Raw genomic sequence first — 115,343 nt, forward strand, 5'->3', positions numbered from 1 at the left:
CTGGTCTCCTCTTCTATGGTCATCAAGGTCGATTTTGATCTGACTATGTCAATACTGGCCAACAATCTGTACCGATTACTTGCTTTGCAACTGGAGCGATACGAACATCTTTCTGTTCAGAGCCTCTATGATAAGTTTGTTCTCAATGGTGCTGATGTCATTATCCAGGAAGATGCAATCACAGTACAGCTGAAGAAGAAAAGAAATCTCCCCCTGATACTGGAGGTAATGCAAACGTTTTCCCGCCAGAAATACCCCTGGCTTGATGGTAAGAATGTTATTTTTGAAGGAGCAACATACTCGTAAATAAAAATACGGGCGATTGTTTACCGTGAAAATCTATGATAATTCATAAATTTAGCATTAAAGTATTTTCTGATCAGGCCGCTTATGTGAGTGATGAAGTTATTTATAAAAAATATGGTTTGTATTCGTTGCCAAATGGTAGTGAAAACCGAGCTTGAAAAACTTGGTATACCTTATATTGATGTTAAAATTGGAGAGGTAAATACGAAAGAGGTAATTCTCAGGGATAAACTGGATCAATTGGACCTGGCAATGAGAGAAACGGGATTAGTGTTAATAGAGGATAAAAAAAGTATCCTGGTAGAGAAGATTAAAGTTACAGTCATCGAACTTGTGCATTATACAGAGGACCAGATCAAGACAAATCTTTCAGATTACCTGAGCGAGAAGCTCAATTACGATTATACCTATCTGGCCAACTTGTTTTCGGAAGTTAAGGGAATCACCATCGAAAAATTCTATCTGACTCATAAAATTGAAAAAGTCAAGGAACTCATCGTCTATGAAGAACTTAATCTCTCCGAAATAGCGTACAAACTTCACTACAGCAGTGTTTCACACCTTTCGAACCAATTCAAGAAATTTACAGGACTTACTCCTTCACACTTTAAAAATCTAAAAAACAAGAACCGGAACACCCTGGAAGATGTGTGAATAATGTAAGGAATATCTTTAATAATATAACAATCAGCTGCCTGGGTTGGGATACCTTTACCTGCATATAAACCAAGCAAATGAAATTTCTTGGAATAGAAAAATCACAGGCTCACATTCTGGTTGAATTAATTGAATATGTCCCTCATTCGGTTGTATCCAGAATCATTTCTCAAAAAATAACCGGAAGTATTACTGCTATAGCTATTGATTCGGGTGAAGCAATGGAGGAGAAGATCTCCCCATTCGACACGTATATTCAAATCATTGAAGGCGAATCAGAAATTGTTATTGACAATTGTTTAACGATCCTGGTAAGCGGTCAGGCCATCCTGGTACCCGCACATGCTACTAATTTGATCAGGGCCAATAATCCTTCAAAAATGGTAATAACTGTAATTAAAAGCGGCTATGAAGGGATAACTATCTAGCAATCCATGATTCGAAAATGTAAAAATTCTGAATATGTCTAAAGAAAAAGAAAGCAGGAAAAACAGCAAAAAACCAGCTGTAAAAAACCTGAAAGAGAAGAGAGCGGCAAAAGCTGCCAAACGCACAGAAAAAAACAGCGAAAGTAAATTTAAAATTTAAAGAAAAAACCAGCTGCATAATGAAATATGCTTTTATTGGCACATACCCACCCAGGGAATGTGGTATTGGTACATTTACCAATAACCTGCTTGATTCAGTTTTACATTTTAAAAAAGCAGTAAAGGGAAACTACGAAGGGTTTGTGGTGGCAGTGAACGATCATGGCCTGACCTATGATTATCCTCAGGAAGTAAAGTTAATCATCAGGCAGGAGCATCAGGAAGATTACTTAAAAGCTGCAAAGTATATTAATGTAAGTGGTGCAGATATATGTATTCTTCAACATGAATTTGGAATTTATGGAGGGCAAAACGGTGTATACATCCTTCCCTTGCTGCACCGCCTGGAGATCCCTCTGGCAGTAACCCTGCATACCATACTCAAAACCCCTACATACAATGAAAAGGCCGTGATGCAGGAAATTGCAAAAATGGCCCAGAAGATCATTGTGATGAGTCTGAAAGCCATTGAATTTCTCGTTGATATCTATGATGTGCCCCGGGGAAAAATTGCTTTGATAGAGCATGGAGTACCGGATATTAAGTTTAACCCGGCGAAATCAAAGGAAGAATTCAAACTGGGCAGTAAAAAAGTATTGCTCACCTTTGGATTTATTGGCCGGAATAAAGGAATTGAAACAGTCATCAATGCCCTGCCCGATGTGGTTCAGAGGCACCCGGATGTGAAATACATCATTTTGGGGAAAACCCACCCCAATGTATTAAGGCATTCAGGCGAAGAATACCGTATATTTTTGATGCGGCTGGTGAAAAAACTTCAATTGGAAAATCATGTGCTGTTTTTAAATCAATTTATTGATGTACAGGATTTATTCAAGTATCTGTCGGCAACAGATATTTATATCACACCCTATTTAAATGAATCTCAAATCACCAGCGGCACACTTTCCTACGCTGTCGGAGCCGGCGCAGCCGTACTGTCGACCCCATACTGGCATGCCGCAGAACTGCTGGCCGACGGAAGAGGAAGACTGTTCGACTTTGCGGATTCCGGGCAGCTATCTTCCACCATTAATGAACTTCTGGATCATCCGGAAGAGCTGGATAGTCTGAAAAAGACGGCGCTTGAATATGGAAGAAATTTTACCTGGCCGAAAACGGGAGAGGAATATGTTAAGCTTTTTACTGCCATTCTGGAAAAAGAATATTTGCCGGTAGAAAAGAAAGACACAGTACTGGATTTTCTTATCCTTCCTCCCTTTTCACTGGTCCATATCAATCGTTTAACAGACGACACAGGTATCATCCAACATGCAAAATATGGCATCCCGAACCTGAAAGAAGGGTACTGTCTGGATGATAATGCAAGGGCCCTGCTTATGGTCCTGATGGCTTTTCGCCAGATGAAAAACGACAGGGCTCTTGAACTCTCCCCCATCTATCTGAGTTACATCCACTATATGCAGAATCCGGATGGTACCTTCAGGAACTTCATGAGTTTTAACAGAAACTTTCTCGACAAGGTGGGTTCCGAAGATTCCTTTGGAAGGACCATCTGGGCATTGGGGTATCTGCTTGGCAACGCGCCCAATGATGCCTATTTTCAGGCAGGAGGAGGGATCTTCTTTAATGCTGCACCCAATTTCGAGAAGCTAAAATCCATCAGAGGCATAGCCAATGCCATGATTGGCATTTGTTACTACCTCAAAACCAATCCCTCTGATGATTCCATGACCGAAAGGCTAAGAAATATGGCTTTCACATTATTAAAACACTACCGGGAGAATGAATCGCCCGATTGGAATTGGTTTGAAGCCTTGCTGGCATACGATAACGGAATTTTACCGCTTGCGCTTTTGCATGCAGCAGGCATACTGAATGATGAGCGGGTTACCGAGGTGGCTATTGCTTCCATGAATTTCCTGACCACCCATACCTTAAAAGATGATTACCTGTCGATTATCGGAAACGAAAAATGGTATAAGAAAGAAGGCGAACGGTCCGTGTTTGCTCAGCAACCCATCGACGCCATGGCCATGGTGTTGATGTATCATCAGGCTTATCATCTCACCAAAGACAAAGAATACCTAAAAAAGCTCTACACTTCGTTTTTGTGGTTCCTTGGTGAAAACGACCTGAGAATGAGCTTATACGATTTTGAAACAAAGGGGTGTTGCGATGGATTTGAAAGCTATGGAGTGAACAGGAACCAGGGAGCTGAAAGCTCAGTAGCCTATTTAATCTCTCATTTAACGGTTTTGCAGGCCTATGAAGAATTTCACAAGCATGAGTGAACACGCTTATGGTCATCAGCAGATATCCATACAATCCTATCCTCACTAAACATGAAGTTCCTTATCCGGTAGCTACGGTACACAATGCCGCTGTTATCAAGCACCAGGATACTTACATCATGATATTTCGTTCCCACAAATTAAACGGAAGAAGCATATTGGGAAAGGCCGTGAGTGATGATGGTTACCATTTTGAAGTGGACAAAAACCCATTTATGATTCCTGCCCAGCAGGGTATCTTTAAAGAATACGAAGCCTATGGGGTGGAAGATCCACGCATTGTATTCCTGGATGGTCAATACCTGATTACATATAGCGCTTACTCCAGGCATGGCGTTCGCATCGGACTTGCCAAAACAAAAGATTTTAAAACCATTGAAAGGTTTTCATTGATCACCGAATCAGATTACCGGAATGTGGTCATATTCCCGGAAAAATTTGGGGGCCTATATGCCAGACTCGACCGTCCTCATTCGGAGATCTCTCCCTGGTCGATTTGGATATCGTATTCACCTGATTTAAAATACTGGGGGGAGTCAAAAATAATTATGAGACCCGTGCAATACCACTGGGATGAGATGAAGATTGGTCCGGGCGCACCTCCCATCAGAACCCCACGCGGTTGGCTGCATATTTATCATGGTGTTTTCCCAACCATGGATGGATGTGTTTACAGGCTTGGTGCAGCAATTCATGACCTGAATGATCCTTCAGAAATCATCGCTGTGGGTGATGACTGGATCCTGCAACCCAAAGAGGAATATGAAATTACCGGGTATGTACATAATGTGGTGTTTTGTTGTGGTGCAGTTCCTGAGGATGATGGAAGTGTAAAAATATACTGGGGAGGAGCCGACAAAGTAATGTGTGTGGGCACTGCCAACCTGGAAGCCCTGGTAGACCATTGTCTGGACAATCCGCGTCCTCCCATTTAACCGGATCCCCACAAAAAGAAAACTGTCAGGAGGAGTTCCCTTCAGAAGATGGTATAAGAGGGTCCCGATCTCCCTACTCGAACCTGTCTTGTGACACCCCATCCATATTTATTTGTATATGTGAATGATACTAATGTGTGAATGATGTAACTAATACTTAGAAATATGTAATGGCTCCTTTGATGAATAGCGTGACCTTTGTAAGGTGGAATTTTATTCACCACTGTATCGCCAGTTGCGACAAAAAAATCTAAAGTCATGAAAAGAACAGAAAACAAAGTGGTAATCGTAACAGGTGGCGCATTAGGAATCGGACGCGAAACATGTCTTCTATTAGCAAAAGAAGGTGCGAAGGTCGCTGTGACCGACATTCTTGACGATGAAGGCCGGAAACTGACTGAAGAAATTACCCAATCAGGAGGAGTGGCAAAATTCTGGCATCTCGATGTCTCAGACGAAAAGGAAGTTGAAAAAGTGTATAATGAAGTCGTTAAAGAATTTGGGAAAATGGATGCGACTGTAAATAATGCAGGAATTGCAGGTGCCGACAAGCCAACTCATGAATTAAGCGAGAAGGAGTGGGATACTGTCATGAATGTGAACGTTAAAGGAGTTTTTTTCTGTACCAAATATGCCATTCCACATATGAAAAAAGGAGGCAGCGGGAGCATCGTAAACCTTTCTTCAATATATGGCTTAATTGGCGCTGGAGATATTCCACCTTATCATGCATCTAAAGGTGCAGTAAGATTGATGTCAAAAAATGATGCCCTAATATATGCAAAGGATAATATAAGAGTGAACTCTGTACATCCGGGTTTTATTTGGACTCCCCTGGTAGAAGAATTGGGTAAAAATGACAGCAGTTTCCGAAAAAAACTTGATAGTCTGCATCCCATAGGACATGTTGGCGAAGCAAAAGATATTGCCTACGGAATTCTTTATCTGGTATCCGACGAATCAAAGTTTGTTACCGGAAGTGAACTGGTTATTGATGGCGGGTACACCTGCAAATAATCTTCGTCTAAAAAAACAAATGATCAACTAAAAAAATATGATTATGAAAAATTCAATTTTATTCGTGGCAAGCATCCTGTTTCTTTCTGCAACCATGTTTTCCGCTTGCCAATCATCGGCCACAAAAGTAGATAATGCAAAAGAAAGGGTACAAGAAGCTGAAAAAGAGTTGACAGATTCAAAAACTGATTTGTATCAAACCAGACTGGATTCTATCAGTGACTATCAGCAATTCAAAAAGTACGCTGAGCAGAAAATCATCGACCAGGAGAAATCTATTGCTGAATTTAAAGCAAGAATAGAAAAAGAGAAAAAGGAAAACAAAGCTGATTATGAAAAAAAGCTGATTGAACTGGAGAATAAAAACAGCGATTTAAAAAAGAAACTGGCGGAATTTACAGATGACAGCCAGGATCAATGGATGTCTTTCAAAACTGAATTTAACCATGATATGGATGATTTGGGCAAAGCATTAAAAGATCTGACCGTAGAAAACACCAAATAATTTCTGATGAACCAGCAAATCCAAACCTGAACAATCAAAATACTTGATGCACCGTGAAAATAGCCATTCTTTCATCGATAGCCTGGAGGACACCTCCCCGGAAATATGGACCCTGGGAACAGGTATCCTCAAACATCGCCGAAGGATTGGTTGAACTGGGCATCGATGTAACACTATTTGCATCAAGCGATTCCATGACAAATGGCAAGCTGGAATCCGTAATTGAGCTGCCCTATGCGGAGCACCCCGAGCATGACCCCAAGGTAGCCGAGTGCCTTCACATCAGTCATTTAATGGAACGGGCAGATCAGTTTGATATAATACATAACAATTTCGATTTTCTTCCCCTGAGTTATTCCCGGCTGATCAAAACCCCGATAGTAACAACGATTCATGGTTTTTCTTCTCCAAAAATTATTCCGGTATACAAGAAATACAATAACACCAGTTACTATGTATCCATCAGTAATTCGGATCGCAGCCCGGAACTCAGTTATACGGCCACTGTTTACAATGGCATTGACGCCAGGGAGTTTAGTTTCAATTGCGAATCAGGCAACTACTTGCTATTTTTTGGCAGGATCCATCCCGAAAAAGGAGTTGCTGAAGCCATTGAAATTGCAAAGAAATCAAATAGAAAACTGCTCATTTCCGGTCTGATTCAGGATCAGGAATACTATACTCATAAGGTGGACCCCCACATTGATAATCAGGAAATAATTTATCTGGGCAATTCAGGGCCCGAAGAACGAAACAGGCTCCTGGGTGGCGCCTTTGCCCTATTACATCCCATAAGTTTTGAAGAACCGTTTGGCCTTAGCGTGGTTGAAGCGATGTTCTGCGGAACACCTGTAATTGCCTTTAAAAGGGGGGCCATGCCTGAATTGATCCTTGAAGGTAAAACCGGTTTTCTGGTGAATAATGTTGATGAGGCAGTGGAGGCAGTAAACAGTATTGAGTTTATCAATCGCAGAGATTGCATGGAGTGGGCAAAGGCAACCTTCAGCCGTGAAAAAATGGTGAAAGGCTATCTGGAAGTATATCAAAAAATACTTCGTTAGAATCATAATATCCTGAAGCACTTTGCTCAGTCATTAGTCTGTTGAACCTAAGCTAAATTATAACAAAATGAAAGCAACAAAATTAAATGCGATTACAAAAAATATCCTTTGGGGTATTGTGACTATGCTGATGATATTTTCATTCACATCATGTGCTGTAAATGTTCCATTCTCAACAACATCTGTCGCTCCGGCAGCTGAAGGTCAGGTAAAAGTAAAAAGAGACAATAACCTGAATTATTTAATTAAAATAAAAGTGTCCAATTTAGTGGAGGTCGAAAGACTGAAACCAGCCAAACAAACCTATGTGGTTTGGATGGTTACAGACCAGGAATACATAAAAAATATTGGGCAATTAAATAGTTCTAAAGCCTTCATGTCAAAAAAACTGATCGCATCTTTTGAGACAGTATCGTCCACCAAGCCCATCGAAATATTCATTACAGCTGAGAATGATGGAAGTACCGGATATCCCAGTGATGAGGTTGTATTAAAAACAAACCGGTTTTAAAATAAATCAAAAGAGATGAAGATTCTCGTCATTGGATTTCTGACATTTATTGCATGGTCATCCATTGCAACTTATACCTATGTATGCAAGATACAAGGATTGTGTGATGAACCGGAGATTATCGAATTCATGGCGGTGACCCAGGAGGGTATCATCGCCGATGAAGCAATACCTGAGCCTTCCGAGCAGGAAAATGCAACAATTCCGAAAAACCTGGTCATATACTTTGCATTTGATAAATCTGATTTCATTCCTGATTCACAGACAGGCAATTATATTCTAAAGTCGAAAGCATATCTGGATCAAAACTTACAAGCCAGACTCCGGATAACAGGCCACACTGATGCAGTTGGATCTGATGCCTATAACCAGGCGCTGGGGCATCGGCGTGCACAAAGTGTTTTGCACTATTTTGAAAGTGAGGGCATGACTGCAAGGAATAGCCAAATTGAATCAAAGGGCGAGAAAGAGCCTGCAGACGATAACGATACAGCTGCCGGAAGAGCAAATAACAGAAGAACCGTTGTAACCATAATAAAATAAAATCATGAACACTTTAATCTTTCTTTTAGCGCAAACAAAAGGTATGGCCATCATTGAAATTCTCGCTTTATTGCTGGTTGCTGCCATTATCGCTTATATCACTTCATGGCTTTACCATAAGTCAATCTTTGCTAAGGCCATCAAGGCCAATGAATCCGAAAGGGATGAATTGAAAAAGCAAATCGCTAATCTTACTGCAGAAAAAAATATTTTGTTTAAGGAGCTTCATGAGCTTAAAGCCATTCCATCACAGACTGTTACTGAAGATGAGGCCCTGGTTCATATTGCTCAGAGTAAACAACAGCTTGATTATAAAAGTTTTGGAACAGCCGATGAGACAGATAAAGATGACCTGAGAATGATCAGCGGCATTGGTCCATTTATTGAGGAAAGACTTCACGCCCTTGATATATATACTTTTAGACAGATCAGTAAATTCTCAGCCCGGGATATCGCTATGATCAGTGACACGATTCTGTACTTCTCAGGCAGGATTGAAAGAGACGAATGGGTTGCACAGGCCGGAGAACTGGTGCGTAGTGAAAAACAGAGAATGGAGTTCCTGAAGCGGATAAAGGCCAGAAAGAATCGTATCTACTATGATAGAATAGGAATCGCCAAAAAAGAAGAAACGGATGACTTAACCATCATCAGCGGCATTGGTGGATGGATCAGGGAAAAACTCCATGCACTGGATATCTATACCTTCCGTCAGATTGCTAATTTTAATGAAGAGGATGTTCATATCCTTACTGAGGCCATTGAATACTTCCCCGGCAGGATTGACAGAGATGAATGGATACTTCAGGCCAAGGAGCTTGTTCGAATCGCAGGCAATAAGTCTGAACTTCTCCAGCGAATCAGGGAAAGAAAGGACAGGATATATTTCGACAGGGTCGGGATTGCCAAAAAATTCGAGGCGAACAATTTAACCCTGATTTATGGAATTGGCCTATGGATTGAAGAAAGGCTCAACATGCTGGAGATATATACTTTTGATCAGATCAGTAAGCTCTCGCCCGAAGATGTGACTACCATCTCTGAGATCCTGGAGATTGACCCGGGTCGAATCGAGAGGGACAAGTGGGTCAGCCAGGCACAAAAACTTGCAAAAATTAAACAGCAAAAGATACTTGCCTAGGTAGTAATCTTTTTGCTAATCAGGTGGATTTACCACCATCCCCGGCGACTGTTTAATAAATCCAGAATGATCAGGATTACACCGATGATAATGAGCGCATGAAGGACCGGTGCCGATAAATGAAGCGCAAAAACCCCTAACAGCCAAAGAACTATTAGAATGAGTCCAATGATCAATAATAATCTAGCCATAACTTCAAATTTTAAATATGAATACTCTTTTTGTTTGTCACTGATTCTGCCCTCGGGCTTGTTTTAGCTTCAAAACTGTCAGGTTTAAAACCGTAAGTTTCGCTGATGATGCTGTATTTTCTCCGCCATATCCGTTTTGAAAGTACTTGATAGATTCCGGCAGTTTCAATAGGTCTTGGCAAATACTTCTTATTGCCGTCCTCGTAAGCAAAAGCCCAGAGCTCGCCTGCTGATATTTTTCCCGAATACCACAGCTTAATAACTGCTTTACCTGTTTCTTCATGCCTGATGTGTCTGGTGTATACTCCATGGGGGTGATGGGAAATGATCAGGTCCTTCATCCAGGTCCCCCATGATCCCCTCCAATCTGAGCACCCCTAAGGCCCGGAAAAATCTCGATGAATGGTCCTCATCACTTCCCCCGCAAAGACAGGCGATAAGACACTGCCAGGAAGGATGGCTCAGCACAGTTCCGCCGGCCCATAAAGTATCATCGTCAGGGTGCGCGACGACGAGGAGTACTTTTTTTGAGTTTGGATTTTTCGGTAACAATGGTACAGAGTTTTTTCACTTCCGTTCTTCAACACCCGGATATATATTCGGATTTTTAAAAGACTTTTCGTCCTTGATTAACCGAACATTAAAGCAAGTAATGCTATTACCAGAAGAATGTGACATCATAAAGGTAATCCTCCCGGTCTGTGAATGTATTACACAATTCAGGATAAGAATTACATCATTCACAGGTTTTCCAGGAAAACTCTCTGATCAAGCTCATTGAGTGACAAATGCATGAATGACTGTCAGGAGTCTTTGAGCTCTTTCAATAGCTCTTTTAAATGGATGGTCGCATAGGTAGAAGCAAAATCGGACATGGCATAGGGGATAATCAGATGCTCGTTATGAATCATTGATCCGCAGGAATATACCACATTTGGAACATACCCCTCTCTTTCTTTTGCATTGGGCATCAAAAGAGGGTTCTTCAATCTCCCGATCTCTTTTTCGGGATGGTGAATATCGAATAAGGAGGCCCCCAGTACATATTCCCGCATTGGGCCAACTCCATGGGTGATGACCAGCCAGCCATCCTCTGTTTCAATGGGTGAGCCTCCATTCCCTATTTGAACGAATTCCCAGGGGAATTTGGGTTGCTGCAATAATCTTGCCTCACGCCAGATGTTCAAATTATCCGAAAAAGCAATATAATTGTTATAACCATCCAGACGACAAAGCATGACATATTTACCCTTAATCTTCCGGGGGAATAATGCCATTCCTTTGTTAATTGAAATCTCCCCGTGCAAAGGGGAAACCTTAAAATGGTAAAAATCGCTTGTTTCAAGCAACTTTGGCAAGATGGTGCTACCGTCATAGGCTGTGTACGTGGCATAATATTTACATTCGCCGTTGTCGTCAATGAACTTCACAAAACGGGCATCTTCAATACCATTCCTTTCATTTACAGATACCGGGAATATGACTCTTTCGGATATATTGGTATCCAAGGAAAACTCAAGCTCATAATGTGATGAGGCCAACCAGATAATCTGACTAAATAATATCTCCTTATCGGAGGCGAGGTGAAGCGTTTTCCTGGTTTTTTGTATACAGTCGTACAGCTCTCTGTAAGTAAACTCTTCATTTAACTTATCCAGGATCAGGGCAGGTGGAATTATTCCACCTGTGCCCAGCATTTCATCCAGTTTATGAGCAAAGGACTCTTTCTGATAAACGTGGCGTCGTGTATGTTCTGCCTCTTCCAGCATTTTACCGGTGGGTTCCAGGCTCAGGTTGCAATCCTTATCCAACACTCCGGTCCTGAATACAATGGAGGATATATGCCCCTCTCCTGTGGCCCTGAAACTCAATATGATCCTCATCTGACCCGGACCGGTCTCTTTCTGGTCCGGATGTTCCATGATGGAGGGATTAAAGAAAGCTGCAGATTCTATAGAATATTCCATGGTAAAATAGGAACCAATAAGTATCCTTTTGGAATAGTCAATTGAATTTGGATCCATGTTCATCCCCAAAATCAGATGGGCAATCTTATTAAAATGCTTTTCAAATATTTTGGAAATGTTCCTGTGACGCATGGAATAATCCCTCAGAGTTTGCTTTAATGTAAGCAAAGCATCCTCTTCAGACATTCCCATAACAGAACGAATAATCTCTGAAGCCCTGTGGTTTTCTGTAAACAGAAAACGAGCAATGATTCTGCTTGGATCGGGGTAAAATATGGTCTCTTTTCTGTTTACGATAACCTGCATTTCTGAAAGCTTTATTTGTCAAAGGTAATTCCAAAAGTCAAATATGATGATTTACAAGGCATTATTTACTACGAGATATTCAGATACTTAAACAAGTAGCCTCCTACACTGAAAAAATGCTTTATTGCATAAGGAATAGCAGTTTTCTGAATGAGTGGTTTTAAATTGCAATGTAACTTAACTCAACCCATGATTTTTGTCTATCGAGATTCCTGCATTGATCACTTTGAGAGAATGTTCAGGCAAAGGATGCGGTATTAAAAGACGCTTTAAAAAACATATGTTTGATAGAACTGTGAATATATTTGTCACGTTTTTACCGGTTAATACGTGACATTTTATATATTTATATTGAAAATGATAAACAATGAAAGTTTCTGATTTAGTTGCAAATAAGATCAATAGGTTTAAAAACGGGTATGTTTTCACCTATGATAAATTTAACGTGCCTGTAAATAAGGTAGATGCATTAAAAAAAGCACTGAGCAGGCTGGTGGCAGCAGGTAAAATTGTGAGATTATCCAAGGGACAATTCTATAAACCTGAGAAAACAGAATTTGGAATACTACAGCCACCGGAATACCAAATCGTGAAAGACCTGCTTGAGGAAAAGAACAAAATCGTCGGATACATAACCGGTGTTAGTATTTTCAATAAGCTTGGCTTAACAACACAAGTATCTAACACAATACAGGTAGGGACCAACATTGAACGAAAGCCGAGAAAAAGGGGTAAATACAATATTCGTTTCCTCCGTCAAAAGAACACCATCACAAAAGAAAATACTTATATGCTTCAGGTATTGGATGCTGTAAGGTTTATCAAACGAATACCGGATACAGATGTAAATGAATCCTGCAGAAGAATCATTTCCATTTTCAAGGATTTTTCGCAGGAAGAAAGAATTGCTATTGCGAAATACGCACTAAAATATAATCCTGGATCCAAGGCTCTGACAGGTGCAATTCTCGACCATATATCAAAGGACAGCATCACTGATCAGTTATATAAATCAATAAATCCAGTAACAGATTTCGATCTTAAAATAAGTATTGATGCTTTACCAACAAAGCAGAAATGGAGGATCTTATGAACCTGCATGATAACAGTGGCGTATTCGAAGATGCCATAAGGGCAGCCAGCGATCACCTTGATATGAGAAGCATCTTTGTGGAAAAGGATTATTGGGTCACCTTCCTTCTTTCCAGATTATCAAAATCTGCACATTCACACGAAGTTGTTTTTTAAGGCGGGACATCATTGTCCAAAATACATAAGCCGATTGCCAGGTTCTCTGAAGATGTTGATCTTGCAATACTGAGATCAGAAGACCGGACTGCCACTCAAGTCAGGAATTTAATCCGTAAAGTGGAGAAGGAGCTGGTTAAGGGATTCGATGAGGTTAACCTTGAGGGAATTACAAGCGAACAAACCCGATACAGAAAAACGGCTTATGATTACAAAAGGACAATTGCTTCAGAATCCGTTTCAGGTATACAGGAACTAATGATTCTGGAAATCAATTCTTTCGCGAATCCGGTTCCATTCAAACGGATGCCTGTGAGTTCACTGATTGAACAGTTTCTTCACGAAAAAAATCAACATGAAACAATAGAAAAATATGGCCTTCAACCATTTGAATTTAATGTCCTGGTGCCGGAATCAACTCTTATTGAGAAGATATTATCCCTGATAAGATTGTCGTTCTTTGAAGATGGGATCGATAAGTTAAGGAATAAGGTGAGACATTTCTATGATCTATACTTCCTATCAACCTCTCATGCTTATTGGGATTATTTACATGCCAAAGATTTCCATGAACATTTCACCCGGATGTTTGAGGAGGATAAAACTAAGTTTGAGGATCCTGAGATATGGCTGACATCATCCTACACCAATTCTCCAATACTCACCTCTTTTGATGAAATCTGGGATGAAGTAAAAGGTACATATAATACAGATTTCAGATTACTTGTGCATGGTGATTTTCCTGAGGATGAACTGATTGCTGATCAGTTCCGAAAGATCATTCAAATCTTATTATCATAGAAGGAGAAAAACCATAACACTCCGTGTTTTTTACTTTCCCAATGGCTTACAAAAGCAAGCTTTTGACACCACCGAAAAAGCAAAAACCACCCCGCCTGCGGCGAGATGGTTTTTCTCTTTTGTCGGGGTAGCGGGATTTGAACCCACGACCTCGTCGTCCCGAACGACGCGCGCTACCGGGCTGCGCTATACCCCGAATTGGATGGCAAAATTAATAAACTTTAAGAACTTTTAAAGTGTTCCTTGCACTCACTCATTAACTTCTCGGCATTCACAGGCACCACTCCGGCCTTTTCACAGACCTGTCCGCCGGCCAGATTGGAAACGGCTGCCACTTCAGCGGGAGGCAAGCCTGCGATCAGGCAAAGGGCAGCCAAGGCAATGACTGTATCACCGGCGCCGGAAACATCTGTAATCTTTCTTTTAATGGCTGGTATATGCACATATTCCCCAACTCCGGAGCTCAGTACGCCCTGGTCACTCAGAGTCACCAGCATGTTCTCGATCTGCTGCTGTTTCTGAAACTTCTGCATGGAACCGGCCAGATTCTCTATCTCATTCTTACTGATATCCAGCTTAAGCCCTTTCGCCAGCTCTTTGAAGTTGGGCTTAAACAGCTTCACCTTTTTATAGAGATCAAAACTCCTGAATTTGGGATCCACCAGGACGGGTACTGCCACTCTTTCAGAGGCACTGATCACCTCCGAAATCACCCTGGGAGTCAAAACTCCCTTATCATAGTCCTGCATAATAATGGCATCGATCCCTCCGCTTTCCAGAAGACTGGAAATCAGTTCCAGGAACTCCTCCTGTACCCTCTTATTCAGGAAGATATCCATCTCCTCATCCACCCTCAGCAGGTGCTGGTTACCACTGATGATCCTGGTTTTCTGGGTGGTTACGCGGTGCCCGTCCACCACCAGGCCAATATCAGAAAGCAGCTGCTCCTCCATCAACTCGAGGATCAGCTTGCCCCGGTCGTCATCGCCAATCACGGAACAGAGGATGGGAACTGCTCCCATGGCTTTCACATTCAGTGCCACATTGGCCGCTCCCCCAAGTCGATTCTCTTCAATAACACCAGAAACAATAGGCACCGGGGCCTCGGGTGATACACGAGCCACACTCCCCCATAAATAGGTATCGATCATGACATCGCCGATGATCAATATTTTCTGATTGGAGAACTTGTCAAATACGGACTTGAAATCGGTGGACTCGAACATGGTTTCTATAAATCTGCGCAAAGATAAACTTTTATACTCAATAGGGATCCACATCCACAGAGATCCGGACCGATCGATATACTTCGTTCCCGGAAAGTCCGCTCAAAACCTCCTTCAGTAGCTCCCTGGCCCTTTCATAGGAAGCCTCTCTCTCGATCTTCAGCAGGATCTGCTTGTGAAAAGTATTATGGGTCTTCCTCACCGGGGGATATTGAGGGCCCAGTACCCGGTTGGAGAAAATTTGTTTTAACTCCCTTGCCATCAAGTCTGTTGCTCCATCAAGGATGGAGGGAACCTTGTGCCTGAAGCTGATCCGGATGATCCTTTTGAAGGGTGGATAGCCAAAAAGCTTCCTTTCTTCCATTTGGTCGGCATAGAGGCCCTCAAAATCACATTTACTAATGTACTGTATAACCGGATGTGCAGGATCCAGGGTCTGTACGATCACTTTTCCCCTCTTCTTTCTTCGGCCTGCCCGGCCGCTGACCTGATGAATCAGCTGATAGCTCCTTTCAAAAGCCCTGAAATCGGGGAAGTGGAGCATCTGATCCGCATCAAGTACCCCCACCAGTGTGACATTATGGAAATCAAAACCCTTGGAGAGCATCTGAGTACCTATCAGTACGTCCAGTTTTCCCTCGGCAAACTGGTTGATCATGGCCCTGGTCCTGTTCACGGACCGGGCCGTATCGGTGTCCAGTCGCCCCACCCTGATCCCCTCAAAGATCAGCGGCAGTTCATCCTCAATTTTCTCGGTACCGAAGCCCTTCATGCTCATGCGAGTTGCCCCGCAGGACGGGCAGGCCAGGGGCATATTTTCCTTATGACCGCAATAATGGCACTCCAGTTTCCTGCTGGTCTGGTGGTAGGTCAGGCTCACATCGCAGCGGCTACATTTGGGGATATGACTGCAATCCTCACAGATAATGTAGTGGGAGAACCCCCTCCTGTTCTGAAAAAGGATGACCTGCTCATCTGCTGCCAGAGCCTCCTTGATCGCCTCCACCAGCTGGGGGGTAAAGTGGGAAACCATCTGCTTCCGTTTAGTCGCCACTTTTATATCGGCCAGTATGATTTCAGGTGGCTCCACCTCTCCAAATCGGGAGGAGAGTCTGATATATCCGTATTTTTGGGTACGGGCGTTGTGCAGAGACTCATAGGAAGGGGTGGCAGTTCCCATTAAAACCCTGGCGTTGTGATGAAGGGCCAGTACCTGAACCGAATCGCGGGCATGATACCTGGGGGCCGGATCATGCTGTTTGTAACTGTTTTCATGCTCCTCATCAATGATAACCAGTCCCAGTTCCCTGAAAGGAAGAAAGATGGACGATCGAACCCCGATGACCACTCCGTAAGGCTCTTCGTCGGTGAGTCCTATCAGGTTCCGGTAGACATGCACCCGGTCCGAATCGCTGTACCGGGAGTGATACACTCCCACCCTGCTGCCAAATACCTGGCGAATACGCTCAATGATTTGAGTGGTCAGAGCAATCTCGGGCAACATATAAAGTACTTGTTTGCCCTGTTCCAGCATCCCACCAATCAGCTGCACATAGAGTTCCGTCTTTCCGCTGGAAGTGACTCCATGAAGCAATACGGCCTGATGCGAGGCGAATTGTTCCCGGATCGAATCCAGGGCCGCCTGCTGCTCCTGATTCAGTTGATTCGCCTTTCCCCCGTTTCCATCAATACCCGGATCACGCCCTTGCTCCTCCTTTTCAAATTGCTCCAGTATCCCCTTTTTTATGAGAGCAGCTGCGGCACCGGCTGCACCGGCTTCTTTTACAAGTTCACTTTTAAGCAGTCCTGTCTGAAAACCAGTTCCTTCGCTTCCCGAAAAGGAAAGCATATGCTCCATAAACTCTTTTTGCCGGGGAGCTCTGTACAGTTGATCCAGAAGTGCATGGAGCGCCTCTTCTCTTCTGAAGTTTTCTGAAACTCTGAGGTAGGCCACGGACTTTTTTGGAACCCTGTGGTCCACAAACTCGTTAATTTCCACGGCCCCTTTCTCTACCAGATATTTCAGGATTCTGACCGGGTTTTGGGAAACACCGGCCAATTGAAGATCGCCCAGAGTCACCTCACCCTGGTCCTTCACCACCTCCAGCAACAGCCTTTCCTGCTGGTCCAGCACCGTATCGTCTTCATAGCGCTTGTTATAACGCACCTTCGATTCGCTCTCCGGCCTGAGTCCTGAGGGAAGAGCGGCCCGCATCACCTCCCCCGGAGTGCACATGTAATAGGCGGATATCCAGTCCCAGAGATCGAGCTGGTGCGCACTTACCAGGGTAAATTCATCCAAAAGATCCAGAATTTTTTTGATCTGCGTACCTTCAGGAGCTTCCTGGTGGACCGTGCGGACAATGGCGCTGTAAAGGCGTTTTTTTCCAAAGGAGACTAGTACCCTGCTCCCGGGCACCACCTTCCCCCGGAGGGTTTCAGGTACCTGATAGGTATATAAGCCCTCAACGGCCAGTGGTAATATTACCTGGGCATAGAGATCCGGTCCGGACATAGACGGTAATGTACAAAAAAAAGAGCTGGCCTTATACCGAGAGGATTTCCACCATCTGCAGCTGCTCGGGGTCCACGGTTTTCTGGTGTTTGATCACTTTCCGGAAAGGCACCTGATCAATCTCATTGTTATGGTATCCAACCATAACACTCTTCTGGTCGTCCATCAGGGCTTCCACAGCTGCAAAACCCAGCTTGCTGGCAGTGACCCGGTCATGGGCCGACGGAGTACCTCCCCTTTGAATATGCCCCAGTACAGAAACCCGTACATCATAATCACTGAATTCTTCTTTCACACTCTCGGCTATGGCAAAAGCTCCTCCCGATTCATCTCCTTCTGCTACGATGATTATATTGCTTGACTTCTTTCTTTTAAAACTTTTCTGCAGGTACTCTTTCAGATTACGGGACTCCCCCTGTACTTCCGGTATCAGAATAGCCTCAGCTCCCGTGGCGATCCCGCTGCTCAGAGCAATAAATCCGGCATCCCGGCCCATTACCTCAATAAAAAAGAGTCTGTTGTGACTTCCTGCTGTATCCCTGATCTTATCCACAGCCTCCACCACCGTATTCAATGCCGTATCATAGCCGATGGTATAATCGGTGCCAAAAATATCATTATCTATGGTCCCGGGAATTCCAATAAAAGGAATATCGTAAAACTCATCGCAGAACACACGTGCTCCGGTCAGCGAACCATCACCACCGATGACCACCACGGCATCAATCTCTGCTTCTTTAAGATTATCATAAGCCATACGGCGCCCTTCGGGTTCCATAAACTCCTTGCTCCGGGCTGTCTTCAGAATGGTTCCTCCCCTCGACAGTATATCACTTACGCTGTGAGCCTTCAGCTCAACAAAATCCTTATGGATCATTCCGTAATAACCATAGCGGATGCCGATTACCTCCAGTCCGTAGTAAATGGCAGTGCGGGTGACACCCCTGATGGCGGCATTCATTCCCGGAGCATCCCCTCCGGAAGTAAGTACCCCTATTCTTTTAATTTTTCCCATGTTAACAGGTCCTTAGAAACAACCCAAAATTAATAAAATTGTCTTAAGAAGAAGTTAAGTTATTAAGCTCTTCCTTCACCGATTCCAGCTGTGCCCTGGAGGTGGAGGTAGCCCCACTGATTCCAACACTTTTGCAGGCTTCGAACCACTGCTTTTTAAGTTCTCCCTTTCCGCTGATCCAATAGCTTCGTGGATTGAGGGATTTGCAATATTCAAACAGCATTTTTCCGTTGGATGAGTTTTTTCCACTCACGAACAACATCACATCGTACTTGCTGGCAAATGCAGTGAGACCGGGTTTACGCTTTTTCATTTGTCCACATATCGTGCAGTCCGATCTGAAATGAACAGGCGCAGTGTGTCCGGAGCCTTTCCGGAGATGTTCTTCAAGGGCCCTTTCCACCTTCCTGAAGTTTTCAGGATCCATGGTGGTCTGTGAGAAGAGGTAGGTCTTCTTATGCGGATCAATGGCTGAAACCTCTTCCACCGAGCTCAGTACCAGGGCATCCCCGTTCACCTGGCCAAGTAAACCAATGGTCTCCGGATGATCGGCTTTGCCAAATATCACAATTTGTTCCTTACTCTGATCCAAAGCATCATAAGCCTTTTTCAGTTTGAGCTGCAACCTGGCTACAATGGGACAGGTGCCGTCGATCACCTCGATTCCATTCTCTTTTGCTGTTTTGTAAGTCTGTGGAGGTTCGCCATGGGCCCGGAACAAGACCTTACCGGGAGCCAGATTTTTCAAATGCTGGTGGTTTATGGTCTTCAGTCCCAGGGCCTGCAGCCGGCGTACTTCTTCCGCATTGTGGACCATATCTCCCAGTCCGTAAAGGGTTTCCCCCTTACGAAGATGGGATTCGGCCGTCTTAATCACCTCCTCTACCCCAAAGCAGAATCCTGCTCCGGGATCTATTTCAATTTTTATCATGTGTCTCGGAAATTACACCCTGATACAACTCCCGGAACCAGATCATCTGCTGATCCAGGGTCATCTCGCTGTTATCAAGCAAAATAGCATCATCGGCCTTCATCAATGGACTGTCCTCCCGGTTGGAATCAATATGGTCGCGTTTCTCCAGGTTCTTTTGCACCTTTTCAAAATCAGCAGGCATGCCCTTGTCAATCAACTCCTTATAACGCCGCTCTGCACGCACCTCCAGGGATGCAGTCAAAAAGATCTTCAGGGCTGCATCGGGGAACACCACTGTTCCAATATCACGTCCGTCCATAACCACTCCTTTCTCTCTGCCCAGTAAACGCTGATATTCGACCATTTTGCGCCGAACAGCCGAAATGGCTGCAATATAGCTCACGTGAGCGGAAACCTCCATGCTGCGTATCCGGTCTTCCACCATCCTGCCATTTAGAAATATCTCAGTCCGCTGCTTTTCCGGGTTATGTTCCAAATTCAGGCGGATATTCCGGAGCAAGGTTTCGATTTTATCAAGGGGCGGAGCACTGGTTTGATCAAATAATCCTGCCTCCATGGCCGCCAGGGTGACCGCCCTGTACATAGCTCCCGAATCGATATAAGAATACCCCAGTTCAGCAGCAATCAGTTTGGCGAAAGTGCTCTTTCCACAGGAAGAATGCCCGTCCAGTGCTATAATGATTTTTCTTTGTTCCACCATATATAATATCAGTTTGCCTTTCTGTAAAATTCAGAAAGGTTGGCAGTTAAGGAGAAATGATTGGTTCCCCCCGCCAGATGGTAGGAAGAACGTCCAAATGCCATATGAAACTTGGAAACTCTAAAGCCAAAGCCCATGGAGAACCCAACCATGCCGGGATGTACATTCACCTTCATCTCCTTTCTCCGCTTATAATTATATCCCACATCAATATGAAAATTCCTCCCCAGAAGGAATTCGGTGCCCAGGACCACATGACGCATCAGGTTATCAGCAAAATGATCAAATCCACTACGCTCGTTATCACTTCCCGTAAATGAAAGATCTTCATCCTGCAGGGTATAGCTCAGGTTCCACCGTTCCAGATGCTGCAGGGTAACCGTAAAACGGAAAGGGGCATGCGCCAGTCTCTGGGTAACTCCGGCCTGAATCTCAAAGGGGAGAGCTTCCCTTCTTCCTGTGTAAGAACTAAGCTGGACCCCCACATTTTTAAATACCAGGCCAAAGGTGGTGAGGGAACTGGAAAGAAAATAGCTCACTCCCAGATCCACGGCCAGGCCAAAGGAGGTATATTGTTCCAGGGAGGAGAATATGGGTTTAAGATTCACACCGGCTGTCAGCGCCGAGTCCAGAAAACTCCTGGAATATACCAGGTTCAGGGCATACTCGGAGGCCCGGAAAGTCCCCTGTGACACTCCCAGTTCATCGGTCCGTTCAAAAATGCCATAATTCACATAATGCATGCCTGCTGCAAAATTGCCAATGTCGCCTGCTGCATAGCCGTAGGAGGCATAGCCGTAATTCACTCCGGCAAAATAGTCCACATAGTTCAGACTCATGTGGCTGTGCATTCCCGGCGAAAGAAGAGCCGGATTATGAAATACCATATTGATGTCGTCATCCTTCAGGGATACCACCTCTCCTCCAAGTGCCGCGACCCGGGCCGAATTGGTAAGACCAAGAAAACTGTAGGTCGATTCTCCCCCCTTCTGAGCCATTCCCGCCTGGAAGATCAGCAACAACAACACGGTGACTGTAAAACCTCGAATCATATCCTTTTAACGCCAATGGAAAGGCTATATTATTCCTCCATACATTTTAAAATCTCCTCTCCCGCCAGATTAACCCACTCTCTGAACTCCCTGCAGTCAAATGAATGCATCCGTTCCAGGCTTACCCTGTCTATCTTTGAAACTGCCACTCCTATCCCCTTCGCGGTGATGTCAGCCGCATTGCAGCGCTGCTCAAAATGATTACGCGTGGGGATCACAGCCAGCGGAATCCCGTGAAAAGCAGCTTCTGCAGCGGTGTCAAATCCTGCCGTGGTAATCAGTCCCTTGCAGGAAGCCATTAAATTACTGAATTTTTGTGCTTCGAAGGCATGGAGCCTGATTCCAGCAGGAATTTCCATGGCCGGACTTAAAGAGGTGAACAGATCAGCCTGAAATCCAGGGTCGATCCGGGCCAGCCTGACCAGATCGTAGAAGAACCCTTCCTGGAGCAGGTATACTAGGTAACGATCGCCAGGGCGATGGCTTAGCGCTCTGAAATCCTTTCTTACCAGGGGAGGGACCACCCGGATGGAGCCTCTCCCCTGTTCACGCAGAAAAGAGAATGCCAGTACCTGGTCGCAGGACCTGGCAATCAGACTCGAATGAACATTCAGCAAGATCCTGTGCCAAAGGGGCCCTATCTTAAAATGGGCACGATTCAGGTGGATATAGAAATGGTGCCCGAGGCCAATTTTTTTTATCCCGGAATCCGTTTTTCTCATAGCCAGAGCCCCAAGCAACTCATAAAAATTGAAAATCACATCGGGCCGAATGGCCGCAATCTCTTTTCTGATCCCGGCAATGGACCTGAAATAAACAAAAGAATACAGCAGGTTAAACAGAATGGTGCGCCCCACGTAGATCCCCTTCTTATTGGGAGTCCGCAAAAAATAGGGGCAGCGGTAGATCCGAAGCCTCCCGGGAAAGCTTTCCCTGAAATAGTCCGGGACCGATCCGGGAGAGCCGCTTCCAAGCAGCACGGCCTCCACCGTATGCCCGGCTTCCAGGAGATACTCCTGAAATGCAAGCGCCTGGGACATATGTCCCTTCCCCTCGCCCTGGACAATAAAGAGACAGCTGGCCATCTTCAGGCGTTTGGAATGTGACGAACCGATTCCCTTCCCGTGTTCCGCTTCACCCTCAGGCTGCTGATCTGCGAGAGGAACAGTCCCAGGATCACGATCAAAATACCCAGAACCTTCAGCAGTGGCATGGATTCTTTCAAAAGAAAGAAAGAGACTATGGCAGTGACAACCGGGATCAGGTTTCCGAAAATATTGGCTCTGGCTGCTCCCAGTTCCCTGATTCCTATGGTGATGAGGATAAAGCAGATCCCCGATCCGAATACTCCGAGAAATCCAACTGCCAGGAGGCTGGAGTTTGTTGCACGAGCAAGCTCCAGATGCGGAAGCTCCAGAATAAGAAAGAGCGGCAGAAACATAAGCAGACCGTAAAGACTCTGGTAGGCTGTGATCGTGATGGGGGTATAATCATCAGCCAGTGATTTAACTACCATGGTATAGGCCACTGCGGAAATAACGGCCACAAACATAAGCAGGATCCCCTTCCAGTCGGCTGCCAATCCTTCGCTCCGGGTAAGTACCACCATCAGAACTCCCACAAAGGAGAGCAACAGTCCCAGGTAGTTCATCAAAGTCAGTTTCTCCCTGTACAGGTAGTAGGCAGCAAAGGGAACAACCAGCGGGATGGTGGAGATAATCACGGCTCCAATGGTTGCCGATACCAGGGTCAGCCCGTAGGCTTCTCCCAGGAAGTAGAAGAAAGGTTCTGCAAGTGCCAGCAATAGAAACCATAGCTGATCCTTTCGCCTGATCCTGTTTAGTCTTTTGAAGAGCAGGGCAAATCCGAACAGAAAAACGATGGAGACGAGCAGCCTGAAAAAGACAATGCTTATCGGTCTGAAGGACTGATAGGCAAATTTGAAAACAACAAAAGTAAATCCCCAGAAGATCATCGCCAGGATGACCAGAAAATATACCCCCGATTTAGATTTACTCATCAGGCAGCCTTCAGGCGCTTCAGATTCGCCTTCTCAAGTTTCTCCCTGGCATATTTGATCCCGATATTTATATCCCCCGGATTCTCCTTGGAAGGTAACTCGAACATGGCATCCATTATAATAGCCTCACAAATGGAGCGCAATCCCCTGGCACCCAGCTTAAATTCAATAGCTTTTTGCACTATGTAATCCAGCACTTTCTCGTCCCAGGACAGTTTAATCCCATCCATTTCAAACAATTTTTCATATTGCTTGATGAGGGCATTTTTAGGTTCCGTAAGGATTCTGCGAAGGGCTTTCTCACTGAGTGGATCCAGGTAAGTAAGGACCGGCAGACGACCAATGATCTCAGGGATCATTCCAAAGGCCTTCAGGTCCTGAGGGGCCACATACTGAAGCAGGTTATCCTTATCCACACGGTCCACCTTCTTGGCCGCATTATAGCCTACCACCTGGGTATTCATCCGGTTAGCTATCTTGTTTTCGATCCCGTCAAACGCCCCGCCGCAAATAAAGAGTATGTTTTTCGTATTGACCGGTATCATTTTCTGGTCGGGATGCTTCCTTCCGCCCTGGGGAGGAACATTGATTATGGATCCCTCCAGCAATTTCAGCAGACCTTGCTGAACGCCTTCACCCGAAACATCCCTGGTAATGGAAGGGTTGTCGCTCTTGCGTGCAATCTTGTCGATTTCATCAATAAAAACAATCCCCTTTTCAGCAGCTTCCACATTGTAATCGGCCACCTGCAGCAAGCGGGTCAGCACACTCTCTATATCCTCGCCCACATAACCGGCTTCGGTAAGCACCGTAGCATCCACAATGGTGAAAGGCACATGGAGCATCCGGGCAATGGTTCTGGCCAGCAGTGTTTTACCCGTACCGGTCTCTCCGACCAGAACGATGTTTGATTTCTCAATTTCCACATCATCCTTGCTATCGAGTTGCATCAACCTTTTATAGTGGTTATATACCGCTACAGATAAGTACTTTTTAGCTTCTTCCTGCCCGATCACATAGAGATCCAGAAAGCTCTTTATCTCCGTGGGCTTCAATAATTTAATCTGCCCTATATCAAACTCGCCATTGGCCCCCAGTTCCTCCTGTACGATGCTGTAAGCCTGTTCGATACAGCGGTCACAGATGTGGCCGGAAATACCGGCGATAAGAAGGTTGGTGTCCTTCTTCTCTCTTCCGCAAAAAGAGCAACGGTCCATGATTATTTGTCTTTTGTTCTAAGCAAAACCTCATCGATCATGCCATAGTCCTTGGCTTCGGCAGCTGTCATCCAGAAATCACGATCCCCGTCTTTCTCTACCTCTTCAATGGATTTCCCCGAATGATCGGCAATGATCGCGTAAAGTTCTTTTTTCATTTTCAGGATTTCGCGGGTAGTGATCTCAATATCCGAAGCCTGACCCTGCGCCCCACCCATGGGCTGGTGAATCATCACCCTGCTGTGTTTCAGCGCGGAACGCTTCCCGGGGGTTCCCGCAGCCAGTAAAACGGCTCCCATGGAGGCCGCCATTCCTGTACAGATAGTGGCCACATCGCACGAAGTATACTGCATCGTATCATAGATCCCCAGTCCTGCATGGACGGCTCCTCCGGGAGTATTGAAATAAACCTGGATATCTTTATTGGGATCGGCCGAATCGAGATAGAGGAGCTGTGCCTGAATGATATTGGCCACGTAATCATCAATGGGGGCTCCCAGAAAGATAATGCGATCCATCATCAACCTGGAAAAAACATCCATGGAGGCCACATTTAACTGTCTTTCCTCTATAATGGTCGGTGAAATGTAACTATTATACAAAGAGCTAAACTGATGGAGCGTCATACTGCTGATGCCCATATGTTTGGTAGCAAACTTCTTAAAATCGTCGTTCTGGTTCATGGAATTGCTTTTTATTTCTCGTACAATTTACGGAACTTCTCTGAACTGACCTCTTTCTGATCCAACTTGACCGTGGATTTAATAAAAGAAATCAGTTTCTCTTCGCCCTTCTGCTCATAGAATTTGCGGCTCTCTTCCGGCTTGGACATCATCTCCCTGGCATAGTTTTCCAGGTAATCATCCGGAACATTGCTGATGCCATATTGCATATACTGATTGAGGGCCATCGCCTTGGCCGATTCCAGGGCCTCCTCCTCGCTTACCTTAATATTCTGTTGTTTCAGAAGGTGCTCCTTGATCAGTTGCCAGCGAAAATCATCCTCATACTTCTCAAAATCCTCCTCCACCTGTTCCTCGGTGATCTGCTCATTTGTTTCCACCATCCAGCGTTTCAGAAACTCCACGGGCAGATCCATCTTCGCCTTTTTGATCAGTGTCTCACGTGCATCCACCATAAAACGGTACTCACTTTCACGCTCATAATTCAGTGCAATTTCTTCAGTCACCCGCCTGGTGAACTCCTCCTCGCTCTTTACTTCACCTTCCCCATATACTTTGTCATAAAACTCCGGACCCGGCACGGCTTTTTCAAACTTATTTACCTCATCTATCAGGCACTTGAAAGTGCCTTCGAGCATGGCTACCATGGTTTTGTCTATTCTTAGCAGAGAAGCTACTTCGGTATCATTGGGATAGGCCTTTTTCACATCGAATACCACTTCATCACCTCCGGCAGCCCCACTGAAAAGCACCTTCTGGTCGTCATCTTTCATCATATCCAGGGACATACTAACATGCTCCACGCGGATCCCGTTCTCCACTTCATTACCCTCCTTATCGACCTTCACCAGAGCACCTTTGATGAGTTCATCATTCCCGGCCTTATCCACAGCTTTAAACTCCCCGAAACGCTGGAGCAACTGCTCCTTGTACTCGTCCTGTTGCTTCTTATCCACCTTGATCTTATAAAACGGGACCTTATCCTTGGCACTTACTTCCAGGTTCAGTTCCGGGGCCAGTCCCAGGTCGAATTTAAATTCGAATTCCGTATCCTTTTCAAAATCAATAGTCTGCTCCTCGTTCTTGTGTGGCAGAGGCTCCCCCAGAATGCTGACACTCTCATCTCTCAGGTAGTTGAACAGGGATTCTGAGACCAGTTTATTCACCTCATCGACCAGTACCGGTGTATAGTACATTTTCTTGATAATACCCATGGGCACCTTTCCGGGCCTGAAACCATCGACCCTGGCCTGTCTGCGATAATCTTTAAGGACTTTATCAACGCGTTCCGAATAATCTTCCTGTCCAACCTTAACATGAAGGACTGCATTTAACTTACCGGTATTCTCCTGTGAAATATTCATATTCAAAAATAGATTTATGCAAAATTAGCAAAAACCGCAACACAGTCGTCATAACATCCGAAAGCATAGCGGTTTATGCATAAAATAAGTGCGGATGAAGGGACTCGAACCCCCACTCCCGAAGGAACTAGATCCTAAGTCTAGCGCGTCTACCAATTCCGCCACATCCGCAAAATTTCCGCAAATTTAATCCAAATTTCCGGATTACAAAGGTGCCTTTGATTTATCGAAGCTCGAAGTTCTGTCCCAGATATACCTTCCTGACCTGCTCGTCTTCTGCCAGATCTTTCGCAGTTCCCGCTTTTAAGATAGATCCCTCGAACATCAGATAGGCCCGATCCGTAATCGCCAGCGTCTCATGCACATTATGGTCGGTGATCAGAATTCCGATATTTTTTTCTTTCAGCTTGGACACAATTTCCTGAATATCCTCAACAGCAATGGGATCCACTCCGGCAAATGGTTCATCGAGCAGAATAAATTGCGGGCTCAGAGCCAGGGCCCTGGCAATCTCGGTACGCCGGCGTTCTCCTCCAGAAAGTTGAATGCCCAGACTCTTCCGGATCTTTATGAGACCAAATTCTTCCAGCATGGACTCTACTCTTTCGTGCTGTTCCACTCTGGACAATTCAGACATTTCCAGAACCGCCCTGATGTTATCCTCCACGGATAGTTTGCGAAACACGGAAGCCTCCTGGGCCAGGTATCCAATACCCATCCGGGCTCGTTTATAAACGGGTTCTTTGGTGATGTCCTGCTCATTGAGCATAATGTTACCCTCATGGGGAGTAATCAGGCCAACGATCATATAGAAGGTGGTGGTTTTCCCGGCTCCATTGGGTCCCAGAAGGCCCACAATCTCACCCTGCTCCACGCTGACCGATACCTCGTCCACGACCCTGCGACTCTTATATTTCTTTACCAGATTATGTGTATGCAGTTTCATATAAAACCAAAGTTATACAAATATCGCTTGCCTTCTAATCCCGGGGCTCCGTTTCATCATCTTCCTCCTCCGGACTTTCCTTACCGGGTTCATTGCCCTCTTCGGGATCGGGTTTGGAAGCCGGCCGTTTCCATGGTTTTTTCGTACTAAGCGTCTCTTTTGTTTCCGACGTTCCGGCGGGGTCTTCATTCTTCTCATCAGACTCCTCGCCGGGGGCTTCATTTTCTTCAGCAGATTCACCGGCGGGGCCTTCCGCTTTTTCTTCCGGATCCTCCTCCTTTGTTTCCGGAGCTTCAGCCGATGTATTCTGTTCTGCATCAGGCTCCCTGGAAGCCTTCTTCTTTCTTTTTACGGATTTCTCACCGGCTGCCCTTTCAGCATCCTGCTGCCTGATTATCCGTTTACTTATGGCGATGCCAATTTCATACAGAACCATCAGGGGCAGAGCTACCAGTATCTGGCTGAATACATCGGGTGGAGTAATGATAGCGGACAGAGTGACAATAATAACCAGAGAGTGCCTCCGGTACTTCTTTAAAAAGTCTGGGGTAACCAGTCCTACCTTACTCAGAAAGTATACAAGGATTGGCAACTGGAACACCAGTCCGGCGGCCAGTACCACAGAGGTAATGGTCTGCACGTAGGACCGGAGTGTGGGAGCACTGATAACACTTTCACTCACTTTGTAATTACCCAGGAAATTGACCGAAAGAGGGCTGATAATATAGTACCCAAACAATACCCCGAGGATAAAAAGCAATGAGGTGTAGAATACCGCACCCCTGGCGGTGTTCCTTTCCTTATCGTACAGGGCCGGAACAATGAACCTCCAGAATTCCCAGAAAATATAGGGGAAGGCCACCACAACCCCGGCTACCAGCGATACAATAATATGCATGGAGAACTGTTCGGCCATTTTAACAGTCTGTAAGGTGAAGGGATTCTGGTTGATACAAATACGTTCCAACCCGAGAATTTCGCCCAGCTGACACAACCAGCGGTTGGTCGGGAACGGGGGTTCTTTAGGTGCCAGAATAATTTTATCAAAAACAATATCCTTAAATACAAAAGCCACCAGGGCCAGGATAACAATCGCTGTAATGGAACGCAGGAGATGCCAGCGCATCACTTCAAGGTGCTCAAGGAAAGACATTTCCCCTTCAGTATTCTTACTCATATTAAGTCTGGATAAAGGATTTGCAAAGTAACAAAAAAAACCAACCCCCTTGAAACAGAAATCAAATTATACTATCTTTAATTTGCTCAGATGATACAAGGCCGCATGGAGAACATGGGAAAGATACTTCATCTTAACCTGAAGAAGTATTTTGGATTTGACAGTTTTAAAGGAAACCAGGAGGATATTATAAGCAATGTTCTTGAAGGCAATGACACCTTTGTACTGATGCCAACCGGTGGCGGCAAATCACTTTGTTATCAGCTTCCTGCACTTATAAAAGAAGGTACTGCCATTGTGATCTCTCCCCTGATTGCGCTGATGAAAAACCAGGTGGATGCCATGCGCAGTTTCAGCCTGGACGACGGGGTGGCCCATTTCCTTAACTCTTCTCTTACAAAAAATGCCATTGCCAATGTAAAGAAGGATGTACTGGATAAACGAACCCGCCTGCTCTACGTGGCTCCCGAGAGCCTGACCAAGGAGGAAAACATCGATTTCCTGAAGAAGGTAAATATCTCTTTCTATGCCATCGATGAGGCGCATTGCATTTCTGAATGGGGCCACGATTTCAGGCCGGAGTACAGAAGGATCAGACCCATTATTAATAAAATTGGTCCGGCACCGCTTATCGCCCTTACTGCAACTGCCACCCCAAAGGTTCAAAACGATATCCAGAAAAACCTGGATATGCTTGGAGCCAGAGTTTTTAAATCGTCCTTCCGCCGCCATAATCTTTATTACGAAATCAGGCCCAAGGTCTATGCAACCAAGGAGATTATCAAATTCATACTGGCCAATCCGAACAAATCCGGGATCATCTACTGCCTCTCCCGCAAGAAAGTGGAGGAGCTGGCGGAGACCCTGAAAGTCAACGGGATCAATGCCTTACCCTATCATGCGGGTATGGATGCCCAGACCCGGTCTTCAAACCAGGACCAGTTCCTGATGGAAGAGGCAGATGTCATTGTAGCCACCATTGCCTTTGGAATGGGCATTGATAAGCCGGATGTCCGTTTTGTTATTCATTATGATATGCCCAAGAGCCTGGAGGGATATTACCAGGAAACGGGAAGGGCCGGACGGGATGGAGGGGAAGGAAGGTGTATCGCGTTTTACAGATACAAGGACATCCAGAAACTGGAGAAGTTTATGCAGGGGAAGCCTGTGGCAGAGCAGGAAATCGGAAAACAGCTCCTTCTTGAGACCGTGGCTTATGCAGAATCGGCAGTGTGCCGTCCAAAGCTATTGCTCAACTATTTCGGGGAGTTTATGGAGGAAGGATGCGACAACTGCGACAACTGTTTACATCCAAAACAAAAATTTGAGGGTAAAGCAGAAATACTTTTAAGTTTAAAAGCTATTTTAGCGGTCCAGGAGAAATTTAAATCCGAGCATATTGCAAATGTTCTTTCAGGTATTGCCAATAGTGCAGTGAAGACCTACAAACATCATCATTCCGAGTACTTTGGAGCCGGAAAGAATAAGGATGCAAAGTTCTGGAATGCTGTGCTCAGGCAATCCCTGATTGCAGGATTGATAACAAAAGATATTGAAAATTACGGATTATTAAGGCTAACAGAAGCCGGTCATGAGTTTATTAAGAAGCCTTATTCGATGATGTTGACACAGGATCATGATTTTGATATTGCCCCTGAAGAGAACTTATCTGCAGCTGGCGGTGGCACCGGGGCAGTTGATGAGGAACTGCTTCATATCCTGAAGGATCTCAGGAAAAAAATGGCCAGGGAATTAAATCTTCCACCTTTTGTTGTATTCCAGGATCCTTCGCTGGAGGATATGGCAATTCAATATCCGGTGAAAATCGACGAGCTGCAGAATATTGTGGGCGTCGGTACCGGCAAAGCCAAAAAGTATGGCCAGGGATTTATCGATGTGATCCGGGAATATGTGGACGAGAAGGATATTATCCGTCCGCAGGATATGGTGGTCCGATCGGTGGTTAATAAGTCAGGGGTGAAAGTATATATCATCCAGAGCATCGACCGGAAGTTAAGCCTGGATGATATCGCCGATGCAAAGAATCTCACTCTTATGGATCTGATTGATGAGATTGAGGCCATCGTGGGGTCCGGAACAAAACTGAACATCGATTATTACCTGAAAGAGATCATGGATGAGGAGAAACTGGAAGAGGTTTTCGAATACTTCCGTAAGGCAGAAACAGAGTCCATCGAGGATGCTCTGGCTGAACTGGGGGAAGAGTATTTTACCGAAGAGGAGATAAGGCTCGTTCGAATCAAATTCTTTTCTGAGCTTGCCAACTAAAATGAGGGAAATCCTTTCCATTCACGGATTATCCAAATCCTATAAAAATGTCAGAGCCATCCGGAAACTGGATCTTCAGATCACAGAAGGCCAGGCTTATGGAATTCTGGGCCCCAACGGAAGTGGTAAAACCACCACGCTGTCCATTCTGACCGGAATTATCCGTCAGGACAGCGGATCGTTTCTTTGGTTCGGGCAAGAACCGGAAGCAAGCCAGAGAAGAAGCATCGGCTCTCTTATCGAAACACCTCATTTTTATCCCTACCTGAACCTGGAACGCAACCTGCGAATCATCTGCGATGTGAAAGGAATGCCATACGGGGATATTGACCGCGTTCTTGAAACAGCACAACTGGCAGAGAGAAAAAGATCCCGGTTCTCAACACTGTCGCTCGGTATGAAACAGCGGCTTGGAATTGCTGCGGCTCTGCTGGGCGATCCCAGGGTACTGGTCCTCGATGAACCAACCAATGGGCTGGACCCGGAGGGCATAGCCGAAGTACGTGAGATTGTTCTCCAGCAGGTGAAGGTGGGTAAAACCCTGATACTGGCCTCGCACATACTGAGTGAAGTTGAAAAAATATGCAGTCACGTGGCTATCCTGAAAAAAGGGGAACTATTAGCCAACGGACCGGTAAAGGAGTTACTGGCCGAGGATGAGATTATTGAGATCTCCTGTAATGATAACGAAACCCTCCGGCAGAAACTGTTGGGGTCTTCCTTGGTAAAAGAGCTTGAAACAGAAAACGGACTGCTGGTTCTCACCCTCAATGACGAGATTAGCCCTGCGGAGATCAATGCCTTTGCCTTTGCCAACGAGCTGGTGATCGATCATATGCTGAGCCGGAAAAGAAGCCTTGAATCACAGTTCCTGGAACTGGTAAAGGAAGAGAAATAAATGCGGCGCTTACTACATATTGAACAAATCAAACTATTGAATTATAATCCGTTCCGGATTACACTGGGCATCTATCTGCTGGCTTTTACACTGGGACTGATTATCTATCCGGCCATTGATAAGGAGATCCCTGTGATCTCCCTGAGCGATCTGTTCCGCTTTCCTGATGTTTGGGTATTTCTCACCTGGGTCACCGAACCCTACAACATACTTCTGGCTCTGATTGTGATCATGATTACCACCAAGGAGTTTAACGACCACACCTTTAAAACCCAGCTGATTTTCGGACTTAGCCGCACAGATCTGCTCCTTCAAAAACTTTTTCTGGTGGCCATACTAGCTCTTTTTGCCACCTTGCTGCTGGGACTTACTTCCCTCAGCCTGGGACTGATCTACAGCTATAAGCTGACCTTTAAAATTGCCATGGAAAACACCTGGATACTGGGTAGATACCTGCTCTCTTCCTTTGCTTATATGTCCATGGGACTTCTGGTGGCTCTGCTGATTAAAAATACCGCCCTTTCATTGCTGACTTTCCTGGCCATGCGTGTATTTGTCGATCCTGTATTGTTCCTGCTCCTTCGCAAACAGGAGCTGCGCTGGTATCTTCCCATGCGGACCACCACCAGGTTAACGCCGCTGCCGGACCTGATCGAGATTTTTCAAAGGAAGATGAACAGCAATGAACCCATGGATGAGTCAAGCCTGGAAATCCTGCCTGAGGGATTGCCTGTATGGCTCAATATCCTCCTGGTGCTTCTCTACACTTCGCTGGCCATTTTTTTCAGCTACCGGCTCATGCAGCGCCGGAGGTTCTCCTAACAGATTATTTCCAGTCAGCTTTTCCCTTAAGGGCGCCCAGGACTGTGATCAGAAAAATGGGATAGTAAGCCAGTGTAACCGGTATGTAAAGTCGCATAGCTTTCAGCTGACCGGCCAGCCCGGTTATTCGGTAAAGAAGTAAAAAATCGGCCAGGCTCTTCAGGAACAAGGCACCGGCCAGCCAGGGCCACCATCCGGCATACAAAAAAAACCAGAGTGGCATAAGCAGAATGGAAGTATTGGTAAGTGCGACCAGAAGCGCCAGTAACTGTATATCGGGCATGCTGTAGCGGCCCGATTTTGAACCCCACCGAATGCGTTGATTAATAAGGCTTCGCAGGCTTTTTACCGCTCCGGTCACCACCAGTGCTTCCCTGTCTGTATTAAAAGCAAGGGACCTGCCCAGCTTTCGCGCCCCGATCATCAGAAACATGTCATCGCCCGAAGATTCATGTTGCCGGGGATCAAAGATGCGGGTCTCCTCGTAGAGTTTTTTAGAATAGGAGAGATTTGCCCCGCTGCACATCATGGGCCGGCCCAGCCCGAATGAACCAGCCGCACTCCCCATCAACGATAACATATCCAGGCTTTCATAGGCTTCCAGGAACCCTCCGTTACCTTTTTCCGGAGAAACCATTCCGGCAATCAGGTCGGATGGAAAATTTGCCTGAAAGTGGATGTGCGAGGCTAAAAAACGGGAGCCCAGCCTGCAATCTCCATCCACCTGGATAATTCGTTCGTACCTTGCACGGGCAATGCCATGGGCAAGTGCTGCCTTTTTCCCCCTTATCCCTGAAGGAAGGGAAATAACGGAAACATTCCTTCCCCCCGGGGCCCTGGCCTTTAGCAAGCTTTGCAGTTCAGAAGCAGACCCATCCTCCGAATGATCGTTCACAAATATAAGTTCCCACAGCTCCACCGGGCAGGTCTGTCCAAGAAAGTCATCCAGGAGTCCGGGCAAATGATCCGACTCGTTCCTGAACGGAATTATGATACTCACCGGCATTGGATTTTCCACTAAACCACCTTTCATGCCTGGCTCCTTTTCTATCTCCAGATAAAAGAGCATGATAAGCAGGGAGTAAGCATAGATTAGTAATAGGATGAAAAGTATGGGAAGTGCCATCATTGCACTATTCTTGCCGGTCAAAAAATGATTGCATCAATTCGAACATCTTCCTGAACTGCAAAGGTTTTGAAAGGAAAGCATCGCAGCCTGCCTCTTTACAGGCCTGTGCATTTTCGTCGTAGATATTGGCAGTTGTGGCAACTACGGGCAAATCCGGACGGAGTTGCTTGATTCTCCTGGTCGCCTCCAGTCCATCCACTTCAGGCATCTGCATGTCCATCAGGACCAGATCGAAGTGGTCCTCTGATTCACACATTTCAATCGCCTTTCTCCCGTTGATTGCATGTACCACATTGGTCTTCACCTGTCTGAGCACTGCATTCATCAGCTGGAAAGAGATCGGGTTGTCCTCTACCACCAGAACTACTCTATCCGAAAAATCGAAATCATATTTTTTACCACCAGCCATATCTAGCCCATTAAAACTCCGATAATAGTGGCCGAAAGCAGGGAAGCAAGGGTCCCTGCCAGCAAGGCCCGCATTCCAAATTGTGCAAGCAAGACCCTGCGTCCCGGCGCGAGCGCTCCAATTCCTCCAATCTGTATTCCAATGGATGCGAAATTGGCAAATCCACAAAGCATATATACCGACATGATAATGGACTTGGTTTCGGTAAAGGAGCCGACAGCTTTCATATCGGCCAGATCAATATAGGCCACAAACTCTGTCAATATCAGCTTTTTTCCAAGCAGGGAGCCTACCAGGGTGATATCCTCCCCCGCCACACCAATTAACCACATCAAGGGTGAAAAAGCATATCCCAGAATAAACTCCAGGCTAAGTTCACTATATTTTCCGTCGGTGACTGCGAGAATCTTATCATTCAGGCTGGTCCATCCCCCGATCTTCACGAAAATAAAATTGGCAAAAGCAATAAAGGCAATAAATACCAGCAACATGGCCCCCACATTAACAGCCAGCCTCAGGCCGTCTCCTGTACCATTGGAGATAGCGTCCAGGGCATTCTTTCCCACATCTTCCTTGCTTACCTCAATGGTTTTATCCACACTTTCGGTCTGCGGAACAATGATTTTCGAGATAACCACTACTCCGGGAGCAGCCATGATCGAAGCGGTAAGCAGATGCTTGGCAAAAATCACCTGCTGGACAGGATCCCCCCCACCCAGGAAACCGATATAGGCCGCCAGCACCCCTCCTGCCAGGGTGGCCATTCCGCCCGACATCACCAGCAGTATCTCAGATTTACTCATTTTCTCCAGGTAGGGTTTAATCAGCAGGGGCGATTCAGTCTGACCCAGGAAAATATTACCGGCAACCGAAAGGCTCTCGGGCCCCGACAAGCCCAAACCGCGCGAAAGGAGGTACCCAAATCCTTTGACGAATAACTGGATAATACCCAGATAAAACAAGAGGCTGGAGAAGGCCGCGAAAAAAATAATGGTGGGAAGAATGGAGAAAGCAAAATTCTGCAGTGCAGGATCTGTGGCACCCGTGTCGTTACGTTTCAAAAGATAGTTGACTCCCTCGTTGGTAAAAGCAAGAATTTTTACAAATCCTTTGCCAATAAATTCAAAAAAAACCTGGACAAAGGGAACATAGAGTATCCCGATTGCAAGAATCACCTGGAAGAGCAGTCCGGTACCCACCATTTTCCAGTTGACCGCTTTCCGGTTATTACTGAACAGATAAGCTAAAGCCAGCAATACGGCCATACCAAGCATTCCACGAAACAAGCGTATCAGGTCAAAATCAAATCCGCTTCTTTCAGGAATTATATTAGACAGGGGTATAGAATCGACCGGTGCTTGCCGGATAACGGAAAGTACCGTATCAAGCATCAGAGTATCTGTAATCATCTGGACCTTCGGTTTATCTCGTCTCTGACTTCAGAAGCCTTCTCATAGTCCTCTTTAGAAACTGCTTCTGCAAGCATCGATCTTAACTCATCCATGCTTCTTTTGGAAAGGTCGGTCTGAGGAGCCCCCTTTATTTTTTTTCCTTGTTCTACTTCACTCTCCTGCTCCGGGGGAACATCCGTTTGTTCAAAATCGGAACCCTTCTCAAAATCAAGCACGATCCCGGCTTTCTCCACGATGGTATCTGTGGAATATATCGGACAGTTAAACCTCAGAGCCAGTGCGATGGCATCGGAGGTTCTGGCATCCAGGGTGATGCTCTGTCCGCCGTTATCACACAGAATATTGGCGAAGAACACCCCATCCTCCAGCTTATGGATATTTACCTCCATAATGGTAATTCCATAAGCTTCTGCAAAATTCTTAAACAGGTCATGAGTCAGCGGGCGGGGTGGCGCCAGACCCTCCAGTTCAATGGCAATGGCCTGCGCTTCAAATCCTCCGACTATGATAGGAATCCTCCGGTTTCCTTCCTCCTCGGAAAGGACCAGTGCATAGGCGCCCGATTGGGTCTGGCTATAGGAGATTCCCAGAACATTTAACTTGATTTTCCCCATACCTTATAATGCCTTTAATCACAAACGTACATATAGTTTCATTTGTTTCCAAATGCAGACGCTTAGCTCTCACCTCATTAAAAAAGGGCTTCATGTGTGTTCCCTGCAACTAATTCATATGAGAAATATCAGGCATATCTATTCGCAAAATTATTCATCCAAAACCTTTGCCGATCAGACAATCTTTTCTATCTTTGCAGACCCAAAAATCTGATATAAAGTAAAAAGCATTGTAGAATGTACGCGATTGTTGATATAGCAGGACAGCAGTTTAAAGTAGAAAAAGACCAGAAATTGTTTGTTCACAGGCTGGAAGCAGAAGAAGGAAAAAAGGTAAGCTTCCAAAAAGTTTTATTAATCGATAATGGAAGCAAAGTGTCCGTTGGCGACCCTGTTATTAAAGGGGCTTCTGTCGATGCAAAGGTTATCTCCCATATGAAAGGGGACAAAGTCCTTGTCTTTAAGAAAAAGAGAAGAAAGGGATATCAGAAGCTGAATGGCCACCGTCAATACATGACCCAGATTCAGATTGAGGCTATTTCAGAGACAGGTGCCACTGCCAAAAAAGAGGCTCCTGCGACAAAAAAGGAAGTGGTTCCTGCAAGCAAAGCTTCTGCTGAGAAAAAGCCTGCAACTAAAGCAACAACTGCAAAAAAACCCGCAGCCAAAAAGCCCGCAGCTAAAAGTGCGGCCACGAAAACTGCCGCAGTTAAAAAGCCTGCTGCCAAAAAACCAGCTGCCAAAGCTGCACCGAAAAAAAAGTCAGATGACCAGGCAAACTAGTTAAGGAAATTGAAAGTCTAAAAGTAAAAGTCAATAGTTATGGCACACAAGAAAGGAGCTGGTAGCTCAAGAAACGGTCGCGAATCAGAAAGCAAAAGACTTGGTGTGAAGCTTTACGGCGGACAGATCGTAAAAGCTGGAAATATCCTCGTGAGACAGAGGGGGACTGTTCATCATCCCGGAAGCAACGTGGGAATCGGTAAAGACCATACCCTGTTTGCGATGACCGACGGCATGGTAAAATTCACCAGGAAAAGAGACAACAAATCATACGTCTCCATCGAGCCGCTCGAAAACCAGTAGAATTACTTAAATAATATATATCTTCACCTGTAATGCACTACCTTTAAAGTGTTTTACAGGTTTTTTTATGCTTTCATCATGCTTACCATTCCCTATATCCGCGACAACAGAGAAACCATCCTCAAAGGGCTGGAGATTAAAAATTTCAGAACTCCTGAACTGATCGACCAGATCATTGAACTGGATAATGAGCGACGCTCCCTGCAGGTAACAACCAATGAAAAGCAGGCTGAGATGAACAAACTCAGTAAAAAAATCGGAGTGCTTTTCAAAAAAGGCGAAAATGAGCTGGCTCAGCAGATAAAGGAGCAGACTTCGGCCATTAAACAGGAGCTGGAAGCCCTGGAGCAGAATCTGCTGCTTGCCAGTTCCAGACTAAACGAACTGCTGGTTCAGGTTCCTAATATTCCCCACCCTTCCGTACCTCCGGGCAATAATGACGCCGACAACAAAGAGATTCGCCGGGGAGGTGTGATTCCCAGCCTCGCTGAAGGTTCCATGCCGCACTGGGAACTGGCCAAAAAATATAAGTTGATCGATTTTGAACTGGGAGTCAAGATAAGCGGAGGCGGATTTCCGGTCTTCCGGGGAAAGGGCGCCAGGTTGCAGCGGGCCCTGATCTCCTGGTTCCTGGATCAGAACATAAAAGCCGGATATGAAGAGATACTCCCCCCTCTGTTGGTGAATGAAGCATCTGGATTTGGTACCGGACAGCTTCCCGATAAGGAGGGCCAGATGTACCATGTCGCCGCGGATAACCTTTACCTGATTCCTACTGCGGAAGTGCCTGTCACCAATATATACAGGGACGTGATCCTGAATGCCGCAGACCTGCCCGTAAAAAATACAGCCTACACCCCCTGTTTCAGAAGAGAGGCTGGCTCATACGGGAAAGATGTACGGGGACTAAACCGGGTGCATCAGTTCGACAAGGTGGAGATCGTCCATATTGAACACCCCTCTCGCTCCTACCAGGCCCTGGACGACATGGTGGCCCATGTGGAACAATTAATTGTCCAACTGGGTCTCCCCTACCGGATTGTGGAGCTCTGTGGTGGAGATCTCAGTTTTACTTCTGCACTCACCTTCGACTTTGAAGTCTACTCGGCTGCTCAGGAGAAGTGGCTGGAAGTCAGTTCAGTCTCTAATTTCGAATCCTATCAGGCCAACCGGCTGAAACTGCGTTTCAGGGAGCCGGGGGAGAAGCGTCCCATGCTGGCCCATACCCTTAATGGCAGCGCCCTGGCCCTGCCAAGAATAATGGCAGCCCTCTTAGAAAATTACCAGACCCCTGAGGGTATTCAAATCCCTGAAGTATTGCATCCCTATTTGGGACCAGGAAATACTATGATCTCCTGACATTCCGGGTACATGAATCTTAAATCAGCCAGGAAAGCCTATATCTTAGCCCTCCTGGCTGTGCTATTCTGGTCGACCAGCCCTACGGCCTTTAAACTGGGGCTCCGGTTCACGGATACCTGGCAGCTGCTCACAGGGGCAAGCCTGGGTTCCACCCTGGTGCTGGGCATCCTGGTTCTGGCCAGGGGACAGATATCCTCACTGCTTACCTTTTCCGGAAAAGACCTTGCCTTCTCTCTGTTGATGGGACTGCTGAATCCCGTGGCCTATTACCTGATCCTTTTTAAGGCCTACAGCATCCTTCCGGCACAGGTGGCACAACCCCTCAACATGGTCTGGCCCATTGTATTGGTTCTGCTATCCATACCCATCCTTGGCCAGCGCATCCGCTGGCTCAGTATAGGGGCCATGTTGCTTAGCTTTTCCGGCGTGGTGCTGATTTCAAGTATGGGGGGCAGTGTGTCGCAGGACCCTCAAAACCGTCTTGGCATCGGGCTGGCCCTCTCCACTTCTGTGATTTGGGCCCTCTATTTTCTATACAATACACGTGACAGAAAAGATCCGGTGACCCGTCTCTTCCTCAATTTTTGCTTTGCATCAGGGATCCTCCTGCTTGCCGGGATCTTCAGGGCACAGCCCTTCCCCACCTCCCTGGAAGCTTGGTCGGCTGCCCTCTATGTGGGAGTTTTCGAAATGGGTATTACCTTTGTGATATGGCTCATGGCTATACGTCTGGCACCAAAGAGCGACCGGATCAGTAACCTGGTATACCTGGCGCCTTTCCTTAACCTGTTTTTTGCCAGATATTTACTGGACGAAAAAATATACCTGAGTACCATAGCCGGCATTATCCTGCTGGTAACCGGCATTGTAATCCAGAATATAATCGGGAAAAATGAAAAACAGCTCTGAACGCATTATCCTGGGGATTGATCCAGGGACCACCATGATGGGGTATGGGGTCATCAAAGGGGCCGGAAAAAACCCGGTATTTATGGATATGGGGGTAGTGGACCTGAAACGCGAAGGCGATCACTATATGAAGCTTAGAAAGATTTATCAGCGCACACTTGAGCTAATAAAACTTTACCTTCCCGATGAAGTAGCCATCGAGGCGCCATTCTACGGAAAAAATGTGCAGTCGATGCTAAAACTGGGCAGAGCCCAGGGAGTAGCCATGGCTGCTGTTCTGGCCAGGGATATTCCTGTATTTGAATATGCTCCCCGGAAAATCAAACTATCCATCACCAGTAAGGGAGATGCTTCCAAGGAACAGGTGGCCCGCATGCTGATGAGAATGTTTGACCTGAAAGATATGCCGGTTAAACTGGATGCTACCGACGGATTGGCTGCAGCGGTTTGCCATTTCTATCAAAAGGGTGTCGTATTTCCCAGGGAAGGGGTAAAAAACTGGGAAGAGTTTATCCGCAAGAATCCGGACCGTATCAAATAAACCTATTGAAGGGCAGATGAAATCTTCCAGGCTGTAGCCCGGAGCTCTTCATCTGAAAATTTCAGTTTCGGTTTGCTAAACTCAATATCATGCAGGTCGTTAATGGGAATCAGGTGAATGTGGGCATGGGGAACTTCCAGTCCGAGAACAGCCACTCCAACCCGCTTGCACACCATGGTGCGGTCAATGGCCAGGGCCACCTTTTTTGCAAATACCATCATACCGGCCAGCAGATCATCCTCCAGGTCGAACAGGTAATCTGTTTCAACTTTGGGAATGACCAGTGTATGTCCTTCCGCCAGAGGATTGATATCCAGAAATGCGTAGTACCGGTCATCCTCATGGATGCGGTAGGACGGAATTTCTCCTGCGACAATCTTTGAAAAAATGGAAGCCATAAGCGGTGAATTATAGAGATATCTCTAAGATCTCAAAGGACATCACTCCCGATGGAACCTTGATATCCACCACATCACCAACCTTTTTACCCAACAATCCTCTTGCAATGGGCGTGGCGACAGAAATCTTTCCGCTTTTGATATCCGATTCACTTTCGGAGACCAGCATATATACCACCTGCTGGTTATTCTTAGTATTCTTGATCTTTACCTTATTGAGAATCTGTACCTGTGAGGTATCGATTTTTGATTCATCAATAATCCTGGCGTTGGCCACCATATCTTCCAGCTTGGCGATTCTCAACTCCAGCAAACCCTGTGCCTCCTTTGCTGCATCATACTCAGCATTTTCAGACAGGTCACCCTTATCCCTGGCCTCGGCAATCTGTTGCGAAATGGCCGGCCTTTCCACATTGGTCAACTGCTCCAAATCTCTTTTAAGATTGGCCAGTCCCTCCTCTGTCATATACGAAGCTTGTGCCATAACAATTTCCTCCTGTTTATAATAAAAGAAAAAGAATTCCGCATACCCCGGAACTCTTCTATTGCAAAATTACAAAAAAAACCTAAATATCAAGACGATTGATTATTGCAGAATATACAACCGCCGTACCCGCATCAAAATCTTTAACAATCTCAAAATAGTCAGTCCCGGGTATGTAATCCAGGTCTTCCACCTCCAGGGGCTCCAGCATACTCTCCCCTTCACTCATGACAAGTTGAGGATCACCATCCGTTATACGGTTCATGATGGCGTCATATTGCTCCAGGATTCCCGGACTCCGCTGGAAGTAAGCGAAAGGTTCCTCCTCTGCCTGAACTATCTCCTCCACCGGCAAATCCTCCTCATATGGTTGCAGGTCAGTCACCAGGGATTCTTCCTGTCCCATGGTCATGATACGTTCCAGGTTCTCTAAAAAGCCCGGACGCCTCTCGCCTTCCAATCCATCAGTATCCCCCGGGGCCGGCTTTTTCTTTTTTCCCAGCAGGCCCACAATTACAGCGACCAGCGTAATAACAATATACAGTATGTTTCCTATTTCAAAATCCATCTTTCTGTGGAGATCGTGCAATAATAATTGGCTTAGGGAGTTAAAATTACAAAAATTAGCCAACTTTCTTACTTATTTTGTCAAATGGCCTCACATCTTCGTATATTCTTCATATTACCAATGGTTCTTTTGGGGCTGCTCACTTCCTCCTGTGAAAGCAACCGGGGCCAGATCATCCCCTATGTAAAGGTGTACGTCGACCTGGATATATATGCGGAACTGGGAAGCATGGGAATCGGTTCAACCAGAATCATTCCGGACGAAGGATACAGAGGCATTGTCCTGTACAGGGAAGATGATTTGATCTTCCACGCCTATGATCTCACCTGCACTGAATACCCCGCCCATGATAAAGCCGTCGAGGAAGATGACATTTTCGTGGGTGTCTTTGAATGTCCGGAATGTGGTTCCACCTATGTACTGATGAATGGTGCCTATCCGAACTCCGGCCCGGCCGAGTATCCGCTGGTGGAGTACCGGACTTCCATACAGGGGAATATTTTGCTCATAACCAACTAGAGCTCGATGTTATGCGTTACTCGCTGAAATTCGTTGCAAGCAACGAATTATAGGCTTCATACACGCATAACATCTCGCAGGGGGAGGCTTCGTAAACGAATACGAAGAGCTCAATACCGGTAATGATGTGGTTTGTAGGGACCCTCTACTTTTACACCCAGGTATTCAGCTTGCTCCGGTGTCAGGGTAGTCAGTTTTACCCCCAGTTGTTCCAGGTGCAGCCTGGCTACCTCTTCATCGAGATGCTTGGGAAGCATATAGACCCCTGTCGTGTACTCTTTCTTCCACAAATCAAGCTGCGCCAGAACTTGATTTGAGAATGAGTTACTCATCACAAACGACGGGTGACCGGTAGCACAACCCAGGTTCACAAGACGACCTTCGGCCAGCAGGAAAATGGCATGGCCATCCTCATAGAGATACTTGTCTACCTGAGGTTTGATATTGATCTTGCGGATGCCTTTCCAGTTTTCCAGTTGAGCTACCTGAATTTCATTATCGAAATGTCCGATATTGCAAACAATGGCCTGATCTTTCATGGATGCCATGTGTTCTGCGGTGATCACATCCTTGTTCCCCGTAGTGGTCACAAAGATATTTCCCTGCTTTAAGGCTTCTTCCATGGTATTCACCTCATAACCTTCCATGGCAGCCTGCAGGGCACAGATAGGATCAATCTCGGTAACAATGACCCGGGCTCCATAGGATTTCATGGAGTGCGCACATCCTTTTCCCACATCCCCATAGCCGGCGACCACCACCACTTTTCCTGCCACCATCACATCGGTAGCACGTTTGATGCCATCTGCCAGAGACTCCCGGCATCCGTAGAGATTGTCAAACTTGGACTTGGTAACAGAATCGTTGACATTAATGGCCGGGAACAGCAGTTTTCCCTGCTCCATCATCTGGTAGAGACGATGTACCCCGGTGGTGGTTTCTTCAGAGACTCCTTTGATCTCCGGGACCGTCCGGTGCCATCTTCCAGGATCCTCATCCAGGATCCCTTTCAGAGTTTCGTAAATCACTGCTTCTTCATGACTTGAAGCTTTGACACTGAGCAAAGAGGCATCGTTTTCAGCATCGTACCCTTTGTGGATCAGCAGGGTGGCATCTCCTCCGTCATCCACAATCATATGGGGCCCCTTCCCTTTCGGAAAGTTAAGAGCCTGGGCGGTGCACCACCAGTACTCTTCCAGAGTCTCCCCCTTCCATGCAAAAACCGGAACACCTGCAGCGGCAATAGCAGCAGCAGCATGATCCTGGGTGCTGAAAATATTACAGCTGGCCCAGCGCACATCGGCTCCCAGTTCCACCAGGGTCTCAATGAGGACCGCTGTCTGTATGGTCATATGCAGGGATCCCATGATCCTGGCCCCCTTCAGGGGCTTTGTTTCGGCATTCTTCCTGCGGATGGACATCAGTCCGGGCATCTCCTTCTCAGCAATTTCAATCTCCTTTCTCCCAAATTCGGCCAGGCTGATATCAGCAACCTTGTAAGGGAGTGTCTCTTTATATGTTTTAGTATCCATCATGTTTCAATTTGGAGTGCAAAATTACACTTTTCTAAAGAAAAATGCTAACCCCGAGTTTAAGTCGCCTTTATCTCACTGAGGGGAACAGGAAGAGGGTCTCATTGGCTGCATAAAATCAGCAGCAGTAACGGCAACAAGGGTGCTACTATTAGTATAGTATATTCTGAATGTTTTCCTTGTCCTTCTGAAGCTGCTTTTTCAATGCATCCAGGCCGCTGAATTTCATCTCATCCCTGACTCTTTTTACAAAATGGATCACCACCTCTTCATTATAAAAATCCCCCGTAATTTCAAAGAGGTGTGCCTCAATGGTTTTTACTGCCATGGCGCTGTCGATGGTAGGACGAAACCCTATGTTCAACATTCCATTGTACAAGCCTCCTCTAAGTTCGGTACGAATAGCATACACCCCATTCATGGGAATCAGTTTATAGGGATGCCGTGGATGAATATTTGCAGTGGGAAACCCCATCTTTCTGCCAATATGATTTCCTTCCACGATTGTACCCGAGAGGTAGTAGTGGTATCCCAGTAGTTTCCTGGCAGTTTCCAGATCCCCTCTTAATATGGCTTCCCGTATACCTGTGGAGCTAACCCCGCCGTGTTCCAAAAGGTATTCGGGTATCTTTTCAATGATGAACCTGTTCTTTTCCGCACACATGCTCAAGCCTTCCGGATCTCCTTTCCGGTCCTTCCCGAACCTGTTGTCATAACCTACCAGCAGCACCTCCACCCCAAGTTTATCAACCAGGTACTTCTGTACAAAATCACAAGCAGTCAATGAAGCAATTTCCCTGTCGAAAGGAACGATGAGCAGATGGTCGACCCCGTGCCTTTCCATCTCCCTGATTTTCTCTTCCTGTGTATGAAGCAATTTAAAGTGATGCAGTTCTTTGTTCAGAACAATACGCGGATGTGGCCAGAGGGTCACCACCACCGACTCACCCCCATGTTTCCTGGCCCGGGAAATCAGATGATCCAGGATAAACTTATGTCCGGAATGGACTCCATCAAATATCCCAATGGTGGCTACAGGCCGTTTTAAAGAAAATGAATCATTGATATCCCATACTTTCATTCTATCCAATTCAAAGAGATCTCAAAAATAATGCTATACCGAATATACACCAATTCTGTTAACACTTTTAATCCACGCAAAAACATGTAACTTTAATGACAATTATGGAGAATGATCCTCGTCTGATACAGAATGATCCCTGGCTGGAGCCATACAGGGATGCCATTATAAGGCGCAAGAATAAAGCCCTGGCAAGGGAGAAGGAACTGGCGGGTGAGGGGACCCTTCAATCCTTTGCCAGCGGGCATCTCTGGTTCGGACTTCACAGGCTTACGCATGGGTGGGTCATACGTGAATGGGCTCCCCATGCCAAAGAGATCTTCCTTACCGGCACATTCAATGACTGGAGAATTGAGGAGGCATATCGGTTTACCCGACTCGATTATGGCAACTGGGAGATTATGCTGGATGAAGGATCCATCACCCATGGTGACAGATACAAGATGCTGGTCCGCTGGGAAGGCGGAGAAGGGAACCGGATCCCCGCCTGGACCAACCGGGTGATACAGGATCCTGAAACCAAGGTTTTTGATGCCCAGGTATGGAATCCCGATAAACCTTATATGTGGAAACATCCCCTGCCTGAACTGAGGGGTTTTCAGCCCATGATCTACGAAGCTCATATCGGTATGGCTACGGAAGAGTACAAGGTAGGGAGCTATTCTGAGTTCAGGGAAACGGTCCTGCCACATGTGGTCAGGGGTGGATACAATACCCTGCAACTCATGGCTGTTCAGGAGCACCCCTATTATGGATCCTTCGGATACCATGTTTCGAGTTTTTTCGCATCCAGCTCCAGATTTGGAACCCCGGAGGAACTGAAAGAGCTTATAGACGAAGCTCATGGGCAGGGAATCGCTGTAATTATGGATATCGTGCACTCTCATGCGGTAAAAAATGAGAATGAAGGGCTCGGACTGCTGGATGGTAATCCGGCACAGTTCTTCCATGGCGGCCAACGCAGGGAACATATGGCCTGGGACTCCCTGTGTTTTGATTATGGTAAAAATGAGGTGAGTCATTTTCTGCTGTCCAATGTGAACTACTGGCTTACCGAGTTTCGATTCGATGGATTCAGATTTGATGGAGTAACCAGCATGCTTTATTACGATCACGGTCTGGAACGGAACGTCACCTCCTATGATTTCTATTTTGACGGGGGACAGGACGAAGATGCGATCACCTATCTCTCGCTGGCCAATAAGATGATCCAGGAAATCAGGCCCGGAGCTCTTTCCATAGCAGAAGATATGAGTGGTTATCCGGGCCTGGCTGTTCCTTTAGAGCATGGCGGAGTTGGCTTCAACTACCGCCTGGCCATGGGGACTCCCGACTACTGGATTAAAACCATCAAGGAAAAGGCCGATGAAGCATGGAACGTTTCTGAAATATACCATGAGCTCACCTCCAAAAGAGCCGATGAGATGACCGTAAGTTATGCGGAATCGCACGACCAGGCACTGGTGGGAGACAAGACCATCATTTTCCGCTTAATTGATAAGGAGATGTACTGGCACATGAACAAGGATTCCCAAAGCCTGGTGGTGGACCGGGGCATCGCCCTGCATAAGATGATCCGTCTTATCACGGCAGCTACAGCCGGGAACGGCTACCTCACCTTCATGGGCAACGAATTTGGTCACCCCGAATGGATCGACTTCCCCAGGGAAGGGAACCAATGGTCTTACCAGTATGCCAGGCGCCAATGGAGCCTGATGAAAAACAGGAAACTGAGGTATCACCAGCTAAGCGATTTCGATAAGAAGATGGTGGTCCTGCTTTCAAAAACAGGAATCTTTAACGCCTCCTGTAATCATGTAAAAACAGACCAGGCCGACCTGGTGATTGCCTTTGAACGAAAAGGTCTGCTCTTTGTGTTCAACTTCCATCCTGTAAACTCCTATGCCGATTACGGCCTTGCTGTGGATGCCGGGAAATACAGCACCCTGCTTTGTACAGACGATCCTGAATTCGGAGGCTTTGACAGGTACGACACGGCCATGATTCATCGTACCACGGTGGAACGATCCTTCGGGCTTAAACAGAGCCTGAAACTCTACCTGCCCTCCCGGACAGGGATGGTCCTCCGTCACGAGGAGATCCCGAAAGTCAGATAAGCTGGCCGTGAACGGCCGGCCTCACCTGCCGGGGATGCTTCCAACTGATATGCAAAGATCCTAGATCCATCGAACCAGGGGGAAATCCATCCGGTGCGGAATATGTTCATGCTTGGGATAGATTCTGAAACCTATATCAAACACGCCGGTTTCCGTCACATTCTGAATAAAGGTGTATTCTGCCACTGAACCCTCCACCCTGGTACACTTGAACTCCTGTTTGCCCCTGAATACATGTTGCTCCTGTCCGCTGCCGCCCATGTTATAAACCATCTCCACACCTATCTCTTCGGCCGAAAGGCCATCCAGGTCCAGAACCACTTTACCGGTATAGGTATTGCCCACCACAAATTCCTCACGGGTTACATCAGGAAAATCGTATTCCAGTACCTTGATATTCTTCCAGTGTAGCAGAATTTTGTGTTTCCAGAGGGCAAGTTCCTTGGGAAGCAGGTTGTCCTTCTCCTTCAGTAACAAAATGCGCTTATAAAGCTTCATATAGAAGCGGTCCATATAATCCCGCACCATCCTGTTCATGGTGAACTCGGGAGCCACATAGGCGATGGTGTTCCGGATCATTTCCACCCAATCGGCAGGAACACCCTCCGAATTGCGTGTGTAAAATTTTTCGATAATATTGTTCTCCAGCAAGGTATAGATACGTTCCGCATCCAGTTCATCCTGCAGTTCCTGATTATCAAAAGAACGCTCAATGGGAAGCATCCATCCGGAATCTTCCCGGTACCCTTCAGCCCACCAGCCATCCAGCACACTGAAGTGCATGGTACCATTCATTACCGCCTTTTCTCCACTGGTCCCTGAAGCCTCCAGGGGACGTGTTGGGGTATTGAGCCAGATATCGACTCCCCGCACCAGGCGCTTGGCCAGCTGAATATCATAATTTTGCAGGAAAACAATCTTTCCGATAAATTCGGGCCTCTTGGAAATTTCAACAATCATCTGGATCAGATCCTGTCCGGGAATATCCCTGGGATGTGCTTTCCCTGCAAAAACAAATTGCACAGGTCTGCGGGGATCATTGACTATTCTGGAAAGTCTTTCCAGATCCCGGAAAAGCAGATGGGCCCTTTTATAGGTGGCAAACCTGCGAGCAAACCCGATGGTCAGCGCATCTTTGTCCAGAGCTGCTGAGATCTCCAGCATCTGTCCGGGGTTATCCATCATTCTGGTAGATGCATCAGACAAGCGTTCTTTGATATGATCGATCAATCTTTGACGCTCCAGGGATTTCAGATTCCAGATCTCCTTCTCCGGGACCTGCCTGATTTGCGCCCACATCTCCCGGTCCTCCTGGCGATGGAAGCAGTCGGCACCAAAGGTCCTTTCGTACAGGTTTTTCCAATCCGGACCCAGCCAGGTGGGAAGGTGCACCCCGTTGGTGACATGTCCGATGTGCAGTTCCTCGGTCATATAACCGGGCCACAGCCCGGTAAACATCTCTCTCGAAACCTCCCCGTGCAGTTTGCTAACCCCATTCACCTCCTGGGACAGCTTCACAGCCAGAACACTCATGGAAAATTTTTCATCCTTGTGGTTAGGATGGAACCTGCCCAGATTCATAAACTGGTTCCAGGTGATTTTTAATCGCTCCGGATAATGCGCCACGTAGGTCCTTAGCAGGTCCTCTTCGAAGGAATCGTGACCGGCAGGAACCGGAGTATGTGTGGTAAACAGGCTGGAGGCTCTGACCAGTTCCACGGCTTCCGGGAAGGTCATGTTCCCTACCTGGATATACTCTCTTAAGCGCTCGAGGCTGATAAAGGCCGCATGCCCCTCATTACAGTGATAAAGATCGGTATCCAGGCCAATGCTCCGGAGGGCTCTGATTCCGCCGATACCCAGAAGGATCTCCTGCTTCAGGCGGTTTTCATTATCCCCCCCGTAAAGATTATGGGTGATCCCGCGGTCCCCTTCCTGGTTGGCCTCATAATCCGTATCCAAAAGATAAAGAGGGATTCTTCCGACCTGAACCTTCCAGACCCTGGCATATAAGGTGCGCCCGGGAAGTACGATATTCACATTGTTCCAGTTCCCCTCTTCATCCCTGACCGGAGTGACCGGCAAGCGGGAAAAATCCTGAGCATCACTCAGAGCTACCTGCTCACCCCCGGCAGAAATCACCTGACGGAAATACCCGTACCTGTAAAGCAGACCAATCCCCACCAGTGGCAGATTGAAATCACTGGCCTCTTTCAGATAGTCCCCGGCAAGCAGTCCCAAGCCCCCTGAAAAAGTCTTTAAAGAATTGTGAATCCCATACTCCATACTAAAATAGGAGATTCCCGGTTGTCCCTCTTTCGGTTTTTCTGCCATGTAGGTTTGAAAATCCCCGTAGACCTTCTGAAGGCTCTGAATAAAACCATTATCTGTTTCCAGTTTCTTCAAGGTGTCATAGGGGAGCCGCTCCAGCAATTCCACCGGGTTCTCACTGACCTCCGCCCAAATCTCCGGGGCGATGGAAGAAAACAGGTCAATGGCATCCTGGTTCCATGACCACCAAAGGTTCCGTGAAAGTTCCTCCAGGGCTTTAAGCTTCTCCGGTATATTCTGTTGTACCAGTACCCGGCGCCAGAATGGGTGAATATCCACCAGGACCTGTTCTGTCTCAGGAAGTTTCTCGATCCGTTCCTTCTCATAATATACAACTTCCTTCCCTTCAGCACCCTTCAGTGCCTTTTCATAGGCCTGCCAGTAATGTTGAATCAGGTTATCCCAGAGTGCAATCCTGGAAATGGCATAGGCTCCTTCACGCCTGGATTCGCTGGATTCAACAGCCTGCTTGCAGCTTTTGGATATGGCCTTACTGATCCCATCTACAACCTGAGCATCATTAAAATCGTCCCGTGGGATGACCGTAATTCCGGGCACTTCCTTCTTATATTCATTATTCACCCAGAGTCCAAATCCCGTAAGCGTGGTAGTTACCGTGGGCACACTGAATGCCAGACTCTCCAGCGGGGTATAACCCCAGGGCTCATAATAGGAGGGAAAGAGCGTCAGGTCAAGCCCGATCAGCACATCGTAGTAGGCCAGGTTAAAGATCCCGTCAGTCCCATTCAGGTAGGAGGGGACAAAAATCACTTTCACCTTGTCATCCGGGGAATTATTTAATTCATTGATTTTGATCCTGTTCAGGATCTGGTCATGCTCCACATAATGCAGGTTGTGGGTCAGGTGATGCTGTGAAACCTCCCTCTCCGAACCATTCTCCATGACATCCAGCAGATCCTTGAAGGGGCCGTAATGGTTGGCAGGGATCAGAAGAAATGCAACGGCTTTACCGGGACAATTCTTATCCTTGTTTAACACCCCCAGTGCATCGATAAAAAGATCGATCCCTTTGTTCCGGAACTCATATCGTCCACTGGTAGCCATCAGCAAAGTGTTCTCCGGCAGCGGATCGCCGGTGAGTGCGGATGCTACTTGCAACATCTTTGCTCTGGCTGCCCCCCTGCGCTCCTCAAAGACAGAAGCATCGGGAACAAAACGATCTTCAAAGCCATTAGGCAGCACTTCGTCCACTTCCCGCTCATGAAAACGCAGACATTCCCTGGCGGTCAGATTACTTACCGTGGTAAAGGCGTCGGCATGGGTCGCGGCCAGCTTCTCCAGGGAGTGTTTGGAAACCACATTCAGCTCTCTGGCCTTCTGATCTCCATTCAGATGATCCAACTGACTGTAAAGTGACTGATTGTTGCCCGCAATAGAACGCCCCACGGTGGTTGCATGGGTGGTAAACACAGTCCCGACTGTAGGCTGATACTTCTCCAGATATAGCAGTCCGGCCCCCGTCTGCCACTCATGAAAATGTGCCACCATATTCTGCTTCTCCTGGTCATAATACCTGGAAAAACTTTCTATGGCCTTCCCGGCAGCATATCCAAAAAGAGCAGGTTCAATGTAGTCCCACTGACCGCTGATGGAATCCAGCTTGTAAGTCTCCCAAAGTATTTTGAATATCTCATCCTTCCGCTGAATGAATGTAGTAAAATCAACGACCACCGCGATCGGGCGACCGGCTATTTTCCAGTGCCCTATCCGGACCCGCAGGCCTTCCCTGGCTGCCTGTTCTCTCCAGTCAGAAAACAGGTTGCTGTCTTCTTCAAATTCAGGATGTTCCTGGCTCTCCCTCCATACATCCGGACCAATGGTTATATACTTATCTTCCAGTTCTTTGACAACATTCAATGCTTTGGTGGAGATTACCGTATGTATGCCCCCAACCTTATTGCATACTTCCCAACTAACCTCGAATAAATAATCAGGTTTCTTCATTCTCTAATATGTTTCAGATTCTTAACTTTTCTTACCTGTCGAACTCTTCTTTACAGGAGCAGTGGTTTTTTCGGCGGCACTGATCTTTGAAGTAGCCGGCTTTTTAGTGGCAGTGACTTTCTTTTTGGCAGTAAGTCGCTTTTCCAGCTTTTCCAGCTGTTCATCCTTTTCCTTAATGATCTTGCTCAAACGTGCCACCCCATCATCCCGCGTGGTACGCGCTGCAGCATTAACCCTGATCTCAAAGTCACTGAGTACATTCATGTAGTTAATAAATGCATCATAGGGCGAATCATAGGGATTGAAATAGGAATGAACCTCTCCGTCGGAGAAAAACTTCGTGGACATATAGTAAAAATGGTCGCTTACCTGCAAGTATTGATAATCCAGTTTGATTCCCTCATCGCCCCATTCATACACTCTCTCTCCAAGTGAATAGAGTTTATTGAATGCTTCATTTTGCATTTCATTGCCCAGCCAGGCAGTGAGATCCCGCTCCTCATCGGCCCACGAGATGGGATGCGGTACATTTACGGCAGATACGACCTGCAGTTTTTTTGCCACTTCCGAAGGAGTGCTGAAGCTAAAAGGCGACTTTTTAAAGACACTTTTGGGAAAAGCTTTGAGGAATTCAAAAATCCCTGTCTCCTTCCACTGGTGCTCCCCAAAGGTTTCGTAATCCATAAAGAGATTTATGACCTCTTCTTTTACCGGGGTCTGGTTTAGCCAATTCACATATTTTTCAGCAGTAAGCGGATATTCGGGCCATCCCTTGTTGGAGAACCTGAAAGCAATATCGTCGCTAAGCTTGAAGTTTTTCAGCAGAAGTTTCAATTTGGGATTGATGGCATTGCAGTAGAGATAATTGGGGCTTTTCCATCCCAATACATGCTTGGCTCCTTCTGTAAGCATCGCTTTAAATCCCATATCAGCCACCATGGCTCCGATTTCATCGGAGTAAATCAGCTCCGTATTGCGGAAAACGGTCGGTTCCTGCCCGAAATGCTCCCTGATCAGCTGGTCATGCGCTCTGACCTGTCGTTCAAATTCCTCTCTCCCTTTTAGCGAACTAAGCGAATGAGCATAAGTCTCAGACAAAAATTCCACATGCCCGGTTTCGGCTAGTTTTTTAAAACTCTCCAATACTTCCGGGGCATAGAGCCTGAATTGCTCCATGGCAATTCCAGACATGGAATAGGAAACCTTAAAACGGCCCTTATGCTTTTTTATCAGATCCAGTATCAATTCATTGGCAGGCAGATAAGACTTCTGGGCCACCTTATGAAGGATCGATTCATTGGAATAATCATCATAATAATAATGGTCGTTTCCAATGTCGAAAAAACGGTACCTTCTGAAACGGAAGGGCTGGTGGACCTGAAAATAGAGACAAATGGTTCTCATACGACAGTTTGCTTTTTACTTAACAAATTCTTTATAAATGGAATGTACCTTCGCTCCCGAATTCTCCCATTTCATTTCATGCACCTCGGCTACACCATATTTCTTAAACATCTCAGAAAGTGCAGGGTAGTTCAGTAACCCATAAATGGCATCGGCGAGCGCATCCACATCCCAGAAATCAACTTTGAACGCATAATTCAAGATTTCGGCCACCCCTGACTGGTAGGAGATAATCGATGGCACATTGGATTGCATGGCCTCCAGGGGAGATATGCCAAAAGGTTCCGAAACGGAAGGCATCACATAGACATCACTGATGGAGAACATCCTGAACACATCATCGCCCTTCAAAAAACCGGTATAGTGAAACCTGTCAGAAATTCCGAGTGAGGCGGTCCAGTAAATCATTTTCTCCAACAGCTCTCCGCTTCCGGCCATCACAAAGCGTACATTATCCATTTTCTGAAGTACCTTGTAGGCGGCCTGGACAAAGTATTCCGGCCCCTTTTGCAGAGTTACCCTTCCCAAAAAGGTAACCACCTTATCGGTAATCCCACGCTTCAACTGAAGCTTTTCATAATCGGAAAGGGGATCCACTGCATTGTAAACCGTTACCACTTTATCCGGATGGATCCCGTACTTTTCAATCACCGTATTACGGGTAAGATTACTAACCGCAATGATTTTATCGGCCAGTTCCATGCCGGTCTTCTCAATTTCAAATACGGTGGGATTTACTTTTCCCCCGCTTCGGTCAAAGTCGGTGGCATGTACATGGATCACCAGGGGTTTACCGGAGGCCCGCTTGGCAGCAATCCCGGCTGGATAAGTCAGCCAGTCATGCGAGTGAATAATTTCAAAGTCCTCCTTGAGTGCTATTTCACCGGCCACTATGGCATAGTTCGCAATTTCCTCATAAAGGTTTTTCCCATACGTCCCGGTAAAATTCAACTTGCCCCCCATGCTGGTCTCCACAAGTCTTTTTCCCTTGTTTTCAGCACTGTTGACCAGTTCTTCGTACTCTTCCGGGCTTGTATAGGGAACCAGATTGGAGTTGATTTCAATGTAAGAGAGATCCTTGAGATACAGGTGCTCTTTCAGCTTTCTGATGTCGAGGGTTACATCGCCGGCTCCCAGGACACGAATCCTGCTCTGGTCCTCATCGCCGTGTGCTTTGGGAACCACAAACAGAATATCCAGATCCGGAATAACAGACATGCCGCGGGTAAGCCCGTAACAGGCCGTACCCAATCCCCCGGAAATATGAGGTGGAAATTCCCACCCGAACATCAGAACCCTCATACGCTGAGAAAAAGTAACATTATTTAAATCCTTCTATCATTTCATTGATCCTTAACAAAGCAGCCACACCCGTGGCCTGCGAAACAGAACCCCTGCCCGTATGGGGTGGATTTCCGTTATATATTTCCGAGATACTCCCGATTCCCCTGACACTCATCTCCTCTTCAAAACCATCAAATATCTTCTTCACTCGACTTTGCCCGGTTTTCTTATGCACCTCCAAAACCCCGGCAGCATAGTGTTCCAGGAACCATGGCCAGACAGTACCCTGATGATATGCACGGTTGCGTTGTTCCTGGTTCCCCTCATAGGTCTCCTTATAAGCTTCATTTTTTGGTGAAAGGCTTCTCAATCCTCTGGGGGTCAACAGTTCACTCTCAACCACATCCAGTATCGATTTCTTCATCTCGGAAGTAAGTGGCGAGTGATCAAGCGAAACTGCAATCACCTGGCTGGGCCTGACCGAAAAATCTTTAAATTCCCCATTCACATAATCGGCCAGGTATCCCCGTTTCTGATCCCAGAACTGATCAACAAATGAGTCCCGGATTAGTTCAGGCAGGTGAGCCCAGGATTTGAAGAAGGTCCGGTCGCGCTTCTGCGACCAATGCAGGGCCTGGCATACGGCATTATACCACAGGGCATTCACCTCCACCACCAATCCGGGTCTCGGTGTAACCAGTTTTCCATCGATCACTGCATCCATCCAAGTCAGCGGTTTCCCGTCTTCCTGTGCATGGATCAGACCATTTTCAAGCATCCGGATGATTCCGGATGCCCCGCTCCGGTATGCCTCCAGAACCTCTTTAATGGCTTTCCCGTATTTTTTCCAGATATCAAAATCAGGATCATATTTTTCATAGAATTGCAGGGCCCGGATAAACCAGAGGGGGGCGTCTGAAGAATTGAATGCGGGCTTGCCCTGTATGGCGGTGTTGGGGAATAGCCCCTGTTTCATTCTGGCGACCATGGAATCAATTACCTCCAGTGCCGTGCTCAGATCCCCGGTGCTTAAAGTAAGTCCCGGCAGGGCCATGAAGGTATCCCGGCCCCAGGTCCCAAACCATGGAAATCCGGCTTTGATCTCCGTACTTGCCTCCTTACGCACGATGAACTGTTGTGCAGCATTCAGCAGGCATTCCTGCAAACTGTCTTTAGAAATGCGCTGATTCAGTTCGGAGGTGAATTTTCGCTTCAAACCACCGGGTACAGCTTCGCTGGTGGATGCAGAGAAAACAATGGACTCTCCTTTTTCAATTGGCATCTCGAAATAGCCCGGGACATAAAGATCTTCCTTATAATCGTAGCCTCTCTTCTGCTCCTCCATGTACTCGATATTATAATACCAGTCGGGAACAGATACAAACTCCACAGGCTTGGAAAACTGCATATAGAGCCCCGGGTACCCCTCGTAAAGCCTGGACATGATTCCGTTCTTCACTTCCTCATAACGGGTGTTGGCATAGAGGTTGGACTTACTCAGAGCATGAAAATTCCGGAAAGCCAGAAAGGGCTGTAAGCGCAGAAGAGTATCCGAATGTGCGTCAATCAGGGTATATCTGATCAGTACCTGTTCGGCCTTGGATACCAGATTCACCTCTTTGGACAGAATCACTCCACCTACCCGGTATACCAGGTAGGATGCCTTCGTCGAGTCGAACTCTCTGACATATTTATGCCCCTTGGGTACATAATGATCCCCTTCATATTTATGGATTCCGAGGTTGAACTCCTTATTGTGCTGGACCACCGTGGCATCAAGCGTGGAAAGCAAGACATGGTGTTCCCCATCCATCTGCTCCAGCGGGCAAACAAGCAGGCCATGGTACTTCCTGGTGTTACATCCGATAATGGTGGTCGCGGCATAAGAACCTGCACGGTTTGATCTGGTCAACTCCCTGGAGAGAGAATATTCCAGATTGACCAGTTCCTCTTTTTCAAACTTCAGGTAACTCATCGACAATAGAATTAAACTGTAAATTACAAAAATTCAGGTCCCAAAAAAGGCCATTATCCAAAAGAATAATGATACAAAATTAGAAACTAATCCCTACATATATCATTCTTACTACTTTTGTAACAAAATTTTAGAATATGAACAAATTCACAGAGCTCTGTTTCCTGATCCTTCTGGTGCTCGTCATGCCGGCCTGTAAACAGAACGGCCCGGAAAACAGTGCAGGTGATTTTCATGGAGGGACCACTTCTATAAAAGGCCTGCTCCAGGCTGGTGCCGGAGAAAGTGTGGTGCTGGAAGAGATGGGTGCCCGTGAATTTATTCCCCTGGATACGGTCCGGTGCGATAACGAAGGACATTTCCTGATCTCGTATCTGCAGGACCAGCAAGCCTTTTATATACTCAGGTTCGGATCTGCAGGTTATATCACTCTTCTGACAGTGCCCGGAGAGTCGATCGAATTTGCCGGTCAATTGAATAATAAGGATAGCTATACAGTCTCAGGATCGCCTGGTTCGGAACTGCTTCAAACCCTTGCCGCCGAACATAAAAAAGCACTGGAGGCTCTTGGCGATATCGCCCGAAAAAACAGGGAGCTGGTCTCCTCCCCTGATTATGTGGAACTAAAACAGGACCTGGACCTGAAATTTGATTCAATCACTTCCGCTTTCAAAGATTATTCCTTAAGCTTCATTCATGAAAATGCAGCTTCACCGGCTACCCTGATAGCGCTCTATAATCTTTATGGACAGGGTCTCCCCGTGTTCGATCCGGGAAGAGATTTCCAGGTATATCTCTTTGTAGATTCGGCCATGATGGCAAACCACAGTAAGCTGGAAGCGGTCCGGCTGCTGCATGCCCAGGTCGAAGAGGTTAAACTGATGAAGGATGGAGATCATCAGGCCTCCGTGCTGAAAAAAGGTAAGATCGCTCCCGATTTTGTATCTTCACGCCCGGATGGTACCGGGATGACCCTGAAGAGCCTGAGAGGAAATTATGTGTTGCTGGGTTTCTGGGCTTCGTGGAGCATGTTGTGCAGGGAAGAAAATGCAACACTGGTAAAGGCTTATGAACAATTCGGGGATAAGAACTTCAGAATTTTACAGGTCTCCCTCGATGACAATAAAGAAGCCTGGAACGGGGCCATTGAAGAGGATGGCCTGGTTTGGGATCACGTCAGTGATTTGAAACGATGGGAAACTCCGCTTGTCGAACTCTATGGGGTGGACAGGATCCCCTTCCAGGTGATTGTGGACCCGGCAGGTAAAATTGTGGAGACTGATCTTTACGGAGAACAACTATTAATGAAACTGGAACTTTTATTGAATAACTAAAATGAACAAAGCTATCCCCAGAATGATGGGACTGATCATGGTCCTCACAGGCTTTTCATGTAGCGGCGGCCGCACAGAAATCAGTGGTTTGATCCGAGGAGGAGAAGAGATCAGCCTGACCCTTGAAAGACTTGATGTGAACCGGACCTCGGTGGTCGATTCTTTAAAGACCGATAAGGATGGTTCTTTCTCCATAAAGCTAGCATTGGAAGAGCCTGAACTTTACCTGTTAAAAGATGAAAAAGGAGCTATTATTAACCTTCTGCTCGCACCGGGTGACAGAATATCGGTACAAAGCAGCCTCGATAGCTTCGGAAGTAATTATCAAGTAGCCGGTTCGGAAGAGTCGGAAGGAATCCGTAAGCTGGTGGAACATCTGGATCAAACCAGGAAAACCCTGGACTCCCTTCATCTTGAAGCCGGCTCCATCGGGGACCCTGAAAATCCCCGGTTTGAACTGGTCAAAAACGCCTATGCCCAGGCCATTATCAGGCAAAAACGCTTTACCATCAAATATCTGGTAGAGCATATGGGTTCTCTCTCAAGTGTCTACGCCTTATACCAAAAATATGATGAAGAATCGCTTATCCTGAACCTGGAGAACGATCTTCAGTACTTTAAAGCAGTGGCCGATTCGCTGGAGGTAACTTATCCCAATTCCTCCCTGACCAAATCGCTCCGGGTCGATATTGAGCAAAGAGAGGCTGCCTTCAATGAAGCTGCCAAGGTCAACTCCCTGCTGGAAATGGCCGATGAGGAATCCGGCCTGCTCGATCTTTCCATTCCTGACAGGGAAGGTCATGAGATAACTCTCTCCTCCCTTCAGGGGAAGGTAACCCTGGTAGCCTTCTGGGCTTCCGGAAACAATGCCAGCATCGAAGCTTTGATCCGCCTGCAATCCACCTATAATAAGTACCGCGACAAGGGCTTTGAAGTATATGCTATTTCCCTGGATAACAACAAGATAAACTGGATGAACGCCATTGACTTTAATGAATTCACCTGGATTAATGTATCGGAACTCAACTTCCCCGAATCCAACGCAGCGCTCCTGTACAATATCCGCGAGCTGCCCACTACCTTTCTGATAAACCGGGAAGGCGATATCGTAGCCAGAAATCTTTATGGCAGGACCCTGGAAACCTGGCTCGACAACCTGATCTGAGAAGAATGGCCGGTCAAGACCGCATATACTTTGCGTCCGATCTACACCTTGGAATGCAATCCCCGGAGGAAAGCCTGAAACGAGAAAAGCTCTTTGTAAAGTGGCTGGAGGAGATCCGGAGCGATGCACGCGAACTCTGGCTGCTGGGGGATGTATTCGACTACTGGTTTGAATACAGGAAGGTGGTGCCCCGGGGCTTTACCCGTTTTCTGGGAAAACTGGCCTCACTAAGTGACGATGGGGTGGAAATTCACCTGATCCCGGGCAACCATGATATCTGGGTATTCGATTACCTGCCCTCTGAAATCAGAATGCAGGTGCACCGTAAAAATATCCGAAAAGTCTGGAACGGACACCAGTTTCTTCTGGGACACGGCGATGGCTTACACCCGGGCGACAAGGGCTACAAGATGCTGCAGTGGATTTTCAAAAACAGGCTCATCCAGTGGTTCTATGCCCGCATCCATCCAAACGGGTCCATGGCCTTTGCTCACTGGTGGTCCAGAAAGAGCCGTATGAAACATGGCACCTTGGGCTCCTTCATGGGAGTGGAGAAGGAACACCAGCTGCATTTTGCCAGGAAAGAACTGGAAAAGCACCCGGACATTGAGTACTTTATATTCGGGCACCGGCATATCCCCTATGACATGCGGATCGCCGAAAACAGCCGGGTGATTTGCCTGGGGGACTGGATAGGCAATTTCACCTACGGTGTTTTCGACGGTCAGGAATTTCGCCTTGAAAAATACCTGCCTGAACAAGGCGAAATCATCAGGGGATAACCATTTTACATACTGCTAGGTACAAAGAGAACCACTATGGATGGATGGAATACAGAGGCCGCTGAAAAACCAGAAGCAATACCATTGAGGTAATAGCTGTAACTGGTTCCCTGTACTACCGGGAAAACCTCCATTAGATGAAATGGTATACCCATATTTGCCGTAAAAATCCATGAACTTTGAAAATAGCCTCTAGTAGCAGAATGGCTTCCCATCATTGGAATAACACCAGGGCCGGTATCTGGAGCCGTATGAAGATCCATCCCCCAAAAACCTGCTGCAGCTGAACTTGACTTTTCCAGTGAAATGGTCCCTGTCCCCGTAACGTAAAAATAACCATCTGCCGGAGCTGTGACAGTCACACTGGCAATATCATTATAGGAATCTGTAAGTGTATTCCAGATCGAACTAAAAGATTGACGGATTGCAGGTTCATCCAGAAGGTCAGCACTCGTGAGACTTCCATCCTGAACTTCATTGGTTCCAACGGCGTTCGCAGCTATTTCAGCGGATCCAACTGCACCGGGTGCAATTTCTGAGGCATAAAGAGCATAGGGAACAGTCAACAGTTCAGACACTCCCATCGAAGTTCCATTGACACTAACCTCTACAAAATAAGGCCCGGCCGACCAGTCAATGGCGCCAAATGAGACCGGATTTACTGATCCAACTTCCAGATTGACTATTCCAAAGTCGGTGGTGGTGGTATTATGGATTTCAGAATAGACGATGGTCCCTGTCGCTGTTGTTTGATGGATTTCCAGCTCGATACTTACCGACTCTCCCGATCTGGGATCTCCCTGAGCATCGCGCAATACGGCCTGATAGTTAAAGGTGCCAGGTGTCTGTCCCGTCAACGCTATGACTGAAACCAGTAACAGGGTCACCGACGTTGTAAAAAAACGTGAAATAGGGGTAAAAGTTCTTTTCATGATTTTAATGTTTTACGATTTGAAATAATCTGGATTCTTTTTTCTTGTCAGTCACTTTTAAAATGTACATAGCAGGAGCCAGTGAACTGAAGTCAATGCTTGTTTGTTCGCCAAGAACCTCTCCCCGCTCTACCATTTCCCCCAGGATATCATAGAGCATGTACTGGAAGCCCTGAGGGTCCCCTATCTGAAGGAAAAGATGGTCTTTGACCGGATTTGGAAATACGGACATTTGAATTTCCGGCTGGCTGACAACGGGTACACCTGTGCGCAATCGTGTTTGATGAAAGCCCTGGGTTAAAATCGCCCCCGGAGAGGCATGTGTACTGATAACACACTCCCCGATGGAAAAACTCAGATAACCGGAACTGTTGTGAAAGGATGCACCTGATGCAGCAACCAGATCATGGGGTTGTGCTAAAGCACCGGTGCACCAGAAGCCTAATAGCAGGGTGAAGAGTAATTTTCGATCCATACGTATCGCTTTAATGGGTTAATAATATGTTTTGAAGTCAGACCAGGGGTGACGACCACGATGGCGATCCGCCACTTGCCACGGAACCGGTGAAAACAGAAACCCGGTGCCCAAGAGATAAACGCCTTAATTCAACAGAATCAGGGCCTTAGTCATAGTTAGAAATATATACGATCCGTTTTAGAGAGAAAATAAACTGACTCCTGTGCTCAAGCCAGCCCAGGTAAGAGAGTATAATATTTCAGCAACAAAGACCAAGGTAAAGAATTACCCTCTAAAAATCAATGCCCCGGGAGCTGGCATTAAAAAAGGGCTGCCCCATACGAGACAGCCCCTGATCTGATTTTTATTAAAAACGACTCTTAGAAAGAACCGACCGGCTTCTTAATACCGGAAAATTTATTAATATCCCAAATTTTCTATTCACGATTTGTTATTCATTGGGGTTAGAACCTGAAAAAGTCCCTTTTAAAAATGAACCCGACGATTCTACCACTCCAACAGAAGAAGGTATATAAATTGCGGTCATTACAGGCCAAAAGACTGAAACAGTCCTATTGGTTCTGTACAGCATTCCTTCAAAATAGAAAGTGTAGGTACCCGGCACTCCTCTATAAAAAGTTCCTGTGGCAGTTTGATCAAATATATATAGACCCGTAGATGGAAAAGTTTGAATAAAAACCTCGCTATATCGTCCAGCGTTAATCGTCCCTCCTTCTGTATCATCAATTTGCATGATAAATCCTTGTTCTAATGTATTGTTATAATTATCGAATCTCATCAATCCTCTTGCAGTAATGAAAATATACCCGGGTCCGGGGATTGTTACAGTGACAGAGGCCATTGTCGTTGTCGCTGTATTTGAGAATCCTGTTATGGCGAATACACCTAATGTTTGTGCAATACCTGGTTGTTCTAAAATGTCTTCGGACAATATGGTCCCATTGACAATATCAACGGAATAAACCGAGTTGGCGGCAAGCTCAACAGCACCTACGGAATTGGCGCCCAAATCGCTGGCTGTTAAGCTATTATCAACCACATGTGAGCTTTCAACCGAGTTGGCTTCAAGGATTCCCGGAGGTCCTTCAGGGCCGATTGGTCCTTCTGGTCCGGTTGCTCCTGCAGCGCCCACTGGGCCCGGTGGTCCTTCTGGCCCTTCTGGCCCCGGAACCCCGTTCACAGCATAAAGGGCATAGGGAACAGTCAACAGTTCAGACACTCCCATTGAAGTTCCACTGACACTAACCTCTATAAAATAGGGCCCGGCCGACCAGTCAATGGCGCCAAATGAGACCGGATTTACTGATCCAACTTCCAGATTGACTATTCCAAAGTCGGTGGTGGTGGTATTATGGATTTCAGAATAGACGATGGTCCCTGTCGCTGTTGTCTGATGGATTTCCAGTTCAATACTTACGCTTTCACCTGATCTTGGATCTCCCTGAGCATCGCGCAATACGGCCTGATAATTAAAGGTACCTGGTGTCTGGCCCATCAAAGCGATGACTGAAGCCAGTAACAGGGTCACCGACGTTGTAAAAAAACGTGAAACAGGGGTAAAAGTTCTTTTCATGATTTTAATGTACTACGATTTGAAATATTCTGGATTCCTATATCTTGTCAGTCACTTTTAAAACGTACCTAGCAGGTGCCAGTAAACTGAAGTCAGTTCTTGTCAGTTCGCCAGGAACCTCTCCCCGATGGAAACGGAACTGTTGCGGAAGGAAGCTCCCGAGGCGGCAACCAGATCCCGGGGTTGCGCTAAAACACCGGTACACCAAAAGACTACAAACTGGGTGAAGAGTAATTTTCGATCCATACGTATCGGCTTAATGGCTTAATCCAACAGAATCAAGGCCTTAGTAATATCAGTAATATATAAAATCCGTTTCACAGAGAAAACAAACCGGTTCCTGCGCTCAAGCCAGCCCAAGTAAAGATTCTCAGCAAGACTGATCAAGGTAAGGAATTACCCTCTAAAAGTCAATGATACCTGGATTGTACCAAAAAGGGGCTGCCCCTCGCGAGACAGCCCCTGATCTGAATGATATAAAAACTGTTTTTAGAAAATACCGAAGGCCACCGTCAGGCCGGCCATAACCACAGAAACCATGGTCATCAATTTAATCAGGATGTTCAGTGAAGGTCCCGAAGTATCCTTGAAAGGATCACCTACTGTATCTCCAACCACAGCAGCCTTATGTGACTCACTTCCTTTTCCTCCGTAATTCCCTTTTTCAATATACTTCTTGGCATTGTCCCAGGCACCTCCTGCATTATTCAGCATCACTGCCAGGGTGAACCCGGTGGTCAGTCCGCCGACAAGCAGTCCGACTACCCCGGCAACACCCAGGAGCAGTCCGATGCCCACTGGAACGGCAATTGCCAGCAGGGAAGGAAGCAGCATTTCCTTTTGTGCACCTTTGGTGGAAATCTCCACGCACTTGGCATATTCTGGGGTGGCTTTGCCTTCCATAATTCCGGGGATCTCCCGGAACTGCCTGCGCACCTCATCCACCATGGATCCGGCAGCCCGGCCCACGGCCTTCATGGTCATGGCACAGAATACAAAAGCCATCATGGCGCCCATAAAGATGCCCCCCAGCAACATGGGATTGAAAATCGAAAGATCATAAGCAGCCACAAAATCATGAATAGTGGCACTGTTCAACTGAACCACATTCAGCCCGTCAGCAGCTGCAGGAGCATGATCCGTATAAAAGAGGGTATCCCCTATCCGTTCAAATCCGTCAGCGGTCTTGTCTGCCAGTCTGCCAAGCCAGAGCCTTACCTCTTCCATATAGGCAGCAAGAAGCGCCATGGCTGTCAGGGCAGCCGATCCTATGGCAAATCCTTTACCAGTGGCTGCAGTTGTATTACCCAGCATATCCAGGGCGTCGGTCCGTTCCCGGACCTCGGGGGGAAGCTCGGCCATTTCAGCATTTCCTCCGGCATTGTCGGCAATAGGACCAAAAGCATCGGTAGCCAGAGTGATCCCCAGAGTGGAGAGCATCCCAACAGCGGCAAAACCAATTCCGTAAACTCCCTTGGAAAATTCTGCAAAACCACCGGAAAATCCAAAAGCTGCAATAATGGCAATCACGATGGTAACCACCGGAATCCAGGTGGAGTACATTCCAACAGCCATCCCGTCAATAATCGTGGTAGCCGCTCCCTGTTGGGTTTGTTTTGCGATTCCCCTGGTCGCCTTGTATTCATCGGAAGTAAAGAGTTCTGTTCCCTGTCCGATGATCACCCCGGCAGCCAGACCCGCAACCACAGCACCAAAAATGCCCCAGCTTACCCATCCCTGGGAAGCCATGACAGCCATGGCAACAAGGATCAGAAAAGAACTGCCTCCTGTACCAAGCAGGAGGGCATTCAGCAGGTTTTTCTGAGTAGCAGATTCTTTTGCCCGGACCATAAAAATCCCCGCAATAGAAAGAACAATGCCAATACCGGCAACAATCATCGGGGCCACCACAGCCATTCCCTGCTCCGCACCCGAAAGCCCTGGTAAAGCAGCTCCCAGGGCGGCAGTAGCCAGTATGGAACCTGCATAGGATTCATAGAGGTCAGCACCCATTCCGGCCACATCTCCCACATTATCGCCTACGTTATCGGCAATGGTAGCAGGGTTACGTGGATCATCCTCAGGAATGCCGGCTTCCACTTTCCCAACCAGATCGGCTCCCACATCGGCCGCCTTGGTATAAATACCACCACCCACACGTGCGAAGAGGGCCTGGGTCGAAGCTCCCATCCCAAAAGTAAGCATCACTGCGGTGATCTCGACCAATTTCTCGTGGTTGGTCGTTCCTTCATGAACAAAGGTCAGGCCCATCCAGTGCAGGCCATGTTCCATGTTTTCAGGACTGAAAACAAATTTATTCAGTACCCAGAACCACCCGGTGATATCCAGCAGGGCGAATCCTACCACGACCAGACCCATGACCGCGCCACTGCGAAAGGCTACCTGCAGTCCCTTATTCAGAGATTTTGAGGCACCGTGTGCAGTTCTGGCCGAAGCAAAGGTGGCTGTTTTCATTCCTAAAAATCCACAGAGTCCGGAAAAGAACCCACCGGTCAGGAAGGCCACAGGCACAAAGGGATTCTGTACTCCCAGATAGGCAAGAAGGATTAAGATGATCAGTAAAACACCAAATACGTATCCAACCACCCGGTACTGGCGTTTTAAATAGGCCATAGCTCCTTCACGAACATACTGTGCAATCTCCTTCATCCGGTCGGTTCCTTCTGAATTCTTCATCATGACTTTGAAGAAATACCAGGCAAAAACCAGTGCTACGACAGCAGCCAGAGGAAGCAACCAGAATAGTGCGAAAATATTACTCATAACTCTAAGCTTTAAGTGTTTAGTTTGAAAGAAAAAGCAAAGATATAGAAAATGCTTTTAGAATGATATTAAATTGACAATGGATGAATTTGATCTTATCTTTAGAGTTACAAATCTTTAAAAGCCCATGTATAGAACTCCGATTCTGCCGGCCATCTTGATCATAGGATTCTTAACTTCCATGCAGATCTCCGCCCAGTGCATCCCAGATACAGTAAATTGCATTGATATCGGTGCCCCCGGGCAATTCTGTCCGGATAAGCTGCCCGATGCCGGCCTGGCTGTGCTCTACGATGAAGTGGTTACCGTTATAGCGCCAGGGTCCGCTCCCCCGCCATATGAAATGTGGAACATTGACTACATTGAAATTGACTCGGTAAAGAACCTTCCTCCCGGAATAGACTACTTCCCCAATGCCGATGTTTTCTTTCCGGATACCTCTTATTGTATTCAGCTTACGGGTACACCCACGCAAACAGGAGAGTTCAAACTGGAAATTCACATTGGAGCAACCATTGATATAATGGGAATACCCACCAAAATCCCCTTTTTAGATGATTCTTCCATAGTGATTCGAGTGGTTGAAGTACTGGGGATTGATCCGGATTCGCATTCAGAATTTCAGGTATTCCAGAATGTTCCAAATCCATTTTCAGATAAAACCCGGCTGGCCTGCTATACCCCGGTCCGGGAGCAGGTGGAATTAAGTATATACAACATTTTGGGCGTTCTGGTGCACCACGAATCAGATATGCTTGCTCCCGGTTCTCACCATTTTTCTTTTGATGGCAGAAAGCTGGAGCCGGGCATATATCTCTACCGGGTAAGAACCCCTGCGGCCGGCTTTTCCGGGAGGCTTTTAAAATCCAGATAGGAATCTCCGGGATCAAAGATTAAAACGTAGCTGCAAGGTGATGTTACGGGGCGGACCAATATCACCGGGTCTTCCCAGATACTCTACATTCAGGGCATTCCTGAGTATGGCAGTCATCCGGATCATTTCTGTGATGCTCCACCCTATCCTGAGATCCAGTACGGTATAACCGGTGGCATGCTCCTCCCAGTAATTGGGGAAGCCCGGAAGAATCAGATTTCCAATTCCAGGATCAATAAAGGCGATATCCACATTGATCATCCGTGAATTATACTGAAGATTGATGCCAGCAAAAATCTTCCAGGCCTCAAGTTCCAAATCCATCTTCAGCAGATGCCGGCGCCTGTATTTCAGGATATGTCCCTCCTCATTTACCAGCTGGACAGAATCCAGAAGTGAAGGATCAACCGGGTTCATCCAGGTATACCCTCCCGAAAACCGGAGTCCCAGTGGTCCCATCATTCCCATCATGGAAATTTTACCATCAAGCCCGTTGATTCTAGCCGTACCTGTATTTAATGCTTTAAAACCCACATCATCAATAGTTGGAACATCGTCGGGTGTGGGAGGATACACTCCGAATGTATACTCAATCATATTATTATATTCCGTCCAGAAAAGAGCCAGATCGGCCAGTCCAAGCCAACGCCCCAGAGCAATCTCCTGCTTTACCCCCACTTCAGATGACCAGCCTCGTTCGGGATCCAGTTCCGGATTCCGAAAGATCTTTAATCCTCCGATATTTGCATCGGCAAACTTCTCGGCCACCGAAGGGAAGCGGTATCCCTGACCAATGGAGGATCTTATGAATGTTCCTTCCCCAGCCTGATAGCTCAGGCCGGCTCTCAGAACGGGGAGTGAATAAAACAGCTCCCCATTCAGGCTATTGAGCTCCCATCGAAGACCCGTAGAAACCTGCAGTTTTTTAAACAGATGAGCGTCCAACTGTGAGAAGATGGCACTATTTGATCCCTTATGATTGTCATAAAGGCCTGCCAGCACCGTATTCCTTGAAAATGAAATCCCGCTTGTCCAGTGGGTCCTTTTACGGAATCTTTTTAAATAGCGGTACTCCAGATACCATAGTTTTGAGGCACTGCTCCTTTCGTCATTTATAGTAACATTCCCCACACTGTATAACCTGGTTTTCAGAGAGTGCTTGTTCCCTCTTCCAGTCAGGTATTCCACCGATGGATCTATGTTATATCTGTTGCCCTTCAGGGGTGTCATCGATTCAGGGTTCTGAAGATAGGCCCCTGAACCAGCATCCTGCCAGAGCAGAAAATCTGACTGGTCGGCCACCATGCCACTGGCAGCAAGACCCAGTGTGAGACCCTGGATTTTTGCACTACGGTATTTGAGTCCCAGATTCCCCCGGATCCTGCTTTCATAATCCCCTTCCCGGTAGCCTTCATCTTTGAAATAGTTCCCGCCCAGGGAAAGGTCGAACTTCCCTATTTTCCGGAGATGACTGAAGGATGCACCGGCAAACAAAGGTCTGCGGTCCCACCAGATCAGCTCCTTGCGTGCCGGATTCAAATAGGCTCCGCCAAAGAGAGTGGCTTCAGTCCGGGGGTCCAGGTCCGGACTGCGTGTCTTCAGGTTAATTACTCCATTCAGGGCCGAGGAACCATATAAAACCGAAGAGGCGCCTTTTATTACCTCTACCTGACCCAGATTTTCCACGGGCATGTAGTTCCATTTGATATCCCCGGCATCCGCTGAGATCATAGGCAGGTCATCGACCAGCATCAGTACTCTGCTTCCAACACCATAACTAAACCCGCTTCCTCCCCGGATACTGGGCTGCCCATCCAGGATACTGATCCCCGGTGTCTTCTCCAGGATCATATCCAGGGAAGAGATGTTCTGATTTGAAAGCTGGTGTGGTTTGATCACCTCCAGGGAAACGGTGACTTCAGACAACTTCTGTTCATATTTGCCGGCACTGACAACCACTTCATCCAGCATTTTACTGCTTCTGCTCATCCCGATCTCCAGGTGAAGGATTTCCCCCTCCCTCAGGATAATCTCCTTACGCAGATCTGAATAACCCATATAGGAGAACTCCACAAGGTGTTCCCCCGCATCAAGTGAAAGCGAAAAAGCTCCGTTCAGATCAGTGGTGGTACCTGTGTGCCTGTCGGTACTTACATGGACAGCAATCAATGGGTCTCCGGAGCCGGCATCTGTAACCTGCCCGGTAACAGATCCCTGGGCCTGTCCCCACAGTGCTTTTCCCGGCACGAACAGCCACAGTGCCCAGAGGCTGATAATTCGTATGTTACGAAAATGTAAGATTCGATCCTTTTATTATATTTACCCAACTAAAATACCCTTTTTTAACCAAATCATCCCCATTATGCTGCTTCATCAACAATTCGTCAGGAATGCGAAAAAGTACAGGAAAAAACTGGCCATCAAAGATAAGACCACCCATAGCAACGTAAGCTTTGAAAGAGCGCTCATCGGAGCGTTGATACTTTCCAGGAAATTCCAAAAATATGACAAGGGATATATCGGCATCATGATCCCCACCTCGGCAGGCTGTGCCCTAGCCACTGTCGGAGCACTGATGAGCGGCCGGGTTCCGGTGATGATCAACTATTCCACAGGCGCTGAGAACAATGCCAGATATGCCCAGGAAAAATGCAGTTTCAAAACCATCATAACCTCCAGGGCTCTGCTCGAAAAAATTGATTGCCCGCTTATCGAAGGGATGGTCCTGATCGAAGATATCATGAAGAGTGTAAGCACCGCCGATAAGCTGAAAGCGGCCTTAAAGACCAAACTTCCCGTCGGAACAATCCTCAACAGTATCCACAAGGGTCATGAAGATGACAATGCAGCCATCCTGTTTACCAGTGGCAGTGAAAAGGATCCCAAGGTAGTTCAGCTGACCCACCGGAACCTGGCTTCAAATATTGAGAATTTCAGCGAGCATGAGAAAATTACAGGAGACGATATTTTGCTTGCCAACCTGGTCTTCTTTCACATATTCGGTCTTACTGTAAATCTCTGGCTGGCCTTTGTAAAGGGAATGACCATGGTCACCTATGCCAATCCCACTGAGTTTTCCACAATCTGTAAAATCGCCAGGGAAGAGAAGCCTACCCTGATGGTGGGCACCCCAAGTTTTTTCTGGGGCTACCTGAAGAAATCAGAACCCGGAGACTTTAAAAGTGTGCGTATCATGGTAGCCGGGGCTGATAAATGTCCCGATGCTTTGCGGGAGGGATATATGAAAAAACATGGCGTTACGCTGATGGAGGGTTATGGGGCCACTGAAACTTCGCCGGTAGTTTCAGTCAACAGCCTGGAATTCAACCGTCCGGGCAGTATCGGGAAAGTAATACCTAATGTGCAGGTCAGGATCGAAAACCTGGATACCGGGAAAGAATGCAAAGCGGGCGAAGTCGGGAAAATCCTGGTAAAAGGGGACCTGGTTATGAAAGGCTATCTGGGCCAGCCGGAGCTGACTGCAGAAGCGATTGTGGATGGATGGTACAACACCGGTGATATGGGTTACCTGGATGAGGATGCTTATCTCTGGCACTCGGGTCGCTTTAAGCGCTTTGTTAAAATCGGAGGTGAAATGGTCTCTTTGGTAAAGGTGGAAAATGTCATGGAGCAGCATCTTCCGGAAGGAGTCTCCTGCTGCATCGTAGAGATCCCCGACGAAATCAAGGGAGCCACTATTGTAGCAGCAGTCACAAAAGATATCAATAAAATTGCCATCCTCCGGAAAATGGGAAAAGATCTTCCGAACATTGCCCTGCCCCGGCAGTTTTTCGTCATTGAGGAACTCCCGATGATGGGAACCGGAAAGATTGATTTCCGTTCCGTCACTGAACTGGTAAATGATTTGGTTAACAACCCGGATGCCAATTAAATCCGGAGAATAAGCTGAATCATGCCATGACCATGCTGCCTCTCACTCCCGAACACCTGCGGTTCAGTACGGCAATCCTTTGGGCGGTGGCGGGATTCGGAGCCTATTTCTTTCTGTCCCGCAACCCTGACTTCAGCAGGAGATTTTCCGGTATGTGCCGCATTCTGGACCATCAGGGGACGCAGGTGCTTTCACAACGTATGCTGGGCTTTCTGTTTCTGGGAGCAATTTCCCTGCTGATCATTCTGCTCCTGCCCCAGGCGGGTATAAAAGACTATGGCCTTAGCTTCAGGTTCCTTTCAGCACCTCCCTGGTGGTCCTATCTGCTTATTCCCCTGATCCTTCTCCTGAGTTATCTGGCCGCCCCGAATCCCGGCAACCTGGAAAATTATCCGCAAATCAGGGCAAAAGTGTGGACCCGGAGTATGCTGATCTTAAGTGCTGCTTCCTGGATCATATTCCTGATCGGCTATGAATTTCTCTTCCGTGGATTTGTACTGTATGCCTCCCTGGAGTTGCTGGAACCGGTCCCGGCCATCGCCCTGAATTGTGCCCTGTATGCCTTTGCACATTTCTATAAAGGTCCGGGCGAAACCTTTGGTTCCATACCCGCGGGAATCATCCTCTGCTGTTTAACCCTGATCACCGGGAATATCTGGAGTGCCGTGCTTTTACACTCCTTAATGGCTCTCAGCAATGAATGGTTCTCCCTGAAAGTCCATCCGGACATGTCAATTAAAGGAGGCGCCTGATGAAGATATTCGTTTCCGGAGCCACCGGTTTCATTGGAATCCAGCTGGTGAAACAGCTGGTGGCAAATGGTCACCAGGTTCATGCCCTCTACCGTTCCGAATCCAAAGCTGAGCTGATCTGTCATCCGGATGTGGCACTTTTTAAAGGCGATATCCTGGACAGATCGTCCCTGGCGCGGGCCATGAAAGGGTGCGGGGAGGCTTATCATACCGCTGCTTTTGCCGGAGTCTGGACAAAAGACCCGTCTCTGGTTTACCGGCTGAATGTGGACGGAGCCCTGGCAGTCATTCAGGAGGCAGGCCAGCAGGGGATCCGGCGGGTGGTGGTCACTTCCACAGCCGGCATCCTGGGTCCGTCTGAAAAAGAAGCAGTACATGAATCTTCCCCGGCACCCACCTCCTTCTTTACCGGGTACGAAGCTTCCAAATTCCGTTTGGAAGAGCAATTACTGGGGAGAACGGCAACAGATCCGGAGGTGGTCATTGTCAATCCCACCCGGGTGTATGGACCGGGATACCTGAGCGAATCCAACGGGGTTACCAAAATGATCAAGCAATATGTGGAAGGCAGGTGGAGATTGATACCCGGCAATGGTAAGAGCCTGGGCAACTATGTCTTCGTGGAGGATGTAGTAAGGGGGCACCTGCTGGCCATGCAGAGAGGGAAAAATGGGGAACGCTATGTACTTGGAGGGGAGAATATTTCCTACTTGCAACTCTTTGCCTTTGTGCGTGAAGCAAGCGGGGTGCGAAAAAAACTCTTTAAGGTACCCCTCTGGCTCATGCTTGCCGCTGCCGGATTTATGAAAGTTATTTCCGTTCTGACAGGTCGCCCCCCCTTGATAGTCCCTGCTCTGGTTCGCAAATTCAACCACAACTGGATCGTCTCCTCCGCTAAAGCGATCCGGGATCTCGGATACCATCCCACTGAGGCACGGACAGGCATCCGACAAACTGTTCAATGGATTAAAAACTCCTGACCATGAAACTTACCCTTATCATCCCGGCCGGCTTACTGGTTCTGATTCTTGCATCCTGCAGTAAACAGGAATACCCTGTCACAGGTTCCATAGAACGTCTCAGCCCTCAACTGGACCAGATTATTGCTCCGGGCACTCTTCCGGAAATACTGGCCGAGGGCTTCGAATGGTCGGAAGGCCCTCTCTGGCTCAGGGAACAGAAAAAGCTGATCTTCTCAGATATCCCGAATAACTCAATTTTTGAATGGTCTGAAAAAGACGGCCTGAAACTCTATCTGAAACCCTCGGGGTATACCGGCACCATCGCCCGGGGCGGGGAGACAGGCTCAAACGGATTGCTGCTGGATAAAGAAGGCAAATTGGTGCTCTGCCAGCATGGCGACCGCCGGATGGCCAGGATGGAAGCCCCTCTCGATGTTCCTGAAGCTAAGTTCAGCACCCTTGCCGGAGCATGGAAAGGAAAGCGTTTTAATTCGCCCAACGATGCCGTATTCAGCAGCACTGGAAATCTGTATATCACCGATCCTGCCTATGGCATGGAATTCGGATTTAAGGATTCCCTCCGTGAAATAGACTTCACAGGCGTCTTCCTGATCACTCCCGGGGGGGAGGTAAGCCTGCTGACCGACCAGCTCACCGCACCCAATGGGATTGGATTCTCACCGGATGAAAGCCGCTTATACGTGGCCAATTCGGGAGGCCCTTCGGGTTTCATCTGGATGGAATATGAGCTAAGGGAAGATGGACTACTCCAAAATGAAAAACTCTTCTACGATGCCCGACCCGCCTCTGACAGCCTCAGGGGAGCACCGGACGGACTGGCGGTGAGAAACGACGGAATTATCTTTGCTACGGGTCCCGGCGGAGTCTGGATCCTGACTCCCGGGGGAGAACACCTGGGCATCATAAAAACCGGCCAGGCCACTTCCAACTGCACCCTGGATGCAAAAAACCGCTATCTCTATATAACAGCAGATATGTACCTGCTGCGGATCAGGCTGCGTTAATCAGTCGACTCAGACTTCAGGCAGCACCCAGGGTTCCCGGTAGGTGGGTGTCAGATAGCTGTCTGCTTCCGCATCGTTGATAAACTTGCTCTTTTCTGCATCCCAGTATAATCTTCTGCCTGTCTTAAAGGCCACATTCCCCAGGTGACAGGTCCGGGCCACGCCTGCGGCAATCTCCACCGGACAGTTCAGCGGTGCACCGTTCTTTATGCCGTCGATAAAATTGGCCATATGGTTTGAGAGGCCCTTCCCATCTCCCTGGATCAGGTCGATTCTATCCAGGGTGGGCTGACCTCCTTTGGGTTCCGGAATTACCTCCCAGCCGCCGCGGTCCACCACCAGCGTACCCTCATTGCCCACAAAACCCACTCCGTGTGAACGGCCGTAATAACCTCCGTCAATCCCGATTCCATGGTCCCAGAGCATGGTGAAATCATCAAACTCGTAAATGGCCTGAAGGGTATCCGGAGTTTCACAGGCATCTTCCGGATAGGCAAACTTCCCCCCCATGGCCATGACCGACTTAGGGGCATACTTTTGCATACCGAAAAGTGCATAATCCACGATATGAACCCCCCAGTCGGTCATCATCCCCCCGGCATAGTCCCAGAACCAGCGAAAGGTAAAATGGAACCTGTTTTTATTAAAGGGCCGCCTGGAAGCAGGACCCAGCCAGAAATCATAATCCACTCCTTCCGGAACCGGCGAATCGGCTACCACGGGAACCGATTTCATCCAGCCCTGGTAGGACCAGGCACGTACGGTCCTGATTTTCCCCAACTGACCGGAGTGTACATATTTAATCGCATCCTGCCAGTGAGTATCACTGCGCTGCCACTGTCCGATCTGCACCACATTTCCATATTTTTGCACCGCCTTCTCCATGATATTGCACTCTTCAATGGTGTTGGCCAGTGGCTTTTCACAATAAATATCATAACCTTCCTGCGCTGCATATATAAAAGGTATGGTATGCCAGTGATCCGGGGTGCCTATAATAATGACATCCAGTCCCTTATGCTCCAGCAGATGACGAAAATCCTTATAAGCCCTGGGGGCCTTCCCCTGGATCTTCTCCACATCCTTTATCCGCTTATCAAGTACGTTCTGATCCACGTCACAAAGAGCAGCACACTCGGTATTGGGAAGGTTCAGGAAAGCTCTCAGATCGGAAAAGCCCATTCCATTGACCCCGATCACTCCGCAGACCAGTTTTTCATTGGCACCGAGTATTCCTCCCTTCAGGGTGGAAAAGGGGGAAGTCATTCCAATTAATGCAGTGGCAGCTGCAGATTTCCTGATAAATTCTCTTCTGTTGGTAGGCATAGGTAAAATCTTAAATGGTTTATAAGTTAGTTGCTTGTTTGCTGAATAAAACTAATGATTTATCTGTTAAGGGGAGCAAAAAGGGAGTTCCCCTGATTAAACTTCCGGTCCAGCAACAGGTCCACCACCTGCACTCCATTCATCATGGTTCCGTAAAGGCCATGGGAAAACTTGGGCTGATAAAGGTTCTTTATGGGAGTTTTCATGGGCAGCCGTTTGGGTCCGAACTGCGTGACCAGAGAGGCCATATCATACAGGCTTCCTGTTGGAGATCCCGAATACCTGGCATAGGTCGCCGGTGTGGCAATATCCTTCACCACCACATGCTTACTAAGATCGGGGATGAAGTACTTCTCAGCAATGCCGATAAAGAAGCCGGCCCATTTTTCCTTCTCCGCCTTGTACCTGGGATAATCGCTGTCCCTCCACTCCTTCCACTGTCCCAGGGCAAAGGGGGTACACCGGAGAGTAATCGTATTCTTTGCACCGGTGGTAAGCGAGGGACAGATAAGCGCCATATGGAAACATTCTTCAGAAAAAGCCTGATCCCCATTCAGATAAGCCTGGAACAACTTTTCGGCAGTGCCCAGTCCGGTCGATACCACGTTGTATGGATAATCCAGATCCAGGGTTTTCATATCGATCTTATCGTCCAGTCCCAGGGCCACATTGATGGAGGAGACCGACATTATGGTATTTTTCAGCTTGTCCACATAGGCATCCGGCAGATGTTGATCGCCCACCAGGGTGCGCATGGCCAGCATGGGATCAACAGTAGTAATAAGGGTTTCCGCCAGAATGGGTTCCTCCTCCCCTTTCACCCTGATCCCCCTGGCCACCCCGTTCTCTACCAGGATCTTTTCCACTTCTGCATTAAATAAGATTTCACCCCCGCGTTCCTGGAACAGCAAAGCCATCCTGGCCGGAAATTCATCGAAAAACCCGTAGGGCCTGAAACAGCGGGTCATGGACGAGAGCATGGCCCCTGTGGCCATGATGGCGGATGCCCGGTCCGAGGGAACCCCGGAAAAGGAGGTGAAAGTCTCCATCACCTCCCTTAGCTTCGGATTGGTAATCCCGAACTTATCAAGCAGTCCCGAATAGGTTCTGTTCAGATTTGCCACCACCTTGGGAGCCTGGAAAGGGATCTTTAGTTTATCCTTCAGGGTGGAATTGGCCTTTAATTTGCGAACCTGCCTGAACATATCCACCGAATAATCCATCAGCGCCCTGATCTTCCGGGCATCATCGGGAAAAAGTTCAACCAGGTAATTTTTAAAATTCTCCGCCCCGGCAGGAATCTTATACTCCTCTACCTGGTCGCCGCTTACCACCAGCCGGCGCATGAAATCACCCTTATACTGTTTCAGATCCAGGTCAATCTCCAGGTACTCCAGAATATCTATAATATCGGGAAAGAGCTGAGTGGTCTCAAAAACATAGCCTTCGCGTTCATAGGCCGTACTGTATCCGCCGGGGTAGCTGTTTTTCTCTACAATCAGGGTACGCTTGCCCTCCGTGTTTTTCTGCCACATCATCCCTGAAGACAGACCGCTCAATCCCGCTCCGATGATCACAAGATCGTATTCCTTAGCCCCGGAATAATTCGACCTTACACTGTCTCTTTTCAGTTGAATGCTGCTTTTCATGATACCGGGATTGGAAATTATACCTCTAATTTAGGATAAAGATTTATACCTTGCGTCGGTTTTCCGTAAGATTCATGAAGACCAGCAGCACAAAAATAACCGGAATCCTTCTGGCAGGTGGAAAGAGCCGGAGAATGGGTGTTGAAAAGGGCACCCTCGTTATTGGAGGCGCGCTTCTTTATCAGCACCCCCTGAAGGTGCTGGAAGGGCTCTGTGATGAGATCCTGATCAGCAGCTACAGCGATTCCATTTCCCGGGTTCCTCACAGGAAAGTCTGTGATGAAATCAAAGGAATTGGTCCCCTGGGGGGGATATTCAGCTGCCTGAAACAGTCATCTTCCGATCTGAACCTGGTGCTCTCCTACGACTTGCCCCTGGTCAATGAATCCCTGTTCCGGCTGCTTATCTCTGAAAGAGACCGCTATGATCTGGTGCTGCCGGCCATGCCCGGGAAACAAGCGGAGCCTCTCTGTGGCCTCTATCACAAAAATGTCCTGGAAGTAATCGGGCAGATGATCAGACAGAAGGATTATAAGGTAAACCATTTGCTGGACCGCTGCCCCAGCAGGGTGGTCCCGATCACCAGGGATATGAAATGCTGGCAAACCGATCTGTTCCTTAATATTAACAGCAAGGAGGATCTCCAGCGCCTGCCCCCAGGTTTTAAAACAGATTAAGATGAAGAGAGAGATCAATTCCATCTGATTGAAAGCGGCTGTGGCAGGCGGATTATGGGCCAGTTTTGAGATTATAGTGGGGAGTCTTCTGCACAATTTGCATCTGCCTTTTTCCGGCACCATCCTGGCTACCTTCTCGGTTATCTGGATGATCTCCTTTTTGCAGATCTGGAACGAAACCGGGCTCATCTGGAGGGCCGGGCTTATCTGTGGATTAATGAAATCTCTTTCCCCCAGTGCCGTGATCCTGGGCCCGATGACCGGAATCATGATGGAGGCCCTGGTCATGGAACTGCTCATTTATCTGCTGGGCAGAAATATGTTCGCTTATATCATGGCCGGAATTGCTGCTCTTCTAAGTACCATCATGCATAAACTGGCCAGCCTTTTTATTCTTTATGGAAACGACCTGGTAAATATTTATGTCAACCTGTTCCGCTTCATCCAAAAACAACTTGGCCTGGAAAATGCGGAATCCAGGGACCTGATTACCGGAATCATAGTCCTGTATATACTGCTGGGGGCAGCTGCTGCACTTGCTGGCAGCCTCCTGGGCAAAAGAGCCCTGCAAAAACAGAACGCGCCCGGCTCCGTTCCCAAAGCTTCAGATCCTTTTGTTTCGGCCGGGCAGGAAGCAGATCCAAACCAGGCTTTCCGGATCGTATTGTTGTTTATGCCTGTACTGATGATCCCTGGCCTCCTTTTACTGATCAACCGTTTTGGCCTTCAGCTTCAAGCCCTGGTTCCATCCGGACTATACCTGCTTTTCCTGCTCCTGTACTACAAACGTATCATTCACCGCCTTAAAAAACCCTTTTTCTGGAGTCAGTTGGTACTGATGACTTTGCTTGCAGGCCTCTTCTGTCATCCTCAGGATGGCAGTAACTTCATGATTCAAAACGGTTTTCTGGTAGGTCTGGAGATGAGCCTGCGTGCGGTACTGATCGTATCTGCATTTTCCGGGCTCTCTGTGGAAATCAGAAATCCAATGGTAACAGGCTACCTCCTGGGATTGGGATTCGGTAAAGCCTATGCAGCCCTGTCGTTGGCTTTCAACTCATTACCGGCCATGCTTGATCGCTCAGCCAGGCTCTCCAATTTCCTCAGGAAGCACTTCCAGGCATTTTCAGATATGCTTGTGGAGGCTGAAATGTGGATGAACTACTACCAGAAAGAGTTTCAGGACTAATTTATTTCAATTCTACATAGACTTATTATGCTGATTTATATGGTTTTATAATACATATATAAATTCACATATCTATGTTTTTAGATATATAAAAATTACTTTTACACTCTCAGATTTTTAACTTCATTTCATTAAAGGACCATTCGATGACTAGCCGAAGAGATTTTATAAGGATTTCTGGTTTGGGCATGGGAGGATTGGCCGTAAGTGCATAAAGTTTAGCTGTTTAAAAGAACTTGTCCTCTTCTCCGCCCCAAGGGACCGAACTCAGTATAAATACCGACCGGACGCCCACCATTTGCGAAATCTGCTTCTGGAAGTGCGCCGGGTGGGTCTATAAGAACCCGGAAGGAAAGATCTGGAAAGTGGTTGGAAATGAGGAGGATCAGCACAGCAACGGTCGCTTATGTCCCCGCGGAACAGGAGGCCCTGGCATGTACTATGACGAGGACCGCCTGAAAAGACCTCTGATCCGTACCGAAGAGAGGGGCAGGACGATCTTCCGGGAAGCTTCCTGGGACGAAGCATTTGATTACATAGCCGAAAAAATGAGAGCCATCGCAGAGGAACATGGCCCCGAATGCACCGCATTGCTGACCCACGGCTCAGGAGGAAAATACTTCGGAACCCTTTTGAAAGCTTTCGGATCCAACAACATTGCCGCTCCCTCTTATGCACAGTGCCGGGGTCCGCGTGAAGTGGCCTATCATATGACCTTCGGTGAAGGAGTGGGAAGTCCGGAGAGAATCGACATCCGGGATACCAAATGTCTGGTGCTGATCGGGGCTCACCTGGGTGAGAACATGCATAACGGACAGGTTCAGGAAATGTCCGATGCCATCAACAAAGGTGCGTCCATTATTACGGTGGATCCCCGTTACAGCATTGCTGCCAGCAAATCCAAATACTAGCTGCCCATCAAACCGGCCACCGACCTGGCCCTCCTGCTGGCCTGGATCCTGGGGACAACGAGGCGGATTCTATAATCCGGAAACCGTCACCATTCCCGACTGGCCCCATCCGCCATTCCCGACTCCAAAAAGAACCTGGAGAGATGCCTATCCCGGGAAATACAACCTGGCCTATGAGACCATTGCTTCGGGGATTTGCGATGCCACCATCCCGGATGTGAACAGGGGCTGCAACTTCAAAGGATGGATCGTGAACGGTACGAATCTGATCAAAACCATTCCCGATACGCCTAAATTGCTAGAGGCCATACAGGCGCTGGAACTGCTGGTCGTGATCGATACCATGCCCATGGCCATAACCGGTTGGGCCGATGTGGTACTCCCCGAATATACCTACCTGGAGCGTTATGATACGATCCGCGATTCCCCTCACCGCAAGCCGGCCATCGCTCTGCGAATGCCTGCTGCCGATCCTCTCTACAATACCAAACCAGCCTACTGGATGGCGAAAGAGTTGGCCAAACGCCTGGGGCTGGAAGATTATTTCAGCTGGAATTCCATCAAAGAGATGCTCGACTGGCAGCTCAAACAGGCAGGCTCCTCCCTGGAGGAGATGAAGCGCATCGGGGTGAAAACCTTCGAACGCTCTTACGATGATCTCTACAATGATCCGGACCAGGAGGTGGAGTTCAATACCAATACCGGAAAAATAGAACTCTACAGTACGGAACTGGCTGCCGAGGGATTTGACCCCCTGCCGGTTTATACTCCTCACGAAGAGCCCCCGCCAGGATATTACCGCCTTAATTACGGACGGGCACCCATGCATACCTTTGGACGGACCGCCAATAATGCGCTCTTAAAAGACCAGATGGATGAGAATACGGCCTGGATCAATCCGAAGGTGGCCGGTGAATGGGGAATTGAAAACGGACAGTATATCTGGCTGGAGAATCAGGACGGGGTACGCTCCTCCTTTCCCATCCGGGCACGTGTTACCGAGCGAACCCGCTGGGACAGTGTTTACATGGTACATGGATTCGGGCATACCAATGATAAACTCTCCAGGGCTTATGGCAGGGGGGCCAGTGATTCGGAGCTGATTACCCGGGTTCATCTGGATCCCATTATGGGAGGGACGGGAATGAGGGGCAATTTTGTCACCTTCAGGTTTGAACCCAAAGAAGAGGAGGCTGCATCATGAGATACGCCATGGCCATAGATACGAAGAAGTGTGTAGGCTGCAGCGACTGCGTGGTTGCCTGTCAGACCGAAAACAAGGTACGTATCGGGTATTGCCGCGACTGGGTGGTGGAAGTCACAGACGGAACCTACCCCCGGCTGGAGATAGAGATCCGGTCTGAACGCTGCAACCAGTGCGACAATGCACCCTGTGTACGCTGCTGCCCCACCGGTGCCAGTCACTATGCCGATGGAGGCATTGTTCTGGTCACTCCCAACAAGTGCATCGGATGCGGGGCCTGCATTACCTCCTGTCCTTACGATGCCCGTTATCCGCATCTCGATGGTTATGTGGATAAGTGCATTTTGTATTCACAGGGTTAAAAAGGGACTGGAACCGGCCTGTGTTGCCGCATGTCCCACCAAATGCATGTATTTTGGAGACCTGGACGATTCCAGGAGTTCCGTTTCAGAGATCCTGAAAGTCCGAAAATATAAAACCCTGATCCCTGAAGCAGGGACCGATCCCCAGTTGTATTTCCTTATCTAACAGAACCATGAGAGAAGAGATTATTGTCAGCGGACGCAACAACTACCTGATTGATCCCCAGCTGCATATCTGGCACTGGCAGATTCCCCTCTATCTTTTTCTGGGCGGACTGGCCGCAGGGATCCTCTTTTTTGCTGCCTTTTTCACCCTGATGGGAAAGGAAAACAAGTATCGTGCCGCTGTAAAAATTGCACCGCATATCGTACCCTGGGTATTGATCGCGGGGCTGCTGGCTCTGCTTCTTGACCTGAAACATCAGCTCTATTTCTGGAGATTGTACACCACCATTCGCCTGGAATCGCCCATGTCCTGGGGCGCGTGGGTTCTTATGCTGGTCACCCCATTGTCCTTTATCTGGTCGGCCATCCATATCAGGGAGGTCTTTCCCAAATGGGATTGGAAGTATGAAATCATAAAGAATCTGGAGTCCTTTTTTCTTAAACAGAAAATAGCTATCGCCTGGGTCATGGCGATAAGTTCCATCATTCTCGGGGTGTATACGGGGATCCTTTTTTCGGCATTGATTCTCCTCGCAGCAAGCTGCGAGGAATCATCTATTAATTGTTTATTTTAAATGTGCTCGCTTACCCCGCAGCAGAGCTACGGGGAATGCGCTCGCGTAATTCAACGCCAGACCTCTCTGGAACACTTCGATTCTTGGTCCTCTGTTCCTGGCTTCAGGCCTTTCAGCAGGTGCGGCCGTGATTATGCTGTTTTCACAGAAACATAAGGAAAGGAACATGTTTTCCAGGATCGATATCGGTATTATTGTGGTGGAGCTCTTCCTGATTATCCATATGTTCATGGGCTTCCTGGCCAGCACCCAGGTACAGATCGAAGCAGCAAAACTTTTCCTGGGAGGGCCCTGGACAGCCCCCTTCTGGATCTTTGTGGTGATCCTTGGAATGATTGTCCCGGTCATCCTGGAGGTTTTGGAACTGAAAAAATTTAAAATTCCTGTGGTGATCCCGGCTACTCTTGTTCTTTTCGGAAGCCTGATGCTGCGTTTTATCATTTCCTTTGCCGGCCAGGAAAGCAGGTGGCTCTATTAAATAACTTAATAAACTATCCATAATGAGTGAATCAAATAAACCAAAGACAAAAAGCCGGTACATCAATCCCTACCTGGGGGGGTGTGTTGCTGGGCCTGGTACTGATCGCTGCCAACTTTGTTTCGGGCAGGGGCCTGGGTGCCAGTGGCGCTGCCAAAAGCGCTATCGTGGCCTCCGTCAATACGCTGGCACCCGGGCATGCTGAAAATGCAAAGTTCTACCAGGAATACAACGCTTCGCACACCGAAGGACCCATGAAATCGTGGCTGGTATTTCAGATGCTTGGGGTCATTGTGGGAGCCTTTCTCTCAGGGGCTGTTTTTAACCGCCTGAAATTCAAAGTGGAACACTCCCCCGGGATCACCTCAAAACGCCGCATCGTTTTTGCCGTCCTTGGAGGGATCCTATTTGGGTTTGGATCGCAACTGGGTCGTGGATGCACCAGTGGCTCGGCATTAAGCGGCATGGGCATGCTTTCCCTGGGAGGCTTTATTTCTATGGCATTCATTTTTGGAACCGCTTTTGCCCTGGCCTGGTTCTTCAGGAAAAACTGGATTTAACCCATTTTATTTCACAATCATGGGACCTTTAATTATTAATGATATCATCTCTCAAAACACCAACTTCTTTCTGGCCTTCCTCATAGGAACAGGTTTCGGTTTTATCCTGGAAAGCAGTGGTTTCTCCTCCAGCCGGAAACTGGCCGGAGTGTTTTACGGTTACGATACGGTTGTACTTAAGGTATTTTTTACTGCGGCTATCGTGGCCATGCTGGGATAGCTGTTTATGAGCCTGTTTAACTGGATCGACCTGGATATGGTCTATATCAATCCCACCTACCTCTGGTCGACTATCATTGGCGGCGCCATCATGGGCGCTGGTTTCATCACCGGAGGTTTTTGTCCGGGCACCAGCTTTTGTGCTGCTTCCATCGGGAAAATCGATGCCCTGTTCTTTATTGGCGGATTATTCCTTGGAATACTCATTTTTGCTGAGGCCTATCCCCTGCTGGAACCCTTCTACAAAGGTTCCTTCAAAGGAAGCCCCACCCTTCCCCAGGCACTTGGATTGAAAGACAGGGTGGTTGTGCTGGGGATTATCATTGTAGCCCTGGGCATGTTCTGGGTGGGGGAATGGGCCGAAAAAAAGTTCTCCCGGGAGGAATATTAGCAAGTGTATCAATTTGCCTGCAAACAAAAGCAGGAATGATTCGTTTTAAGAACTATAGTGTATCATAAAGAAAAACCAGCATCATGAAACCAAGAATATTTTTAGCCCTGATTATCGTCCCCCTGGGCCTGATCCTGGCCGCCGTTCCGGCCAATACCACACATCCGTATAAACTCTCTCCCCAGGATATGCTGGAGTATTTAAACAGCGGGATGCAGTATTTCTCGCCCGATGAAGTGGCACACATGCTGGTCAGCAAAGACCCTTCGCTGGTTCTGATCGATGTCAGAAGTGAAGATGAGTACGATAAATTCCACCTCCCCGGCGCCATCAATATCCCGCTTGCCTCGCTGCTGGAAGATCAATGGAAGGATTACCTCCACCAGGACCTTCGTTACAATGTGTTTTACTCCAACGGAACGGTCAATTCCAACCAGGCCTGGATGCTCACACGGCAACTGGGTTACCAGAATAACTACGTGTTGCAGGGTGGCCTGAATTACTGGGTGGAAACGATTATGAATCCCACTCCGCCCTCATCCACCAGCCCCGACGAGGAGATTGCCAGGTACGATTTCCGAAAAGGTGCCAGCCAGGCACTCGGCGGAGGAGCCCTTGTGGAAAGCAGCAGTCAGCCGGCCCCTGATCTTCCAAAGATTGCCCCCCGTCCCGCGAAGAAACGGGTGGAGGGAGGATGCTAAAACAAACCCTGTAAAGAATTTTTCTGGCTATCCGGACCAGCCTTCGCGGTCCAGGTTGCGGTAATTAATTGCTTCCGATAAGTGGGAACTTAGAATATTTACGGAACCCTCCAGATCGGCAATAGTGCGTGCCACTTTCAATATCCGGTCATAAGCCCTTGCGGAGAGACCAAGCTGTTCCATGGCCAGCCTCATCATCCAGGCCCCGGACTTATCCAAGGAGCAATGCCGGTTTCGGAGGGCAGGCCCCATCCGGGCATTGCTCCGTACATGAACGGATCCTTTAAACCTTTTAAACTGAATTTCCCGCGCCCGGATTACCGCTTCCCTCATAGCTGCGCTGCCCTTTGAAGGCTCCTTTTCAGATAACTGACCGAAAGGAACCGGAACCACCTCCAGGTGTATATCGATACGGTCCAGCAAGGGACCCGATATCCTCGAAAGATATTGCTTGATCACACCCGGACCGCAGCTGCACTCTCTTGCAGGATGGTTGTAATTGCCGCAGGGACATGGATTCATGGCAGCTATCAGCATGAAATCCGAAGGGTAGCTTACCCGGTATGCGGCCCTGCTAATATGAATCTCCCGGTCTTCCAATGGTTGACGCATCACCTCCAGAACCGCTCTTTTGTATTCGGGAAGCTCATCCAGAAACAGAACACCATTATGAGCCAGGGAGATCTCCCCAGGCTGAGGAGAACTCCCACCCCCGATCATGGCAATATTGGAAATGGAGTGGTGTGGCGTCCTGAAGGGCCTGGTGCTGATCAGCCCGTTTTCCTTACTTACCCTGCCGGCTACAGAATAGATCCGGGTGGTTTGCAGGGATTCCTCCAGGGTCATGGGCGGCAGAATTCCGGGAAGTCTCTGGGCCATCATGCTCTTCCCCGATCCTGGTGGACCGATAAGAATCAGGTTATGTGATCCTGCCGCAGCAATAAGCAGGGCCCGTTTGATCGCAGCCTGGCCCTTAACCTCTGAGAAATCAGACTCGCAGGGAAGGGGCCCTTTCACCGGAGCTGTTTTATTATTGCCGGGGCTTGACTTCAGAGCTTTCCCGTTCAAAAAAGAAACCACGGCGCTCAGGGTCGAAACAGCCACCACCTCAACTCCATCTACCACCAGGGCTTCTGCTTCATTTGCCAGAGGAACAATGACGCCTTTGAATTGCTCCTCCCTGGCCAGCAATACCATGGGGAGGACTCCTTTTACAGCTACCACACCACCATCCAGAGATAATTCACCAAGGATCAGGTAATCGGCCAGACGGCTGTCGCTTACCTGCCGGCTTGCGGCCAGGATCCCGATGGCAATAGGCAGATCAAAGTGGCTCCCTTCCTTCCGCATACCGGCAGGCGCCAGGTTGATGACCACCCTGTAGCGGGGCCATTCAAATCCATTATTGCCCAGGGCCGATTCGATACGCTGCTGGCTCTCCCGGATGGCATGATCGGCCAGTCCCACAATAAAAAACCTGATCCCCTGCGTAATATGAACCTCGATGGAGATTTTCAGCGCACTGATTCCATGCACCGAACTGCTGAATGTCTTGATAAGCATACGAAGCTGTTTGCATTACTGGTTAATGAGCCCACGGTAAAGCTCATCTACCTTCAGCAGGAAATTATTTTGCACAAAAATTCACCTCCAAAAAAAATGAATCTTACTATTACTAACTCCGGTAACACGGACCCTATACGCTGTGGCAAGTTCCTATTACAAGGAAGATGACGATATCTCCGGTAAAACCCAAGAATGTCGGGGGCTAGAGGAAAAAGTGCGGGAGTTACCTCTTCTTTGCATCTGTTTACCTCTGCTTTGCTGCTGCATCCCTTTCCACCATCATGGAAGCCTAAGGTCAGCACGGAACAGGAAATTTATCTTAAGCACTTACAATGCTGGTATTCATGCAGTTAATTCCTCTGTCATAGTTATTTTACTGTCTTTTTAGTTAATCTACTGCATTTATAGTTGCTTTACGTAAAAACAAGTTGTATATTTGCAGGGTACAACAATTTTACTATGACCAGAAGACTTACAAAGGCGGAAGAGGAGATTATGCTGATCCTGTGGAAACTCGGAGAATCCACCATCAGGGAGGTCATAAGCCAACTGGAGGAACCCAATACTCCGTATACCACCGTTTCGACGGTGGTACGTGTTCTGGAGAAAAAAAAGTTTGTAGGTCATAAAGCCGTGGGGACCACCTACCTTTACTACCCGCTGGTACAAAAAAAAGAGTATCTCAGGGCTTATTTATCGGGGATTGTATCAGACTATTTCGATGGTTCCTTTTCAAGGATGGCAGCCTTTTTCGCCAGGGAAAATGACCTGGATATGGGAGATCTGCATGAACTGATCTCAGAAATTGAAACTGAACTTAAAAATTCCGGCAATCATGAATGATCCTTTTATCTACCTGCTCAAAGTATCGGCCGGAATTGCCATCATATTCCTGCCCTACTATTTCCTTTTCCGCAACGACCCCAACCTGCATATCAAGCGTTTTTACCTGCTTGCAGGAATAGCTGCCGCATGGATCTTTCCATTTATCACTTTCCGTAAGGTAAGCCTGGCAGTCGACCTGACTCCTACTGTTTTCATTGATCTGGATACACCAGGTGCCCGGGCAGTGCAATTCGAAAATGCCGGGGCATCAGCCGGACTGAGCATCAACTGGCTGCAGGTGATCATTTTTATTTATCTGGCCGGTCTTAGCATCATGTTCCTGAAAAATCTGTTCATCATATTAAAATGGAACTTCACCTGGCTCCGCATGCACGACGACCAGGGTGTGGCCTATATTAAAAATGACCAGGTATTTACCCTGTTTAACAGGATCTTTGTTCCTGCATCCCTGAGGGAAGAGGAAAATCTTGATAACGTACTCCTCCATGAAAAAGCACATATTCAGCAGCTCCACTTCATCGACCTGATGCTGATGGAGCTTACCCTGCTGCTTACATGGTTCAATCCCTTCTCATGGCTTATTTCCAGGATGATTAAAGAAAATCACGAGCATCTGGCCGACAGGCAGGTCCTTTCGGCCGGTATTAATCCCGCTCGTTACAAAGCACAGCTTATGAACCACACCCTGGGGGTGAATGTGTTCCGGCTGGGCGCTCCGTTTAATCATTCCTTAACACTTAAAAGATTTAAAATGATGAAAAAGCCAAAAAAATCGCCCCTGGGACTCATTAAAATTGCCCTTTTGATACCCGTGATATTGATCACCCTGGGTCTCACCACCGGCATGACTCCCCAACAAAAAACTGTAAAGGGCAAGGTAGTCATTGCCGATACCGGAGAGCCGGCCATGGGTGCCTCTGTTGTGATCCGTAATAGCACCGTCGGTTGCGTAGTGGATAAAGACGGGTCCTTTATGCTGAGCGTAGAGGGAGACCCGGAACTGGTGATCTCTTTTGTTGGGTACAGTTCCCTGGTTGTAAAGGCCTCCGAAATAGGGAAGAAGCCCCTGAAACTTGAAGTAGAAACCTATACCCTGGACCTGGAGACGGTGACTATGGAAGTGAAGGGGAAGTCTTCCGGAACCTTCACCATTAAACAAAAGGACGGATCGGATGCTCAGCCTGTCTTTGTGGTGGATGGAAAAGTGGTAAAAGAGATTGATAAGCTGGATCCCGAATCCATTGATAATATTTCAGTCTTCAAGGACCCCGACAGTGAAATGGTGAAAAAATACAAGGCCAAAGACGGGGTGGTCATGATCACCACAAAGAAAACAGCGGAGGTCTCGGGAAAAGATGAAATGGAATCCATCGAGATAAACGGAGAGGTATTCTACGTGGTGGAAGACATGCCCAAGTATCCCGGGGGCCTGGGTGCTCTGAAAGCCTATATCTATTCCAACCTGGAATACCCGGAAAAGGTAAAAGAGCAGGGGATTGGAGGTGAGGTAATCGTTCGCTTCTTAATCAACGAAGAGGGTAAAGCTGTGAAGGGTGAGGTCCTCAGAAGCAGCTATGCAGAATTGGATGCTCCGGCCCTGAAGGTGATCAGCGAAATGCCTGACTGGACACCCGGCAAGCAAAGAGGGAAAGCCGTGAAAGTATGGTATGTTATGTCCATCCCGTTCGACGGCAGTGCAAAATAATCCTGGATAAATAAGCCGATCCAAGAAGAAGGGGGGATCGTCCGGTACGGGCGGTCCCTTTTACCTGGCTGTCCTAAAACACTCCCTGCTCGATCAGAAGGACCAGGATATGCAGGACCTTAATGTGGACTTCCTGGATCCGGTCGGAATTCTTCCGTCCCTTTACCCGGATCTCCTGATCTGCCAGGCCTGCAAGCAGCCCTCCCGTCTTGCCGGTCAGCCCGATAACCCTCATTCCTTTTCCCCTGGCGGCTTCAACAGCCTTGATGATGTTCATGGAATTGCCGCTGGTGCTGATGGCCAGGAGGATATCACCCTGCCGACCTATTCCCTCCACATATCTCGAAAAGATCTCATCAAAACTGTAATCATTGGCTGTGCAGGTGATATGCGAGGGGTCGGAGATGCTGATTGCAGGAAGGGCCGGACGCTTCTCCCGGAAGACCCCTGAGAGTTCTTCGGCAAAGTGCATGGCATCGGTCATGGAACCCCCGTTGCCACAGGAGATGATCTTTCCACCCTCCTGAATGGCATTCACCATCATGGCTGCAGCCTGTTCAACGGCCTCCAGGTTTCCGGCTTCGCTAATAAACTCTTTCAGCACTTCTTGTGCTTCATTCAGGTTTTCCAGGATCAGGGTTTTCATATTCCCAAAAGTAAAAAACAGTTTCGACTTTTTTGGCTTTCGTCCTTCTGGACTTTATCGTTAACTTTACAGGCTAAATTTAAAGATATGGGAATACCCAGGTTTATAAAACTTCCCGGACATAAACACTTTAATTACACTCCCAGGTACTGGGACCCGGAGAAGGAGGCCAGAGAGGAACGGATCAGGCAGATTAAACAGGAGATGGGAATCGAAGTACCTGCAGATCCCAACCGTACAACCATCAGGCGGGGATCTTTCCGTACAGCGGGCAAGCAGAAGAAAGTTAAGGCCAACCGCAGTTCGAACATCAGGCTCCTGGTAATCCTGGCCATACTCCTGTTTCTTGCGTATTTATTATTCTACAGGTAGATGTCAGAGGTGATTCAGGTGTTGAGTGATGCGGTTGCCAACCAGATCGCAGCGGGAGAGGTGATTCAGCGGCCGGCTTCGGTGGTGAAAGAGTTGATGGAAAATTCCGTGGATGCAGGGGCAAGCAGTATCAGGGTAATTATTAAGGATGCCGGTAAGACTCTGATCCAGGTGCTGGATAATGGGACCGGGATGTCGGAGCTTGATGCCGAACGCTGTTTTGAGCGACATGCCACTTCCAAGATTTCCTGTGCCGAGGATCTATACACCATCCGGACCTGTGGTTTCAGGGGGGAGGCCCTGGCTTCCATGGCTGCAGTAGCCGAGGTGAGCCTGAAAACCCGTATGAGTAGTGATGAACTGGGTACACAGATTCGCATAGCAGGATCGAAACTTGAATCGAAGGAAGCCATCCAGGCTCCGGCAGGGTCTAATTTTCAGATCAGGAACCTCTTTTATAATGTCCCGGCCCGGAGGAAATTCCTGAAGAGCGATCAAACAGAATTGCGCCATATTATCAATGAGTTCAATCATGTGGCTCTGACACACCCGGAGATTTCATTTTCATTAACACACAACCAGTCGGAGATTTTCCGGCTTCCTGATTCCAACCTGAGGCAAAGAATCGCCGGCATATTTGGAAAATCAACAAACAACCACCTGATTCCCCTGGAATCGGAAACCTCCCTGATCACCATCACCGGCTTTATAGGCCTGCCTGAACACGCCAGGAGAACTTACGGGGAACAGTTCTTTTTTGTCAATAACAGGTATATCCGACATCCCTACTTTCACAAGGCGGTTATGAACGGATATGAGCAGATCCTGGCTGCCGATCATATTCCCTCCTACTTCATCTATTTCACCATCGATCCGGCTCATATTGATGTGAACATCCACCCCTCAAAAACAGAGGTCAAATTCGAAGATGAACGCTCCATCTGGATGATACTTCTGGCTTCAGTGAAAAAAGCCATTGGGAAAAACAATTTGTCGCCCTCCCTGGATTTCGGTATCGAAGGGGTCATCGATATTCCGGTACTCTCCAGGGACACAGAAATCCGGCAACCCTCCATTAATACCAATCCGGGCTATAATCCCTTTGCTGATGAAAAAAGCTATGAACGCGGTAAACGCTCAGCTCCATACCTAAATGAACGTTTTGAGGGATGGAACCGGCTTTTTGAACCGGCTGCGAACAATCAGGGGAGTAAGCAGAAAAACCTTCAGATAAAAAACAAATATATCCTCTCTCCTGTCAAATCAGGTCTGATGCTGATTGATCAGCGCAGGGCCCACGAAAGAATACTTTACGAACGGCTGCTGCAAGCCCTGGTACAACAAAAGCCATTGGTGCAAAAATCGCTGTTCCCGGAAACCATTACCCTGAATCCGGCAGACTACCAGGTATGCCTGGAAATGATGGAGAGCATGGAGGCGCTGGGTTTTGATATCCGGGACCTGGGCAATCAGAGTATCGTGGTTCACGGCTTGCCCTCGGAAATACAACCCACAGCTGCCACCGACACCATTGAGTTGATGATTGAACAGTTCAAAAGTATGCAGGGCCTGAATAAAACGCAGCACGCAGAACGCGTATCCCGGGCTGCTGCAAAAGCATCGGCTATTCAATATGGAAAGCAGCTTAACGATATGGAAATGCAGGAACTGATCGACCAGTTGTTTGCCTGTTCCAACCCGAACTATTCACCTTCCGGTTCCCTGATTGTTAAAATCATTGAACTGGAAGAACTGGATTCTCATTTTAAAGAATAGACATTATGAATGGATTTTATAGCGGAAGAATGAGTAATACACCCCCGGTTACCAAAAACCTGATCATTATTAATGTAGTCATGCTGTTGGGAACCATGCTTTTTCAGAGTACGGTCAATGTAAACCTGAATGCGGTTCTGGGTATGTTTTACATTCAGTCGCCCTACTTCGGACCCTGGCAGATCGTCACCCATATGTTTATGCATGGAGGCCTGGGCCATATCTTTTTTAATATGTATGCCCTTTGGATCTTCGGAAAAACCCTGGAGAGCGTATGGGGCAGCAAACGCTTCCTGATCTATTATCTGGCAACGGGACTGGGGGCCGCCTTTTTTCATCAACTGGTCAATTATATCCAGTTTGCCCCCGATATTGCAGCTCTGAAAGATGCCTACTCGGCAGACCGCATTAACCACGCGCTGCTGAATGAGATATTACAGCCAGGTAATCCCTTTTATCAGATCGGCCGGGAACTGATCAGGCCAACGGTTGGAGCCTCAGGTGCCGTTTATGGCGTTTTGCTCGCCTTTGGGATGCTGTTCCCCAATACCCCCCTCTTTATTATGTTCATTCCGATACCCATCAAGGCCAAATGGCTGGTGATCGGATTCGGAGCTCTCGAACTATTTCTGGGGATCACCCAGAGCGGAGGAAATATCGCACACTTCGCTCACCTGGGTGGTATGATTTTTGGGTTCTTCTTAATCAGATACTGGAATAAGTTTACAAATAATTTCTACTAACTTCGTGATTAAATGAGCATTATTGACGAAATAAAAGATTCGTTCCGAAAAGGATCCACCCTGAGCAAGCTGATCTATCTCAATCTGGGGCTCTTTCTGGCAGTACAAATTGTCAGGATTGTACTTTTTTTGTCAAATGCTTATGAACTCTTTCCCGCTTTTCTGAACTACCTGGCCGTTCCTGCCAATCTGGAAGTACTTGCACACCGTCCATGGACCCTCGTTACCTACATGTTTCTGCATGTGGATTTTATTCATATTCTCTTTAACCTCTTGTGGTTATACTGGTTCGGCACCATCTTTATGCAGGAGCTCGGACTTAAGAAATTACTCAGCACCTACTTGCTGGGCGGACTGGCCGGAGGAATACTGTATGTGGTCTTCTATAATCTTTTCCCGGTCTTCGAGAGCGTAAGAGATGAATCCATCGCCCTGGGGGCTTCCGCTTCTGTGATGGCCGTGGTTGTTGCCACTGCCACCTACCAGCCTGAGCGCCGAATGCATCTTATACTGATTGGACCGGTAAAAATTATATACATCGCCCTGTTCATGTTTATTTTTACCTCCCTGGTTGACTTTTCAGTGAATACCGGAGGAAAGATTGCACATATTGGGGGCGCTTTAGCAGGATTCCTGTTTGCACATTATTACCGGAGAGGGAAGGACCTTACCAGGGGATTTGACCGGAGCATGGACAGAGTGGCCACCTGGTTTAAACCGGGCAGGGATAACCTGAAAGTCACTTATAAGCGTAGCGCTGATCAGAAGCCTCCGGCAGACGATCTTCTTTATAATAAACAAAAGGTGGAAGAGCAGAAAGAGATCGATAAGATCCTGGACAAGATCTCCAAGGCCGGGTACGACAGTCTCTCATCCAGAGAAAAAGAATTGCTCTTTAAAATGAGTGATAAGAAAAAGTCGTGAGTAAGTTTACTGACAAAGTCATTGTGATCCTGAATATCCTGGCTGCCATGGCCATGTTGCTGGCTTATCTGGCTCCTCTGGTAAACCCGGCCAGAGTGATGTTCCCCGCTCTCTTCGGACTGGCCTATCCCTATCTCCTGATCGTGCACCTGGCCTTTCTCTGTTTCTGGCTGATCAGGCTGAAAAGAGAGATTTTTATCTCAGTCGTAGTTATTTTTTTGGGATGGAACCACTTAAATAATCTTATTCCTCTTCATATAAGATCTTCTGAGATTCCTGTAAATGCTGATCAGGACCGGTTCTTCAAGGTTCTTTCCTACAACGTGCGGGGATTTGATATTTATCAATGGAGCAAAGATCCTGAAGCAAAGAAGGAGATTTTTGAATTTCTGCAGAAACAGGAAGCTCAGCTGGTTTGTTTCCAGGAATATTATACCTCATCAGAACCAGGACAGAGGGATAAGGATATTTCCGGACAGCTCAGTTCTCTTCCAAATCACGCCGTATACTATACGGGCGATCCTGCCAACAGGAAGGGATTCGGGATTGCTACTTACAGCAGCTATCCGATCATTAAGAAAAGCCGGATCCCGTTTTCCTCCTCCTTTAATGCAGCCATGTATACCGATATCCTGGTCCATTCGGATACCATCCGGGTCTTCAATATTCATTTACAGTCTATCAATTTCCAGCAGGATAACTATGCCTTTTTGGATACTGCCCGGCTTAAATACAACAATGAGCAGATGAACGAAATCCGCGCCATTGGTTCACGTTTAAAAACAGCATTCTCCATGCGGGCCGAACAGGCCCAGGTGATATCCAGCTATATCAGAGATTCCCCGCACCCGGTTATAGTCCTGGGTGATTTTAATGATACCCCCCAATCCTACGCCTACAGGAAGATCAGGAAAGGTCTGAACGATGCCTTCAGAAAATCGGGGCGTGGCTTTGGAAATACCTATTCGGGAGAACTCCCCTCTTTTCGAATCGACTACATCATGTATGGGCCTTCTTTTCTATCCTCCGATTTCAAAAGGATCAAGACCGACCATTCCGATCACTACCCCATCTCCACCCTGCTCTTTATGCAGGATGAATTGATCCCCTGATCACCTGAGGAAAATCGGACTGGAAAAAATGGTAAAGGAGAAACCTGGGTAAATCTATCACCCGGCCCGGGTACTGGTCCATGATCGCTCCATCGGAAGTGCAGATGGCATCGCTGTTCTCCTGTTTAAGTACCTGATCCGGTGAAGGTACTGTATGAGCATCTCCTTCAATTCCCATCTTCATCATCTCCATACAAAGCTCTGCGGACAGCCGTCCGCTATGAGATACCGGTTCGTCCAGGTAATGAATATAGGTGGCATCAGGCCACATTTTCAGCACTTCAAGCATCATGGATACCGATCTGGAAAACACGGATTTATTAATAATCCTGCCATGCATCTCCCCTGCATCCCGCAAGATTCCGTCATTGCTTAAAAACAATGGTCTGCCCAGCAGGTAGTTATTTATGGTGAAGAGGACATTGTAGGTATCTATCAGGACAAGATCCCCTTTTTTCACTATTCCCAATTTATTGCGTCGAAGCACGGCCTGTTCGGCTGGAACCACTCCCCTGTAAAGAATCTGACGCATATCGCGGGGCAACATGAATTTGTCGCCCACCAGTTTTAATGCACTTTTCTGCGGATATGCTTTTGAAAGGAGCCACAAATACTCCTCCGCTGCCTGAAATAGAAAATCCGGGAAGGTGCTGCTCATCATTCAAAATTACGATAAAACAGGTCATAAAGCTGATTAACAAGCGTATAGAGTTATTAACAAATCTTATAAGGCACAAATTCAGGGTTATAGGATTTTACTTATCTTTAATCATGAAGAACTAATACGCAATCATCATGAAGAACCTGATCGGAATTATTTTACTGGGATTGATGGTATCCTCCTGCAATTTATTTCAAAAACCATCCATGACTCAAGAACAGATTGATGAAATGCTTGCCGAAAATGAAGCGCTTAAAGCCCAGGCCAAAAGCAGCAAAGACCTGGCAGACCAACTTGCTCTTGCCAGAATGCAGGCAGATGAGGCCATGCTTAAACTGGCTGACTGTGAAGGAGGAAATTCGAAAGTTCATATCATCGTCGGTGCCTTCAAGACCTCTTCATACGCAGATGACTACGCAGTAAAAATGAAAGACCAGGGGTATGCGGGCCGAATTATTGCCGGCCCCTATAGTTTCAACCTGGTCACCTCCGGATCCTATAATTCGGTAAAAGCTGCTCTCCAGGATCTGAAGCCCGTTCGCGATAATGTGATCGAAACTGCCTGGATCTATATCGAATAAGCAAGCTTCGGAAAAGCTACAGTCGCCTCAGATTCCACTCAGGAATTAAGAGCCGCTCATAATAAAGAGGGGCTGAAATTCAAAACTTTTGAAGTGAGGTCTTAAACGATCTGTATTGTAATGCTTTTTCACATCCACCAGTTTCTTCGTGCTGGTTACCACATCGATGGGAGCGTTGTCGTAACGGCCATTTCTCAGGACAACCAGCCTTCCGTGAATTCCTTTTAATATCAGATCCAGTGCAAGATTTCCATACGCCATGGGAACAATGGAGTCTATCGCATCCGGATCCCCCCCGCGAACCAGGTAACCCAGGTGCTGGTTGATGATACTGATAGTTAGCCCATGATTAAATTTCGCCGACTTTTGTTTAATCAAATCGGCGACCGTGTTGCCAATTCCGCCCAGCTTTGCATGACCATAGGCATCTTTCTCCCCATTTTTAAACATCATCGTTTCCATCCCCTGGAAAGTGGCCCCCTCTGAAACAAGTACCACGGAATAGTTGCTGGGATTCTGAAAACGGTCCTCCACCAAAAGCTCGGTCAGGTGCTCGATATCAAACTGGTATTCGGGTATAACACAGCGATTTGCGGCACCTGCCATCGTCGGGATCATGGCCGTAAAACCGGCATACCTTCCAAATACCTCCAGGACCAGTATCCGTTCATGTGAACCGGCCGAGGTTCGTAAGGTATTGGTCATATTAATGGTGCGGGTAACGCAGGTGCTGAAGCCGATGCAATAGTCGGTGCCCGGAACATCATTATCCATGGTCTTGGGTATGGCAATGACCTTAAAGCCCTCTTTGTATAGGCGAACCCCGTAACTCAGCGTGTCATCGCCACCAATGGGTATCAGATAGTCAATGCCCAGATAGTCGAGGTTCTTCAGTACTTCCGGAGTCAGATCGTTGCTCTCTTTCTTATATTTATCCTTCAGATGAGAAGGCACTGACTCAAACTTTATCCTGCTGGGATTTACTCTGGATGTATGTAGAAAGGTACCACCGGTCCGACCTGCCTTGTTCACAATCTGCTCGGTCAGAACCATAAAGTGTTCACTGTTATCCGCATTCTTATCCCGGATGATCTCTGTAATGCCCGACCAGCCTTTTCGAAGTCCGATAACCTGGTATCCCTCCCGGAGGGCACGAATAGTAACCGCGCGAATAGCCGGATTTAAACCCGGTACATCACCACCCCCGGTTAGTATTCCAATGGTTCCTTTTTTCCTGTTCCCCTGCGCCATGATTTTTCTTTTAAAATTAAAAGATTAATTGATATAAATCAACGACACCGGCAGTGGGTACTACATATCCCAGTTAAGGATCTTCATAAAGTCATAGTCTTCAGGATTCTTCACATACTTTTTTGCAGCCCTGTAATCCTCTTTGATAATGTAATGCAGATTGTTCCTGAAGATTACCTGCACAGATTCGGATTCAATATTCACCAGTCGGGGCTTCACCTTGCCATTTTCATCCTCTACATCTTTGAGGTAGAGCGGGGTAATATTGCCTCCGCGGTCAATAGTGGTCATGCAGCCTGTTTCTCCCTTTTCAAAAAGGCTGTAAACACCCAAACCCAGCCTGGTGGCATAGGAAAGGTCATAGGCAATGGGCCTGCAACAGCGCAGTTCGTACCCGATCTCTTCAGGCCGGCTTTTCACGGTAATCCTCAAACCTTTAAGATGTTGCTGGGTAAGCATATTAAAAATGTGTGATTTACTTACATTCCCGAGCTCGGGATGACCATGCTCGTCGTAAGTGAAGTTAACGCCGGTCGCAATAATTTCCTCGTCACTCATAAAATGGAAAACACCCTCGCTGATCATGGCCACCCCATAATCGATACCCAGGATTCTGCGCTTAACCATGGAAGAAATCACCATCCTGGTAATCTTATCAAAGGTCATCTTGGTCTTATTGAACATCTCGGGGATGATAATCATGGGGTAGTGACAGGCGGTTCCGATTCCGAATGCCAGGTGCCCGGCTTCACGTCCCATCGCACTGACCACAAACCAGTTTCCACTGGTGCGGGCATCCTCATAAATGGTCGTGGATAGACGCACCCCCTCTTCCTTGGCAGAATGGTATCCAAAAGTAGGCGTCCCCTCCGGCAGCGGCAGGTCATTATCTATGGTCTTGGGTACATGAATGTTTTTCACGTCCATTTTCTGTTTGGCCAGGAACTTGGCCAGGCGGTTGGCGGTTGAAGCCGTATCATCTCCCCCGATGGTCACCAGAAGCTTTACATTGTTCTTTTTAAAGAAATCCACTTTAAACTCATCATCCTTCGGTTTATACCGGCTCATTTTCAAGGCAGAGCCTCCCCTGCTGTAAATCTGATCGGCATATTCAAAATCGAGATATTCAAAAGAAGGTTCCTCGGAAAACAGACTTTTATACCCTCCGTTTATTCCAAGTACATTGTATCCATTCTTATTAAATATCTTAGTCACAGAACTGATGACAGTGTTGATTCCGGGTGCAGGTCCGCCTGCGCAAAGTATAGCAACAGCTTCTTTCATGATAACAATTTGTAATTGAATTATAGGATTAACTGATTAACTGGAAAATTGCGCCGTGAAATTAAGCAAAATTGAAATGAATTCCAGTAAAGAAATGATCTAAATTACTCCCTAATTATTCTTAATTTTGCCTGAATTTCAGTTGGCCTATGAGCAGCTTATCAAGTCTTTCGGAGCGGATAAATGACTTTTTCCTGGTGAAGTGGGTCCGGTGGTTTTTGGTAGCCCTGCTAAGCACTCCTGTAAAAATTTACCAGTGGATCATTTCTCCGGCACTTCCAAAAACCTGCCGGTACTATCCCACCTGTTCCGAGTATGCCCTCGAAGCCCTGAAAATTCATGGCCCCGTAAAGGGGCTGATTCTGGGAACAAAAAGAATCCTGAGTTGTCATCCATGGGGTGGTCACGGACATGATCCTGTGCCGCCCAAAGGCACTTCGCTTTTTAAAATATTTAAACCGGGTAATCCATGAAAAAACTGCTTCTTTTCCTATCGGGATTCTTACTGCTCTCCTCCTGCCGGACGGGAGTTGAATCCACGGACAAACCTGTGATAAGCGTCAGCATCATTCCTCAGCAATTTTTTATTGAACAGCTGGCCGGAAACCTGGTGGAAGTAAATGTAATGATACCTTCCGGGGCCAGTCCCGCCACTTACGAGCCCACTGTATCACAACTTGAGAAACTGGATGGATCCTCCCTGTATATGCGCATTGGATATGTGGGTTTTGAACAAAGCTGGATGGATAAGATCAAAAGCGTTGATCCGGGAATGAAAATTGTCGATCTTTCGAAGGGAGTAGAGATCATCCTGGAGGAAGAAGAGCAAGAAATTGAAGAGGCCGGGGAACACCACGAGCATTCACATCACGGTCCGGATCCTCATATCTGGATGTCAGTCATCAATGCCGGAATAATTGCGGACAATATTCTTGAAGAGCTTCAACTGCTCCTCCCCGATAAAAAGGAATATCTTCAGGCCAGGCATGATCAATTCGGCCTCTATCTGGATACGCTTCACGCATCAATCACGGGCCAGCTTGAAGGTGTTGAAAACAGGGCATTCATGATTTATCATCCGGCACTCACCTATTTTGCAAGAGATTACGGGCTGGAACAACTCTCCCTCGAAAAAGAGGGAAAATCGCCCTCACCGGCCCATCTGAAACAAATGACTGATCTGGCCCGGGTTAAAAATATCAGGAAAATACTGATACAAAGCCAGTTTGACCGTAAAAATGCCGAGATTCTTTCCCGTGAAACGGGAGCTCATATTGTTCAGTTTGATCCACTCTCTCTGCATTGGGGTGAACAAATGCTTTATATTGCAGAACAGCTTAATTCCCCGGCTCCATGAGCAATCTGCTTATAGAGATTAAAAATATGGATGTTGCTTATCAGAAGCAGCTGGTCCTCTCCAATGTCAGTTTATCTGTGTTCGAACACGATTTTATTGGAATCATCGGTCCGAACGGTGGCGGCAAAACCTCCCTGCTTAAGGCCATCCTGGGTCTTATTAAACCAGTAAAGGGAGAAGTAAATCTTTTATTGAACAGATCTGAGATCGGGTACCTCCCACAGGGAAGCCAGGTGGATGAAAGCTTCCCCATTACTGTAAAAGAGGTGATCGCTTCCGGATTGGAACACGGATTGAAAGTGAGACCGGGCACAGCCAGGAGAAGGCGAGACAAAGTGGATCAGGCGCTGGAAACTGTGGGACTTGAGAAATTGCGGTCACGCGCCATAGGAGAATTGTCCGGCGGAGAACTCCAGCGCACCATGCTGGCCAGAGCCATTATCTCTTCCCCCGGCTTACTGGTTCTTGATGAACCTGACACCCACGTGGACAATCAATTTGAAACGGAGCTGTATGCCCTTTTAAAAGAGTTGAACAAAACCATGACCATCATGCTGGTCTCGCATGATATCGGTACGATTTCTCCCTATATCAAAACCATTGCCTGTGTAAACCGCGATCTGCATTACCATCCCTCCAATGAGATCAGTGAAGAACAGCTGAAGGTATATAATTGTCCCATCGAAATCATCGCCCATGGCCCTGTCCCCCACCGGGTCATAAAAGAGCACATTCATAAATAACATGGAACTGCTGGAACTGCTCAAATATGGATTCATTCAACATGCAGTGCTGGCAGCTCTGCTCATGTCTGTCAGCTGCGGTATCATAGGTACATACATCGTATCAAGACGGATGGTTTTTATCAGCGGTGGTATTACCCATGCTTCCTTTGGCGGGGTGGGAATTGGGTATTACCTCGGGTTCTCCCCGCTGGCCGGAGCTGCTGCTGTGGCCATACTGGCTGCCTTAACAACCGAGAACCTTACCCGGCGCAAAGTGATGCGAAACGATTCCATTATTGCCATCCTCTGGTCTCTGGGCATGGCCATCGGTATAATCTTTGTATATCTGGCACCGGGATACGCGCCCAATCTGATGAGTTACCTCTTTGGCAGCATTATCACGGTAACCAATACCGATCTCTGGCTGATGCTGGCACTGGCATTGGCTGTTACCACGGTAAGCATACTCTTCTACCGGCCCATCTTATACGTCGCATTTGATGAGCAGTTCGCACGGATTCGGGGGATCCCGGTTATGTTTATCAACTATCTGCTAATTATCCTGACGGCTCTGACCATTGTTTTAAGTATCCGCACAGCCGGAATCATCCTGGTACTCTCTGTGCTAACCATCCCCCAGAATATATCAAACCTGTTTACCCGGCGCTTCAGTCACATCATGATCGGATCAGTGATACTGGGGTTTTTCGCCTCCCTCCTGGGGCTGATCCTCTCTTATTACATGGATATTCCTTCGGGGGCTACCATTATATTTACCCTTGTGATCTTATATCTGCTGGCCCGCCTGATTAAAGTTGCTATTTTTGGAAGATGAAATTAAAAGAGACCATTGAGGCCGCCTGGAATGAGCGGGAGCTCCTTAAGGATATGGACGTTCAGAGAGCCATTCATGAGGTTATCGACCAACTGGACACCGGCATCTTAAGGGTTGCCTATCAGGAGTCGGGGAGCTGGATAGTAAATGACTGGGTCAAAAAGGCTGTCATCCTTTATTTTCCCATAAGAAAGATGGAAACCATAGAGGTTCCTCCCTTTGAGTTCCACGATAAGATCCCCTTAAAAAGCGGCTATAAATCGAAGGGGGTTCGTGTGGTGCCCCACGCCATTGCCAGATATGGAGCCTATATCTCAAGAGGGGTTATCATGATGCCTTCCTACGTGAATATAGGGGCTTATGTGGACGAAGGTACCATGGTCGATACCTGGGCTACCGTTGGATCCTGTGCTCAAATCGGAAAAAATGTTCATCTAAGCGGCGGCGTTGGGATAGGTGGTGTCCTTGAGCCGGTACAGGCAGCCCCGGTTATTATAGAGGATAACTGTTTCATCGGCTCCAGGAGTATTGTCGTTGAAGGGGTGCGGGTGGAATCTGAAGCAGTTCTTGGCGCCAACGTGGTCATTACCAAATCTACCCGGATCATTGATGTCACCGGAAAAGAGCCTGTGGAGATACGGGGAGTCGTTCCGGCCCGCTCAGTGGTAATACCAGGATCCTACACCAAAAGCTTCCCGGCTGGTGACTTCCAGGTAGCCTGCGCTCTGATCATCGGGACCCGGAAACCATCCACGGACCTGAAAACCTCCCTGAATGATGCCCTCAGGGAATACAATGTAGCAGTGTAATGCGGATCGGATTTGATGCAAAGCGAGCCTTTAACAACTACAGCGGGCTGGGTAACTACAGCAGGTATATCATATCCAATTTCTGTCGTTTCTACCCGGAGAATGAATGCTTTCTTTACACCCCGTATATAGCCGATGCGGCGCTCTTTAACAAACCGAAGGGAACTTCCGTCCGCATGCCTGAACATGGAATCTGGAAAGGATCAGGATCCTTATGGCGCAGTTTCAGACTAAGCCACAGATTAAGCAAGGATGCCATTGATCTTTACCATGGCCTTAGCAATGAATTACCTGCAGGTATTCACAAAAGCCGGGTTAAATCTATAATCACTATTCACGATCTGATATTCCTGGAACACCCTGAACTATACCAGACCCTGAGCCGGAAAATATACGAAAGGAAAGCCCGGTACGGCACCCGTGCGGCCAGCAGAATTATCGCTGCCAGTGAACAAACCAAACAGGATATAGTCCGTTTGCTGCATGTGGACGAATCCAGAATCAGTGTGGTATACCAGGGCTGCCACAGGCAGTTTTACAGCCGGGTAAGCGAGCAATCCATGCGGTATACACGCAAGCAGTTCGCCCTGCCGGCCAGATATCTGCTATATGTGGGCACTATTGAAAAGCGGAAAAATCTTCTGAAAATTATAGAGGCCCTTCACCAGGGGAATATTGATTTCCCTCTGGTCGTGGTGGGAAGAAAGACCTCCTATTTCAACCTCGTTAAACAATATATGGAGCGAAACGGCCTGTCAAATATTTACTTTCTGGACCAGGTTCAGGCTTCTGACCTTCCTGCGATATACCAGGGTTCCTCGGGTTTCATATATCCTTCATCCTATGAAGGTTTTGGGATCCCGGTGCTCGAAGCGCTGAATTCGGGAGTTCCGGTTATAACCACCAGAGGGGGATGCCTGGAAGAAACAGCTGGGAAAGGGGGCTTGCTTATTGACCCCGAGAATCAGGAAGAAATGATCCATGCCATCAGGCAAGTACTTGAGAAAAGCTCCCTGCGTGACCGCCTGGTCCGGGAAGGTGGGGCCCATGCCCTCAAATTCAGAGAAGAGCAGACCATCCCGGCACTCTACAACCTTTATCTGGAGAGTTTACATGATTGATAACGAAGTACAAAGGGCCGGCGATATTATTCTTTCAGGCGGGGTCATTCTCTATCCTACTGATACCATCTGGGGCATTGGTTGTGATGCACGCAACCGGGAAAGTATCCGCAGGATATACCAGATTAAGCAACGGGCAGATAGCAAAAGTATGCTGGTTCTGGTGGATGATATCTCCATGCTGGAAGAATACCTGGCTGGCATTCCCCTCCGGGCACTCCGGATTCTCGAAGAGGCAAAAAAACCAACCACCATTATTTACCCCGGGTCGCGGCATCTTGCAGATAACCTGTTAGCCCCTGACGGGTCCGTTGGTATCCGGATCACCAGCGATCCATTTTGCCTGAAACTTATAGAAAAAACGGGCTTGCCTATTGTATCCACATCGGCCAACCTCTCAGGCGATCCTTCACCAGCCGTGTTTCACCAGATCAAATCTTCGATCCGCGAACAGGTCGACCATATAGTTAACTGGCGTCAGAATGAGAACACGCCTTCACAACCTTCGGCCATCATCAAATTGGAAGAGGATGGCAGCATCACCACGATTCGGGACTGATACCTCACGCAAAACGGGCTGCCTGTTTCCAGACAGCCCGCAGGTGGTTGTATAAACAACCGCTCCTGTATCCCCTCCTCTTTGAGCAGGGGTGCTCCGAATCTTTAAAGCGCTACTGTTTTACCAGAGCCGGATGAGACGCTGTGTACCTTTGGATCCCCGTGATAATATACCTTACCACTGCCGGAAATCTTCACATCAAGCTCCTCCCGGGCAGTAATCCTGACGGATCCTGATCCGCTGATGCCCGCCGAGAACTCATTCACCCGAAATCTTTACATCGACCTCATCGGTTTCCAGACTCTCAAATAGAATTCCGCCACTTTCCGACATGGCCAGTTCCATCTCATCTGCAGTGATTGGCTCCCCGGATTCAAAATGAGCGGATCCCGAAATCTTCACTGCCTCCAACTCTTTGGATGTTATATAGAGAGTCACCTTGGAGTGCCTGCTCCCCCAGCTGTCGTACTTCACCTGCAGGAAACCGTCTTTCACTTCGGTTCGAAGTTCATCCACATCTTTGGCATCACCTTCAATCCTTATTTCATGAGTATTGCCGGGCAGGTAAAAAACATCGGCACTAACGGCAATGCCAATTCCATCGAAGGCTTCAAGCTTACACACTTCCTCTTTGGGAAGGTCAGGCATTAAGAAACTGTTTAATACCAGCAGGGTCAAAACTGCAAGCATGGGAACCAGTATTTTTTTCATCATTGTCTGTTTTAGTTATGGAACATATAACTCAAAGACGCCGGCAAAAATGAAATGTTACAGGGTGGTCAGACCTTCCGGTAAAATAAACTGAATGGATCGTTCCCGGATATTGATCTGCTCGATAAAATCCATGACAGCGGGAACCAGTAATTCCCTGTTTTCAGATTGAATAACGAACACCGGATTCATGGGATGTGGCAGATAATCGCTTATAAGTCCCAGAGGGCCACTCTTTATGTCTGAGGCTGCGAATCCAATAAGGCCGGCCAGTTCTCCCTCTCCCCTTTTTACAGAATCAGATTGACTGCCGGTCTCAAAAAAAATGGAAGATCCCGATACTTCCCTGGCTGCTTCCAGGGTATCAATAAATTCAAACTTAATTATGGCCTGTTCTTTTGATAGCAGTTCCACTTCCTTCACAAAAAATGGAACCCGCTGTCCATCGATCTCAATGAACAGCGGGTTATCAGGTTTAATGTCATTCCATACCAGGGGTTCAAGAATGATGACTAACTCTCCCTTGAGTCCGTATGGCTTGGATATTTTCCCTGCCTTTGCTCCATCCGGAACCAACATCTTCTGAATTATTAGTCCTCGTTTTTAGGTTCCTCAGCCTGGGGCTCCTCAGCAGGAGTTTCCTCAGCCTGGGGCTCCTCAGCAGGAGTTTCCTCAGCGGGAGTTTCCTCAGCGGGAGTTTCCTCAGCCTGGGGCTCCTCAGCGGGAGTTTCCTCAGCCTGGGGCTCCTCAGCAGGAGTTTCCTCAGCGGGAGTTTCCTCAGCCTTGGGCTCCTCAGCAGGAGTTTCCTCAGCCTTGGGCTCCTCAGCAGGAGTTTCCTCAGCAACAGGTCTTACTTCTTCGACGGCGGCCTCAGCTGCAGGTTCCGCCTGCCCGCCAGCTTCCTCACTCAGCTCTTCTGCAGGTGCTTCAGCGGGTGCTTTTGCAGCCTCTTCAGCAACAATGAGTTCAGAACGCTTTTTGGCAATTTCAGCAGCTCTGGCTTCCTTGATTTTTGTTTCCTCCTCAAAACGATTCTTATCGAGACTCACTTTGACGGACTTAATCTGATCCTTTTTAGCCAGGATTTTTTGTTCCTTTTCAGTCATCCATGCCTGGAACCTTTTTTCAGCCTCAGCTTCATCAAAAGCTCCTTTTCTAACACCATCCAACAGGTGTTTCTTGTACAATACTCCTTTGTAGGATAAGATAGCTCTACATGTATCCGTAGGTTGAGCGCCTTTCTGCAGCCATTCTAAGGCTTTGTTGAAATCCAAAACAATGGTAGCAGGATTGGAATTGGGATTATACTGACCCAACGATTCAATAAATTTACCATCACGTGGCGCCCTGCTATCAGCAACTACAATAGAGTAGATCGCCTGAAATTTGCGACCCTGTCTTTGTAATCTGATCTTTGCTGGCATACTCTTTTTTAATTTTAATTGTTAAAAACCTACAATTTTAGCGACCGCAAAGGTAGCATTAATCACATAATATGCAAAGATTCTAAAGGATTATCACCGGGGGAGGCGCAAGCCCGGCTAAAAGGTTCAGGACTTAACGAATAATAATTTTCTTCGTAAGCAAGGTCTTACCCCACTCTATCCGGATAAAATAGATGCCGGAACCGGGGCTTTCCAAATCCACGGTGGCCGATACAGATGTTTCAACAATCACCAGGTCCTCGGTAATATTTTCTACCAGTTTCCCGGTAATATCATACACCTTTGCATGGATCTTCTCCATCCCACTGTATTCAAAGGTCAACTGAAACCGCCCGTCGGATGGATTCGGAAAAACCTTTATTTCAACAGGGGCCATCTCAACTCCTGCAGGCCTTTCATCCGCGATCACAGCCGAATAAGAAAAAAGATGCCGGGAAACAAAGATAGTACCCATCAAAATTCCCATTAACAGTATGGTGGATTTTTTCATGCCTTAAAGATAACAAAAATCCTGCCAATAAATTATTAACATGGCCGTAGAGTGGGGGTATTTCTCCTAACTTTACTTTCTATGTTTTTAATATTCGATACAGAGACTACCGGGCTTCCAAAAAGAGATAATGCTCCTATAGATGAGGTAGATAACTGGCCAAGAGTCGTGCAGATTGCCTGGCAGTTGCATCACGAAGAGGGGGAGCTTTACGAGCATCATAACCTGCTGATCCGGCCCGATGGATTTGAAATCCCCTATTCTGCTGAAAAAATCCATGGCATTTCAACCGGGACAGCAAGAAAGTTCGGATTACCTCTTGCTGAAGCTTTGCAGAAGTTCAATGAATCAGTGGTAAAATCAACCTTTCTGGTGGGGCACAATATCCGTTTCGATATCAATGCACTGGGTGCTGAATTTATCAGAAGCGGAGTGGCAACAGATTTCCTGCAAAAGCAGCAGGTATGTACCATGCGCTCAAGCACCGGTTATTTGAAGCTTCCTGGCGGAAGGGGAGGGAAATTCAAGCCGCCTAAACTGATGGAGCTCTATGAATCCCTGTTTGATGAGAAATTCATGGAGGCACACAATGCGGCAGCCGATGTGGAAGCAACCACCCGCTGCTTTTTTGAATTACTGCGAAAAAAGATCATCACCCCTGAATCCCTTGGACTTGATCCGGAAACGTATAGCCGTTTTATCTCAAAAAACCAGGGGAAGGTGGGCCCCTATGGGCTGACTCACAGATCCAACTGGGATGAAAAGGATGAAGAAAAAGCCGATGCAGAAGAGCTCTCCATGGAAAGTTCCCCTGAAGAACCGGAGGAAGGATTCTGCCATCTGCATGTACATACCCAGTATTCGATTCTGGACGGAGCTGCCAGTATTCCTGAGCTTTTAAAAAAAGCTGTCGATGATGGCATGCGCGCAGTAGCCATTACCGATCACGGGAATATGTTCGGGGCCAAAGAGTTTCATATGGAAGCTGTCCGGAGAGGGATCAAGCCCATACTGGGGTGCGAAGCCTATATGGCCGGCAGGGAGAGGCATTCAAAAAAGGATAAAAACCAGGACGGGACGGCCCATGTGGTTTTGCTGGCCAAAAATTACAAAGGTTACCAGAACCTGATTACCATGATCTCCCTGGGATGGACCGAGGGGTTTTATTACAAACCCCGCATCGATCGCGAACTCCTGGAGAGGTACCATGAAGGTGTTATCTGTCTGTCGGCCTGTCTGGGAGGAGAAATCCCACAGGCCATTATGCACAGAACCGTGGAGGAGGCTGAAAAGATTGCACTGGAATACCAGAGAATCTTCGGAGAAGATTTCTACCTGGAGCTGATGCGGCACCGCACGGACGATCCCGGGATGAATAAACTGGTTTTTGATGACCAGGTGTTCGTAAACCGGACCTTACTGAAAATCGGAAGTTCACTTGGTATCAAATGTGTAGCCAGTAACGATGTCCATTTTGTGGATATGGAAGATGCTGAAGCGCATGACCATCTGATCTGCCTGAATACCGGCAAGGACCTGGATGATCCTACCAGGATTCGCTACACCAGACAGGAATGGTTCAAGACCCAGACAGAGATGAGAGAAGTCTTCGCAGACCTTCCCGCCGTTCTGAATAATACCATGGAGCTTGCCGACAAGGTTGAGCTTTATGACTTGAATAAAAATCCGGTGATGCCCTATTTCCCGCTCCCGGATGGGTTCAGTAATGAAGATGAATATCTGAAACATATCACCTACGAAGGGGCCTCCGGGCGCTACAAGGAGATTAGCGGTGAAATTAGGGAACGGATCGATTTTGAATTGAGTACCATTCAGCGAATGGGCTTCCCCGGCTACTTTCTGATTGTTCAGGATTTTATTGCTGCCGCCCGAAATATGGGTGTTTCCGTAGGGCCCGGACGGGGATCGGCTGCTGGATCGGCTGTAGCCTACTGCCTGGGAATTACCGATATTGATCCCATCCGTTACGACCTGCTGTTTGAAAGGTTTCTGAATCCCGACAGAGTCTCCATGCCCGATATTGATATCGATTTTGATGAAGACGGCCGTGAAGATGTGCTTAAATGGGTGGTGAATAAGTATGGTCACGACAGGGTAGCCCATATCATAACCTTTGGAACTATGGCTGCCAGAATGGCCATTCGCGATGTGGCCAGGATCCAGAAGCTCCCCCTTCCGGAAGCCGACCGGCTTGCCAAGATGGTGCCTGACCGGCCCGGGACGACCTTTGCAAAAGCTTTCGAAGAGGTTTCTGATCTTAAAGCCGAACGTAACTCACCCAATCCGCTTATATCCAATACACTTCGCATTGCCCAGCGCCTGGAAGGGTCGGTCCGGCAAACAGGACTGCATGCCTGTGGAGTGATCATAGGCAGGAACAGACTGACCGACCATCTGCCAGTGTGTAAGTTTAAAGATTCGGAACTCCTGGTCACTCAGTTTGATGGGCACTATGTGGAGGATGTAGGAATGCTTAAGATGGACTTCCTTGGACTCAAAACCCTGTCAATTATTAAAGATGCTGTGGCCAACATTGAAGCTTCCAGGGGAATTGAGGTGGATATCGATCACCTGCCCATGGACGATCAGCGTACCTTTGAACTCTACTCCAGGGGAGACACCACGGGGCTGTTCCAGTTCGAATCACCAGGTATGAAAAAATACCTGAAAGATCTCAGACCCAATCGTTTTGAGGACCTGATTGCCATGAATGCACTCTACCGGCCTGGTCCCATGGAGTATATTCCCTCCTTTATTGACCGGAAGCACGGAAAGAAAAAAATTGAATATGACCTTCCGGAAATGGAAGAGTATCTTAAAGATACCTACGGGATCACGGTTTACCAGGAGCAGGTCATGCTGCTTTCCAGAAAGCTTGCCGGGTTTACCCGGGGAGAGGCTGATTCTCTCCGGAAAGCCATGGGCAAGAAGATCAAGAAGATGATGGACGAGCTGAAGGTGAAATTTGTGGAAGGGTGCACGAAGAACGGGTTTTCGAAACAGAAGATCGAGAAGATATGGAGCGATTGGCAGGCATTTGCTCAGTATGCCTTCAATAAATCGCACTCTACCTGCTACGCCTATGTATCTTACCAGACCGGCTATCTGAAAGCCAATTACCCGGCAGAATTTATGGCGGCTGTGCTAAGCAGGAACATTACTGACATTAAAAAGATCGGTCAATTTATGGACGAGTGCCGCAGGATGGGAATCTCCGTGCTTGGGCCTGATGTCAATGAAAGTAATGTGAGGTTCACCGTTAATGATAAGGGGGATATCCGTTTTGGAATGGGAGCCATCAAAGGTGTCGGAGAGAATGCCGTTAAAAGCATCATCGAGGAGAGGACCAGGAACGGCCCTTTCAGGGATATTTATGATTTTGTGGAACGAAACGACCTCCACCAGTTGAACAGGAAAAATTTTGAAGGACTGGCTATTGCCGGAGCGCTGGACTGTTTTGAGAATATATCCCGGAGCCAGTACCTGGATACCCTGGAAGAAGAGGACAGCACCTTTATCGAGCAGCTGATTAAGTATGGGAATAAGATCCAGTACGAAAGAGATACTCCCCAGCAAAACCTTTTCGGGGAAAGCAGCGCCATTGCCATTTCCAGGCCCGAACCTCCCGAAGTAAACAGGTGGGAAAATATTACCACCTGCAAACACGAAAAGGAGCTCCTGGGTTTTTACCTGACCTCCCATCCCCTGGACAGGTTCAAGTTGGAAATAGATGCCTTTTGTCCGAACAAACTGGAAGAACTGAGCGACCTGCAGCAATTAAAAGGCCGGGATATAGTCTTCTGCGGTATGGTAAAGAGTGTCCGGGACGGAGTGGACCAATGGCGCAATAAGCCCTATATGCTGGCGCAACTCGAAGATTATACCGACACCTACAACCTGAGGCTGAAAAATAACGATTACGTCAATTTTAAACAGTATTTCCTTCCCGATGTGGCTTTGATGATCCGTGCAGGCGTCAACGAATGGAGCCCCCGGGAAGAACCCGCTAAAAAAGTCTATTCTCTGAAACTGAAAATGGTTTACATGCTCGCTGACGTTCGTGATAAACTGGTCAAATCGGTCGACATATCGCTTGACATTAACCAGATCACGGATGAGCTTATTGATTCTTTTGAACGATATACGGTCAATGAAAAAGGGAAAATCCTGAAATTCCGGATTTTTGATCCTGAAAGTAATATGCATCTGAATCTCTTCTCACGAAACAAACAGGTGCAACTGAACGATGAATTTGTAAACTATCTCAAGGAAAATCCGGGATTTGAATTCCGGCTTGCGTAACTGATTTTTTTTATATTTTTGAACGATATTTATTTATAACAATCTTTAGATATGGCATTAGAAGCGACCGATGGTAATTTCAATGAACTGGTACTGAACTCCGATAAACCTGTAATAGTAGACTTCTGGGCTGAATGGTGCGGCCCCTGCCGTATGGTGGGCCCCATTGTGGAAGAGGTAGGCGTGGATTACGAAGGTAAAGCGGTTGTAGCCAAAGTTGACGTAGACAGCAATCCAGGCATAACTGCAAAATATGGTATCAGGAATATCCCGACCATACTTTTCTTTAAAAATGGAGAAGTTGCTGATAAGCAGGTGGGAGCCGTACCCAAAAGTACAATCGTAGCTAAGCTTGAACCTCTTCTTTAAATTTTACTGCTAATACTCTTTCGGTATAAAGAAGAAGGTGCCGTTTTCGTCTTCCAATCCGGCTATCTTTCCAAACTGCGGGCTTTGTCTGTTTATATTTTCCACTGCTGAACGAACCTTCAACACAATGTTCTCAATGGGGACACATGCCCCCGGGTTGTTAATCAGCATATTGGCAAAGGTCCTGGTAAATTGACTATCGTCCACCGCCTGCTCATAACCGGCCGAGGAAAACACCTGCGACGATTTAAACCTGGTAGAAGTCCAGTCGTCACAACTTCTTTCCTGGATCCCGGAACGCATGGCCTGGTAAAAGCCGGGGCCCGATTCACAGGCATCCGTGATCACCAGTGTATGGGTGAGAAAGTCGGGATAAACCTGCATGGCTGCTTTTAATGCATTTGTATTGTAAAAGCTGAATTCATCATCCCTGGAAGCATCCACAGGTATCCAGTAGCCACTTCCGTTCACATACTTTCCGTGCCCGGCATACCAGATTAGTAAAGAGTTCACCCGGTTGCTTCTGATCATATCCCTCAGCTCGATAGAGAAGAACTTTGAAAGCTCTGCCTTAGACATGTTCTTCTTATGGATCACATTGTGAATTTGATAATTTGCCAGAGCAGATCGCATCAGAGTAACGTCATTTCCAGGTCCGGTCAGGCTGCTAAAGGACTCATAGTCGGAGTTTTCAATAAAGATGGCCCAGGTCTTCCCCATGGGATTGGAATCAAAGGACTGGGCATCCCGGTTCAGTGAGTATTTTATCCTGGATCTGTTTCCGAACTCATCTTCCACATGGACAGTGATACTGCTCTTATTTCTTACATTTAAGGTAGCCGTGAAATTGGGATTCAGATCACTGGGAATATAACTTGCGATCACGCTGTCAATATAGATGGAGCTTATCTTACTCTCATCCTCAATTTTCCCCTCTACATAGATCATGGGATCATTGTTATCCAGATAGAGAATATTGCTTTCGGACCCATAGGGTGCAATCATCCGGACGACCGGGGGATCAATTTCGGTCCGCCTGATCGGAAAAATGGCGGTTTCCGTATTATCATAGATATCCGAAACCTGCACAGTAAGCTGGTTCGTATTGGAAAGGTCTACGCTGGCCAGAAACCTGCATCCCTCTCCGGTCTTTTGTACCGGAACATTAAAGCCATTGACCTGAAGCGATTGAATGTCGCTCTCATCTGCAATGCCTCCGCTAAGATTCAAAACGGCCACCTCCCTGGAAACATGAATGATATTGGCCTCATTGGACTGAGGATCGATCAGGGTCACCACAGGCTTGTTCTCCTCCCGGTTTAACTCAAACATCCGCCGGGTGGCCTCTTCATGCAAACTCCGGGTATCCCCGTCATCACCGGACATGGCCAGAATTTTATTATAGTCAGCCAGGGCGTTCTCATAATCCCTGATCTTTTCATAGGCCACCGCCCTCTTATAATATACTTCCGCATTCTTCGGATCCAGTTCTATGGCTTTCGAATAATCGATAATGGCATAACCGGCCTGATTCATATGGCTGGCAATATCCCCCCTGAACAGGAAGATCAATGGCTCATCGCTGAAGTGTACCGAGGCCATGGAGAGGGTCTCGCTCGCCTTTAAATACTCGCCCTGTTCCGAATAAACCTGGCTCTGAAGCAAGATCCCTTCCAGGTGCCTTGGCTCCATCTGCAGGACCTGCGTCACTTCATTCCCGGCCGCCTCGAATTTTCCACGTTGATACAGCAAACGCGCAAATAAGAAATGCGTGTCGACCACCCTTCTGTTCTTTTGTATGGAATAACGATAGGCCTCCTCGGCTTCATTATACATCTCCAGGTGTTCATATATCCGGGCCAGGCTAAAATAGGCCTTGTCATCCTCTTTCATTTTCAGGCACTTTTTTCCATCGTCCAGCGCCTTTTCATACTGCCTGAGCACAACATAGACATCCCGTCTCACCTGGTAGGCTTCCAGAAAATTATTCTTCAGATTGATGGCCGAAGAGAGTCGTATCAGCGCACGGGGGTTATCCCCGTACTGATGCCACTCCTTGCCTGAAAAATAGTAAAGCTCAGCCTCTTTCTCATTAAAGGCCAGAGCACGATCATAATCCTCTGCTGCCTGCCTGTGATCACCAGTTCTCGAATAAGCGGTGGCCCTTAGTATATAGGCCTTATCATAGTCAGGATCCAGCTCTATGGCTTTAGTGAACTGGATAATGGCATCCGTATAATTATTTGCCCTTGCAAAATCTTCCCCGGCTTTAAAATACTGCCTGGCAGATTGTGCCTGAACTGCTGCAGTAATAATTAAGAGCAGCAAAATCCAGGAAAATATTCGCATCTTACATAATTTGAACATGACTGACTATATTTTTAAACACTTCGAGCTTCGTATCTCCAATTCTGAAAGTTTCATCGGGTTTCTCATCAATTTCAGGCGCCTTTACCCCCTGGGTAAAGCACATTTTTCCGGTTAAGACCCTGGCCTCATCCCACAATCCGGATTTCAAAAAAGAGGCATGCAATTTTGCCCCCCCCTCCACAAAAACGGAAACAATCTGTCGATCGAACAGCTCCTCCATCATATCCACCAACTGATAAGAAGGATCGGCATGAACCGTCTGAATTTTTTCGGAATAATTATGCCCGATTCCTGTAAATACAATGGTATCTTGCGAGCCATCGAGAATATGGGCATTCTCCGGAAGCCGTCCGTTCCTGTCGAGCGTAAGCCGGATTGGATTCTCCCCGGACCACCGTCGTACCGTAAGACTGGGATTATCCGTTAAAATCGTATTGGTTCCCACCATGATAGCCGACTCTTCACTTCTCCATTTATGCACCAGGGTCCGGCTCACATCATTGCTGATCCACCTGGGTCCTTCCTGATCGCCCGGCTCCCGCTCAAGATCAATAAAACCATCGGCCGTCTGTGCCCATTTCAGAATCACATAGGGCCTCCGGTAATTGACATAATGAAAGAACCTCCGGTTCAGATGCTTCCCCTCCTCCTCCAGGCACCCCAGCTCAACTTCTGTACCGGCCTTCTCCAGGAACTCTATTCCCTTACCATTCACACTGGGGAATGGATCCAGATTGGACAATACCACCCTTTTTATTCCTTTTTGCTGAAGAAGTATGGAACAGGGAGGCGTCTTGCCATAGTGGGAGCAAGGTTCCAGGTTGCAATAGAGTGTCGATTCCGGGAGCAGGGAAGGATCCTTTACACTGCGAATGGCATTTACCTCGGCATGAGGACCCCCGAATTCATGATGATAACCCTCTCCGATGATGCGATCATGGTGAACAAGGACGGCCCCGACAAGCGGATTTGCCTTTGTCATTCCCAATCCCTTACGCGCCAGCTCAAAACACCGGCGCATATATATTTTATCTCTTTCGCTTATCAAGACTATGGCTTTATTACTATTTTTGAAGTTATGCTCCAAAATTGTGCCACACTGAAACAAATCAGGTTCTACCTGCTGGAGGAACTGCGGCAAATATACGATGAAAATGAATCCGATTCTATAGCCCGCTTAATTCTGGAGCATGTTGGATATCAGCTTTCTGAAACTCTTCTGGATCCTGATCACCGGCCGGCTCTTCCCGTTTATGAACAAATCAATGCTTTTGTGACTGAAATACATACCGGTAAACCCATTCAGTATATCCTGGGAGAAAGTTATTTCTGCGATCTGAAAATTAAAGTAAATGAAGATGTTTTGATTCCCAGGCCTGAAACGGAAGAGCTGGTGGATATCATTAAAAAACAGATTCAGAATCCGGTTCAGAGGATCATCGATCTGGGGACCGGTTCAGGCTGTATGGCTCTGGCGCTGAAACAGCATTTCCGCGAGGCGGAAGTCTGGGGTGTGGATATTAGCAAAAGAGCCCTTTCTGTAGCCAGAGAGAATGGCAGGAGCAATCAGTTGCTGATACACTGGCAGGCCATGGACCTGTTGAGCGGGAAGCCTGAAGCGCCGGTAGAAGCCTTTGACCTGGTTGTCAGTAATCCGCCCTATGTATTGAACAGTGAACGGGAAGTCATGGCCCGCCGTGTGAAGGACTTCGAACCCGGAACTGCACTGTTTGTACCTGATGAAGATCCACTCATATATTACAGAGCCATTGCCTTATTTTGCCAGTCGCGCCTGGCTGATAGCGGCGATTTATGGGTGGAGATCAATGAACAGCTGGGACATAAGACCGCCGGTCTCTTTCTTAAGGAGGGATTCCGCAACGTCGTGATCCACAAGGATATTCACAAAAAGGAACGATACATCCATGCCAGGAGATAAAGCTATGGAATATAAAGCAGCCCTTCAGCGTGCTGCCGCACTTTGCAGCCGCCAGGAACAGTGCAGCAGCCAGATCAGGGAGAAACTGAAAAACTGGAAAGTCACCCGGGAAGATGCCGACCGGATTCTGGACTTGTTGAAGAAAGAAAACTTCCTGGATGACCAGAGGTATGCCACCCATTATGTAAGTGACAAGTTCCGGTTTAACGGCTGGGGGAAAATCAAGCTTTCGGCCATGCTGAGTCAAAAAGGGATCTCCAAAGATGTCATCGAAGAAGCAATGAATCAGATAGATCCCGAGCTTTACAAACAGGCCTGTGCCCGCCTGATTAGGGAAAAATCTGCCTCACTCAGGGAGAGCAATCCTTATAAAAAGAAAGGGAAATTATTCCGGTACGCCGCACAACGCGGATTCGAATCAGATCTGATTCACCAGATTCTTTCTTATATTTGACGAAAGTTTCTAAGGATGATAACAAACGACCAGATCAGAGATCTCAGCAGGCGCCTGGATGCGTTAAGGAGGCATCTTTGACGTGGATGGGAAAACCATTCAGATAGAAGAGGAGGAACAAAGAACACAGGATCCGGAGTTCTGGAACGATCCCAAATCTGCAGAGGAACAACTTCGGAAAATTGCCAGGCTTAAAAGCTGGGCAGAGGGCTACCAGGAGGTAAAAACGGCCGTGGATGATTTGAAGGTCCTGGCTGAATTTCTGGAGGCAGGTGAGTCTTCTGATGAAGAAGTCCGGCTCCAATATAAGGAAGCTCTCTCGCTTGCAGAAGCACTGGAATCAAAAAACATGCTCCGCAATGAAGAGGACAGCCTGGGAGCTATCCTGAAGATCAATTCCGGGGCAGGCGGAACGGAAAGTCAGGACTGGGCCGAGATGCTGATGCGCATGTACCTCAGGTATGGCGAGAAGCACCATTATAAAGTCAGGGAGCTGCATATGGTTCAGGGCGATGAAGCGGGAATCAAATCCGTGACTCTGGAAGTAAGCGGTGACTATGCCTACGGATTTCTGAAAAGCGAGTCCGGAGTACATCGGCTGGTACGCCTCTCTCCCTTTGATTCCAACAACCGCCGTCATACCTCATTTGCCTCTGTATTTGTGACTCCGGTAATCGACGAGTCCATCGTAATTGTGGTGAATCCTGCGGATATTGAATGGGATACTTTCCGTTCGGGAGGCGCCGGCGGACAAAATGTAAACAAAGTGGAAACCGGGGTAAGGGTCCGTCACCTGCCCACCGGAATTACAGTGGACAATACGGAAAACCGGTCCCAGTTAAAAAACAGAGAGAATGCTATGCGCATCCTTAAGTCACATCTCTACGAAATAGAGTTGCAGAAAAAAAGGGAAAAACAGGCTGCGGTGGAAGGGAGTAAAATGAAGATCGAATGGGGATCGCAGATCCGCAACTATGTCCTTCATCCTTACAAACTGGTAAAGGACCTCCGCACCAATTATGAAACAAGCAATGTCCAATCGGTCCTGGACGGTGACCTGGACGACTTTATCAAAGCCTTTTTAATGGAGTTTGGAGGAAAGTAAGTTCCCTTTAGGTAAATATGATCTGGGTGTTCTCCCCTCCACACAGGCCATAAAAATCTCCTATAGTCAGGACATCCTTCACCTCTTCATGAAGATCCTTTTTCTCAAGCTTGAACATATCCATGGCCAGTTTGCAGGCATAAAGTTCTCCACCACCTGCAGTGATCATTTCAAGGAACTCGTCCACCGGAGGAATATCGAGCTTGTACATCTGGCTTTTCATCATGGCCGATACTCCGGCCTCTACTCCGGGAAGCATTCCCAGAATGGTCGGGAACGGCAATCCGCCGGGAGC

Annotated in this window: 108 protein-coding genes, 2 tRNA genes and 4 pseudogenes (1 of these 114 running past the window's edge); 64 read left to right on the forward strand and 50 right to left on the reverse strand. The window is 47.4% G+C overall.

The features are described 5' to 3' along the window. From P1P86_04555 to P1P86_04610, 12 genes are all read left to right on the forward strand, one after another. On the forward strand, positions 1–306 hold a 306-nt coding region (locus P1P86_04555), incomplete at its 5' end, for a hypothetical protein (GenBank protein ID MDF1574447.1). 135 nt (positions 307–441) lie between these two features. Then, positions 442–960 carry an AraC family transcriptional regulator gene (locus P1P86_04560; GenBank protein ID MDF1574448.1) on the forward strand — a complete coding sequence of 173 codons (519 nt, stop codon included), beginning with the start codon at positions 442–444 and terminating at the stop codon, positions 958–960. 80 nt (positions 961–1,040) lie between these two features. Beyond that, positions 1,041–1,391: a hypothetical protein gene (locus P1P86_04565; protein MDF1574449.1), complete on the forward strand. Its 351-nt coding sequence runs from the start codon at positions 1,041–1,043 to the stop codon at positions 1,389–1,391. A 34-nt stretch (positions 1,392–1,425) separates the two neighbouring features. Continuing rightward, positions 1,426–1,551: a hypothetical protein gene (locus P1P86_04570; GenBank protein ID MDF1574450.1), complete on the forward strand. Its 126-nt coding sequence runs from the start codon at positions 1,426–1,428 to the stop codon at positions 1,549–1,551. A 19-nt stretch (positions 1,552–1,570) separates the two neighbouring features. Further along, the gene (locus P1P86_04575; protein ID MDF1574451.1) at positions 1,571–3,805 is read left to right on the forward strand and encodes a glycosyltransferase family 4 protein; all 2,235 of its coding nucleotides are present in this window, start codon (positions 1,571–1,573) and stop codon (positions 3,803–3,805) included. Between the two features lie 8 nt (positions 3,806–3,813). Beyond that, entirely contained in the window at positions 3,814–4,740 is a 927-nt protein-coding gene (locus P1P86_04580) for a glycoside hydrolase family 130 protein (protein MDF1574452.1), read from the forward strand. 258 nt (positions 4,741–4,998) lie between these two features. Further along, positions 4,999–5,757 carry a glucose 1-dehydrogenase gene (locus P1P86_04585; GenBank protein MDF1574453.1) on the forward strand — a complete coding sequence of 253 codons (759 nt, stop codon included), beginning with the start codon at positions 4,999–5,001 and terminating at the stop codon, positions 5,755–5,757. 43 nt (positions 5,758–5,800) lie between these two features. After that, entirely contained in the window at positions 5,801–6,262 is a 462-nt protein-coding gene (locus P1P86_04590) for a hypothetical protein (GenBank protein ID MDF1574454.1), read from the forward strand. A gap of 53 nt (positions 6,263–6,315) precedes the next feature. After that, positions 6,316–7,323: a glycosyltransferase family 4 protein gene (locus tag P1P86_04595; GenBank protein ID MDF1574455.1), complete on the forward strand. Its 1,008-nt coding sequence runs from the start codon at positions 6,316–6,318 to the stop codon at positions 7,321–7,323. Positions 7,324–7,390: 67 nt separating this feature from the next. Beyond that, the gene (locus P1P86_04600; GenBank protein MDF1574456.1) at positions 7,391–7,834 is read left to right on the forward strand and encodes a hypothetical protein; all 444 of its coding nucleotides are present in this window, start codon (positions 7,391–7,393) and stop codon (positions 7,832–7,834) included. 15 nt (positions 7,835–7,849) lie between these two features. Continuing rightward, a complete protein-coding gene (locus tag P1P86_04605; GenBank protein MDF1574457.1) occupies positions 7,850–8,377 on the forward strand; it encodes an OmpA family protein in 528 nt (175 codons plus the stop codon). A gap of 4 nt (positions 8,378–8,381) precedes the next feature. After that, positions 8,382–9,518 carry a hypothetical protein gene (locus P1P86_04610; GenBank protein MDF1574458.1) on the forward strand — a complete coding sequence of 379 codons (1,137 nt, stop codon included), beginning with the start codon at positions 8,382–8,384 and terminating at the stop codon, positions 9,516–9,518. Between the two features lie 202 nt (positions 9,519–9,720). On the opposite strand, the gene P1P86_04615 is transcribed toward P1P86_04610, so the two are convergent. Both P1P86_04615 and P1P86_04620 read right to left on the reverse strand, forming a co-directional pair. Then, positions 9,721–10,050, reverse strand: coding sequence for a hypothetical protein (locus P1P86_04615; GenBank protein MDF1574459.1), 330 nt, complete (start codon positions 10,048–10,050; stop codon positions 9,721–9,723). Positions 10,051–10,512: 462 nt separating this feature from the next. Then, positions 10,513–11,982 (reverse strand): glycoside hydrolase family 130 protein, encoded by a 1,470-nt coding sequence (locus P1P86_04620; protein MDF1574460.1) that lies wholly within the window; start codon positions 11,980–11,982, stop codon positions 10,513–10,515. 367 nt (positions 11,983–12,349) lie between these two features. Between P1P86_04620 and P1P86_04625 the strand changes: the two genes are divergently transcribed. Genes P1P86_04625 through P1P86_04635 form a run of 3 tightly spaced genes read left to right on the forward strand, consistent with a single transcriptional unit; the run spans position 12,350 to position 14,031 of the window. Then, the gene (locus P1P86_04625; protein MDF1574461.1) at positions 12,350–13,075 is read left to right on the forward strand and encodes a DUF6088 family protein; all 726 of its coding nucleotides are present in this window, start codon (positions 12,350–12,352) and stop codon (positions 13,073–13,075) included. After that, entirely contained in the window at positions 13,072–13,230 is a 159-nt protein-coding gene (locus P1P86_04630; GenBank protein ID MDF1574462.1) for a hypothetical protein, read from the forward strand. Before P1P86_04625 ends, P1P86_04630 begins: the two co-directional genes overlap by 4 nt. 12 nt (positions 13,231–13,242) lie before the next feature. Then, positions 13,243–14,031, forward strand: coding sequence for a nucleotidyl transferase AbiEii/AbiGii toxin family protein (locus tag P1P86_04635; protein MDF1574463.1), 789 nt, complete (start codon positions 13,243–13,245; stop codon positions 14,029–14,031). Between the two features lie 122 nt (positions 14,032–14,153). Here the strand turns inward: P1P86_04635 and P1P86_04640 are convergent. The 15 genes from P1P86_04640 to tatC all read right to left on the reverse strand — a co-directional run bounded on the left by P1P86_04640 (position 14,154) and on the right by tatC (position 28,880). Then, positions 14,154–14,227, reverse strand: a tRNA-Pro gene (locus P1P86_04640). 25 nt (positions 14,228–14,252) lie between these two features. After that, positions 14,253–15,278: a bifunctional ADP-heptose synthase gene (locus P1P86_04645; protein MDF1574464.1), complete on the reverse strand. Its 1,026-nt coding sequence runs from the start codon at positions 15,276–15,278 to the stop codon at positions 14,253–14,255. Positions 15,279–15,294: 16 nt separating this feature from the next. Continuing rightward, positions 15,295–17,772, reverse strand: coding sequence for a primosomal protein N' (priA, locus tag P1P86_04650; GenBank protein ID MDF1574465.1), 2,478 nt, complete (start codon positions 17,770–17,772; stop codon positions 15,295–15,297). Positions 17,773–17,803: 31 nt separating this feature from the next. Further along, a complete protein-coding gene (pfkA, locus tag P1P86_04655) occupies positions 17,804–18,787 on the reverse strand; it encodes a 6-phosphofructokinase (protein ID MDF1574466.1) in 984 nt (327 codons plus the stop codon). Between the two features lie 43 nt (positions 18,788–18,830). Continuing rightward, a complete protein-coding gene (locus tag P1P86_04660; protein ID MDF1574467.1) occupies positions 18,831–19,718 on the reverse strand; it encodes a 4-hydroxy-3-methylbut-2-enyl diphosphate reductase in 888 nt (295 codons plus the stop codon). Further along, entirely contained in the window at positions 19,705–20,421 is a 717-nt protein-coding gene (gene cmk / locus P1P86_04665) for a (d)CMP kinase (protein ID MDF1574468.1), read from the reverse strand. Before cmk ends, P1P86_04660 begins: the two co-directional genes overlap by 14 nt. Positions 20,422–20,429: 8 nt before the next feature. Beyond that, a complete protein-coding gene (porQ, locus tag P1P86_04670) occupies positions 20,430–21,473 on the reverse strand; it encodes a type IX secretion system protein PorQ (protein ID MDF1574469.1) in 1,044 nt (347 codons plus the stop codon). Positions 21,474–21,502: 29 nt separating this feature from the next. Next, complete coding sequence (locus P1P86_04675) at positions 21,503–22,558, reverse strand: glycosyltransferase family protein (protein MDF1574470.1); 1,056 nt, start codon at positions 22,556–22,558, stop codon at positions 21,503–21,505. Positions 22,559–22,560: 2 nt separating this feature from the next. Next, complete coding sequence (locus tag P1P86_04680) at positions 22,561–23,493, reverse strand: DMT family transporter (protein ID MDF1574471.1); 933 nt, start codon at positions 23,491–23,493, stop codon at positions 22,561–22,563. Beyond that, the gene (gene clpX / locus P1P86_04685) at positions 23,493–24,710 is read right to left on the reverse strand and encodes an ATP-dependent Clp protease ATP-binding subunit ClpX (GenBank protein MDF1574472.1); all 1,218 of its coding nucleotides are present in this window, start codon (positions 24,708–24,710) and stop codon (positions 23,493–23,495) included. Before clpX ends, P1P86_04680 begins: the two co-directional genes overlap by 1 nt. Before the next feature lie 2 nt (positions 24,711–24,712). Next, positions 24,713–25,393 carry an ATP-dependent Clp endopeptidase proteolytic subunit ClpP gene (clpP, locus tag P1P86_04690; GenBank protein ID MDF1574473.1) on the reverse strand — a complete coding sequence of 227 codons (681 nt, stop codon included), beginning with the start codon at positions 25,391–25,393 and terminating at the stop codon, positions 24,713–24,715. A gap of 11 nt (positions 25,394–25,404) precedes the next feature. Next, entirely contained in the window at positions 25,405–26,757 is a 1,353-nt protein-coding gene (gene tig / locus P1P86_04695) for a trigger factor (protein ID MDF1574474.1), read from the reverse strand. 89 nt (positions 26,758–26,846) lie between these two features. Next, positions 26,847–26,928, reverse strand: a tRNA-Leu gene (locus P1P86_04700). Between the two features lie 52 nt (positions 26,929–26,980). Continuing rightward, positions 26,981–27,703, reverse strand: a complete 723-nt coding sequence (gene lptB / locus P1P86_04705; GenBank protein ID MDF1574475.1) for an LPS export ABC transporter ATP-binding protein — start codon at positions 27,701–27,703, stop codon at positions 26,981–26,983. A gap of 34 nt (positions 27,704–27,737) precedes the next feature. Further along, entirely contained in the window at positions 27,738–28,880 is a 1,143-nt protein-coding gene (gene tatC, locus P1P86_04710) for a twin-arginine translocase subunit TatC (GenBank protein MDF1574476.1), read from the reverse strand. A 114-nt stretch (positions 28,881–28,994) separates the two neighbouring features. On the opposite strand from tatC, the gene recQ reads away from it, so the two are divergent. Genes recQ through P1P86_04725 form a run of 3 tightly spaced genes read left to right on the forward strand, consistent with a single transcriptional unit; the run spans position 28,995 to position 32,889 of the window. Next, positions 28,995–31,169, forward strand: coding sequence for a DNA helicase RecQ (gene recQ / locus P1P86_04715; protein ID MDF1574477.1), 2,175 nt, complete (start codon positions 28,995–28,997; stop codon positions 31,167–31,169). Position 31,170: 1 nt separating this feature from the next. Further along, entirely contained in the window at positions 31,171–32,067 is an 897-nt protein-coding gene (locus P1P86_04720) for an ABC transporter ATP-binding protein (GenBank protein ID MDF1574478.1), read from the forward strand. Beyond that, positions 32,068–32,889 (forward strand): hypothetical protein, encoded by an 822-nt coding sequence (locus P1P86_04725; GenBank protein ID MDF1574479.1) that lies wholly within the window; start codon positions 32,068–32,070, stop codon positions 32,887–32,889. Between the two features lie 4 nt (positions 32,890–32,893). On the opposite strand, the gene P1P86_04730 is transcribed toward P1P86_04725, so the two are convergent. From P1P86_04730 to P1P86_04745, 4 genes are all read right to left on the reverse strand, one after another. Continuing rightward, positions 32,894–34,015, reverse strand: a complete 1,122-nt coding sequence (locus P1P86_04730; protein MDF1574480.1) for a glycosyltransferase — start codon at positions 34,013–34,015, stop codon at positions 32,894–32,896. 7 nt (positions 34,016–34,022) lie between these two features. Beyond that, on the reverse strand, positions 34,023–34,427 hold the full coding sequence (locus P1P86_04735; protein ID MDF1574481.1) for a response regulator: 405 nt from the start codon (positions 34,425–34,427) through the stop codon (positions 34,023–34,025). A gap of 2 nt (positions 34,428–34,429) precedes the next feature. Further along, the gene (locus P1P86_04740) at positions 34,430–35,755 is read right to left on the reverse strand and encodes a nucleoside transporter C-terminal domain-containing protein (GenBank protein MDF1574482.1); all 1,326 of its coding nucleotides are present in this window, start codon (positions 35,753–35,755) and stop codon (positions 34,430–34,432) included. Positions 35,756–35,832: 77 nt separating this feature from the next. Continuing rightward, a complete protein-coding gene (locus P1P86_04745) occupies positions 35,833–36,453 on the reverse strand; it encodes a bifunctional nuclease family protein (protein ID MDF1574483.1) in 621 nt (206 codons plus the stop codon). A 237-nt stretch (positions 36,454–36,690) separates the two neighbouring features. Here P1P86_04745 and rplU point away from each other — a divergent pair. From rplU to ruvC, 5 genes and pseudogenes are all read left to right on the forward strand, one after another. Next, positions 36,691–36,993 (forward strand): annotated as a pseudogene (rplU, locus tag P1P86_04750) (50S ribosomal protein L21). Positions 36,994–37,275: 282 nt separating this feature from the next. Further along, on the forward strand, positions 37,276–37,539 hold the full coding sequence (gene rpmA / locus P1P86_04755) for a 50S ribosomal protein L27 (GenBank protein ID MDF1574484.1): 264 nt from the start codon (positions 37,276–37,278) through the stop codon (positions 37,537–37,539). A gap of 78 nt (positions 37,540–37,617) precedes the next feature. Further along, positions 37,618–38,898 (forward strand): serine--tRNA ligase, encoded by a 1,281-nt coding sequence (serS, locus tag P1P86_04760; protein MDF1574485.1) that lies wholly within the window; start codon positions 37,618–37,620, stop codon positions 38,896–38,898. 12 nt (positions 38,899–38,910) lie between these two features. After that, positions 38,911–39,810: a DMT family transporter gene (locus P1P86_04765; GenBank protein ID MDF1574486.1), complete on the forward strand. Its 900-nt coding sequence runs from the start codon at positions 38,911–38,913 to the stop codon at positions 39,808–39,810. Next, on the forward strand, positions 39,794–40,351 hold the full coding sequence (gene ruvC, locus P1P86_04770; GenBank protein MDF1574487.1) for a crossover junction endodeoxyribonuclease RuvC: 558 nt from the start codon (positions 39,794–39,796) through the stop codon (positions 40,349–40,351). The genes P1P86_04765 and ruvC overlap by 17 nt, the downstream gene beginning before the upstream one ends. A 2-nt stretch (positions 40,352–40,353) precedes the next feature. Here the strand turns inward: ruvC and P1P86_04775 are convergent, their stop codons facing one another. The 3 genes from P1P86_04775 to P1P86_04785 all read right to left on the reverse strand — a co-directional run bounded on the left by P1P86_04775 (position 40,354) and on the right by P1P86_04785 (position 41,801). Further along, positions 40,354–40,749, reverse strand: a complete 396-nt coding sequence (locus P1P86_04775) for an HIT family protein (GenBank protein MDF1574488.1) — start codon at positions 40,747–40,749, stop codon at positions 40,354–40,356. A 10-nt stretch (positions 40,750–40,759) separates the two neighbouring features. Beyond that, positions 40,760–41,233 carry a transcription elongation factor GreA gene (greA, locus tag P1P86_04780; GenBank protein MDF1574489.1) on the reverse strand — a complete coding sequence of 158 codons (474 nt, stop codon included), beginning with the start codon at positions 41,231–41,233 and terminating at the stop codon, positions 40,760–40,762. Between the two features lie 82 nt (positions 41,234–41,315). Next, positions 41,316–41,801, reverse strand: a complete 486-nt coding sequence (locus tag P1P86_04785) for a hypothetical protein (protein MDF1574490.1) — start codon at positions 41,799–41,801, stop codon at positions 41,316–41,318. Between the two features lie 120 nt (positions 41,802–41,921). On the opposite strand from P1P86_04785, the gene P1P86_04790 reads away from it, so the two are divergent. Further along, positions 41,922–42,320: a hypothetical protein gene (locus tag P1P86_04790; GenBank protein MDF1574491.1), complete on the forward strand. Its 399-nt coding sequence runs from the start codon at positions 41,922–41,924 to the stop codon at positions 42,318–42,320. A gap of 110 nt (positions 42,321–42,430) precedes the next feature. Here the strand turns inward: P1P86_04790 and ahcY are convergent, their stop codons facing one another. Continuing rightward, a complete protein-coding gene (gene ahcY / locus P1P86_04795) occupies positions 42,431–43,852 on the reverse strand; it encodes an adenosylhomocysteinase (protein MDF1574492.1) in 1,422 nt (473 codons plus the stop codon). Between the two features lie 151 nt (positions 43,853–44,003). Continuing rightward, a complete protein-coding gene (locus P1P86_04800) occupies positions 44,004–44,933 on the reverse strand; it encodes a bifunctional riboflavin kinase/FAD synthetase (GenBank protein ID MDF1574493.1) in 930 nt (309 codons plus the stop codon). A gap of 104 nt (positions 44,934–45,037) precedes the next feature. On the opposite strand from P1P86_04800, the gene P1P86_04805 reads away from it, so the two are divergent. Then, positions 45,038–47,050 carry an alpha amylase C-terminal domain-containing protein gene (locus P1P86_04805; GenBank protein ID MDF1574494.1) on the forward strand — a complete coding sequence of 671 codons (2,013 nt, stop codon included), beginning with the start codon at positions 45,038–45,040 and terminating at the stop codon, positions 47,048–47,050. A gap of 60 nt (positions 47,051–47,110) precedes the next feature. On the opposite strand, the gene glgP is transcribed toward P1P86_04805, so the two are convergent. The 4 genes from glgP to P1P86_04825 are packed head-to-tail and all read right to left on the reverse strand — an operon-like array spanning position 47,111 to position 56,009. After that, on the reverse strand, positions 47,111–51,346 hold the full coding sequence (gene glgP / locus P1P86_04810) for an alpha-glucan family phosphorylase (protein MDF1574495.1): 4,236 nt from the start codon (positions 51,344–51,346) through the stop codon (positions 47,111–47,113). A 21-nt stretch (positions 51,347–51,367) separates the two neighbouring features. Beyond that, entirely contained in the window at positions 51,368–52,750 is a 1,383-nt protein-coding gene (locus tag P1P86_04815) for a glycoside hydrolase family 57 protein (GenBank protein MDF1574496.1), read from the reverse strand. 15 nt (positions 52,751–52,765) lie between these two features. After that, a complete protein-coding gene (locus tag P1P86_04820) occupies positions 52,766–54,052 on the reverse strand; it encodes a glycosyltransferase (GenBank protein ID MDF1574497.1) in 1,287 nt (428 codons plus the stop codon). Positions 54,053–54,071: 19 nt separating this feature from the next. After that, positions 54,072–56,009, reverse strand: coding sequence for an amylo-alpha-1,6-glucosidase (locus P1P86_04825; protein MDF1574498.1), 1,938 nt, complete (start codon positions 56,007–56,009; stop codon positions 54,072–54,074). A 137-nt stretch (positions 56,010–56,146) separates the two neighbouring features. Between P1P86_04825 and P1P86_04830 the strand changes: the two genes are divergently transcribed. The 3 genes from P1P86_04830 to P1P86_04840 are packed head-to-tail and all read left to right on the forward strand — an operon-like array spanning position 56,147 to position 59,290. After that, positions 56,147–57,343, forward strand: a complete 1,197-nt coding sequence (locus P1P86_04830) for a TlpA disulfide reductase family protein (GenBank protein MDF1574499.1) — start codon at positions 56,147–56,149, stop codon at positions 57,341–57,343. Position 57,344: 1 nt separating this feature from the next. Further along, the gene (locus tag P1P86_04835; protein ID MDF1574500.1) at positions 57,345–58,508 is read left to right on the forward strand and encodes a TlpA disulfide reductase family protein; all 1,164 of its coding nucleotides are present in this window, start codon (positions 57,345–57,347) and stop codon (positions 58,506–58,508) included. Between the two features lie 5 nt (positions 58,509–58,513). Beyond that, positions 58,514–59,290: a UDP-2,3-diacylglucosamine diphosphatase gene (locus tag P1P86_04840; GenBank protein ID MDF1574501.1), complete on the forward strand. Its 777-nt coding sequence runs from the start codon at positions 58,514–58,516 to the stop codon at positions 59,288–59,290. Between the two features lie 5 nt (positions 59,291–59,295). Here the strand turns inward: P1P86_04840 and P1P86_04845 are convergent, their stop codons facing one another. The 5 genes from P1P86_04845 to P1P86_04865 all read right to left on the reverse strand — a co-directional run bounded on the left by P1P86_04845 (position 59,296) and on the right by P1P86_04865 (position 65,057). Next, positions 59,296–60,222, reverse strand: a complete 927-nt coding sequence (locus tag P1P86_04845; protein MDF1574502.1) for a hypothetical protein — start codon at positions 60,220–60,222, stop codon at positions 59,296–59,298. A 4-nt stretch (positions 60,223–60,226) separates the two neighbouring features. Then, the gene (locus tag P1P86_04850) at positions 60,227–60,697 is read right to left on the reverse strand and encodes a T9SS type A sorting domain-containing protein (protein MDF1574503.1); all 471 of its coding nucleotides are present in this window, start codon (positions 60,695–60,697) and stop codon (positions 60,227–60,229) included. 433 nt (positions 60,698–61,130) lie between these two features. Next, positions 61,131–62,273 (reverse strand): hypothetical protein, encoded by a 1,143-nt coding sequence (locus P1P86_04855; GenBank protein MDF1574504.1) that lies wholly within the window; start codon positions 62,271–62,273, stop codon positions 61,131–61,133. Positions 62,274–62,375: 102 nt separating this feature from the next. Then, positions 62,376–62,519: a hypothetical protein gene (locus P1P86_04860; protein ID MDF1574505.1), complete on the reverse strand. Its 144-nt coding sequence runs from the start codon at positions 62,517–62,519 to the stop codon at positions 62,376–62,378. Positions 62,520–62,762: 243 nt separating this feature from the next. Beyond that, complete coding sequence (locus tag P1P86_04865; protein MDF1574506.1) at positions 62,763–65,057, reverse strand: sodium-translocating pyrophosphatase; 2,295 nt, start codon at positions 65,055–65,057, stop codon at positions 62,763–62,765. 127 nt (positions 65,058–65,184) lie between these two features. Between P1P86_04865 and P1P86_04870 the strand changes: the two genes are divergently transcribed. Beyond that, complete coding sequence (locus tag P1P86_04870) at positions 65,185–65,931, forward strand: T9SS type A sorting domain-containing protein (protein ID MDF1574507.1); 747 nt, start codon at positions 65,185–65,187, stop codon at positions 65,929–65,931. Positions 65,932–65,943: 12 nt separating this feature from the next. Here the strand turns inward: P1P86_04870 and P1P86_04875 are convergent, their stop codons facing one another. Beyond that, the gene (locus tag P1P86_04875; protein MDF1574508.1) at positions 65,944–68,178 is read right to left on the reverse strand and encodes a TonB-dependent receptor; all 2,235 of its coding nucleotides are present in this window, start codon (positions 68,176–68,178) and stop codon (positions 65,944–65,946) included. 115 nt (positions 68,179–68,293) lie between these two features. On the opposite strand from P1P86_04875, the gene P1P86_04880 reads away from it, so the two are divergent. The 4 genes from P1P86_04880 to P1P86_04895 are packed head-to-tail and all read left to right on the forward strand — an operon-like array spanning position 68,294 to position 72,562. Continuing rightward, positions 68,294–69,823 (forward strand): AMP-binding protein, encoded by a 1,530-nt coding sequence (locus P1P86_04880; protein MDF1574509.1) that lies wholly within the window; start codon positions 68,294–68,296, stop codon positions 69,821–69,823. 26 nt (positions 69,824–69,849) lie between these two features. After that, positions 69,850–70,575: a CPBP family intramembrane metalloprotease gene (locus P1P86_04885; GenBank protein MDF1574510.1), complete on the forward strand. Its 726-nt coding sequence runs from the start codon at positions 69,850–69,852 to the stop codon at positions 70,573–70,575. After that, positions 70,575–71,555, forward strand: coding sequence for an SDR family oxidoreductase (locus P1P86_04890; protein MDF1574511.1), 981 nt, complete (start codon positions 70,575–70,577; stop codon positions 71,553–71,555). The genes P1P86_04885 and P1P86_04890 overlap by 1 nt, the downstream gene beginning before the upstream one ends. Before the next feature lie 2 nt (positions 71,556–71,557). Continuing rightward, positions 71,558–72,562, forward strand: a complete 1,005-nt coding sequence (locus P1P86_04895) for an SMP-30/gluconolactonase/LRE family protein (GenBank protein ID MDF1574512.1) — start codon at positions 71,558–71,560, stop codon at positions 72,560–72,562. A gap of 9 nt (positions 72,563–72,571) precedes the next feature. Here P1P86_04895 and P1P86_04900 read toward each other — a convergent pair whose 3' ends face one another. Beyond that, positions 72,572–73,888: a Gfo/Idh/MocA family oxidoreductase gene (locus tag P1P86_04900; GenBank protein ID MDF1574513.1), complete on the reverse strand. Its 1,317-nt coding sequence runs from the start codon at positions 73,886–73,888 to the stop codon at positions 72,572–72,574. A 59-nt stretch (positions 73,889–73,947) separates the two neighbouring features. Next, on the reverse strand, positions 73,948–75,537 hold the full coding sequence (locus tag P1P86_04905) for an NAD(P)/FAD-dependent oxidoreductase (GenBank protein MDF1574514.1): 1,590 nt from the start codon (positions 75,535–75,537) through the stop codon (positions 73,948–73,950). Between the two features lie 74 nt (positions 75,538–75,611). On the opposite strand from P1P86_04905, the gene P1P86_04910 reads away from it, so the two are divergent. From P1P86_04910 to P1P86_04960, 11 genes and pseudogenes are all read left to right on the forward strand, one after another. Beyond that, positions 75,612–76,214 (forward strand): molybdenum cofactor guanylyltransferase, encoded by a 603-nt coding sequence (locus tag P1P86_04910; protein MDF1574515.1) that lies wholly within the window; start codon positions 75,612–75,614, stop codon positions 76,212–76,214. 28 nt (positions 76,215–76,242) lie between these two features. Further along, positions 76,243–77,403, forward strand: coding sequence for a hypothetical protein (locus P1P86_04915; GenBank protein ID MDF1574516.1), 1,161 nt, complete (start codon positions 76,243–76,245; stop codon positions 77,401–77,403). 236 nt (positions 77,404–77,639) lie between these two features. After that, entirely contained in the window at positions 77,640–78,314 is a 675-nt protein-coding gene (locus P1P86_04920) for a molybdopterin-dependent oxidoreductase (GenBank protein MDF1574517.1), read from the forward strand. After that, the gene (locus P1P86_04925; protein ID MDF1574518.1) at positions 78,253–79,518 is read left to right on the forward strand and encodes a molybdopterin dinucleotide binding domain-containing protein; all 1,266 of its coding nucleotides are present in this window, start codon (positions 78,253–78,255) and stop codon (positions 79,516–79,518) included. The genes P1P86_04920 and P1P86_04925 overlap by 62 nt, the downstream gene beginning before the upstream one ends. Beyond that, positions 79,515–79,880 (forward strand): 4Fe-4S binding protein, encoded by a 366-nt coding sequence (locus P1P86_04930; GenBank protein ID MDF1574519.1) that lies wholly within the window; start codon positions 79,515–79,517, stop codon positions 79,878–79,880. Before P1P86_04925 ends, P1P86_04930 begins: the two co-directional genes overlap by 4 nt. A gap of 173 nt (positions 79,881–80,053) precedes the next feature. Beyond that, entirely contained in the window at positions 80,054–80,620 is a 567-nt protein-coding gene (gene nrfD / locus P1P86_04935) for a polysulfide reductase NrfD (GenBank protein MDF1574520.1), read from the forward strand. Between the two features lie 67 nt (positions 80,621–80,687). Next, positions 80,688–81,098, forward strand: a pseudogene (nrfD, locus tag P1P86_04940) (polysulfide reductase NrfD). A 26-nt stretch (positions 81,099–81,124) separates the two neighbouring features. Continuing rightward, positions 81,125–81,658 carry a YeeE/YedE thiosulfate transporter family protein gene (locus tag P1P86_04945; protein ID MDF1574521.1) on the forward strand — a complete coding sequence of 178 codons (534 nt, stop codon included), beginning with the start codon at positions 81,125–81,127 and terminating at the stop codon, positions 81,656–81,658. 19 nt (positions 81,659–81,677) lie between these two features. Next, on the forward strand, positions 81,678–81,878 hold the full coding sequence (locus tag P1P86_04950; protein ID MDF1574522.1) for a hypothetical protein: 201 nt from the start codon (positions 81,678–81,680) through the stop codon (positions 81,876–81,878). Between the two features lie 6 nt (positions 81,879–81,884). Beyond that, on the forward strand, positions 81,885–82,268 hold the full coding sequence (locus P1P86_04955; protein ID MDF1574523.1) for a YeeE/YedE thiosulfate transporter family protein: 384 nt from the start codon (positions 81,885–81,887) through the stop codon (positions 82,266–82,268). Positions 82,269–82,351: 83 nt separating this feature from the next. Beyond that, positions 82,352–82,969: a rhodanese-like domain-containing protein gene (locus P1P86_04960; GenBank protein ID MDF1574524.1), complete on the forward strand. Its 618-nt coding sequence runs from the start codon at positions 82,352–82,354 to the stop codon at positions 82,967–82,969. A gap of 27 nt (positions 82,970–82,996) precedes the next feature. Here the strand turns inward: P1P86_04960 and P1P86_04965 are convergent, their stop codons facing one another. Then, on the reverse strand, positions 82,997–84,532 hold the full coding sequence (locus tag P1P86_04965; GenBank protein MDF1574525.1) for a YifB family Mg chelatase-like AAA ATPase: 1,536 nt from the start codon (positions 84,530–84,532) through the stop codon (positions 82,997–82,999). 462 nt (positions 84,533–84,994) lie between these two features. Between P1P86_04965 and P1P86_04970 the strand changes: the two genes are divergently transcribed. Both P1P86_04970 and P1P86_04975 read left to right on the forward strand, forming a co-directional pair. Then, a complete protein-coding gene (locus P1P86_04970) occupies positions 84,995–85,378 on the forward strand; it encodes a BlaI/MecI/CopY family transcriptional regulator (protein MDF1574526.1) in 384 nt (127 codons plus the stop codon). Further along, entirely contained in the window at positions 85,371–87,086 is a 1,716-nt protein-coding gene (locus tag P1P86_04975) for a TonB family protein (GenBank protein ID MDF1574527.1), read from the forward strand. The genes P1P86_04970 and P1P86_04975 overlap by 8 nt, the downstream gene beginning before the upstream one ends. A 73-nt stretch (positions 87,087–87,159) precedes the next feature. Here P1P86_04975 and lpcA read toward each other — a convergent pair whose 3' ends face one another. Next, positions 87,160–87,732, reverse strand: a complete 573-nt coding sequence (gene lpcA, locus P1P86_04980) for a D-sedoheptulose 7-phosphate isomerase (GenBank protein ID MDF1574528.1) — start codon at positions 87,730–87,732, stop codon at positions 87,160–87,162. A gap of 87 nt (positions 87,733–87,819) precedes the next feature. Here lpcA and P1P86_04985 point away from each other — a divergent pair, with 87 nt between their 5' ends. Genes P1P86_04985 through P1P86_05005 form a run of 5 tightly spaced genes read left to right on the forward strand, consistent with a single transcriptional unit; the run spans position 87,820 to position 92,659 of the window. Further along, positions 87,820–88,104, forward strand: coding sequence for a hypothetical protein (locus P1P86_04985; GenBank protein ID MDF1574529.1), 285 nt, complete (start codon positions 87,820–87,822; stop codon positions 88,102–88,104). Then, positions 88,105–89,880, forward strand: coding sequence for a DNA mismatch repair endonuclease MutL (gene mutL / locus P1P86_04990; protein MDF1574530.1), 1,776 nt, complete (start codon positions 88,105–88,107; stop codon positions 89,878–89,880). A 29-nt stretch (positions 89,881–89,909) separates the two neighbouring features. Further along, entirely contained in the window at positions 89,910–90,623 is a 714-nt protein-coding gene (locus P1P86_04995; protein MDF1574531.1) for a rhomboid family intramembrane serine protease, read from the forward strand. A gap of 12 nt (positions 90,624–90,635) precedes the next feature. Beyond that, positions 90,636–91,547 (forward strand): rhomboid family intramembrane serine protease, encoded by a 912-nt coding sequence (locus P1P86_05000; protein MDF1574532.1) that lies wholly within the window; start codon positions 90,636–90,638, stop codon positions 91,545–91,547. Next, on the forward strand, positions 91,544–92,659 hold the full coding sequence (locus P1P86_05005) for an endonuclease/exonuclease/phosphatase family protein (protein ID MDF1574533.1): 1,116 nt from the start codon (positions 91,544–91,546) through the stop codon (positions 92,657–92,659). The genes P1P86_05000 and P1P86_05005 overlap by 4 nt, the downstream gene beginning before the upstream one ends. Here P1P86_05005 and P1P86_05010 read toward each other — a convergent pair. Next, positions 92,634–93,317: a DUF434 domain-containing protein gene (locus tag P1P86_05010; GenBank protein MDF1574534.1), complete on the reverse strand. Its 684-nt coding sequence runs from the start codon at positions 93,315–93,317 to the stop codon at positions 92,634–92,636. The genes P1P86_05005 and P1P86_05010 overlap by 26 nt on opposite strands. 137 nt (positions 93,318–93,454) lie before the next feature. Between P1P86_05010 and P1P86_05015 the strand changes: the two genes are divergently transcribed. Next, positions 93,455–93,901, forward strand: a complete 447-nt coding sequence (locus tag P1P86_05015; GenBank protein MDF1574535.1) for an SPOR domain-containing protein — start codon at positions 93,455–93,457, stop codon at positions 93,899–93,901. Between the two features lie 45 nt (positions 93,902–93,946). Here the strand turns inward: P1P86_05015 and P1P86_05020 are convergent, their stop codons facing one another. Both P1P86_05020 and P1P86_05025 read right to left on the reverse strand, forming a co-directional pair. Further along, on the reverse strand, positions 93,947–95,152 hold the full coding sequence (locus P1P86_05020) for an ATP-dependent 6-phosphofructokinase (GenBank protein MDF1574536.1): 1,206 nt from the start codon (positions 95,150–95,152) through the stop codon (positions 93,947–93,949). 60 nt (positions 95,153–95,212) lie between these two features. After that, the gene (locus P1P86_05025; protein ID MDF1574537.1) at positions 95,213–96,436 is read right to left on the reverse strand and encodes a 6-phosphofructokinase; all 1,224 of its coding nucleotides are present in this window, start codon (positions 96,434–96,436) and stop codon (positions 95,213–95,215) included. Between the two features lie 149 nt (positions 96,437–96,585). Here P1P86_05025 and yidD point away from each other — a divergent pair, with 149 nt between their 5' ends. Genes yidD through P1P86_05060 form a run of 7 tightly spaced genes read left to right on the forward strand, consistent with a single transcriptional unit; the run spans position 96,586 to position 101,842 of the window. Continuing rightward, positions 96,586–96,909, forward strand: coding sequence for a membrane protein insertion efficiency factor YidD (yidD, locus tag P1P86_05030; protein ID MDF1574538.1), 324 nt, complete (start codon positions 96,586–96,588; stop codon positions 96,907–96,909). Then, positions 96,906–97,793, forward strand: a complete 888-nt coding sequence (locus P1P86_05035; GenBank protein ID MDF1574539.1) for a zinc ABC transporter substrate-binding protein — start codon at positions 96,906–96,908, stop codon at positions 97,791–97,793. Before yidD ends, P1P86_05035 begins: the two co-directional genes overlap by 4 nt. Beyond that, positions 97,790–98,536, forward strand: a complete 747-nt coding sequence (locus P1P86_05040) for an ATP-binding cassette domain-containing protein (protein ID MDF1574540.1) — start codon at positions 97,790–97,792, stop codon at positions 98,534–98,536. The genes P1P86_05035 and P1P86_05040 overlap by 4 nt, the downstream gene beginning before the upstream one ends. Positions 98,537–98,546: 10 nt before the next feature. After that, entirely contained in the window at positions 98,547–99,353 is an 807-nt protein-coding gene (locus tag P1P86_05045; protein MDF1574541.1) for a metal ABC transporter permease, read from the forward strand. Continuing rightward, the gene (locus P1P86_05050; GenBank protein MDF1574542.1) at positions 99,350–100,162 is read left to right on the forward strand and encodes a 2,3,4,5-tetrahydropyridine-2,6-dicarboxylate N-succinyltransferase; all 813 of its coding nucleotides are present in this window, start codon (positions 99,350–99,352) and stop codon (positions 100,160–100,162) included. The genes P1P86_05045 and P1P86_05050 overlap by 4 nt, the downstream gene beginning before the upstream one ends. Next, entirely contained in the window at positions 100,162–101,283 is a 1,122-nt protein-coding gene (locus P1P86_05055) for a glycosyltransferase family 1 protein (protein MDF1574543.1), read from the forward strand. The genes P1P86_05050 and P1P86_05055 overlap by 1 nt, the downstream gene beginning before the upstream one ends. Further along, complete coding sequence (locus tag P1P86_05060; GenBank protein MDF1574544.1) at positions 101,276–101,842, forward strand: L-threonylcarbamoyladenylate synthase; 567 nt, start codon at positions 101,276–101,278, stop codon at positions 101,840–101,842. Before P1P86_05055 ends, P1P86_05060 begins: the two co-directional genes overlap by 8 nt. A 104-nt stretch (positions 101,843–101,946) precedes the next feature. Here P1P86_05060 and P1P86_05065 read toward each other — a convergent pair. The 4 genes and pseudogenes from P1P86_05065 to P1P86_05080 all read right to left on the reverse strand — a co-directional run bounded on the left by P1P86_05065 (position 101,947) and on the right by P1P86_05080 (position 104,488). Beyond that, a pseudogene (locus P1P86_05065) lies at positions 101,947–102,490 on the reverse strand (DUF2807 domain-containing protein). 120 nt (positions 102,491–102,610) lie between these two features. Next, entirely contained in the window at positions 102,611–103,132 is a 522-nt protein-coding gene (rimM, locus tag P1P86_05070) for a ribosome maturation factor RimM (protein ID MDF1574545.1), read from the reverse strand. Between the two features lie 278 nt (positions 103,133–103,410). Continuing rightward, positions 103,411–103,977, reverse strand: a pseudogene (locus P1P86_05075) (30S ribosomal protein S16). Positions 103,978–104,110: 133 nt separating this feature from the next. Continuing rightward, complete coding sequence (locus P1P86_05080; GenBank protein MDF1574546.1) at positions 104,111–104,488, reverse strand: T9SS type A sorting domain-containing protein; 378 nt, start codon at positions 104,486–104,488, stop codon at positions 104,111–104,113. A gap of 81 nt (positions 104,489–104,569) precedes the next feature. On the opposite strand from P1P86_05080, the gene dnaE reads away from it, so the two are divergent. Both dnaE and trxA read left to right on the forward strand, forming a co-directional pair. Then, positions 104,570–108,811, forward strand: coding sequence for a DNA polymerase III subunit alpha (gene dnaE / locus P1P86_05085; GenBank protein MDF1574547.1), 4,242 nt, complete (start codon positions 104,570–104,572; stop codon positions 108,809–108,811). Positions 108,812–108,862: 51 nt separating this feature from the next. Further along, on the forward strand, positions 108,863–109,180 hold the full coding sequence (gene trxA, locus P1P86_05090) for a thioredoxin (GenBank protein MDF1574548.1): 318 nt from the start codon (positions 108,863–108,865) through the stop codon (positions 109,178–109,180). A gap of 9 nt (positions 109,181–109,189) precedes the next feature. Here trxA and P1P86_05095 read toward each other — a convergent pair whose 3' ends face one another. Beyond that, positions 109,190–111,529 carry a tetratricopeptide repeat protein gene (locus P1P86_05095; GenBank protein ID MDF1574549.1) on the reverse strand — a complete coding sequence of 780 codons (2,340 nt, stop codon included), beginning with the start codon at positions 111,527–111,529 and terminating at the stop codon, positions 109,190–109,192. 1 nt (position 111,530) lies between these two features. Then, positions 111,531–112,598: a bifunctional diaminohydroxyphosphoribosylaminopyrimidine deaminase/5-amino-6-(5-phosphoribosylamino)uracil reductase RibD gene (ribD, locus tag P1P86_05100; protein MDF1574550.1), complete on the reverse strand. Its 1,068-nt coding sequence runs from the start codon at positions 112,596–112,598 to the stop codon at positions 111,531–111,533. 30 nt (positions 112,599–112,628) lie between these two features. On the opposite strand from ribD, the gene prmC reads away from it, so the two are divergent. The 3 genes from prmC to prfB all read left to right on the forward strand — a co-directional run bounded on the left by prmC (position 112,629) and on the right by prfB (position 115,048). Beyond that, the gene (prmC, locus tag P1P86_05105; GenBank protein ID MDF1574551.1) at positions 112,629–113,489 is read left to right on the forward strand and encodes a peptide chain release factor N(5)-glutamine methyltransferase; all 861 of its coding nucleotides are present in this window, start codon (positions 112,629–112,631) and stop codon (positions 113,487–113,489) included. Positions 113,490–113,493: 4 nt separating this feature from the next. Continuing rightward, positions 113,494–113,943: a regulatory protein RecX gene (locus P1P86_05110; protein ID MDF1574552.1), complete on the forward strand. Its 450-nt coding sequence runs from the start codon at positions 113,494–113,496 to the stop codon at positions 113,941–113,943. A 15-nt stretch (positions 113,944–113,958) separates the two neighbouring features. Beyond that, positions 113,959–115,048, forward strand: a protein-coding gene (gene prfB / locus P1P86_05115; protein MDF1574553.1) for a peptide chain release factor 2 whose coding sequence is annotated in 2 segments (ribosomal slippage) — positions 113,959–114,012 and positions 114,014–115,048 — 1,089 coding nt in all. Because the reading frame shifts where the segments join, the coding sequence is not laid out codon by codon here. A 7-nt stretch (positions 115,049–115,055) separates the two neighbouring features. Here the strand turns inward: prfB and P1P86_05120 are convergent. Beyond that, positions 115,056–115,343, reverse strand: the 3' portion of a protein-coding gene (locus P1P86_05120; GenBank protein MDF1574554.1) for a DsrE/DsrF/DrsH-like family protein. Its footprint extends 216 nt past the window's final position; only the last 288 of its 504 coding nucleotides appear in the window; its start codon lies off the right edge, out of view — the gene reads right to left on this strand; the stop codon is at positions 115,056–115,058.

The sequence above is a fragment of the Bacteroidales bacterium genome (assembly GCA_029210725.1).
Taxonomy (GTDB): Bacteria; Bacteroidota; Bacteroidia; order Bacteroidales.

Excerpts from the sequence above, each read along its gene's own strand:
- P1P86_04845 (MDF1574502.1), bottom strand. The coding sequence starts at position 60,222 with ATGAAAAGAACTTTTACCCCTATTTCACGTTTTTTTACAACGTCGGTG.
- serS (MDF1574485.1), top strand. The coding sequence starts at position 37,618 with ATGCTTACCATTCCCTATATCCGCGACAACAGAGAAACCATCCTCAAA.
- P1P86_04720 (MDF1574478.1), top strand. The coding sequence starts at position 31,171 with ATGAGGGAAATCCTTTCCATTCACGGATTATCCAAATCCTATAAAAAT.
- yidD (MDF1574538.1), top strand. The coding sequence starts at position 96,586 with ATGAGCAGCTTATCAAGTCTTTCGGAGCGGATAAATGACTTTTTCCTG.
- P1P86_05000 (MDF1574532.1), top strand. The coding sequence starts at position 90,636 with ATGAGCATTATTGACGAAATAAAAGATTCGTTCCGAAAAGGATCCACC.
- P1P86_04815 (MDF1574496.1), bottom strand. The coding sequence starts at position 52,750 with ATGAGAACCATTTGTCTCTATTTTCAGGTCCACCAGCCCTTCCGTTTC.
- P1P86_04620 (MDF1574460.1), bottom strand. The coding sequence starts at position 11,982 with ATGCAGGTTATCGTAAACAGAAAAGAGACCATATTTTACCCCGATCCA.
- porQ (MDF1574469.1), bottom strand. The coding sequence starts at position 21,473 with ATGATTCGAGGTTTTACAGTCACCGTGTTGTTGTTGCTGATCTTCCAG.
- mutL (MDF1574530.1), top strand. The coding sequence starts at position 88,105 with ATGTCAGAGGTGATTCAGGTGTTGAGTGATGCGGTTGCCAACCAGATC.
- priA (MDF1574465.1), bottom strand. The coding sequence starts at position 17,772 with ATGTCCGGACCGGATCTCTATGCCCAGGTAATATTACCACTGGCCGTT.
- P1P86_05025 (MDF1574537.1), bottom strand. The coding sequence starts at position 96,436 with ATGAAAGAAGCTGTTGCTATACTTTGCGCAGGCGGACCTGCACCCGGA.
- P1P86_05015 (MDF1574535.1), top strand. The coding sequence starts at position 93,455 with ATGAAGAACCTGATCGGAATTATTTTACTGGGATTGATGGTATCCTCC.
- nrfD (MDF1574520.1), top strand. The coding sequence starts at position 80,054 with ATGAGAGAAGAGATTATTGTCAGCGGACGCAACAACTACCTGATTGAT.
- P1P86_04615 (MDF1574459.1), bottom strand. The coding sequence starts at position 10,050 with ATGAAGGACCTGATCATTTCCCATCACCCCCATGGAGTATACACCAGA.
- P1P86_05035 (MDF1574539.1), top strand. The coding sequence starts at position 96,906 with ATGAAAAAACTGCTTCTTTTCCTATCGGGATTCTTACTGCTCTCCTCC.
- P1P86_05055 (MDF1574543.1), top strand. The coding sequence starts at position 100,162 with ATGCGGATCGGATTTGATGCAAAGCGAGCCTTTAACAACTACAGCGGG.
- P1P86_04865 (MDF1574506.1), bottom strand. The coding sequence starts at position 65,057 with ATGAGTAATATTTTCGCACTATTCTGGTTGCTTCCTCTGGCTGCTGTC.
- P1P86_04965 (MDF1574525.1), bottom strand. The coding sequence starts at position 84,532 with ATGCTTATCAAGACATTCAGCAGTTCGGTGCATGGAATCAGTGCGCTG.
- P1P86_05010 (MDF1574534.1), bottom strand. The coding sequence starts at position 93,317 with ATGAGCAGCACCTTCCCGGATTTTCTATTTCAGGCAGCGGAGGAGTAT.
- P1P86_04805 (MDF1574494.1), top strand. The coding sequence starts at position 45,038 with ATGGAGAATGATCCTCGTCTGATACAGAATGATCCCTGGCTGGAGCCA.
- P1P86_04930 (MDF1574519.1), top strand. The coding sequence starts at position 79,515 with ATGAGATACGCCATGGCCATAGATACGAAGAAGTGTGTAGGCTGCAGC.
- tig (MDF1574474.1), bottom strand. The coding sequence starts at position 26,757 with ATGAATATTTCACAGGAGAATACCGGTAAGTTAAATGCAGTCCTTCAT.
- P1P86_04970 (MDF1574526.1), top strand. The coding sequence starts at position 84,995 with ATGACCAGAAGACTTACAAAGGCGGAAGAGGAGATTATGCTGATCCTG.
- tatC (MDF1574476.1), bottom strand. The coding sequence starts at position 28,880 with ATGAGTAAGAATACTGAAGGGGAAATGTCTTTCCTTGAGCACCTTGAA.
- P1P86_04575 (MDF1574451.1), top strand. The coding sequence starts at position 1,571 with ATGAAATATGCTTTTATTGGCACATACCCACCCAGGGAATGTGGTATT.
- glgP (MDF1574495.1), bottom strand. The coding sequence starts at position 51,346 with ATGAAGAAACCTGATTATTTATTCGAGGTTAGTTGGGAAGTATGCAAT.
- P1P86_04675 (MDF1574470.1), bottom strand. The coding sequence starts at position 22,558 with ATGGCCAGCTGTCTCTTTATTGTCCAGGGCGAGGGGAAGGGACATATG.
- P1P86_04900 (MDF1574513.1), bottom strand. The coding sequence starts at position 73,888 with ATGCCTACCAACAGAAGAGAATTTATCAGGAAATCTGCAGCTGCCACT.
- P1P86_04885 (MDF1574510.1), top strand. The coding sequence starts at position 69,850 with ATGACCATGCTGCCTCTCACTCCCGAACACCTGCGGTTCAGTACGGCA.
- P1P86_05050 (MDF1574542.1), top strand. The coding sequence starts at position 99,350 with ATGAAATTAAAAGAGACCATTGAGGCCGCCTGGAATGAGCGGGAGCTC.
- P1P86_05110 (MDF1574552.1), top strand. The coding sequence starts at position 113,494 with ATGGAATATAAAGCAGCCCTTCAGCGTGCTGCCGCACTTTGCAGCCGC.
- greA (MDF1574489.1), bottom strand. The coding sequence starts at position 41,233 with ATGGCACAAGCTTCGTATATGACAGAGGAGGGACTGGCCAATCTTAAA.
- P1P86_04565 (MDF1574449.1), top strand. The coding sequence starts at position 1,041 with ATGAAATTTCTTGGAATAGAAAAATCACAGGCTCACATTCTGGTTGAA.
- P1P86_04730 (MDF1574480.1), bottom strand. The coding sequence starts at position 34,015 with ATGGCACTTCCCATACTTTTCATCCTATTACTAATCTATGCTTACTCC.
- P1P86_04785 (MDF1574490.1), bottom strand. The coding sequence starts at position 41,801 with ATGGATTTTGAAATAGGAAACATACTGTATATTGTTATTACGCTGGTC.
- P1P86_05095 (MDF1574549.1), bottom strand. The coding sequence starts at position 111,529 with ATGCGAATATTTTCCTGGATTTTGCTGCTCTTAATTATTACTGCAGCA.
- P1P86_05020 (MDF1574536.1), bottom strand. The coding sequence starts at position 95,152 with ATGGCGCAGGGGAACAGGAAAAAAGGAACCATTGGAATACTAACCGGG.
- P1P86_04630 (MDF1574462.1), top strand. The coding sequence starts at position 13,072 with ATGAACCTGCATGATAACAGTGGCGTATTCGAAGATGCCATAAGGGCA.
- P1P86_04790 (MDF1574491.1), top strand. The coding sequence starts at position 41,922 with ATGGTTCTTTTGGGGCTGCTCACTTCCTCCTGTGAAAGCAACCGGGGC.
- P1P86_04995 (MDF1574531.1), top strand. The coding sequence starts at position 89,910 with ATGAGTAATACACCCCCGGTTACCAAAAACCTGATCATTATTAATGTA.
- clpX (MDF1574472.1), bottom strand. The coding sequence starts at position 24,710 with ATGGACCGTTGCTCTTTTTGCGGAAGAGAGAAGAAGGACACCAACCTT.
- P1P86_04680 (MDF1574471.1), bottom strand. The coding sequence starts at position 23,493 with ATGAGTAAATCTAAATCGGGGGTATATTTTCTGGTCATCCTGGCGATG.
- P1P86_04745 (MDF1574483.1), bottom strand. The coding sequence starts at position 36,453 with ATGGGGAAAATCAAGTTAAATGTTCTGGGAATCTCCTATAGCCAGACC.
- rpmA (MDF1574484.1), top strand. The coding sequence starts at position 37,276 with ATGGCACACAAGAAAGGAGCTGGTAGCTCAAGAAACGGTCGCGAATCA.
- P1P86_04880 (MDF1574509.1), top strand. The coding sequence starts at position 68,294 with ATGCTGCTTCATCAACAATTCGTCAGGAATGCGAAAAAGTACAGGAAA.
- P1P86_04600 (MDF1574456.1), top strand. The coding sequence starts at position 7,391 with ATGAAAGCAACAAAATTAAATGCGATTACAAAAAATATCCTTTGGGGT.
- P1P86_04765 (MDF1574486.1), top strand. The coding sequence starts at position 38,911 with ATGAATCTTAAATCAGCCAGGAAAGCCTATATCTTAGCCCTCCTGGCT.
- P1P86_04950 (MDF1574522.1), top strand. The coding sequence starts at position 81,678 with ATGGGACCTTTAATTATTAATGATATCATCTCTCAAAACACCAACTTC.
- P1P86_04725 (MDF1574479.1), top strand. The coding sequence starts at position 32,068 with ATGCGGCGCTTACTACATATTGAACAAATCAAACTATTGAATTATAAT.
- P1P86_04960 (MDF1574524.1), top strand. The coding sequence starts at position 82,352 with ATGAAACCAAGAATATTTTTAGCCCTGATTATCGTCCCCCTGGGCCTG.
- P1P86_04835 (MDF1574500.1), top strand. The coding sequence starts at position 57,345 with ATGAACAAAGCTATCCCCAGAATGATGGGACTGATCATGGTCCTCACA.
- P1P86_04585 (MDF1574453.1), top strand. The coding sequence starts at position 4,999 with ATGAAAAGAACAGAAAACAAAGTGGTAATCGTAACAGGTGGCGCATTA.
- P1P86_04855 (MDF1574504.1), bottom strand. The coding sequence starts at position 62,273 with ATGAAAAGAACTTTTACCCCTGTTTCACGTTTTTTTACAACGTCGGTG.
- clpP (MDF1574473.1), bottom strand. The coding sequence starts at position 25,393 with ATGAACCAGAACGACGATTTTAAGAAGTTTGCTACCAAACATATGGGC.
- P1P86_04580 (MDF1574452.1), top strand. The coding sequence starts at position 3,814 with ATGGTCATCAGCAGATATCCATACAATCCTATCCTCACTAAACATGAA.
- P1P86_04955 (MDF1574523.1), top strand. The coding sequence starts at position 81,885 with ATGAGCCTGTTTAACTGGATCGACCTGGATATGGTCTATATCAATCCC.
- P1P86_04560 (MDF1574448.1), top strand. The coding sequence starts at position 442 with ATGGTAGTGAAAACCGAGCTTGAAAAACTTGGTATACCTTATATTGAT.
- P1P86_04860 (MDF1574505.1), bottom strand. The coding sequence starts at position 62,519 with ATGGATCGAAAATTACTCTTCACCCAGTTTGTAGTCTTTTGGTGTACC.
- P1P86_04570 (MDF1574450.1), top strand. The coding sequence starts at position 1,426 with ATGTCTAAAGAAAAAGAAAGCAGGAAAAACAGCAAAAAACCAGCTGTA.
- P1P86_04800 (MDF1574493.1), bottom strand. The coding sequence starts at position 44,933 with ATGAAAGTATGGGATATCAATGATTCATTTTCTTTAAAACGGCCTGTA.
- P1P86_04735 (MDF1574481.1), bottom strand. The coding sequence starts at position 34,427 with ATGGCTGGTGGTAAAAAATATGATTTCGATTTTTCGGATAGAGTAGTT.
- P1P86_04905 (MDF1574514.1), bottom strand. The coding sequence starts at position 75,537 with ATGAAAAGCAGCATTCAACTGAAAAGAGACAGTGTAAGGTCGAATTAT.
- P1P86_04840 (MDF1574501.1), top strand. The coding sequence starts at position 58,514 with ATGGCCGGTCAAGACCGCATATACTTTGCGTCCGATCTACACCTTGGA.
- P1P86_04890 (MDF1574511.1), top strand. The coding sequence starts at position 70,575 with ATGAAGATATTCGTTTCCGGAGCCACCGGTTTCATTGGAATCCAGCTG.
- recQ (MDF1574477.1), top strand. The coding sequence starts at position 28,995 with ATGGGAAAGATACTTCATCTTAACCTGAAGAAGTATTTTGGATTTGAC.
- P1P86_04985 (MDF1574529.1), top strand. The coding sequence starts at position 87,820 with ATGGGAATACCCAGGTTTATAAAACTTCCCGGACATAAACACTTTAAT.
- rimM (MDF1574545.1), bottom strand. The coding sequence starts at position 103,132 with ATGTTGGTTCCGGATGGAGCAAAGGCAGGGAAAATATCCAAGCCATAC.
- P1P86_04975 (MDF1574527.1), top strand. The coding sequence starts at position 85,371 with ATGAATGATCCTTTTATCTACCTGCTCAAAGTATCGGCCGGAATTGCC.
- P1P86_04610 (MDF1574458.1), top strand. The coding sequence starts at position 8,382 with ATGAACACTTTAATCTTTCTTTTAGCGCAAACAAAAGGTATGGCCATC.
- P1P86_04870 (MDF1574507.1), top strand. The coding sequence starts at position 65,185 with ATGTATAGAACTCCGATTCTGCCGGCCATCTTGATCATAGGATTCTTA.
- P1P86_05060 (MDF1574544.1), top strand. The coding sequence starts at position 101,276 with ATGATTGATAACGAAGTACAAAGGGCCGGCGATATTATTCTTTCAGGC.
- trxA (MDF1574548.1), top strand. The coding sequence starts at position 108,863 with ATGGCATTAGAAGCGACCGATGGTAATTTCAATGAACTGGTACTGAAC.
- P1P86_04910 (MDF1574515.1), top strand. The coding sequence starts at position 75,612 with ATGAAGACCAGCAGCACAAAAATAACCGGAATCCTTCTGGCAGGTGGA.
- P1P86_04660 (MDF1574467.1), bottom strand. The coding sequence starts at position 19,718 with ATGATAAAAATTGAAATAGATCCCGGAGCAGGATTCTGCTTTGGGGTA.
- P1P86_04850 (MDF1574503.1), bottom strand. The coding sequence starts at position 60,697 with ATGGATCGAAAATTACTCTTCACCCTGCTATTAGGCTTCTGGTGCACC.
- lptB (MDF1574475.1), bottom strand. The coding sequence starts at position 27,703 with ATGAAACTGCATACACATAATCTGGTAAAGAAATATAAGAGTCGCAGG.
- cmk (MDF1574468.1), bottom strand. The coding sequence starts at position 20,421 with ATGGTGGAACAAAGAAAAATCATTATAGCACTGGACGGGCATTCTTCC.
- P1P86_04775 (MDF1574488.1), bottom strand. The coding sequence starts at position 40,749 with ATGGCTTCCATTTTTTCAAAGATTGTCGCAGGAGAAATTCCGTCCTAC.
- P1P86_04825 (MDF1574498.1), bottom strand. The coding sequence starts at position 56,009 with ATGAGTTACCTGAAGTTTGAAAAAGAGGAACTGGTCAATCTGGAATAT.
- P1P86_05040 (MDF1574540.1), top strand. The coding sequence starts at position 97,790 with ATGAGCAATCTGCTTATAGAGATTAAAAATATGGATGTTGCTTATCAG.
- P1P86_04820 (MDF1574497.1), bottom strand. The coding sequence starts at position 54,052 with ATGAGGGTTCTGATGTTCGGGTGGGAATTTCCACCTCATATTTCCGGG.
- P1P86_04895 (MDF1574512.1), top strand. The coding sequence starts at position 71,558 with ATGAAACTTACCCTTATCATCCCGGCCGGCTTACTGGTTCTGATTCTT.
- ahcY (MDF1574492.1), bottom strand. The coding sequence starts at position 43,852 with ATGGATACTAAAACATATAAAGAGACACTCCCTTACAAGGTTGCTGAT.
- P1P86_04830 (MDF1574499.1), top strand. The coding sequence starts at position 56,147 with ATGAACAAATTCACAGAGCTCTGTTTCCTGATCCTTCTGGTGCTCGTC.
- P1P86_04590 (MDF1574454.1), top strand. The coding sequence starts at position 5,801 with ATGAAAAATTCAATTTTATTCGTGGCAAGCATCCTGTTTCTTTCTGCA.
- lpcA (MDF1574528.1), bottom strand. The coding sequence starts at position 87,732 with ATGAAAACCCTGATCCTGGAAAACCTGAATGAAGCACAAGAAGTGCTG.
- dnaE (MDF1574547.1), top strand. The coding sequence starts at position 104,570 with ATGTTTTTAATATTCGATACAGAGACTACCGGGCTTCCAAAAAGAGAT.
- ruvC (MDF1574487.1), top strand. The coding sequence starts at position 39,794 with ATGAAAAACAGCTCTGAACGCATTATCCTGGGGATTGATCCAGGGACC.
- P1P86_04625 (MDF1574461.1), top strand. The coding sequence starts at position 12,350 with ATGAAAGTTTCTGATTTAGTTGCAAATAAGATCAATAGGTTTAAAAAC.
- P1P86_04605 (MDF1574457.1), top strand. The coding sequence starts at position 7,850 with ATGAAGATTCTCGTCATTGGATTTCTGACATTTATTGCATGGTCATCC.
- P1P86_05080 (MDF1574546.1), bottom strand. The coding sequence starts at position 104,488 with ATGAAAAAATCCACCATACTGTTAATGGGAATTTTGATGGGTACTATC.
- pfkA (MDF1574466.1), bottom strand. The coding sequence starts at position 18,787 with ATGGGAAAAATTAAAAGAATAGGGGTACTTACTTCCGGAGGGGATGCT.
- prmC (MDF1574551.1), top strand. The coding sequence starts at position 112,629 with ATGCTCCAAAATTGTGCCACACTGAAACAAATCAGGTTCTACCTGCTG.